The following is a 115,343-nucleotide window of genomic DNA, read 5'->3' on the forward strand; positions in this document are numbered from 1 at the left end:
ACCAGGATACCATTGCGCCCGCATGTGGTATTCCATTCAAATGTATGAAAAAATCCATTTCATTGTACGATGGGCCATGCGCCTGTCGAACTGGGCTAAATATGGGCTTTACAGCAAAGGTAGCCATACTTTTGTTTGCCATTTTTGCCTTTCAGTTAGGTAGCAGTAAAGCACAAACTGTTACCCTGTCAAAAAGTAATGCCAAAATTGTCGATGTTTTTAAAGAGATCAGAAAACAGACGGGATACGATTTCGTATATACTTCCAGTCATATCAGCGAAACGACACCGGTAACCATAAATGTAAAAAATGCTTCTCTCGAAAGTGCATTGGCAGCGTGTTTTAAAGATCAGCCGCTAAGTTATTCCATTAAGAATAAAACGATTATTATCAAATCGAAAACCGTCACTCAAGAAATGGGACCTCCCGCATCCAGGCCAGCGGGTAAATACCGTATGGTTACGGGTAGGGTAGCAGATACCGAAAATCGCTCCCTTCCGGGTGTAACTGTATTTTCAAAAGAATTAAATGTAAAAACAGCTACAGATAAAGAGGGAAGGTACAAGATTGATGTGTCTGCGCAGGAACCCGCTACTTTAATCTTCTCATTTGTAGGTATGGAAAGCAAACAGGTTTCTGTTAGCAATCAATCTGTAATAGATGTAACGCTTTCCATGGCTGCTAAAGAAATGGAAGAAATGGTGGTTACCGGTTACCAAATACTTAAAAAAGCTGATGTAGTTGGTTCTGTAGCTACCATTCAAGCTAAGGATTTAAACCTAAACGGGATCAATACGTTAGAACAGGCTTTGCAAGGTAAACTGGCAGGGGTAGTAGTAACCAATACCAGTGGTATGGTGGGTACTAAACAAAACGTGAGAGTAAGGGGTACGTCTACTTTGGTAGGTTCGCAGGAACCTATTTGGGTAGTAGATGGTATCATTCAGGAAGATCCGCTTCCCTTTAAAGCACAAGAGTTAAATACCGCAGGAAATATCAATTCTGATAATTTCGACTATTTGAGAACCTTTGTTGGTAACTCTATCCGATGGTTGAATCCAAACGATATTCAAGACATTACCGTATTAAAGGATGCCTCAGCCACAGCAATTTATGGTGTTAGGGCCGCGAATGGTGTTATTGTAATCACTACAAAAAAAGGACAGGTTGGTCCTCCATCTATTAACTACTCTACCAATTTCAGTATTACTGATAAGGTAACCTATCAGAAACTTAACCTGATGAACTCTAAAGAGCGTGTTGCCGTTTCAAGGGAAATTTTCGAAAGAGGTTTAACCTCACCGTTTGTGAATAACAACATTGGTTACGCAGGTGCTTTAAATGAATATCTTTACCTAAAAACCATTACGGAAGATGAGTTTAATACAAGGGTGGCAGCCATGGAAACGGCGAATACCAATTGGTTTGACATTTTGTTCCGGGCCCCGGTTAGTACCAATCATAACTTAGGTATTTCTGGCGGTAATTCTAATACCAGATATTACTCTTCATTTGGCTATAACACAAATAATGGTACAGCTATAGGTAACGACACTAAGGGCATTACTGGTAGCTTGGCCATGAGTTCCCAGGTCTTCAAAAATCTGTCGCTAAGTATTCGTTTGGCAGCGTCAAAAAATACCACCAATGGCTTTTACCAGGTAAGTCCTTATGATTATGCTACTAAAGTGAACAGAGCAATCGCAGCTTATAACCCTGATGGCGAATTGAGTTTTTACCGCAACTCATCCGGTTATATGTTCAATATCATCAATGAGATAAATGAAACCGGAAACGTTAACAATGTTTTAACTACCAACGGAAGTATGGATGTGAACTATCAAATTTCCAATAATTTTCGTTTCCAAACACTTTTTAGCTACAATTCATCTGCCACCAATGGTTCAACATATGCCACTGAAAAAACAGAATACGTATCCAGGACATTAAGGTTTGCAGAATATGGTATTTCACCTTCAGATCCGGCCTACATTAATTCCAAATTGCCTGTAGGTGGAGAGTTTAACGAGGTAACCAGTACCAATAGAACTTTTGGCTGGCGTAACAACTTGTCATTTAACAAAACTTTCGGTCGAAAACATACGGTGGGAGCAATGTTTGGTATAGAAACCAACAGTACAAATTACGAAGGCTATCAAGCTACCGCTTATGGTTATCTACGTGATAGAGGAAAATCATTCGCGACGCTGCCGTTAACAGTAACTTCTGCAAAAACAGTAAATTCTTTGTTAGTTTCTATTCCTCGTATCACTGATAGGAGGGTAAATACCATGGGCCTTTACCTAACTTCTTCATATTCTTATGCCAGCAGATATGTATTTAACTTTAGTGTAAGAAACGATAGATCTAACCGCTTCGGTCAATTCACCAATGAGAAATTTAATCCCGTTTGGGCTGGTGGTTTCCGTTGGAATATTGCTAACGAAAAATGGTTTGAAAGTAGTAACTGGTTAAGTGGTTTAGCTTTACGCAGTTCTTTTGGTTACCAACGTAACATCGCAGCCAATATAAGTCCTGATTTAATTATCAAACTTCCTACAGGCCAAGCAGCTAATTCAACTGATGCGTTAACTGGAGAGTCACTACTTACCATAGGCAACTTACCTTACGGCGATTTAAGATGGGAACAAACAACCAGTTTAAACTTAGGATTAGATTGGAATCTATTTCAAAATAAAGTAAACGGATCAATAGAATATTATACGAAGAGAGGTAGAGATTTGATCACTACGTTACCGGTGCCTTTGGAATACGGCGTACCTAACATGTACGTAAATGGCGGTTCAATGAAAAATGAGGGCTATGAAGTGAGTGCTAATTTTGTACCGGTACGCACTAGAAACTTTACCTGGTCGGTAAGTTTAAATACATCTAAAAATCGCAACCTCGTTACCAAAACCGGTGCACAAGTGGTAAGCTGGCGTACAGCTGCTTCTGGTCAGCTCAACGTAGAAGGACAGCCGGTTTCAGCATTTTATGCCTTTAAATACACGGGTATTAATCCGGCTAATGGCGAGCCAACTTTTGATTTAAGTGTTGCACCAGGTGCTGATCCTAAAAGCCCTACTTCATTTATGCAATACATGGGTAAGCTTGATCCTGATTTTACCTCTGGTTTAGGAATGAATTTTAGGTACAAAATGTTAAGCTTCAGTAGTTCCTTTTATTTACAAGTGGGCGGAAAGAGATTTTTAGCGCCTTTGTACAATTACGCGTCTAACAATAGCGGATTGCCTACTGAATATGAAAATCTATCGAGACTAATATTAGATAGGTGGACGCCATCTAATACTGGTGCGTCAATTCCAGCTTTGCCTAATGGTAGCCTGCCTAGTGTTGCCTTACCAAATAACGATCAGACTTATAAAAACCTCTACATGTTCTACAACTATAGTACTGATAGGGTAGTTAGTGCGACCAGTTTTCGCTGTAATAACATCAACGTAAGTTATACTTTACCAGAATCGGTAGTTAAAAAAATAAAGTGTAAAAATGTGTCGTTGGGTGGGGGCGTATCTAATCCTTTTGTAATCAATAGTCATGATTTTAACGGAGTTGATCCCGAAGTGGCCTACGGCGGGCAGCCGCGTACGAGAACCTATACTTTAAACCTAAACCTAAGCTTTTAACTGATGAAAAAAATATTTTTGTGCAGCCTGGTGCTGATCATGACACTCTCCATTTCCTGCAAAAAGTTTTTAGAGGAATATAGCCAAGAGGAGATGCGCCCAGGATCAACGGGTGATTTAACTTCACTGATGAACGGTGATGCTTATCCCAATGGCGTATCTATAGAGACTTTTGATGTACTAACGGATGACATCCAAAATAATCCCTTAATACAGGTAAACGGCGCACCTATACCTACCTATCTGGCGAGCTTACAGGCAGGTACGCCTATGTTTACTTTTAATCCAACTATGTTTGATCAAAATAACACCATCAGTACATCTGCTAATGTATACACCAGACTTTACACTAAAATTAAAGGATGTAATGTAATTATTGATTATCTGGATAATGTATCGGGTACGGCAAAGGATAAAAATGCCATTTTAGGCCAGTGCCTATTTTTAAGGGCTTACTACTATTTAAGATTGGTTACACTTTATGGTCAAATGTACAATGGTGCAGGTGTAAACCCTGAAACCGCATTAGGTGTACCATTGGTACTTAGTAGTCAGGTTAAAGATGGTGGTTTGCCTCGTAATTCACTCAAAGAAGTTTACGATCAGGTTGAAAAAGATTTACTACGGGCCGAGCCGCTACTGAGAGCTAACTTTACACCGACTAACGTTTTTAGAGTAAGTGCCGATTTATGTAATGCCCTGCTATCTCGTTTTTATCTATATAAAGGTAGGAACGAAGATATGGACAGAACCATCCAGTATGCTACCGCAACTTTGCAAAACAAATTTATCCTTACTTCTTTAGCTGGCTTTGTAGGAAGCAATAACGCAATTTCTCCAAATGGCATTTATAATGCAGCTAGTCCCGAAGTGCTTTGGATTTATTCGGGCTCTTATTCTGATATCAATACCGTTAACTTCGATAATAGGTCATTGCCTCCGTTTACCGTATCGGCTGATTTAAGTAACCAGTACGATAAAGGTACCGGAACTTCTAATTACGGCGATTTGCGTTATCAGTATTATTTCCAGTCGTTCACCACAGCTAGTGGCACTAAGTTTCCATATCGCACTGCAAAAAATACGGTAAACGCAACTTATGGCACTAAAGGATTTAGGGTGGCTGAATTATATCTTAACCGTGCCGAAGCCTATGCCCGTAGATTTCTTGTTAGCGGAAACACCACTGATAGAACAGCTGCTCTGGCTGATTTGAACACCTTAAGACAAAGTAGGTACGATACTAGAAATACAGTTTATACGCCTGTAAATATTACCGATGCACAAGCACTTTATACGTTTTGTAAAGAGGAACGCAGAAGAGAGTTGGCTTTGGAAGACTGCCACCGTTTTATTGATTTAAAAAGATGGGGTATGGGCGTTACCCACATTTATACCGGACCAGATAATGTAACCAGCACGTTTACGTTGCCACCAAATAGTCCGCTATTTGCTTTGCCTATCCCTTATGATGTGATGTTGGCCAACACCGGACTTATTCAAAATCCTAGATAAATTGTTCTTATTAAACCTTTAAAATCATGAAAATTTATTCTAAACTCATCATACTATTAGCAGCTATAGCTATCATTAGTTCATGTGCTAAAAAGGAAGAAACACTTACCCCTTCCAATATCAATTTAACTTACAAGCTGCCACAGGGAAATAATGCCTTTGACCAAACTATTGTAAATTATTACAAAACCTACGGTAGCTATATGTTGTATCAATTTACAGAACGTGATGCTTACTGGACTCCAACAGGTTGGAAACGACCAGTTTTGAATGATGCTGCAGGAAGTTGGTCTGGAATTGATGTGGCACCTGCTGAAACCAGTGCTGTTGAAGCTCAGGTTGATCTCATTAATAAAAGCCTGTTTACGCTTTATCCGGCGGCTTTCTTAAAAAAGTATTTGCCTGCGAAATTGTTGCTGTGCAATAAGGTAGATTCTATCTACACGACATTCGTTTTTACACCAACGTATGTTACCAATAAAAACATCAAAAAGATTCCTGCATTTTATAGTTACGATAACATCTATATCAATTACGGAAATAGTACAGTTGCACAATTAACTGCGGCTGAGAAATTGGCTTTTTTAGCCCGATTAAATCAGGTGTTTTTCCAGAGCATTAATGAGAGAGGGATGATATTGCCTTCTGTGGAATTTATGAACTCCGCTGATTATGCTTCAACCAACTCAACACAGGCGGTAGCGTACAGCAAAGGTTTAATTGCCAATTCTAACAATACCATCACACCAACTGCAGATTGGAATGCTTATGTGATGGCGATGGTTTCACTTTCTGAAGCAGATCTTAATCGTTCTGTAGTTAATACTGACAAAAGTGCCGCAGGTATTTTAAACGCAACTAAAGACAGCAATGGTATCATTAAAAAACGCTATGCTATAGTTCGTAACTACTTTATTAACAATTTTCAGGTTGATCTTCAGGCTATCGGAAATAAAGCCAGGGGCCTGTAGAAATTGGTCGATTTATCTTTTCACTTAAGTATTGCCTGTAACACACAGCAGGCAATACTTTTTAACACTAATGAATGAAACTACTAAAAAAGTTGTTGTTGCTGGGCGGCCTTTGCTTAAGTACCAGTTTAATGGCACAAAAGGCGTCCCAATCGCAACCTGCTATCAGCACATTTATCAAGCAGAATGCAATATCCTACAAAGGTGTGTTCAACATTTATCAGCAGGATGATAAGTATTACCTGGAGTTACAGGATTCACTGTTAAACCGTGATATCCTCGCCATGATTGTCATCAACAAAGGTTCTGCTCAGGTAGCCAGAGATGCAAGAAAGCGTTACGGCTTTGCCGGAGATGTGGTACATGAAGCGGTTTTTAAATTCAACAGAAACAAAAAAGGTGCAATTAACATGGAACAGTCGCAGTTCTATAATGCGCCGAAGGCCAATAGCATTTTCTATAATGCCCTTACTCAAAGGCCATCGCAGATTATCATGTCTTTTACTCCGGTTGCCAACGACGCAGGTGCGGTACTCATCGATATTACGCAGGCAATCAATGCAGATATGCCCATATTATCCCTAAGTGGCGCAAAAGAAGAATTAGGCCTGGGCGCTTATCAGGCTAATCTATCAAGGCTAACCGCAATTTCGGCCTACAAAAACAACATGGTGTTCCGTTCATTGCGCAATTATTCGCCCGGGGCGCTAGCCCAAAAGCCCAATTCAGGCGAAGGACCTGTTGAACCTCAGCAGCCACAGGAAAACCAGAACGCTCTTCAAAACGGGCCAACGGCGTGGGAAGTTGGTGCAAGCTGGTATTTGTTGCCGGCCATACCCATGCGACAGCGCTTTGCCGATAAAAGGGTCGGTTATTTTGCACGTGGATTGAATGATTATTCCAGCAATCCCCTTAAACTGGAAGAACGTGGCCTGGCCACCCGTTGGGAAATAGAGCCTAAACCACAGGATGTAGAAAAATACAAACGTGGCGAACTGGTTGAACCTGCACAACCCATTGTTTTTTATGTTGACAGGAATACGCCGGAGTATTTGCAACCGTATTTTATTGCCGGCGTGGATGCCTGGCAAAAGGTCTTTGAGAAAATAGGGTTTAAAAATGCCATTGTGGCCAAAATGGCACCTACGGCAGCAGAAGATCCCGATTTTTCTATGGATAATATCAATTATTCTGTGATTTCTTATAAACCTTCCACCACTGCAAATGCTTATGGTCCCATGGTGATTGATCCGCGTTCTGGTCAGATTCTGAGTTCGCACGTGGCCGTTTTTCACAACATTACCGATTTAATGCAGCGCTGGTACTTCGTCATGTGTTCAGCAATGGATCAGAGAGGCCGTAAGCTGCCGCTGGCGAAAGATATTATGGGCCGGATGTTACAAACTGTAATTACGCACGAAGTGGGGCATACCTTGGGCCTGCGTCACGATTTTGCAGGCAGCCACAGTTATAGCGTAGATAGTGTTCGTAAACGAGATTATGTAGCTAAAAATGGTTTTGGTGCTTCTATTATGGATTACCTCAGGTTTAACTATGTGGTGCAGCCTGAAGATGGATTTACCCCGGAAGAACTTCATCCGAAAATCGGTGTATATGATGAGTTTGCGATTGAATGGGGATACAAATATTTTCCTGAACTGAACAATGCCTACAAAGAGGGTGAATTTTTGAAAAACTGGGTGACGGAGAAACGTAAAGATGTGCGGTTGTTTTATTTTCCCGAAGGCGATTTTTCCGACCCCCGCGTACAATCAGAAGATATGGGCAGCAATGCCATGCAAGCCGGTGCTTTAGGTATTAAAAACCTTAAATACATCATGAATAACATGGAAAACTGGCTGGAGAAAGATGACGATGAAAATTACAGCATGATGAGAAGGATGCATGCTTCCGTTGCAAGCCGTTACAATGAATATCTGGCACATGTAGTTAAAAATATAGGCGGTAGATATGGTGATCAGGCGCTTAAGGCAGAAGATAAGCCCAATTTTGTTCCGGTAGGCCGTGCCACACAAAAAGAGGCCATGGCCTTCATTAATACCTATTATTTTCAGGAACCGGTTTGGCTGTTTCCTAAAAATATAACCGATAAAACCAGGTTTGTATTTGCCGGTGAAGTACAGGCCGATTATGAAGCTTTTTTAGGAAAAGTTTTTTATAAATTTTCTGCCATTTCGAAGAACGAGCGCATTACAGGGCAAACCCCTTACACGCTTAACGAATTTTTTGATGACCTGTACCAGGGAATTTTTGGTGATGTAAATTCGGTAGCGCCTATTTCTGATTACCGCAGAATGCTGCAGCGGAATTACATTAACAAGCTGTTGGCTTCAATATATAATCCGGCAAGTTTTGGGAATAATGAAGCCATTTTAATGAAACTGCAACTGGAGAAGATTAAAAAAGCCTGTGATGACGCTCAACAGCTCAAAACCGATTACCTGTCGAAAGATCATTTGAGAGCCATTTCAGAATTGATAAAGCAATGGCAGGAGAGCAAGCCTGCAAGCTAGTACAGCGCGAACATAAATAAACAGATGGAGCCGACAATGATTTTAAAAAAAAAATATTGATCATGATGGCTTAATGATCATTAAAAGCAGAACGATACGGATGAAAAAAATATTAACAATGGTGTTGCTGGCTTTAGCCATTACTTCTACAGTGGTAGCCCAGCAGCCAAAACAAAGTGCTTCTTTAAATTTCGAAAAGTTTATTAAAGATAAAAAACAGCTGGTAGCAGGTACATTTCCCGTTTACCAGGCTGATGAAAAATATTACCTGCAGATCGGGCCAAACCAATTGAATAAAGATATTCTGGTGGCCGGAGATATCCGTTTTGGTGCTTCTGCAATCTCTAAATCGTCAGGTGTACTTAGGTTTGTGAAAGGACCGGGCGAAAACCTGTATGTCACCAGAAATAATTATAGCGAACAGGCCGTTAACAACGTACCTATGTCACAATTATTGAGTGGCTCAACCCTTGAACCCATTAGCTTTACATTTAAAATAGAGGCTTCAGGTAAAGATACTGGTAGTGTGATTATCGATATCACCAGGCAACTAATCGAGGGCGGTGAACTTTTTTCTTTTAAGAACTACAACCTTATGGCCAACCCAGATCCAAGCAGATCGGGGGTAGAACAGGTTGAAGCAGTTAAAAACGGTGTTTTTTTTAACGTGGTCAGAACCCAGAATAATCCCGGACGTGATTATAATGGCAAAAGTATAGAGCAAGCTAATACCATGCAGTTCGGTTTGTTATTACAGCAGCTTTCTGAAGCGCAGATGCCCATCAAACTCGCTGATAAACGCATTGGTTTTGATACCCGCCAGTTTACTGATTTTGGGTTGGCCGGTTATGCAGCAAAAAAAATTACGGTAATTAAAAAGTGGAACTTACTGGTAAAACCACAGGATGTTGCCAGCTACAAGGCGGGTAATCTGGTAGAGCCTCAGCAGCCTATTCTGGTTTATATCCATGCTTCAGTACCCCAGTTTTTTATCAACGCCGTTAAAGATGGTGTTTTAGCTTGGAACAAGTGTTTTGAAAGTGCCGGATTTAAAAACGCAATCAAAGTTGTTTTACCTGAAAACGGTAAACCGGTAGCCATGGAGGAAGGTAGCGTATTGATGGCCTGGGCAGGGGTTTCGACGAAAGCAGTGGTAGATCTGATAGAAGACCCCCGAACTGCCGAAATTAAAACTGCAAAGGTAACATTCAGCGATTTAATGATTGACGACCTGTTGCAAAAGTATTTTGTACAATGTGGGGCTTACGATCCGCGGATTCAAAAAGATGCAGCCTCGCCCGCAGTACGCCAGGATATCCTGAAGTTTAAAGTTAGCCAGGCCATGGCTGAAGTGCTGGGCATGCTTCCAAACTATGCGGCAAGTGCCGCTTATACCGTACAGCAACTCAGCGACCCCAAATTTGTAAACCAACACGGATTTACCTCTTCAATTACCGATCAGTTAGAGTTTAACTATTTAATGTTACCTGCTTCAAAGACATTTGACAGCAAACTGTTTTTACCGCATATAGGCGCCTATGATCACCTGGCCATTAACTGGGCGTACCGTCAGTTTCAGGATGGCAACAATGGCGCCTCATTTTTAAAGGAAGGCAAAATAAACCCTGCGCTTTATTACTCGGCCGAAGACAAGAACAACCCTTATGCACAGGCTAAAGATTTATCTTCGCAAAATATAGAAGCCGCGCAGATTGGAATCAATCGACTGAAAGCTTTCTACCCGAAACTGGAAGGTATTGGATCTAAAATGAATGATGATACCTGGGATACCTACATGTTGCTCGCCGCCAATTTTATCATGTCGTACGACCAGTATGCCACCAGTGTGTTACCTAATATAGGTGGCAAACAGCGTTTTGCGGTGATGAAAGGTTATAACAGTATACCATCTGTTTATGTGCCAAAGGCAAGGCAACTGGCCACCTTCGAATTTTTATACCAAAATGTATTAAAAGAAGTACCGGCATGGACCAGAAATGATAGGGCACAATCCATGGATGGCTCCAATACCGAAACACTGGTTTCAAAAACTTCAAACAAGATCGTTAATTACCTCACCACTGCCGATCTGCTCAAAAATCTTTTGGAAGCCGAAAATTCAGGAGAAAAAAATGTTTTTGGCACAAAAGATCTGTTTAATCAGGTAGATCATTATATCTTTTTAGATTTTAACCCAGATACAGCGTTAAGCACTTATCAGCGCAATATTCAGTATAACTATCTTAAAAACCTGCTGACTTTAATTTCAAAAAACAAAATCGATGCTGGTTTAAGTGATATCAGTATTGTTTTAAGTGCTTACCGCACTTCATTAAGTAAACACATTAACCAGGTAGCCAATACCCACAAAGACCCTTTAACAAAAGAGCATTTTCAACTAATGAAAATGTTAATGAATAACGAACCTAATACCAGATAATATGAGAAGAATCATTTTTGCAGTAACCATGCTTTTTTTAAGCCTGGCTGTAAGCGCCCAGAAAAAAGAAATCCATTTCGAAAAGCTAAGCCTGAAAGAAGCTTTGGCTAAGGCCAAAAGTGAAAATAAATCTGTTTTTGTAGATTGTTTTACCACCTGGTGCATTCCCTGCAAGCAAATGGAGGCCAATGTATTTACACAGGATAGTGTTGCCGATTTCTACAATAAAAACTTTATCAACATCAAAGTGGATATGGAAAAAGGCGAAGGGCCATCGGTTAAAAAAATGTATACCATTGAAGCTTATCCCTCTTACCTGGTATTAGATGCCGACGGGAAAATCAGGAATAAGTTTGTAGGCGGTATGTCGGCGAAAGATTTCATCGCCAATGCCAGCAAAGGATTAACGGCAAATAATGATGAAGCGAACCTCAATGCCCGTTATGAGCATGGCGATCGTACGCCCGAGTTAATGAGGGCTTACATCAGGCAAAAGATTAAGGTGATGGAAAAATCAAGGGCTAAGGAACTGAATAACGAGTTAATGGCCAGTTTAACACCAGAGCAGAAAGCCAGCCCAGAAAATTGGTTTTTATTTGGCGAAAACCGCTATACCATGTACCTGTCTGATTTCTCAAGCCCTAACTTCGAATACCTGGCCGAACATTGGAGAGATTTTGTGGCAAAAAATACAAAGGATACAGTTGATAAAAAGCTCTCATCTGTATACAGACAAATTGCATCGTGGACCTTAAATGGTTTTTATGCTAAAGTAAAGCCTTTTAACAAGAAGGATTACGAACGTTACAAAACGCAAATCCGCAATACCGAAATGCCTGATAAAAAACAGTTGTTGGTGATGATGGATATTGCCATTGCAGCCGGAGAGAAAAACATTGATGAAGTTACCGACTTGTTTTTGAAAAATTTAGGTTCTTTCTCTGAAGCCAACCGCCATATCTTATTTGACTATGTTACGTTTGCCAGAACTATCAAAGGTTATACATTTCCAAAGATAGCCGGGCTTTCAGATGAAATCACCAGAACTTCGGGTAATCCTTACCTGGTAAGTTTATTTAAGTCTATGAAAGAGAGATATGTGCAAAAAGCCAATTAGTTTAATTTTATTATGGTTGGTTTGCAGTGTAGCGGCTGTTGCACAGCAAGCCAATTATAAAGCTGCTCAAAAATTTGATGCGCCAAATTTAAATAAGCTGATTGGTACCACAAAGGTGATTCCGTTTTTTCTTAAAAACGGCAGGTATTTTTGGTTTATCGCTGATGAACCTATTTCAAATGGTAAACAACCGGATTGGTCAGGCGATTCTCTTGTTGCGCCCGCTAAAACGAATACGCATTACATTGTAAATTTAGCTACAGGAAAAAAGCAGAGCTTATTTGATAAACCCGAAATACTGAGGCAATTAAAAGCGCTCACCGGGCAAATGGTTGAAGAAAAGGACGTGATGTATTGGGCAAATTTTTCAGACGATGAGAAAAGTGTTATTATAAAATATGGCGCAAAAACTTACGACTATAACTACGAAACAAAAAAAATAACCTTACAGGTTAACAAAGCACCAATAACAAAAACAGTCAGTTTTGGTGTCTCTGCAGATGGTAAGTGGACGCTTTACAGCAAAGCACATAATTTGTACATTGCTGCAACTGCCGACAAGAAAAATGAACGTCAGTTGAGTTTTGATGCTGAACCTTATTTCTCGTTTTGTGTTGATCAAAAAGGTACGTACACTACTGATAAAACTTATCCTTCTAATGCAAAATGGTTAGGTGCCAAATATTTTTATGCCTTGAGGGTAGATACGAGGAAAGTAGCTACGCTGGCTGTAATCAGCTCGGCGATCATACCAAGACCAAGGGTATCAACCTATAAATATGAATTACCGGGCGATAAGGACGTAGCGCAGTATGAGCTTTATATCGGCAATGCCGAAAGCGGGTCTTTCAAAAAAGTAGACCTGAAACGCTGGCCAGATCAGCAATTGGAAGTAGTCGAAGCTCAGGGAAATACAAAGGAAGTTTTCGTCATCAGACGTAAACGCAGCAGGGATGAAATGGAACTTTGTGCGGTAGACCTGGCTTCGGGGAATGTTCGTTCCATTATACAGGAAACCAGCAAACCCTTTATTAACGAAGATTTTTTCGATGTTTCATTTATAAAAGGAGGAAAGGAAATTATCTGGTGGAGCGACAGAACAGGTTGGGGCCAATACTACCGCTACAACAGTGATGGTCATTTACTCAACCGCATTACCAAAGGCAATTTTACGGCCGGAAAAATCATGTCTGTCGATACCGTTAAAGGCGATATTTATCTGTATGGTTATGGTAAGGAGCGTAACATCAACCCCTACTATGCCATGTTATACAAGGTGGCTTTAAACGGTAAAAACGAGCAGTTGCTTACCCCTGAAAACGCCACCCATCAGGTTTATATCTCACCAGACCGAAAATATTTTGTAGATAACTATTCCCGTATAGATCTGGCGCCGGTAACGGTGCTGCGTAAAATTGACGGCAAAACCATTTCTGAGGTATTAAGGCCAAATGTAAGTAATCTATATGCTTATGGTTGGAAAAATGCCGAACCCTTTACCGTAAAAGCCAAAGATGGCGTAACCGATTTGTATGGGCTGATCTGGAAACCATTCGATTTTGATCCGGCTAAAAAATATCCGGTAATATCTCAGGTTTATCCTGGTCCTCAGATCGAAACCGTTTGGAACGATTTTACTGTGCTTGATAAATATAACAATGCCGCTCTGGCGCAAATAGGATTTATTGTGGTCGCAGTCGGGCATAGGGGAGGCTCGCCCATACGTAATGCCGAATATTACAAATATGGCTACGGAAACCTTCGCGATTACGCTATCGACGATGATAAATGTGCCCTTGAGCAATTGGCCAAACAACATCCCTTTATGGATCTGGACAGAGTAGGAATCTTCGGCCATTCCGGAGGAGGTATGATGACTGTTGCTGCCATGGGCAAATATCCTGATTTTTATCAGGTAGGCGTAGCTTCATCGGGTAACCACGACAATAGAATTTATAACCGAACCTGGGGTGAAACTTATCAGGGACTGGAAAATAAAATGCCTTTAAATGAGGATTTTGCCAAAAAAATAAAGGGTCATTTAATGCTGGTAACCGGCGAGGTTGACGAGAATGTAAATCCGGCAAATACCTACAGAATGGTAGATGCCCTAATCAAAGCAGATAAAGATTTTGATTTAATGGTGCTGCCCGGACAGGATCACCACTATGAAGGCGCGGCAAAGTTTTATTTCGAGAAACGAATGCGGGCTTATTTCGCAAAATATTTTATTGAACAAAACATTTCTACAGATAGAAAATAGATATAGCAATTAGGTTGCTAATTTTTAGTTAATGATGAGCGGAGCTGGTTGGATAACCGCTCCGTTTTTTAGCTTAACATATAATTACTTGAGTTTGATAATTAATTCTTAGGTAATCGTCATGCTGAATTTATTTCAGCATCTTTTGAAAAAGATACGATCTGGTATCAGATAAAAAAATGAAAATATTTCTTTTCTTTTTAAAATGAATCCGATAGCTCTACTTTAAAAATAAATTTCTGCCGTCGAAACTATATACACTTTTGGTTGTTGAACTTCAAAATAAAATCAAAATATGAGGCAGCATTTACGAACAGCTTTATTGTTCTTAATCACATTCAGCATAGCATTGCCGGCGTGCAAGAAGAAAACCATAGATGAACCTACTCCACCTGATCCATTTGATATTTATGCCGCAGGTAGGGAAGGTTATGTAGCCAAATACTGGAAAAACGGGAAAGCAGTTAATCTTGGTCGTGCTGGCGTATCTTCTGATGCAAATGCTATGGTAATCGCCGGAAATGATGTTCACATTGCGGGTTACGAAGTTAATGCCTCCGGAAAATATGTGGCCAAATATTGGAAAAATGGCGTATCAACCTCACTAACCGATGGGAGCCGGGATGCTTTTGCAAATGACATATTTATCCAGGGAAATGATGTGTACATTGCCGGACAGGAAATGGCACCTGGTAAATCGACCTACCAGGCGAAATACTGGAAAAACGGAACTCCTGTAGTATTAACAGATGATACACAGTCTTCTATTGCCACCGGGATCGCCCTGGTTGGAAATGATGTTTATGTAATTGGTGAGCGAAGGAATTTGGATTGGCTTAGTCCGATTACGGTCTATTGGAAGAATGGACAGCTTTTTGATCTGTCAGACCAGACTAGAACTGCTGACAATCAGGCGATAGCCGTATCAGATAACAATTTATATTTACTCTGGTCTGAAACCTATAATAGTGCCGGGCAGTCACAAACCAGGTATAGTAAAAACCTCGGCAGTCCGGTACTTATTAGCGATGGTACTGCAGATGTGAGGGGCTATTCAATTTTTGTAAACGGGAGCGATGTATATGTTGCAGGATCGGGTACTGTTAATGGAAATCATGCAGTTGTGGCAAAATATTGGAAAAACGGATCACCGGTCATTTTATCCAATGGTCCGGAAAGTGCCTACGCTTTATCTATAGCTGTTTCAGGTGCAGATGTTTTTGCAGGTGGCTACCGTGACGGGAGTAATGGAAAATCTGGAGTAGTCCAGTATTGGAAAAATGGTAGTGTAGTGCAACTTACCGATGGATCAGCATCGGCACTGCTCCATAAAATTATCGTCATTAAAAAGTAGGTACATTTTTGCATTAGATATGTATGAGGCAACATGCTGAAAGAACACCTACCTTTGCTGAAGTTTATTGAGTTAAAGAATTTACTGTTGGACGATCAAAAACATCGTTTGTGTGCTGCGGCCTTAATCTGATTGTAAAATAAACAGGGCATTATTACTGTTGAGCGCCGATCTGTATCGTTTTTAAAAAAATAACTTAATTTTATCTCAATAAATGATATCCAGGTTTTCAGTTTTAAATATTTTCAAGAAAATGCATTTCCATCATCCAATCCAATCATCACAATCACAATACGCTCATGAACTATAAAAAACTACAGGAAGATGTAGAAAAGCATGTGGTTAATTACTTCCATACCCATAGCGATCCGCGTTTGGTTTATCACAACCTGGAACATACGCAAGAAGTGGTAAATGCCGCACAGCAGATAGCCAATCACTACCAGTTAAACGAACAGGATTTTTTTACGGTAATGGCGGCTGCCTATTTTCATGATACCGGATATTTTGAAGACGCGTTAAACCACGAAGCAAAAGGAGCAATATTGGCAGATGATTTTCTCGCCAGCCATCAGGTGAACCAGGAAATCCGCGATCAGGTTAAAAGTGCAATACTAGCTACTAAAATCCCTCAAAACCCTAAAAATGAGATTGATAAAATCCTTTGTGATGCAGATTTATTTCATTTGGGTCAGGCTGATTTTCGTGCAAAAGGGAAGTTGATGCATAAAGAAAATGAACGGATCTACAAAAAAGACATCAGTAAATCAGATTGGCGCAAAAAAGACATCCAGTTTCTGGAAGCGCACCATTACCATACCGATTATGCCAATCTGTTATTAAGCGATCAGAAACAAAAAAACATCGAAAAACTGAAAAGCAAACTAACGGCACAGGAAGTAATCAATACCGAGCTTCAGGAACCAAAAAACTTTGCACCGGTTATTGTTACTGACAAAAAGAAAAAAGATAAAGATAACAGACCAGATAAGGGAATTGAAACGATGTTCAGGATTACATCGGCCAATAACCAGAGGTTGAGCGATATGGCCGATAACAAGGCACACATCCTCATTACCGTAAATTCAATTATGCTTTCCTTAATCGTGAGTTTATTGTTAAGGCGACTGGAAGATCATGGCAACCTGATTATCCCGACATTTATTTTATTGTTGGTGAGTTTAACCTGTGTGGTTGTTTCTATTTTATCAACCCGTCCATCCATACCAAAAGGAGAATTTACGCAGGAAGATATGGATAAGAAAAAGGTAAACCTCCTGTTTTTTGGCAATTTCTACAAAATGAGTTTGCCCAGTTATACCGATGGTATGATTAAGGTGATGAACGATAAAGATTTTTTATACGGTACCTTAATTACGGATGTATACTCGCAAGGGGTGGTATTAGGCCGGAAATATAAACTTATCCGCCTGGCTTATAATATTTTCATGTTTGGTTTAATTGCAGCGGTATTGGCATTTGTAATTGCTTACGCAGCTTACGGTAAACTTTAATGGAACGGTTGATAGAAACCTCTTTTTTTAATCGGGATTTAAGCTGGTTAAAGTTTAACGAGCGCATTCTGATGGAAGCAGAGCGAAGCACCGTTCCGCTACTGGAACGGATTAAATTTTTAGCTATCTTCTCTTCCAATCTTGATGAATTTTATCGGGTAAGGATGCCGGTACTACTCGCTTTGGAAAAATTGAGCAATAAAGAAGATAACGATATCAGGATCGATGATCATTTATTGACTGCGGCCAATCAGCTTATTTCTGATCAGCAACAGCGCTATGGTAAGGTACTTCAGTCAGATCTGATCCCATTGCTCAAAGAAAATCAAATAAACTTAATCTACGGGGAGCCGTTTCCGGCAGACATTCAGAAAAGTACTACAAGGTATTTTTTAAGTCAGGTAATGGCCTTTTTGCAGCCGGTGTATGTAAATGCCAGCTCCGATTTTTTTCCTTCTAATAATGAGCTTTACTTTCTTATTTCATTAAAAACGAAAGAAGATGCCGAAGTAGTGATTTTAAATATCCCTTCCAACCAGTTGCCGCGTTTTTATAAGGTAGAATCAGGGGATCAAACCTTTGTGGTGTTTCTGGATGATATTGTACGTTTTCATTTAGACCGCGTTTTTCCGCAGGCTGAAGTAACCGGATGTTATAGCTTTAAAATTACCAGAGATGCAGAATTAGATCTTAACGATGAATACCCTGGTAATTTATCAGAACAGCTCGAAAAACAATTGATGAAACGCGATTTGGGTTTGGCCACACGTTTTCTTCACCAACCGGGTATTCCGGCCAATGTATTTGAACTGCTTAAAAAACTATTTAACCTAAAAAAGGCAAATAGGATAGAAGGAGGACGGTATCATAACCTGAAAGATTTTATGGCCTTTCCGGTGAGTTTACCAAAACTGTCCAACCAAAACTGGCCAAAGATCTGTAATACCGACTGGATCGACGGATCTTTAACCGAAGCCATTTATAAAAACGACATCATTATACACACACCTTACCAGAGTTATGATAGTGTTTTGCGGTTTTTTAACGAAGCTGCCATTGATGCCGAAGTGAGGGAGATTTATGTTACGCTTTATCGTGTGGCCAGCGATTCTAAAATTGTAAATGCGTTAATCAGCGCAGCAAAGAACGGTAAAAAAGTTACCGTTCTGGTTGAGCTTAAAGCCCGTTTTGATGAGGCCAATAACATCAAATGGGCAAAAAAAATGAAAGATGCCGGCGTTGATATTATTTATAGTGTCACCGCGCTTAAAGTGCATGCAAAAGTAGCCCTGGTAAAACGCCAGATAGGGAATAGAATGCGTTACGCTGGTTTGTTTGCTACCGGAAACTTTAACGAAAGCACCGCTGCTTTTTATACCGATCACATCTTAATGACGGCCAATAAAGAAATGCTACGGGAAGTAGAACTGCTTTTCATTTTTCTGGCTAAACGGGTTAAGCCTTCATCTCCTGATCAGATTAAATTCAATCATTTACTGGTGGCTCAGTTTAATTTACAGCAGGTTTTTCTCAACCTTATTGATCGGGAAATTGAACACGCCAGGCAAGGCAAACCATCAGGCATTACCATTAAAATGAATAATCTGGAAGAGAAAGTATTGATCAACAAACTTTACGAAGCCTCTTCAACTGGAGTAAAAATCGACATGATCGTAAGGAGCATCTGCCGCCTAATTCCGGGGGTAGCAGGAATGAGCGAAAATATTAAAGTTACCCGCATTGTAGATCGTTATCTGGAACACGGACGTGTTTTTATTTTTAATAACCTGGGTAAGAATGATGTTTATTTGGGCTCTGCCGATTGGATGAACCGGAATATTTACCGAAGAATTGAAGTTTGTTTTCCGGTTTATAATGAGCAGATTAAGAAAGAAATAATGGATATTATCGAAATTCAAAAACAAGATAACGTGCAGGCGGTTTGTATAGCTGAAAACATGGATAATATACCGGTTCAAGCAGATCAAAAGCTGGTTTCATCTCAATATGCCATTTACGAATTTTTGAAAAATAAACCATAATTAAACGCCGTGATATACAGTGGCCTGTGTACCCCGCTATAAGGTCATACGCCATGGTCTTTGTCCTCACAGACCACTTTATATGGTTAGCATGATTTTAGCTAGTATGATTTTATCCTTGGTCTATGAGGACACAGACTAGGACAAGTAAAAATTAAATTTACCCTTATGAAATACAATAAAACTCTTTTAGCTTCAGGTCTTTTAATCGCTTCAGCTTTTCTTAGCGTATCCTGTGTGAATAGTAACCGCGAGGATAAACAAAAGGATTCAGACAGTACAACTGCATCAGTAAGCGGGGCAGAAAAATCGAATTTACCTTACGATTTAACAAAACCTGTAAAATATAATATGCCGCAAAATCTCTTTGAGATTTCGGGTATTGTATTTCATAATGGCGATCCCAGAGAAGTTTTTGCCATTCAGGATGAAGATGGCGATCTTTTTCATCTGGGTTTGGGCGATAAAGAATCGAAATTTACCAAATTTGGTGGTAAAGGCGATTATGAAGATGTAACCATCATTAAAAATTATTTCGTTGTGTTAAAAAGTAATGGCGAGCTACATACTTTCCCAATTGCTGAATTAGGCAAGCCAAAAGCCGGCAATGTAACCAAAACCAAAGATCTGGTACCAAAAGCCGAATATGAAGGCTTGGCCGCAGATGAAAAAAACAATATGATTTATGTGCTGACTAAGGATAGTAAAGCTGATTCTAAAGCAAAAGCATCCAGTATTTATGGGTTTAAAGTTGCTGATGATGCTTCGTTAACGGCAGCCGGAGAATTTAGCCTCTCACATAAAGCGATCGAAAAAGCATCCGGAAGTTCAAAATCACGGTTCCGTCCATCTGCCTTGGCTAAAAATCCCCAAACTAACGAGTGGTACATCCTTTCATCCGTAAATAAACTATTGGTCGTTACAGATGCTGATTTCAAGGTTAAAACCACATATCCCCTGGATCCGCAGTTATTTAACCAGCCAGAAGGCATCGCTTTTGATCGCGATAATAATCTATATATCTCCAACGAGGGCGGAACGCTATCTGCAGGAAATATTTTAATGTTTAAGTTGAAAAAATAAATTTGTTAGTGGTATCCTAAGGCGATCATACTATAAGTTGCGAGGAATCGTCATTCCCAACTTGATTGGGAATCCTAATGCAGGCGCTTTAAGATTAGCTTTGCTGAGCACTCCGTGGTTCCCGCCTGTGCGAGAATGACTGCCGTACTGATAGATTCTGTCTATGGTGGAGATATTTATTTATAAAATCAATATGAATGGACAGTAGAATTTGATGGCGGAGTTGTTACCTTTAAATAAATCTCCCGAGGGATCGTCATTGCGAGAAGGCTTTTTCAGCCGACGAAGCAATCTTTATAGCAAGGATTCTAGCATGATATATTGCTTCGTCGTTCCTCCTTGCAATGACGATCTTTTTTGGAACGATGCTCATGAGAAATAAATTAAATTTTAAAATAACTACCTTTATACAAATGCCGAGTCTATGATTAAAAGATTTACCCTTTTTACCATCTTATTTTTAATCAACTTCATTGCCTTTGCGCAGGATGATGTAAAATACCGTGTAATTCTTTTTGGCGATGCAGGAGAGATGAACGCTGCCCAAATGCAGGATTTAAAAAATGCAGCTAAGCAGATTCTTCCCCAAAAAACCACCGTTTTATATCTGGGCGATAATATTTATCCAACCGGGATGGGGTTGCCCGGAAGTGTAGAAGAAGAAGAAACCAAAAAGATTCTGCGCTCGCAGTTCGAACCGATGCGTAAAATGGGCGCTGCGGTTTATTTTATTCCCGGCAACCACGATTGGGATAAATCGGGGCCAAAAGGGCTGGCCAAAATAAAAGCGCAGGGCGATTACCTGAGGGAACAGAATGACCCTCTGCTTAAACTTATCCCTGATAATGGTTGCCCAGATCCAATAGCCATTAAATTAACAGATAAACTCACCATCATTGCCTATGATAGCGAATGGTGGCTATTTCCATATAACAAAACCAACCCAAATGACGATTGTGATTGCCACACGAAAGATGAGGTGCTGGTAAAAATGGACGAGTTATTGGCCGAAAATAAAGATAAGGTAATTCTGCTGGCATCACACCATCCTTTTCAGAGTTATGGCCCGCATGGTGGTTACTTTAATTTGAGGAACCACCTTTTTCCGTTAACTTCCTTAAATAAAAATCTTTACATCCCTTTGCCTGGTTTGGGTTCTGTTTACCCTTTGTTACGTTCTACTTTATTAAGCCCCGAAGATTTAAACCATCCGGCTTATAAGGATATGATTAAATCGGTTACCGGAGTATTTGGCGATTATCCAAACGTAACTTATGTTGCAGGTCATGAACATGGCCTTCAGTTGATTAAAGGGAAACAACTGCAGGTAATCAGTGGTTCAGGGTCAAAAGTATCACCAAATAAAGAAGGCAAAACGTCGTTGTTTCACGAAATGCAGCAGGGTTATGTGGTGGCCGATCAATTGAATAACAACGATATGCGCTACGAATATTATATTTATTCAGATACAAGTGTTAAAAAAGTTTACAGTTACATCAAAAAGTTCGAAACCATACCTAAAACGATACGGAATAGGGATAAACCGATTACGGCTGACAGTATTTTTGTGCGTGTAAAGCCGGAATACGATAGCGTTGGTCGTTTTCACCGCGTTATTTTTGGCGAAAATTACCGAAAGGAATATGCTGCAAAAACCAAAGTACCTGTGCTGCGCATTTCCCAGATGATGGGGGGCTTAAAAGCAACAAAACGAGGTGGAGGTAACCAATCGCGATCTTTGCGTTTAGAAGATAAAAATGGTAAAGAGTATGTGTTGCGCAGCGTAGAAAAATTTCCGGAGGTATTGTTGCCTGCAGCATTGCGCGAAACTTTTGCTAAAGATATTTTAAAAGATAATATGTCTGCGCAGCATCCTTTTTCAGCGCTGGTAGTTCCGGAGCTAGCTGAAGCGGGTGGCATTGCACATAGCAACCCTATTATCGGCTGGGTTTCTCCGGATGATAACCTGGGCGAATTTGAACCTGCGTTTGCCAACACGTTGTGTTTGTTTGAAGAAAGGGAACCTACAGGAGAATCAGACAATTCTCCTAAAATGGATAAAAAATTGACAGAAGATAACGATAATAGATTAGATGGGCCAGCCTGGGTGAGGGCTAGGGCGTTTGATGTGTTATTGGGCGATTGGGACAGACATGAAGACCAGTGGCGGTGGAAGGAAACCAAGACTGAAGATGGTTCGCTTTATTCTCCGGTACCACGAGATCGTGACCAGGTATTTTTCAGATCCGACGGGCTTTTACAACGGTACACGCAATCTTCTTCGTTATTGCCTATGATGCAGGGCTATGAGCGTGGCATAAAAGATATCAATTGGTTTTTGTGGGAAGGAAGAGAAATCAGCAGCCGCTGGACTGCCAATATAAGCGAGGAGGAATTCGATAAAATTGTAAAAGATTTCTGCGCCAACTATAACGATGAAGTTTTTGAAAAGGCATTGAAAAAACTGCCTGAATCTAGTTATTCATTACATCATGATGCCTTTATGGCCCAGCTGCGTAACCGGATTGCTACGCTGCCAAAATTAATGAACCAATATTACCATTTCTTCAACCGAATTGTAGATATAGAGGTGACTAACAAAAATGAATTGATTAAGATCACTGATGCTGCTAATAACGGATTGCGGGTAAAGATCAATAAAATATCTAAGGAAGGTAATATCAAGGATGAGCTTTTTGATCGGAAATTTGATCCTAAGGTAACCAAAGAGATCAGGATATATATGCACAACGGTAATGATAGCCTGATACTGGATAATAAAAACTCGGACATTAAATTGCGGATTATTGGTGGCAAGGGTAATAAAGTTTACGATTTTGCAAACAGCAATGGTACAGTAAAGCTTTACGGGCGGACCACCAAAGCAACTTACATGGGTAACGACCAGGATAAGATCCGAAAAATTATTTCAAACGATACGTCAAATTTCAGCTACATCCCTAAAGATATGTACCGCCGGAATTCGTGGTTATTAAATGCCGGTTATAATCAGGATGATGGGATATTATTGGGTTTGATTTATAGACAGACCAACCCTGGTTTCAGAAAGCAACCTTATGGCAATTCGCAAACCATTTCTTTTCTGCACTCATTCTCTACAAAAGCCTTTAGGTTCAATTATAAAGGGGAATGGTTAAAAGCTTTGGGTAAAGGTGATTTTGTGTTGAAGGCAGATGCTTTCGCCCCGAATAACACGCAAAATTTCTTTGGTTTAGGTAATGAAACCCCATTTGATGAAGGCCGCGATGACGATGAGAATATCAGGTATTACCGTGCACGCTTTAATCTGTATCAGGTAGATGCCGCCATCCGCTGGCGCCGCCCTAAATCGACTTTTAGCGTTGGTCCTTCATATCAGTATTATAAATATAATCAGGAAGATAACAATGGCCGTTTTATCGAAAACCCATCATTATTGCATTCTTCTGATTCACTTACTGTTAGAAATGAAAAGATGTTTGCCGGTGCATTTGTGAACTTTACCAATAATACCCGCGATAATGATCTCTTACCAACCTTGGGCAGCTTTGTAGATTTTAAACTTTTGGGCTACAAAGGCGTAAATAAGTATTCTAACTCTTATGGACAGTTCACAGCAAGTATAGCATTATATAAAAATCTGGACGGCAGAAAGAATTTTATTCTTGCCGATCGTTTTGGCGGAGGTGTAACCATAGGTAAACCTGCATTTTACCAGGCTTTGTTTTTAGGCGGACAAGGCAATCTTTTAGGCTACAGGCAATTTAGGTTTGCTGGTGAACATATGTTTTACAATAATTTAGAACTCAGAGCGAAGCTCGGCGATTTAGTAAGTTATGTTTTACCCGGACAAGTTGGCTTGCTCGGTTTTTATGATGTGGGCAGGGTATGGAAACGTGATGAGAAATCAACTTTATGGCACCATGGCGTAGGAGCCGGGGTTTATTTTGCCCCTGCATCACTCACAGTTGTACGATTTGTGATGGGACATTCAACAGATGGCTGGTATCCATACGTTTCAATCAATTTTAGGTACTAAATTTGTAATGACAGTATGATGGATGTTTGCCTGAAGTATTTACGTTCAGCAGACTAACAACACATGTGGCAGTAGCTATCTTTGCAGTTGATTAGTAACATATTAGAAAATTATAATTTTTATCCTATAGCAGAACTTATACAATGAATACCAATGTCATACAAATACATAAAAACGAATGTATACATTGCCAGGTAGAGTCTTCTCTGTCTTTCCGCCCCCTTGTGGAGTATTTAAAAAGCAGGCTGAAAACAGAAAAATCGGTTAAATCTGAATTTTACAGGTTTTTACTTCAAAAAATTGAAAAAGACGATGTGCTGCTGGGCAACATCAGCCCTGAGGATTTGTCTCAATATAAAGATACCTTAGAATTAATTTTTACGATCCTCACACCCTTAATGGATAATGAAAATGATTTGTTTTGGGCATTAAGTACACCGATTCCAGATCAGATTTTCTTTAGTACCAATGCATTCTATAATTTTTTTAAGGATCACGATCCTAAAAATAAGGTGACTAAGGATAATGAGCCTGTTGAGAAAAAACAGCTTAAGTTTATTTACAACATCATTCTTGGTCGTTTTTACAATTTTACATCAGTACTGAAAAATGAGATCATTTATGCGCACATTAATCAGGAAACTAAATTAACGCAGTATTACAATATCCAAACAGATACCAAATTTGTCGAAATTATGCACAAAGGCGATTTGCCTGAACTTAATTTTGAAGCTTTGAGCAAACATTTCCAAGAAGAAACGGAACTGGAATATTTATTGGAAAACCTTCCGTTAAGTGATTTTCATTTCGAAGGTTTCAGCATTATTTCCATTACCGATGTAACACTACAACATGCTATTGACGGTATTCGTGATGCACTTGTTGATCATAACTATCAAACAGAAGCTTACAGCCATGTTATACATGCATTGAAGACATTAAGTGGTAACAGTAAGCTGGAATTTGGCTTAATGCCTTTTTTAACAGTTAATAATAAGCTGGTATTTGATAACCAGGAGTTTTCTCAGAGCATGCTCATCAATTCAGCAAAAGCTTCTAATTTAGAAGAAGAAGTTTTTTATGCCCTGGTTGATAAATACAAGGAAAACCCGCGTTCCATTTTTGTAAGTGCCATAAAAGAAGAACAGATAGAAAAAGATCCTTTTTTAAAGGTTTTAAAAGCTGCGGGCGTTAGTTCTTATTCCATACTGCCTGTCTATTACAATAAAGAGTTGGCGGGCGTGCTGGAAGTATATTCTAAAGAGGAAGTAGCCGTTGATGATAAGTTGTTATCAAGGTTGCGTCCGGCTATGCCTTTGATTGGTCAGCTTTTCCAGTACAGCATTGAAGAATTTAATGCCAAGATGGATGAAATCCTGATGGATAAATTTACTGCGCTGCAGCCGTCGGTTCAATGGAAATTTAACGAGGCCGTTTGGCATTTCCTACAACAGAATAATGGTTATCATAAGTTAAAGGAAATCGAAACCATTACATTTAGGCATCTTTACCCGCTTTTTGGAGCTATTGATATCCGCAATTCGACTACCGAGCGTAACAAGGCGCTAAAAAATGATTTGGAAGTACAGTTAAATACCCTGATTGATACTTTAAAGTTTATTAGTAAAAATGTTTCTTTAGCGCTTATTGATAAGCTGATTTTCAACTGTCAGGACTGGATTAAAAGAATAGGCGATTTTGCATCTTCCAATGAAGAAAGCCAGTTGAATGAATTTTTGGAAGTGGAGGTTTATCCTTTCCTGTCTATCATTAAAGCCAACCATCCTGATACTACAGCGATCATAGATCAGTATTTCGAAGTGGTGGTGCCAGAAACCGGTGCCGCATTCGAAAACCGGAGGCAGCTTGAAGTTTCTATGCAGCTGATCAATACCGAAGTTAGCCAATACCTGGAAAAATCGCAGTCAAAACTCCAGGCTTCTTATCCTTGCTATTTTGCCAAGTTCAGGACAGATGGCGTAGAATACGATATTTACATTGGTCAGGATATTGCACCCGAAAAACCGTTCGATTTGCTTTACCTGAAAAATATCCGTTTGTGGCAGCTTACCTCAATGGTTGATATTGCCCGTTTGTCGAAAAGTTTAATTGCCGAGATGCCATGCACGCTCGAAACCACGCAATTGATTTTTATCCATTCAAATGCTATTGATATTAGTTTCAGAAACGATGAGCGCCGCTTCGATGTAGAAGGAGCTTATAACATCCGTTATGAAGTGGTTAAAAAGCGTATTGATAAGGTGCTGATAAAAGGTACAACAGAGCGTTTAACCCAGCCGCATAAAATTTCGATGGTTTACTTTAATCCTGAAGAAGCAAAGGAGTATATTGAATATATTAAATACATGCAGGTTCAGGGTTATTTGAACGATGATTTGGAACAGCTCGAATTAGATGAACTTCAAGGCGTTTCAGGTTTAAAAGCTTTAAGGGTAGGGGTAAAGTACCTGGAAGATAAAGCGGCAACTAAAACAGATGCGGCTAAAAAACTTAAGCCTAAAGAGATCAAGTCAATCGAAAAGGAAATTGCTAATGTATTACAGCATTAAACAGATTGTTTAGAAAGTGCTGTATTATCTGATGGGGCATCTTAAGGATTGGTAGGGACTTACTTATTTGCCGTTCTATCGGATTAGGATTTCCGTTTTCACCGGAATGACGACCTTTTAAAATTATGCTGCCGAAAATCTCCTGGAAATAAAAAGAGGCTGTCTCAAAAAGGCAGCCTCTTTTGTTTGGATAAAAAGTACACTTTTTGTCGGTTAATCTTGCTTTATTGAATTGAATTTCAGATATTTATATATAAATAATTGAGATTTATGGCTGTCCAAAAACCTGTTTTCAAGCCTTATTACCAGGGCCAGATCATGGCTATTCCGCCCACGCTTGATGAGCTCGTGGCGAAAGGCCATCCTGTCCGGATTGTAGACGACGTCATCAACCGGATCAATATCCAGGGGCTTTTAAATGCTTACAAGATTAAGGGTGCTTCAAGCTATCATCCACAAATGCTGTTGAAGGTTCTGGTATATGGCTATCTAAGCAATGTATACAGCAGCAGAAAGCTGGAGGTGGCCTGCAGGGAGAACATCAACTTTATGTGGCTGAGCGGGATGAGCTATCCCGACCACAATACCATCAACCGTTTCCGTGGCGCCCGCCTTAAGGAAAGCCTTCGCAGCGTATTCGAGGAGGTGGTAAAACTGTTGGCTGCCGAAGGCCTGTTGAGCATTGAAGAAGTTTATACCGACGGCACCAAGATAGAGGCCAATGCCAATAAATACACTTTTGTATGGAAAAAGGCCATCCAGACCAATAAGGAAAAGATGAAGAAAGCCCTGGGTGAAATCTGGCAATATGCCCAGAGCGTTGCCAAGATGGAAGACGGCTTGCCCGAACCACCGGATTTTACCGATATTGATACCCAAAAGGTACAGCAGACGGTGGATACGCTCAATGCGGTATTGTCAGAAAAACCCGGTCTGGACAAAAAGGTCAAAGCGAAGCTGAAATATGTAACCAGGGAATATCCGGAAAAGATGGCAGAATATGAACGTAAAGAAGAAATACTGGGGAACCGGAACAGCTTTAGCAAAACCGATGAGGATGCGACCTTCATGCGCATGAAGGAAGACCACATGCGCAACGGACAGCTCAAACCAGGTTACAACGTACAGATATCAACCTCCAACCAGTTCATCGTAAACTATACCATTCACCCCAATCCCACTGATACCACCACTTTAAAGGAACATCTTGAACAGCATGAGGCCAGTTTTGGCAGAACCCTGAAAACCCTTACCGCAGATGCAGGCTACGGAAGCGAGGAGAATTATGAGCTGTTGGAAGCGAACGGGATTGAAGCCTATGTAAAATATGGCATGTTCGATAAAGAGCAGAGTGAAGCCCACAACAAAAAAAAACCATTTGCCCGGGACAGGTTATTCTACAATCAGGAGCAGGACTGTTATATATGTCCGATGGGCCAAAAAATGCATTATATCGGAGACAGCACGAGAAAAACAAGTACCGGTTTTGAGCAGACCAGCAAAAGGTACCAGGCAAAGAACTGCGTTGCCTGCCCACTCAACGGTGCCTGCCACAAATCCCAGGGAGATAGGATCATAGAGGTCAACGAGAACCTAAAGCGGCATAAAGCAAAAGCATACCGGCTACTCAACAGTGACAAGGGAATCGGGAAACGAAAGCAGAGGTGTCATGATGTAGAACCAGTCTTCGGGAATATTAAGCAGAACCACGGGTTCCGCCGCTTCATGCTCCGGGGCAAGGAAAAAGTGGCAATAGAATGGGGATTACTGGCAATCGCACAGAATATCAGAAAAAAAGCAGCATAAAAGGCTCGCTTTTGATGTTTTTTAACAAATTGATAGCTCAATAAACATTTCTAGCCAGCAATGAACAAATAACACACAGAATTATTTAAACACAAAAAAAAGCTGTCTCGTGTATTTTGAGACAGCCTCTTAATTTCATTTGCGTTTTTGTGTATTTTATTTAATTGCAGCCAACTCCTGTTCCAGAGCAACGGTTTCCGTCGAACTGATGTTGGTTTTTAAGGCAGCAAATTTATCTATGGTTAACTTTTGAGATTTACCCATTACCAAGGTATGGCAATCTGTAGAACCGCTTAATTTTAGATCAGCATGATCTGAAATCACCGTATACAAACCTTCTGAACTGGTATTGATCTCTGCCTGGGCATTCCCTCTTAAAAAGATTTGCAGATATTTGGTATTCAGTTTTCCCTCTGTTTTAACAATGGCATTTTCTGAAGCTTCAATTCTGTAGAAATCATTTACATATACCGTTAACTTTGCTTTTTCAGTACCGGTTGAAGTTATTTTCAAATCGTAGCCATTTTGTAAAACTTTTGCTGCTCCCATGTCATCATCAGGATAAGAAATACCATAACCTCCTCCCTGGATAATGGTTATTTCAATATTGCCTTTTACATAAATTCTTTTAAAAGCCGATGTTTTGATTTTGGTATCTGTTCCTTTTTTTATGGCATAAACGTTGGAAGTAAATATCACTGAAGACAAAATGATCGCTGTAAGTGAAACTTGGAGCAGGGTTTTGATAGAGATTTTCATAATATTTTATGTAATGCTTAAATGTCAATTATTTGGTTTTAAAATATTTAGGTTTTATTTGTTGTTCTGCTGATAAGACGCTGTGAAATAAAAATACGTTGCAGGCCAAAATGCGTTTTTATACAAGCCACCAATAATATTCGACGAACAGACATTTATTCAAGACCAATGCATGAAATATTTACCAACGGTTTGTAAAATATTTTAAGATGTATTTTTGGATTGCGCTTTTTTTTTATCTTTAATGAGAATTTTGGTTGTTTATTTATGAAGAAAAAGGTTGTGCTTGTTCAGGATAATAAAGATATCCTTGATATAATGGATGAGGTATTAGCAGAGGAGGGGTTTGACGTTACCCCATCTTTAACAACCGAGCCTATAGAAAAAATAGATGAAATTGAACCCGATGTGGTGATCGTGGATGATCACATTAAAGGTAAAAAGAAGGGGTCGCAGGTAATTAAAGAACTTAAATCTGATCCCAAAACAGAAGATGTATCTGCCGTTCTCACGTCAACATCAAATAACTTGCCCCAGCAGGCAGAAGATTGCAAAGCTGATGATTATATCGAAAAACCATTTGATATCGATCACATGGTAGATATAGTAAAGAAAAATGCTTAGCCTTCACACCTATAAAATAGTCGCTTCTACGAAAAGCTTAACCGGGTTAATATTCTTATGATGCCTTAAAGTTGATTCTTTTACCGTTTGGTGAAGTTATATTCCGTGTAAACGCGCGAAGCAAAACCGGGTCCGGGATGATCATATCGCTGGTCGATTACCCAGGTCATACTCGTTTCATTGATCTTGGTAATGTCAAAGGTCTTGGCAATATCAAAATCTGTAGCGGCAATGTCCATTCTTTGGACCATATCATCTGAAATAGAAATTTTGTATGCAAGTGCCTGCCTTCCGTGTCGGTCTGAAAGATAAAGTGTCTCCGGGTTTTTAAAGTCGTACCATGGTGCCGGAGTTTCAAAAGGCAGCTTCTCCGTGTACGAAATCTTTCCCGTCTCATCATACATGATATACACTCCACCGGTAAGTTCCCACTCTCCGGAAACCTGCTGTTTGAGCAAAGTGAGCTTATCCGGTTGGGAAACTTCTTTCGCCTTTTTGCAACTAAAAAGCATCAGTGTAAAACCGAGAAAAATAAAGATTTTTGAAAAGAAAGTTGTGATTCTAAAAGTCATGTCTTATGAGGAGATATTGCAAGCTGATTTGTACGAATCAACATCAAAGTATAAAGATTGTTTTACTTAACATAAAAAACAACACTTTCTAATGAAAGTTTAACTGGTTGATAAGTAAGGCTTCATGTTTTTGTGGGATTTTCGGAAGCGAAATTTATTTTACGGTAAACCTAATGGCTACTGGATTGTTTGTTACCAAAAGATTCGTTAATTTAAATACCTATATGACCTTACACAAAACTCTCGTTTTAATTGCATTGTCTTTTAATGTAACAACCGGGGCATTTGCACAAATAAGGAAACCTGCATCGTCGCAGCAAAATTTAACATCGGACAAACAAATGGCTGACCAAGCCATTCTATCGATTCGGGAAGCTGTGCAAAATACCAATTCAAAGAAACTAAAAAAGGAACACCATACGTATGAAGCTGATGGTTGCGTGGAGGAGGGGGTAGTGGATTACTATTTCGACGGAAAAGCCATTGTTAAAATTGTAGAGTCGGGTTCAATAGGCGATGGCAGTTGGGTAAATGAATATTATTATCAATCTGGCAAGGTCATCTTTTGTTTTGAAACAATTACCGGAGGACCTGCGATCGGCGAGGTGACTAAAAAAGAATACCGGTTTTATATCAAAGATGGCCGCATTTTAAAAGCAATGGAAGGAAAAAGGATTATAAAAACTGATTCTAAAGCGAGTGAATCAATAGCAACTGCAAAAAATATATTCAACGCTTATGCATCGAAAGATTTTGCCGGTGCTTTGTGTAATTAATTCTGTATCTAATTTAAACTCTATTATGCCGTAAAGGTGTAAAGCAGACTCCGCATGATCAACTGTCTGCGGAGCATCGCCTATACCGGTAATCCAGCACAAACCCGAGATAAATTATTTCAGGATCTGTCTGCTTAAACTAAGCAACATAACTCACCTTAAATATTGTTTTTGCCTGAAAATAAGTCGCTACGTTATAGCGATTAGGCTAACTACATTAATTGTCCATATCGTTACCTCTGTAATGTTGGTTGATAGGTGTCCGTATGTACGATAGCCTTTAGCTCGTGCAAAATCTGATATAACCCAAAATTAGTCCGGTTAACATAGATAAAATGTTTTACCCCGCGGGCTTGTTTAAATTCCGGCATTTTAGAAATCTTTTCGCCATATGCATAAAGCTGTTCAAAAAAATCAGGTTTACTAAAATCAAATGATTTACTGGTATAAGGCTTGGCAAAGAGACTGATCATCTCCCTGTAGGATTTATAATAAAATTCAACCTGATCGGCAGAATCGTCTGCATGGATCATGTCGAGCTTCCTAAAAGCTTCGATTGTTTTCCGCTTATCATTGATCACATCGGTAGAAATCAGTGAAAAGAAAGGGTAATAAAAATCATCCTGCATCTCCTTAATACAGCCAAAATCAATTACGCCAAGATTCTCATCAGGTGTAATCATAAAATTTCCAGGGTGCGGATCTGCGTGCACCGCCCTGAGTTGGTGTTGTTGAAAGTTATAAAAATCCCACAATGCCTGGCCGATTTTATTCCGAAGTTCCTGAGTTGGATTGGTTTGCAAAAATTCTTTCAAGTGCAGGCCATCAATCCAATCCATCGTGATGATGCGCTTTCCTGATAGTTCTGGGTAATACTTTGGGAAAACCACATGATTAAGGTTTTTACAGGCTTCAGAAAACTGGATGGAACGCTTAACTTCCAGTTCATAATCTGTTTCTTCCAGTAAACGCTCCTCAACTTCTTTAATATAAATATTCAATTCCCTTTCAGACATGCCCAATAAACGGAATGCAAAAGGTTTTACCAGTTTTAAATCAGATGAAATGCTATCGCCAACACCCGGATATTGTATTTTTACAGCTAATTTTTTGCCGTTAAGCGTAGCCTGATGCACCTGCCCTATAGAGGCCGCATTGCTGGAATTTAAATTAAAACTATCAAAAATGTTTTCAGGAGTTTTACCGAAGTTTTTGGTAAAAGTACGCACAATTAACGGACCTGAAAGAGGAGGCGCATTGTATTGCGATTGGCTAAATTTATCTACGTAGGATTTTGGCAGGATATTTTTATCCATGCTCAGCATTTGTGCAATTTTTAAGGCACTTCCTTTGAGCTCGCTCAGCGATTTATAAATATCGGTCGCATTATCCTCATTAAGCTGTTCACGATCGAGATCAGGATTGAAGAGCTTTTTTGAATAATGTTTAATGTAATTACCGCCGATCTGGATGCCGGTTTTAACGAATTTTGCCGAACGCTCAACTTTGGTGGTCGGAATAGTTTTTTGTGTCTTCATTTGGTGTTTAAAACCTCATCTTTTCTGCAAATTTCCCGTTCCTTGATAAAAACTTGCCATACTCCAATAAGTTATCTATTGGCGAATGCTGGAAAAGGTCGAAAGTAACATTAATACCTTTTTCAATGGCTTCGTCGCTTTTTTCGAAACCTTCGCTATCATCATTGATCCAGAAGTTTAGAATAAATGCGAACTGCACCCATAAGGCATCTTTATATCTTTTACTCAGAAAACGACGTTCCGCAAGTTCGCCGCTATCTAAACCTTCTTCAATAATCTCCTGTGCGAAGTTTTCAAAAATAGGTTTTACTCCGGTCAAAACGTCAGGTGTAGAAAATTTACCACGGTGATGTTTTAGGCTATAAATTACAAAACTGCGCTCATTCTTCAGATTTTCCAGATAACTATAAAAGAAAGAAAGCATTTTTTCTCTCGCCGTATATTGGAGCCAAACTTCCTGAGCTTTGATTTTAGTAATGGTTTCGAATGTGAGTTCAAACCAGATCGTTTTTTCGATGCTTTCGAAAGAAGAAAAAAACTGATAAAAATCGGCCTCAGTAATTTTGAGTTTTTTTACAAAAATGTAAACCGACTTTGGCTTTTCATCATTCGTTAAAACATAATCTAAATACCCTTTTCTAATTTGTTGAGCAGTTGCCATATTAGCTGTTTTTTACAAGTATAACGTTTAATTAAATGCCATGTTCTGCCGACCTGTTTTTTCTTAATCATGAAATTGTAATAATAGCTTTCAAAATAATTGAAAGTTATTATTTAACTAATTATTTTAGCTTAACGACCTTGGCGAAGTGAAAATTTATAGTGATAAAACTAATTTTTTTGGTATTTTTGTTTTTTATAATCCTTTCAGTTAAAACACGCCAATATGATCCAGGTAAACGATTTTTTATACGGTAAAATGGAACTGCCTACGTTATTTTCAGATCTGCTGAATACCGATGCTTTAAAAAGGTTGGGTGGGATCCATCAAAGCGGTGCGATATTCCTGGTCAATCCAGATATCTGTCATTCGAGGCTGGAGCATGCCATCGGGGTGACCATGCTCATCAGGATGCTAGGCGGTTCAGAACTGGAACAGATTGCAGGCCTGTTGCACGATATTTCGCATACGGCTTTTTCGCATGTGGGCGATTATGTTTTCGGTAATACGGAAGAGGACTATCATGAAAAAGTTTTTGCCGAGGTTTTGTGTAAGTCGGAGGTACCCGGTGTATTGCTGAAATATGGATATAATGTTGGCCAGATTCTGCATGGCACCTTTGATATTTTAGAACAGCCCTTGCCAGCACTCTGTGCCGATCGTTTAGATTATACTTTACGTGATGGTGTTCATGCTGGGGTAATTTCCCGTCAGCGCGCCCGCGAATTTTTAACTGCTGTTGTTCTGAAAGATGGTAAAGTAGCGGTGAATGCAGAAAGTGAAGTAGCTTGGATTAATGAAACTTTCGAGAAGCTGAACAATGATGTGTTTAATTTACCCCTTCATTTATATGCCAATGGAAAAATTGCCGAACTGATTAAGCGATTTCTGGATAAGGGCATATTGGTTGAAAGCGATCTGTTTAAAACGGATGCCATGCTGTTGAACAAAATCAGAACATCATATGAGGGCTATGAATGCATTAAGGCTATTAAACAGTTAAAAGGTTTTGCCGAATTTATTAGGCACGGCGCTGTACCAAAAATTAAAAAACGAACTTTAAATGCCTTATTGGTTTAGTTAGCTTGGTATTGATGTCTCAAATAGACTAGTTCCGTCATCCTGAACATGTTTCAGGATTTTTCTATATTTTCTTCTTTCGTCATCCTGAACTTGTTTCAGGATCTTTCTAGTTAAGTAATGCTAAAAGCCAGGATACAGATGACTAGTTAAACAATGAATCCAATTCAAAAGAATTGACGTATATTGTGGGAAATATAACGATATGTCTGCAATAGAAATTATTTTAATCGGAGTGGTTATCCTCCTTATTTTTGGTGGTAAAAAACTGCCTGAATTAATGAAGGGGGTAGGGAAGAGCGTAAAAGAATTTAAGGATGCCAAAAATGAGCCTCCGGTAAAATAATTTTTGCCGATAAAACATTCCTAAACTGTCACTATTTATTTAATAAATACCTCACAATGGAAAATCAAAAAGAAGACCAGGCAAAATCTAATTTCACCGAAGAAAATGCCAAACATCCTGATCAAGGACTTGACAATTGGAACGACCGTTTAGAGGATAATCTGGAGCCTGAAGCCCATAACGATGTTCAGGCAGATGAAAGGGCTAAAGATTTTTCTGAAAAATATGGAAGCGGAGACCAGTCCGATCAAAGTAACGACTGACTATTTATTATGTAATTGCATACATAAATGATTTGAATCCTGAAATTTTTTACACTAAGCCTTCGTTTTATTACACAAAACAGGGTTTTTCTGTTTAAAAATGCTTAAAATTCAATAATTTTTTTTCATGTAGTTTGATTAGTAGTATATTGCATATCTAATCAAACAAACATGTGTGACGTTTTTAAATTAGGCTGATAAGTGATGAATAAGCATTGGTTATTGGTCTTGTTTTTCTTGCTATCTGCCAGCCTCTTTTCTTTAGCGCAAAATACATCGAACAAAGGAAAAGATTTTTATGTTCCTTATGCTGGCCATATTGATGGCAATAACTCCAGATTAACGTTGTTTTTATCAGCAGATCAGGCAACTGATTATAAAGTTTATATTGGAGGAGTCCTGGTATCTCCGGTTGGCGCAACGATACCAGCCAATACCTGCCTGCCGTTTGTAATTGATCCAACTGCGTACAACGTATTAATGAGCAGCTCGAATGTAGTTGAGCGCAGTAAAGCCATCAACGTAGTTACCTCTAAAGCAATCTCGCTTTATAGTATTATTTCAAATAATGCCCGTACGGGTGGTACCCTGGTATTGCCAACAAATACACTTGGACAGGAATATTATGCCTTCAGTTATGAAAATCATGGAAATCAATCGGGGTTTTCACAATTTACCATTGTAGCCACTGCTGATAATACAGATATAGAAATTACGCCCAAACAAAATGAAAGAAATGGAGGAAGAACTGCCAATACGACCTTCACTATTAAATTAAATAAAGGTGATATTTATCAATATCAATCAGTAGGCGACTTAACAGGAAGCCACATTAAAGCGCTGAATTGTAATCCGATAGCTGTATTTTCCGGAAATACCTGGGCAGCATTTTGTAATGAGGGCAACAACCGTACACCAAGTGGAGGAGATAACCTCTATCAACAAGTTTTTCCGGTTGCTGCATGGGGAAGAAATTTTGTAACCGCGCCATTTTACAATACCCTACATGGTAATACCGATATTATGAGGATAATTGTTGCCGAAGATAATACAACATTAACCGTTAATGGAAGTGCAACTGATGCCAATGGCACTCCACTTTCTAACCCTTATAGTAAAGGTGCGGTGGTTACTTTTTTCTCTACTACGGCCAATGTCATTTCTGGTTCCAGGCCTATTTCTGTTGCACAATACCAGACTTCACAAACCTGCAACCCAAACAATGCACAAGATACAAGGCAGGGAGGCCCATTTTTAGGCGATCCTGAAATAACTGTGCTTAATCCTGTGGAGCAAACGTTAAATAACATTACCGTTTTTTCAGATCTGAAATCGGTTAAAGTACCTACTCAGATTTCTGACTACTATTTAAATGTCATTATCAAAACAAAAGATATCGCATCCTTTAGGCTTGATGGTAATCCGGTAAGCAATTTTACTGCTATTGATAATGAATTTAGCTATGCGGTAATTAATGTGAGCAATACGCAGCCTCAACACAGGTTATCGGCTGCCGGCGGTTTCTCTGCCATTTCATACGGATATGGTTCGGTAGAATCGTATGCTTACCTTGCAGGCGCCAACATTCAGAATTTCACCTTTCAGCCTTCGAGTACAGCTACCGGACAACTTATAACCAGTGGATGTTTGGGTGAGCCCATCAGCTTAACCATAAATCTACCCTATAAGGCCACTAAGTTGGATTGGGAAATCCAGGGTGCCCCGGGTTTTATTGATGTAAATCCCGTACCTGTTAATACTTTTACCAGACCAAATGATAATAATACCTATTACACTTACAAATATCCTAACCAGCTTAACTATCCAAATCCGGGTGATTATCAGTTTAAAGTAATCGCTACCAAACCCAGTGCCGATAATTGTGGTAATATCGAAGAATTGATTATTGATTTTTCAGTTGATAATCAGCCAACTGCTGCATTTGAATATCCAGCCACCGGCTGTCAATTAAGCGGCATTCAATTTACTGATCAGAGCAAATCCAATTCAAACTCTCGGAGCATTACACAGTGGCTATGGGATTTTGGCGATGGGAGTACTCCTTCAACAGAACAGAACCCTGTTCATATTTATGAACGCCCAGGTACTTACAACGTGGTTTTAACGGCCACAACAGATTCAAAATGTTCAGAAACGTCTGCTGCATTCCCGATTTTAATTAATCCTAAGCCTTTATCTGATTTTGACGTAACAAGTTTATGTGTGGGCAAACCGATTATTTTAACCGAAAACTCGAAGATTGATAATCCGGGGCGCATTGTGAAGTGGACCTGGAACTTTGGCGACGGAAGCGCACCTTCCACTGAACAGCATCCCATTCATCAATACACTGCAACAGGCTCTTACACCATTACCCTGACTACCGAAAGTGATAAAGGGTGTGTGAGTGAGACGAAAGGCAAAAGTGTAACGATTATTAATCCACAATCTGCTGATTTTGAAATGCCTGATTTTTGTTTGGCCGATGGTGTAGCGAGATTTAAAAATACATCCAAAAATGCTGATGGAAGTACAACAGGCTTAACCGCACAATGGACCTATACCTATAACGGAGTTATAGTAGCAACCTCAACAGATTTTGACGGTTCCTTTTCACCTACCTTAACTGGTGATTATATCGTGGCTTTGATTGTGAAAAATAGAGATGACTGTGAAATGTCAAAAACACGTACATTTACGGTTAACGATGCAGTTAGAGCTGCCGATTTTGATATCGTAAAAAACAATGTCTGCGTGAGTGATAAGGTCATCATCAAAAATACATCTACCGTTTTTGCCGGCAGGATTACGAAAATTGAGATTTACAGGGATTATCCAAATGAAACCAGTATTTATAAAACCATTCCTTATCCGGATGATAGTGATATAGAAATTCAGTACAATTCCTTTGGAGGTACCTCAAATCGCAGCTTTAATGTTAGACTAGTGGCTTATTCCGGAGAACAATGCGCTAAAGAAGTAGAGAAACGAGTTACCTTAAAACCGGTTCCACAATTGGTTTTTGATGATATGCCAGCTGTTTGCGAAGCAGATGGAACGGTACTCATTACACAAGCGAAACAGAAAGATGAGGAAGAAGTGGTCGGTGGTAGCGGCGAATATACAGGAGATGGAATAAAGGCAGACGGCACCTTCAATCCGAAAATTGCAGGTGTTGGATCACATATTATTACTTATACTTTTAAAGGCGCTAACGAATGTTCTTCTTCAGTAAGTAAAACGATCGAGGTGTATGCATCTCCTGTGGCTAATGCAGGTACATTGATTTACATACTGGCTGGTGGACAGATTGAAATTCCGGCAACTGCTGAAGGAATAAATCTGAAATATAGCTGGTCGCCGGCAACTGGTTTGGATAAAACAGATGTGTTAAATCCGATTGCATCACCAGATAAAGACACAGAGTATACCTTAACTGCAACCACGCAACCCAACGGTTGTTCAGCTACCTCGAAAGTATTGGTAAAAGTTCTGGAGGCCTTAAATCCACCTAACACCTTTACCCCAAACGGCGATAATGTCAATGATACCTGGATGATTAAATATTTAGAATCTTACCCAAATGCTACTGTAGATATCTTCAACAGAAATGGCCTAAAAATATTTTCGAGTAAAGGTTATAAAGTTCCGTTTGACGGTACGTACCAGAATGAACCGTTACCAGTTGGCGTTTATTATTACATTATCAATCCACAGAATGGACGTAAAACCATAACAGGACCGCTCACTATAATCAGATAAATTGAAGAAGCTCATCACCACATTTGCACTTTTTGCATCACTTAACGTTTTTGCACAGCAAAAGCCACAGTATACGCAATACATTTTTAATCAGTACCTGCTAAATCCAGCGCTCTCCGGAATTGAAAATTACCTCGATTTTAAAGCTGGTTACCGTAAACAGTGGTCGGGCATTACCGATGCACCACAAACTTCTTTTGTATCAGCACACTGGGCACTGGGTGATAACCAGTTATGGAGTAATGCATTAACCTCTTTTCCAGAACAAACCGGGAATCCCATGGATAGAAATTATACGCAAAATTATATGTCGTCTCCGCCTCACCATGGAATGGGAGTTACCGCCGTTTTAGATAAAGCCGGTCCGATAAAGAGGCTGGATGCCAATGTTACTTATGCTTATCATTTACAACTGAGTAATAATTTTAACCTTTCGGCCGGGGTGGCAGCCGGTATTTCGAGTATTGCATTAGATGCAAATGCACTTACTTTCGATACACCGATAGATCCGGTTATGAACAGGGCATTGATTAATCAGGTTAAACCTGATCTGAGTGTAGGATTATGGTTATATGGCGCCAGGATGTTTGTAGGTGTTTCTGTGCAGCAAATTTTGCCTCAAAAGTTAAGTTTTACAGGCGATAACAATTATAATTTAGGTAAAGAGGTGCCGCATTATTTCGCTACCGCAGGATATAAATTTTTTGTTGATGACGAAATTTCAGCCATTCCGTCGGTTATGGTAAAATATGTATCGCCTGCCCCCGTTTCTGTAGATGTTAACCTGAAACTGGCTTTTAAAGATAAAATATGGTTAGGCGGAAGCTACCGTAAAGACGATTCTTTTGCTGCAATGGCAGGTTTCAATATTGGAAAGATGGTTAACCTGACTTATTCTTACGATTTTACCACCTCGCAGCTGAACCAGGTAAGCAACGGAAGCCATGAAATCGTATTGGGTTTATTGTTGAACAATGTCTATAAAGTTCCATCGTATATCAAAATGTGGTAGTCATACATCGTCCCGATTTGCAATCGGGATGTACGGGAATGGCGATTTCATCGCCAAAAGACTCATCATATAGCATTTCAAATGCTAAATTATTAAGTGCCTGTCTCAAATGGGAGATTAAATAATAGCAATAGAATTAAATTTGGTGATGTCGTCATGCCCAGCTTGATCCTATAGCCATCGGATGGGCATCTTAATGCTTTGTATGGACTTATTTAGTTGCCGTTCTATCTCGTTAAGATTAGCTTCGCTGAGCACTCCGTGGTTCCCGTTTTCACGGGAATGACGCCCTTTCAAAATATTATTTTGCCAAAAATCTCCAAATCATTTCTGAGACAGCCTCCTATATTAAAGCTCTTTCCTTAGCCTGGCTACAGGGATATTCATTTGCTCGCGATATTTGGCAACTGTTCTTCTGGCAATGTTATAACCTCTTTCTTTTAAAATTTCGGTTAGTTTTTCATCTGCCAGAGGTTTGCGTTTATCTTCGTTACCAATACAGTCTTCTAATATTTTTTTAACTTCTTTATTCGAAACTTCTTCACCATTTTCGGTTTGTATCGCTTCGGAGAAGAAAGATTTTAATAAAAATGTACCAAATTCGGTTTGTACGTATTTAGAGTTTGCCACCCTCGATACGGTTGAGATATCCATATCGATTTTATCTGCAATATCTTTCAAGATCATGGGACGCATCTTACGCTCATCAGCTGTTAAAAAATATTCATACTGGTAGTGCATGATGGCGTTCATTGTTTTTAACAAAGTTTGTTGTCTTTGTTTAATCGCATCAATAAACCACCTTGCAGAATCTAATTTTTGTTTAACAAACTGAACGGCCTCTTTCAACTTTTTATCTTTAGATGAAGCTTTGTCATAATGCTCAAACATTTCCTGGTAAGATCTACTCACTTTCAGCTCAGGGGCATTTTTTGAATTCAAAGTCAGAATCAAAACACCATCATTATTGCTGATGTGGAAATCAGGAATAATCTGCATCTGCTTTGTGGTTACCTGGTTGGCATCACCCGGTTTAGGGTTTAAACGTAAAATTTCATTTACTACCTCTTTAAGCTCTTCACTATCCAAGCCTAAACTTTTTTCTAATTTATCGTAATGTTTGCGCGTAAACTCGTCCAGATAGTTTTCTACAACATTCATTGCTTTAACTATAATCGGATTGTTGGTGTCCTTTCTTTTTAATTGGATCAATAAACATTCTTTCAGGTCTCTTGCGCCAATACCCGGAGGATCGAAGCCCTGGATCAGTTTTAACATTTCCAATACATCCTCTTCCTCAACCATCACGTTCTGAGAAAAAGCAAGGTCATCGATCATGGAACCCAACGGACGGCGTAAATAGCCGTCATCATCCAAACTGCCAATGATCTGTTTACCGATAATAAAATCCTGATCGGACAAGGGTATAAGGTCTAATTGCTCCTGTAAACTTTCAAAAAAGGTGCTTTCAATGGCAATTGGCGTTTCTTTTTTCTCCTCGTCGTCGTCGCCATTATTATAGTTGGTGCTATAATCGTTCGCCGAATCGTCCTGCAAATAATCATCTACATTAAATTCGTCCATGCTGGTGTCTTCCGATGATTGTTCGTAATCATCAGGACTATCATTTAAGTCATCATATTCGCTTTTTGGCTCATCCTGAGTCATTAAACTTGGATCTTCCAGCGCCGGGTTGTCTTCAAGTTCTTCTTTTACACGGGTATCTAAAGCAACGGTTGGCACCTGCAACAATTTAATAAACTGTATTTGTTGCGGTGATAACTTTTGTAATAATTTTTGTTGTAGATGTTGTTTTAGCATAGTAAATAAAAAAAGAATAGCGCAAAAATAAACAATAGATTTCAGATATTATGCTGATTTGACCCAAATGCCTATTGATATGTTCGGTTTTTAAAATTATTTGCTAAACGTTTGCATTGAGTTTAATGTTTGCTATTTTAGTAAATAAATAAAACTAAGCTAATACAATATGGGGTTTGTAAAAGAATTTAAAGAGTTTGCCATTAAGGGCAATGCTTTCGATTTAGCAGTCGGAGTTATTATTGGCGGGGCTTTTGGTAAAATTGTAACCAGTATAATTGAAGATTTGATTATGCCTGTGGTGTCTGCTATGGTTGGCAAACCCGATTTTAGCAGCATTTATTTTGCCATGGGTAAAGGATCAGAGCTAATCCCGAAGGGTGCATCGTTAGCTGAGGCGAAAAAAGCTGCACCCGACGCCGCTATATTTGCATATGGAAATTTTATTACGGTTGCGATAAATTTCTTTTTACTGGCCCTGATTGTTTTTATTATGGTGAAAACCATTAACAGAATGAAAAAGAAAGAGGAAGCGGTAGCTGTTGCCACACCACCTGCGCCTACCAAAGAAGAAGTGCTTTTAACAGAAATCAGAGATTTGCTAAAAGCAAAAGCATAAAACACAAAGCTCCGCTCACCAATCTCAGATGCGGAGCTTTTTCGTTTTAATAACTTCTTTTGACCTTCGGGTCGGTGATGATGATGTAATCACCAAGAGAACGAAATTTTTCCCATTCGGGATTGGCAAAACTTTCATCGGAAAACGACGAGATATTTAAAATTGCCAATTTAGGATTGAGTTTTTTGAGTTTGGCCACTGTACCAAGCTTTTCATCGCTGTGGAAACGACCGTTCAGCTGTAAAACCTTAATGCCTTTTTTTGCTTTAATAAACCTATTGACAGACCAGGCCATGGTCGCATCCCATAAATTTTGGGTCTGGTAAATTTTCATCGTACCCATGTTATGCCCGCCCAGGGTTTCTGTGAATTTTTCATAATACCTACCCTGCGCGGTATCAACAGGCAATGGAGGTAAAAAGCCGAACGATGCTTTAGGGAACTTTTCTAACACCTTTAAACCATTAAGTGTAACAGCATTGCTGTAACGTGTTGCCGCATTTGCTGCGATAACTTTCAAACTGTTTTGTTTGGCATATTCAATTAAAGGTCTGTAATCTTTATAATTTCCCCAGGCCCTGCTTTCCTTAACAAAGTTCTTTTCTGAGATCAATCCTGCCAGGTATTCATCTACCTCAAGCTGTACATCGGTTTGGAACATCTCTAAGGATAATGCCACTTTCCGCGGATATTTTGAATCGAGTTTTTTGAAAAGTTCCGCTTCGAGGTGGTGTCCTACAGAATCATTATGGTCTTCGCCAAAAAATAAAACATCAGTATGTTCCATATCATCAATAATATCGTCTATTGAGATCGATTTTTGTTTTTTCACATCATAGATCTTGTAATGGCTGCTTATTTCCTGTGCATACAGGCCGGTAGAAATAGCAAAAACAAACACAAATAGTATAAATTTCATGCTTTCAAAATAACAAAATAATTTTCACCGACAAAATAAGGTCGCTTACCGCCGTTTGCCGGTTTCTTACATGTGGCTTATGTGTCGATCGGGAGCTGATCAATATTTTTGGATCATTAAACACGAGCACAAATGGAAAATTTAAATCATAATAATCACCAGCTTAACAACTCAGGACGGGTTTGGAGCGGTTTCATCATCATCATTATTGGGCTTGCATTTTTATTAAACAATATTGGATTAGATATTCCGGGATGGATATTCAGCTGGTCTAATTTTTTAATTTTATTAGGTGTATTTATCGGCGTTCGCCGTAACTTTAAGGGGATAGGATGGCTGGTCTTAATTTTAATCGGTGCCTATAATACCTTAATTCGTATACCTGGGCTGGACATCGATTTGTCAAAATATGCGTTAGGCCTTGGTTTGGTGATTATAGGTAGCTTTTTAATTATCAAACCAAAGCATTGTTCGTCTCTAAAGAAAAAAGGTAAGAAAAAGGCTGATTTTGATTTTGAAAGTGTTGGAGACCAGGATAACATAAATAATAATGATGTGATTGATGTAATGGCTGTTTTTGGAGGTAGTCATCAAACGGTATACACCAAAAACTTTCAGGGTGGAAATGTTACAGCCGTTTTTGGAGGTGCAGATATTGTAATGACCCAGGCTGATTTTCCTGAAGCTGTATCGCTTGATGTAACAGCCGTTTTTGGCGGAATTAAATTGATTGTACCACAAAACTGGGCAATAAAATCAAATGTAACTGCATTATTTGGCAGTGTTGAAGATAAAAGATCGCATGTGATGCCGGTTGCGGAGCTGAAAAAGACATTGATTTTAGATGGCACGGCTTTATTTGGTGGGATTGAAATTAAAAGTTTCTAAATATTCATGATAAATAACGCCTTATGAAATGGTTTGCAGTAAATTGTATCTATCAGGTAATTTGCGGTGAAGGCAAACATACGCCACAGTTTAACGAGCAGATACGTTTAATCCAGGCGGATGGTATAAGGCAGGCCTTAAGCAAGGCTAATTTGAATGCCATGCATTTTAATCCTTCTCTTAACAATTGCCAGGGAGATAAAATAGTATGGAAGTTTTTAGGTGTAGGTGGGATATCTGAAGTTGCAGCACTTAAAGATGGTGCAGAAGTAAGTTCCAGAATTGTTGAGCCTACTTCGGTTGCACGATATTTGGAAGAGCTGGCGTATCGCAATAATTCATTAACTAATCAAACTCATTTTGACAACTAGACCTTTATCCGTTCCGCAAATACAGAAAGTATCATTGGCCATAGCAGTCCTATGGACGATAATTTGTGCCGCTGGATTACATTATGTAGTTAATTTTTCCTGGTGGATAGCCATAACTGATAGCTTAACCAGTAACTTTTTGCTGGCATTGGCCTGTATAGGAGTAAGCAATATGCTGGGTTATTACCAGCCAAAAAATGAACGTATTCTTTATGTACTGATTATTACACTGGCGCTCACATTAGTGATTATCTATACTGCCAAATATGGCTTGCTTTATATTTTTACAGATTATAAAGAATATAAAGATTTTTATAATTTTTCTTTTGCCTTTAGGGGGCTGATTTCTTTTATGTGCTTAGGTTGGTGTGCGTTAGCCAATATACTATGGTATAGGTTGGAAGAACAGTCAGAAACGCACGAACGACTATCTGCAGCGAAAAGTTTGGCTAAAGAGGCTGAGTTAAATAAGCTCCGGCACCAGTTGCAACCGCATTTTCTTTTTAACAGTTTAAATTCGGTATTTGCACTCACCATGGTTAATCCAAAAGAAGCTGGCGTGATGATTACGAAATTAGCTTCTTTTCTGCGCGGCACCCTAAAACGCGACGATGAATTATGGGTTTCGGTAGAGGAAGAAATGGAATATATTCAATTATACCTTGATATAGAGAAAGTGAGGTTCAGCCATAGATTAAATATAGAAGTAAATGTTGCAGAAGATACCTTAAAGCTTTGTTTGCCAGGTACATTGTTGCAGCCTATTGTGGAAAATGCTATTAAATTTGGCCTTTATAATACTTCAGCCGGCATCACGATCAAAATAGACGTTACTGTTGAATATAATATTTTACAATTGCGCGTTCAAAATCCTTTCGATCCGGAAATGAAAGCTGCAGGCGGAACAGGATTCGGTTTAAGTGCCATTAAACGCAGGTTATATCTGTTATTTGCAAATACCCATTTATTACAAACCGATATTGAGGCAAATAATTTATATATTACCACCCTAAAAATTCCACAAAAAAATGATCCGGACAATACTAATTGATGATGAGCCTTTAGCGAGAGATATTGTAAAATATTACCTTTCAGATCATGCAGAAATAGAAATTGTAGCCGAATGTGGTGACGGATTTGAAGGTTTGAAAGCCATTACCTTGCATAAGCCCGATTTAATTTTTCTAGACATACAAATGCCTAAAATTAGTGGCTTTGAAATGCTCGAACTGGTGGAAGATAAGCCTGCCGTAATTTTTACCACTGCTTTTGATGAGTATGCCATTAAAGCATTTGAGGTTAATGCAGTAGATTATTTGCTTAAACCGATTGATAAATCGCGCTTCGATGCCGCCATCAAAAAAATACCCGGCAAATTAAACCAGGCTGAAAATACAGAAGCTGTTCTGGATGCGGCAGCTTTAAGCCCGGCCCAAAACAATAGGGTAGTGGTTAAAAAAGATGGTGTAATTAAAATCATTCCGGTTGCCGATATTAACTATTTAGAGGCTGATGATGATTACGTGAAATTAAGTACTGTTGACGGTGCTTTCTATAAAAACAAAACCATGGCTTATTTTGAGCAAACCCTTGATAGTAGCCAGTTTATCCGGATACACCGATCGTACATCATTAACCTGGCACAGGTAACTAAAATAGAACTAAAAGAAAAAGATAGCTATGTGGTGTTGTTAAAGTCTGATATCTGGCTTCCTGTAAGCAAAACAGGGTATGTGAAATTGAAGGCCGCGCTGGGGCTTTGAGCTGGTTATCCGGCAAGCATCAACAGCTAAATTTATGGTTGGTTGTGCTTTCGTCTCGCAATGGCATAGGACCAGCCATTTTCCTGAAGCTCACAAAAAGTATTTTCACCGCACTTGTTTTCAAAAGATTCTTTAGCTTTGCAATTAAATATAAAATAATAATTAGTCACTCTTGCATTTGTAGAGAAATCGCTTTATATTTGCACCTCTTAATTTTACAATAGATAATATACAGTCATGAAAAGAACATACCAACCTTCGCAAAGAAAGAGAAGAAATAAACACGGCTTCCGCGAAAGAATGGCAACAGCTAACGGCAGACGAGTATTAGCATCACGTCGTGCTAAAGGAAGAAAAAGATTAACAGTTTCTGACGAACGCAAGCATAAAGCATAATTTTTGATTGCTTTTCCGTTAATTCGGGATTGGCAGATCAATATCTGCAGTTATCAATCAAAAATATATGTACACATTCAGGAAAGAAGAACGGTTATGCAGCAGGAAATATTTAGACCTGTTGTTTAAAAACGGTTCTTCTTTTTTATTATATCCTTTTCGGATTTCTTATCTTTTTGTTGACGTTGTTACTGATGTGCAAGCGCAGGTGGTAATTAATGTACCTAAAAGAAGATATAAGCGGGCCGTTGATCGTAACCTGCTCAAGCGTCGCATCCGCGAAGCTTATCGGCTAAATAAACAGGATCAGTTGTACATTTCTTTACCTGCAGACCGGGGATTGCTGTTGTTTTCCATCCAGTTTGTGGGAAAGGACAAGTATGAATTTGCTTTTATCGAGAAGAAACTGATCGCTACCTTTAAGCGTTTCCAAAATTTAATTAAGCCCAATGAAATTCATCAATAAAATTTTTGGATGGTTATTTTTAGGTTTGATCAAAATTTATCAATACGGCATTTCGCCTATGTTGGGTGCAAATTGCCGTTTTACACCAACCTGCTCTCAATATGGCATTGAAGCCATTAAAAAGCACGGTCCATTTAAAGGTGGCTGGCTGGCATTAAAACGTATTGGCCGTTGTCATCCATGGGGTAAACACGGGCACGACCCGGTTCCATAGCGTGGTTTATTTGTTATGGGTTGATTAGTTATTTTCGGTTCCTGGCGCCAATCCTAATCGCGGTCATCCTTTCGGCTGAAGTGCAGTCCCGAACGTTCAGGAGAGAAATCTATTTAGCCAAGTTTCGATTTTATAAAGATCCTTTAATCGCGTTCAGGATGACAACATAATGGCATCAATTTCGACTCCGCTCAGGAAGGTACGTTTCGAACTAATAATTGACCCATTAATCAAAAACTGCGGACTATTCAGGACCCATTTTCCGTAGTTCCTCTTACATCTTCCATTTTTATTTATCTTTGTTCCATGGCTAAAATACTTCAAATAGAAACCGCTACGGCAATATGCTCTGTGGCGTTATCTGTTAATGGTGAAACAATTTCATTTAAAGAGGAGCAAGGGCAGAACCTGCATGCAGCAAATTTGACGCTGTTTATTGATGAGGTAGTGAAAACTGCAGGCTTAAGCTATCCAGAATTAGATGCCATTGCGGTAAGTAAAGGCCCTGGATCTTATACAGGCCTGCGTATTGGTGTTTCAACCGCGAAAGGACTTTGTTATGCCCTGGATAAACCTTTGATTGCAATTGAAACATTGGAAATGATGGCCGCTGGTTTTTTGTCGCAAAATCCGGCTTATTCAGGATTAATCTGTCCTATGATTGATGCCAGAAGGATGGAAGTATATACAACAGTTTTTGATCCGTTTTTAAATGTATCCATACCCACTGAAGCTAAAATTATTGATGACACGAGTTTTAATAATTTTCTTTCCAATCACGTCATTACCTTCTTAGGCGATGGTGCAGCGAAATGCGCAGCCGTTTTAACACATCAAAATGCAAAATTTGATGCGGGAAATTTCAATTCTGCTACGTATATGTCGCGTTTGGCTAACGAGGCGTTTGATAACCGCGATTTTGAAGATGTAGCCTACTTTGAGCCTTTTTACCTTAAAGATTTTGTAATTACACAATCTAAAAAGCAGCAGGCATAAATCTACTTTCTTTTAAAAATCGAAAAAAGGCTTTTGAAGAAACCGTCACCATCACTTTTATCATTAATACCCGGTATTATGTCAGCAAACTGGGGATGATTCACTACATTTCCGAATTTGATGCCTACACCCATATAAAAAGAGGCTCCGTTAGGCCCCCTGCCCGTATAGGCATTTTTTTTAATTAGGCCATAAGTTTGGTAACCTGTAGAAACCAGATTATCCGTACCCATAAACAACTCAAAGTTAGGCGTCTGGTATTTTCCTTGCAGCCCAACCATAAAAACACCATTAAAATTGTATAAAGGTGTTACGCTCCCTGAAAAATCGTTAACGATAAAAGTATTTACGAATGCAACATCACCACCTTTATAAAACAGGTTTTTTGAAACGGCCAAAGCAGGTTTGTAAAAACCATAACGTTTAGACATAAAAAAATCAAATTTAGCATTTGTTGGAGCCAGGAATTTTTTAGGTTCCTCTGCCTGCAAGAAAATATCTTGTATTTGCTGATTGGTATTCGATTGGTTGTTTTCGATATTCTCAATAGTTTTTGATTGAACGATGGTTGTACGTTGGGTATTGCTGCGCCACCAGATAAATCCTAAGTCTTTGATATTGGCCATTAAAAATAAACCTTTTTTAGTGGTATAGTTGGTTCCAAAACCAAATGATAAGCCTGGGTTTTTAAAGTTTGGAAAGAAGGTTTTCTTATTTATTTCATTAAAATCGGAGAAGTTGGCCGAGTAGGTCCCGTTCAAACCAATTAACAAAGCGTCCGTCTCAGGATCAATGTATAATTTAGAATCATAAATATTTAACTTGTTATAAAGTATGCCACTTAATACACTGGCTTTTAAACCAAATGCAAGCCTTTTGTTCCAGTTTTCGCGGTAGGTAAAGCTAAGCTGATGGTAACTTTGCTGATAACCTTTGGTATCAAAAATTCCTGTATATAGCTTGTTGCTATCAAACCGTTCGAAGGAATCAAAAATGGCCAAAGTTTCGTTGGTATAATCAATATGGGCATCAGACCTGATCTGCCATGAAAAGCCCATTTCTTCCTGATACTTATAAGATTTGAAAAGCCTGAATGTTGCTACATAGATATTACTGTTTTCAAAGAAATGATTAACCTCGCCGGTGCCAATGGGTAAACTTCTGGTATCAAAAACGCCTTCCTGAGCTAATTTTCTAACGGCAAATTCAGAACTTCCCTTGTTAACTGCATTCGTTCCGAAATAAGGTAAGAAGAAATTGGAAGAAAATTTTCTGGATGAATCCAGGGTGAAAGATTTCTGAGATGGGTTTTCAAATGCATCGAACATGGTTTTGGTGCCAAAAAGTGCATATTGTTGTGCATTTGCAATCCCGAAGCTGGCTATTGCCAGTAACGCAAGTAAAAGTTTCTTCATGTAAAGGGTTTATTGGGATGGTTTCCTTATTAACGGTTACTTAATGAATCTGGTATTTTTGGTTGTATATATTTGTTTATAAGCAAGTTAGTAATGAATTTGTTTTTATCTGCAGTCATCTGGTAACAAAACGTATCGAAATTTTTTAAACCACTGTCGGCCCGTAAGTGTCTGTAGAAACTCAGTTGAATATTATGCCTGAAAATATCTGCCGAATTTTGGGTATTGATGTAATAACTTACATTAGAAGTGGTAGAAATCTCGTTCGCGGCAGCTAAATATTGAGGTGTTTGTATTAAAAGCCGGTTCTTTTTATAGCTATTTAAAAATGACTGTATGGTACTTGCATTATTGGCCACAACCAAATTATTATCGATAATAACATAATAAGGCCGCTCGAATTTTTTAAAGGGCTCACCAAAATAACTGTATAAAATATCGGTTGATTTAAAAAGTTTGATTTCTTCGTTATAATCCGTGCTGACGTCAAACAATAACTGTTTTGTCTTTTCGCCATCCGATAATGAGACCGCGCCTAGTTTTTCGCCCGTACTTAATTGAAAAAGAATAAACTGATTCTTGGTATACGTAGTAAATATGGAGTTTAAATCTGTTCTGTAATTCTCCTTTACTGCTTTGATTACCGCATTTGTTTTTGAAAGTATTTTCGTCTGTTCCTGCCAGGCATTTAATTTCCTGAACCATTTTCCATAATCATCATAAGCATATAATGCATAGTTTGCGGTATTATCGGGCAGGATATTTTGAATAGATGTATTTTGTGCAGCGGTGTTTTCAAATAGCTTAAGGTAATTGTGCTGATCTTTTATTTCGGTACTCCCGTTAAAAAGAATTTTTTCCTTACTAAAATTATAATTGAGTACAGCATAACTGTTCTGTTGATTAAATAAGGCAATTTCTCCATTAATGTTACCCGCGATAATATTTTTTAGCAGTAAGGGAGCCTGGTTAAAATTAATATAAATGTTAGCCAGTACGTTTTTAATCTGGCGGTTATTCTCTTTAATGTATTCTGTGAAAGGATTTTCAGTTAAACGGATATTGGCATCATTAATTAGTTTTAAAGAAGTTGAAACGGTTAATACCTGATTGTGTACGCCCAAATAAACCTGTAAGCTATCATTTATCTTAACGGTGTAAAGTTCCTTTGAATTTTCGGTAATTAATCGTTTTAATTTTAATTGCTCATGAAATTTTTTGATGTCGTTTTCTGGCTGAATCTGTAAGGTAATTAGGAAGTTAAGTGTTTTATTGGAATCAGGTAGCAAGCTAATATAAACCTGCTGATCTTTCAGATACCTGTTAAGTAGGTTGTCATCAATCATGTTTGCTTTTAGCTGTTTCAGGAGACTCATTTTATCTTTGCCTAAAACCTGCTGGATCAGTTGTTGTCCTTCCAGAATATCGTAGAAACCCTTGTCGTTTCGAAAAGAAAATACCAGTGCTGCATTATTGGTTGCTGACTGGAGTGCCAGGTCTTTTGCATCATTATCAATCCCTAATTTCGAAAAATAGAGGTATGCCATAAAGGCTACACCTAAAAATAATGCACTTGTTAGAATTACGATTTTTTTCATCTGCTAAGCAACAAATTTAATTTATTACATTGATTAGTGAGAAGTTCTTTGCCAATTTATTAATTTAGCGACTGCTACTTGCAAATAACTATGAATAAACGAATAATCCTTACTGCTTCTTTTTTTGGTGCTGTTGCCGTTTTGTTGGGGGCATTTGGTGCCCATGGACTAAAAGCTTTAATTGATGGACCATCATTAGAAATCTGGCAAAAAGGTGTCGACTACCAGTTTTATCATACATTTGCTTTATTATACCTTTCTACTTTTGCCCGTTATCGGAACAAGCTTATTAATATTGCTTATTTCTGCTTTACATTTGGGATTATTCTTTTTTCAGGGTCGTTATATTTATTGGCTACCCGAAGCATAACGCATTTAGGATTTACAGAATTTATTGGTCCGGTAACGCCAATTGGTGGGCTTTTGTTTGTATTGGGATGGATAATGCTCTTTTTTGCAGCATTTAAAGATAAGTAATGAACACTTTCGAAAACGATATTTTTTCAGAAAGAGAAACACTTTTTGTGGAAGTTATTTTGCCTTTATCGTTGGCGAAAAACTATACATATCGGGTACCTTTCGATTTAAATGATCAGATTGCCATTGGAAAACGTGTAGTGGTACAATTTGGAAAGCATCGAATTTATACGGCTTTAATTAGTGCAATCAGCAAAGTGCCACCTACGGTTTATGAGGCTAAATACATTATTGACGTTGTAGATGCCGAGCCTGTAATTACACCGATGCAGCTTAAATTCTGGACATGGATGACTAATTATTACATGTGCAACGAAGGGGATGTCATGTCGGCCGCCCTGCCGGCCAGTTTAAAATTGGCCAGTGAAACCATCCTGGTTCTTCGCGATGATTATAATGAAGCGTCTGTGCTTACCGATAAAGAAGAAATCATTATTAATGCACTTAAACAGCAACAGAAACTTACGGTTAATGATGTTTCTAAACTGCTGGGACAGAAAACAGTATATCCAATTATCAATCAGCTATTGGATAAGGAATTGGTGCTGGTGGCAGAAGAGGTGGTGCAGAAATATAAACCATTGCTCAAATCGTTTATTATTTTAAATGATTTTTATAATGACGAAGAAAATCTGAAGCAGCTTTTTAATGTTCTGGAAAAGGCACCTAAACAGTTAGACGCTTTATTGGCTTACCTGAAATTGCGAAAAACAAATTTGCCCATTGCTAAAGAGCAGCTTTTAGCAGAAAGCAGTTGTGGGCCGGCGGCATTAAAAGCTTTAACAGACAAAGATATTTTTGTGGTGATGAAAAGGCCGGTTAGCCGTTTGGCTTCCCATGATGAAGAGTTTAGCGTTAATTTTGAACTGAACGGGAGTCAGCAAAAAGCCTTGGAGCAGATTAACCGGCATTTTGAGGAAAAAGAAGTTGTTTTGCTGCATGGCGTAACCGCGTCAGGAAAAACGCAGGTTTATATTAAACTGATTGAAGAGATTATTCAGAATACAGATGGACAGGTACTGTTTTTGTTGCCCGAAATTGCCTTAACCACGCAGATTGTAGAACGTATTAAACGTTATTTTGGCAATGCTATCGGGGTTTACCATTCTAAGTTTAATAATAGCGAAAGGGTAGAAATCTGGAACAAGGTAAGAACAGGTGCGTATAAAGTAATTCTTGGTGCACGTTCGGCTGTTTTTCTTCCTTTTGAAGATTTAAAACTGATTGTGGTTGATGAAGAACACGAACCTTCTTACAAACAGTATGATCCGGCTCCCCGCTATCAGGCTCGTGATGCGGCCATATATCTCGGTTATCTGCATCATGCCAAGGTTATTTTAGGCTCAGCTACACCGTCTCTGGAGAGCTATTATAATGCCCTGCAGGGCAAATACGGCCTTGTAGAAATGAAAGAGCGCTTTGGCGGGGTTCAGCTTCCTAACCAACAGGTGGTGAGCATTGCAGAAGAAACGAAGAAAAAAACAATGAGCTCGTATTTTTCGAGCGTATTGATCAAAGATATTGATCTGGCACTTTCGAAAAAAGAGCAGATTGTATTGTTTCAGAACAGGAGGGGCTACGCTACAATTTTAATCTGCGCTACCTGTGGTTATACCCCAAAATGCGTGAACTGCGATGTAAGTTTAACCTATCATAAAAGCAGTGGTAAACTGCATTGCCATTACTGTGGTTACCAGCAGAGCAGTATAAACATTTGTCCGGCCTGTGGATCGGTACATGTAGAGCAAAAAGGGTTTGGAACCGAGCGGATTGAAGAAGAACTCAGGTTACTTTATCCAGATGTTACGATTGCCCGGTTAGACATGGACAGTACGAGGACCAAAAATGGTTTACAGCAGATTTTAAACGATTTCCAGGAAAAGAAAACCGATATTTTAATCGGTACGCAGATGGTGGCCAAAGGCCTGGATTTCGACAACCTGAACCTGATTGGCGTAATTAATGCCGATACACTTTTGGGTTATCCCGATTTTCGTGCCTACGAAAGGAGTTTCCAGCTGCTTGCACAGGTTGCGGGTAGGGCAGGCAGACGAGCCGATCAGGGCAATGTTTGTATCCAGACTTACGACGCTGAAAACCGGATTATCAAACAGGTAGTGAACAATGATTATGAGGGGATGTATAATGATGAGATTCTGGAGCGCGAGAAATTCCTTTATCCGCCGTTTTCACGGATGATTTTTTTATATATCAAACATAAAGATTCTCATGTTCTTGATCACGCCGCACTTACCCTGGCCAATATTTTAAAGGGAAAATTCGGTAAGCGTGTTTTAGGTCCGGAACAACCACTCGTAAGCCGTGTACGTAATCTCTATATCAAACAGATTATTATTAAGGCCGATAAGCACACCGCCATTCAAAAAGTTAAGGATGCGTTAAGGGAAACGCTTACACAGTTTAATGCCACTAAAGAATTTAAGGGGATTTTTACGCAAATCGATGTAGATCCGTACTAGAAATGATTGAATGATTGAGTTTTGAATGAGTGAATGGTTTTTCAGTCTCTCATTCTACAATTCAATCATTCCGTAATTCTGTCATTCGATGATTCCCTCATTCTATCCTTCTCTCCATCTTTCCTTCAATCCTTTTTATGTGGATAATGTATCATTCTCAAACTCAGCCAATCCATTCACAAATTCAATCATTCTCTTATTTTAACCTTGAATCACCGTTAAAAAAAGCTAATTTTGAAGCTCATGGCATATAAATTTGTTGATAATTACCGAGAACGTGGAGCTAGAAAAAAACTGGTTGAGTTGTTAAGGTCCCGTGGAATTGAAGATGAAAATGTATTAGCGGCCATTGGTAAAGTTCCACGTCATTTCTTTTTTGATGAAACGTTTTGGAACCAGGCCTACAAAGATATTGCTTTCCCCATAGGCGATGGACAAACCATATCTCAGCCTTATACGGTTGCTTACCAAAGTGAATTGCTCCACATTAAAAAAGGAGATAAAGTGCTCGAAATCGGAACAGGATCGGGCTATCAAACCTGCATTTTAATGGAGTTGGGCGCTACCGTTTTTACCATCGAAAGACAGGAGAATATTTACAACAGAACCATTCAGGTTTTACCTGGGATGGGGTACAGGCCTACATTTTATTGCGGTGATGGTTCCAAGGGAATTGCCGCCCATGCACCATATGATAAAATAATCGTTACCGCTGGTGCGCCAATGGTTCCGGAAATTTTATTAAAACAATTAAAAATTGGTGGCATTCTGGTGATCCCGGTCGGTGATGAGAAAACCCAGAAAATGGTTACGGTGATCCGTGTAAGCGAAACAGATTACGACAAAATTGTATTGGATACTTTTAGATTTGTACCATTGGTTGGAGACCAGGCATGGTAGAAGGCGAGTCTTTAGTCCAGAGTCCGCAGTCTGTAGTCATTTATACTTAAACCTTAACCCGGGACTAGATTATTGCGCTATCCAGCGTTAAGTTTGTATTCGAAAGTCCTTAGTGTAAATTCAATTAGACTAAGAACTCAAGACTTCAGACTGAAGACTAGCCTACCTTTTCATGGCTCTATCCAGCTCCCGCTTATTATCCCTTTCCTTAATGCTATCGCGTTTGTCGAACTCTTTTTTACCCTGGGCCAGTGCAATTTCCATCTTGGCAAAACCCCTTTCATTGATAAAAATGCGTAAAGGAACAATGGTATAACCTTTTTCTTCGCCTTTCAGCTTTAGTTTTCTGATTTCTTTCTTTTGAAGGAGTAATGCCCGGTCACGTTTTATATCATGGTGGTAAAAAGAACTGTGGCTATATTCAGAAATATGGAGGTTGCGCACATAGAGATTCCCACCAATGAACATGCAAAATGCATCAGTCATGTTGGCCTTACCTTGTCTGATTGCTTTTATTTCTGTTCCTAAAAGTGCAATCCCGGCTACGTATTTATCTAAAAGATTATAATCAAAATATGCTCTTTTATTCTTGATGTTGATATCGTTTTTCAAAATTTTAATAAGTGTATTATTGTAGTATATACAACGGTATGTAAAACAAAATGTTTGAATTACAAATGCGCCTCACTATGCTCAATTTGTTTCAGTATCTTTTATGAGCTCCTGAAATAAAGTTGATCACGATCTGTCCAGGAATGAAGGCCGTTAATGTAATTCGCGGTTAACAGCTGCAAATATCTTAAAAATTGGTGTGATAATTTAGTTTTAATTTATTTCGGGCTTAATGCGATCGTTAGGCTGAATTAATTTACAAATAGAGGTGATATTTTCAATTGTCTTTTAGCTACTTTGTGGGCAGCAGTTTTATGTAGATGGGCCCTGAAATAAATTACCTTCGGTGAGCTCGCGAACGCTCGGTTCAGGGTGACGACTCCAAGCAAGTAAGTTAACCTTAATCTCTGTATTAGTGGGTTTTAGTTAGGGAAATGTAAGGACAGTGCTTTTGGCAGCTTCAGTCATACTTTTTATCGCAGCAAAATCAGAAAAAGCTTTTGGTTTCGCGGCAATCATGTTTATTTAACATAGGCTTTTGCAAGGGGAACAGGCTTTTCGTCAGCTTACAAGCCCTTATCCTTAACCCGACAGGAGCGAACACGCAGTGCAATGGAGTAAAGCGGATGGCGGGGCTGAAGAACCGATGAAAAACTGACATTCATTTTCTAATGATGATACTTGCATTAAAGAGAAGTCAGGTTTTATCACATAGTGCATATTTAAACTTGACTTCTTCTGGAAAAAATATTCATCTCTTTGTAAAAGCTAGGGTATATATTGTTATGTTCGTATTTATTGGTTTAAGTTTGAACTTAAAATATCTAAAATGAAATTCAGGAACTTACTTTTAATCTTATTGTTAGCCGTAACTTTTCAGGTAAATGCACAGCAACCCGCGCTATTGCCGCAGTTTACCTTTTATAAACTGGATGGGAAACCTTTTTCAAACAGCGATATTAAACAAGGAAAAAAGAACCTCTTTATATTGTTTGATTGCACCTGTGAGCACTGTCAGCGGGAAAGTAAAAACCTGAACGCGAATTATGCCAAATTCAAGGATGTTAATATTTATATGATCACAATGGATGAAGCTTATATCATTCCACAGTTTTTTAATTCGTATGCCAAAGGCTTGAATACAAAACCAAATGTGTTGGTGTTGCAGGATAAAAAAAGGATATTTATTCCAACATTTTTACCTAAACAATACCCGGCGATGTATTTATATTCGCCTGCCGGCAAATTGCTAATGTACCAATCTGGCGATGGTGGTATCAAAAAAATGTTGACGGTAGTGGGTAAATAATCATTTCAATCACAGCTACACGCCAGTCATAGCTGTGATTTGATTATAATTCAACGCTCAACAATCTACCTGATAATCAACACCGGGATATTCACTTTGTGCCTCACCGAATCTACTGTAGTGCCAAAAACAAGGTCTTTTAAACCTTTATGTCCGTGTGCACCCATCACCAGGAGCTCCATCCCGTTTCGGTTACTGATATCGGCTATGGCTTTTCCTGTGTTTCCAAAACCAATAAATGGTGTAGCATCATAGCCAAGGTTTTCCAGGTTAGCTTTATAGCGCTCAAGGTTAACCGCATCACTCTGCGTTTCATGGTCCATCACTTCCTTACCAAGATAGCGTGCGGCAGCTGTTTCTACGATGTGTATAAGGTAATAGTGTGCATCTTTGCCGCCTTGAATTAAAGCATGCCTAATCGTGTTTCGGTCGTTTTTAGAGAAATCAACGGCAATTCCAATTTTTTTGTACGTGATCTTATCAATTTTGCCGATATCCAGCGCATCTCCATGAGGCACGATTTTTCTGGATGCATTTTTTTTCTGTTCCAATAAAGGATGGAAGAAAACATAGAGCAAAAGTAACACAATGAGGATTAATGCAGGTATTACAATGGCGTAAATCCACCAGTTATTGGCTTCTTTTGTCCAACCGCTTATCTCTTCAATAACCAGTTTCACATTAAGTGCGATGATCACGATGGCACTTGTCCAGGCTAAAACCTTTACCCACGGTTTAATGGCGAAATCTTTCATCAGTTTTTTATCTGATGTAAAATGGATCAAAGGGATGATCGCAAAGCCCAGCTGCAAACTTAACACCACCTGGCTCAGCACCAACAAACCGCCAAGTGCATCGTCGCCATAGTGCAATATGGTGAAAAACGCTGGGATGATGGCCAGTAATCGGGTAATCAGCCTTCGTAACCAGGGTTGGATCCTTAAGTTGATGTGTCCCTCCATAATAATCTGTCCGGCTAAAGTTCCGGTTACTGTAGAGCTCTGCCCGGCAGCGATAAGCGCAATAGCGAACAGGGCGGGGGCTACGCTCCCAAAAATATTTGAAAGTAATTTATGCGCATCCTGAATTTCTGCCACTTCATGTAAGCCATTTTTGTAAAAAGCAGCTGCGGCAAGGATCAAAATGGCCGCATTAACAAAAAAAGCGAGATTTAATGCAACGGTGGTATCAATAAGATTAAATTTTAAGGCTTCTTTAATTCCCTGGTTGCTCCGTTCAATTTTTCTGGTTTGTACCAGAGAGGAGTGAAGGTAAAGGTTATGTGGCATTACCGTTGCGCCGATAATCCCGATGGCAATATAAAGTGCATCGCCATTGAGAATAGAAGGTTCAAAACCTTTGGCTACCTCTTTGAGTGACGGCTCAACAATAAACATTTCAACCAGAAAAGAAATGCCGACGATAAAAACCATAGAAACAATAAATCCTTCCATAGCTCTCATGCCCTTATTGAGTAAAAAAAGCAATAAAATGGTGTCGAAAATCGTAATGCTAATGCCCCAGATTAACGGCAAGCCAAAAAGTAGCTGTAAACCAATGGCCATGCCGATAATTTCGGCAAGATCGCAGGCAATAATTGCGGTTTGTGCCAAAGCAAACAATGGAATATTGGCCCAACGCGGATAAGCTTGTTTAGAAGCCTGCGCCAAATCCAATCCCCTCACTATACCTAAACGGGCACTTAGTGATTGTAAAAGCAGCGCAATGAGGTTTGACATCAGTAATACCCAGATTAACTGATACCCGAATTTACTTCCACCTGCCAAATCTGTCGCCCAGTTCCCCGGATCCATGTAACCCACACTGATTAAATAAGCCGGACCAATAAAGGCCAGAATTCTGCGCCAGCCTTTCCTTTTATCGGTATTTACGCTTTGATGTACTTCACTTAGCGATTCAGTTTTTGCCATTACTGCTGATTAAAATATGTTTTGCAACTTCTCTACTGATATTAACTTGTTTATCGGATATCCGGATCTCAACCGAACCGTCGAAATCGGTAACATCGCTAACCTGGATTTGTTTGCCAAGGGTAAGCCCTAATTTTTCCAAATGTTTTAAAAAAGGAGAACTGTGCTGACTCACACCGGTAATGGTGCCATAATCGCCTGTTTTTAATTCAATAAGTTTGATAAACTGGGTTTTGGCAAATCGTCTGTTTTTATCGGGGATCGGATCGCCATGGGGGTCTGCTCTGGGAAAACCTAAAAACTCATCTAGTCTTTCAATCAGTTCAACTGATTTGATATGTTCCAACTCTTCAGCCACATCATGCACCTCATCCCATTTAAAATTTAGTTTATCAACCAAAAAAACTTCCCATAATCTATGTTTACGTACAATATCTATCGCTGTGTTTTTTCCTGTTTCGGTTAAGGTAACGCCCTGGTATTTAACATAATCAATCAGGCCCTTCTCTGCCAGTTTTTTGATCATGTCTGTAACCGATGCAGGTTTGGTTTGCATTTGTTCTGCTATGGCATTGGTTTGAACATTTGTGGTTTTCTCTGCCAGATGATAAATGGTCTTTAAGTAGTTCTCTTCGGTATAGCTTTGCATTTATGTTTGCCTAATTTTATTTTTAGGTAAATCTAAAAATTATTTCTTAAAATATATATGATAAATTATGTTAAAATTTAGAATTTAATTTGGTTATTTGTATTCGCAATACCTTTAACACCATATGGCATCTGAATTAGATAAAATTGATTTTAAAATTTTAAGAATACTTCAAGAGAACGGAAGAATTACCAATCTGCTTTTATCACAGGAAATTGGTCTATCACCCGCACCAACCTTAGAGCGTGTCCGCAAGCTCGAAATGGCAGGATATATTAAAAGTTACCATGCACTGGTAGATGAAGAAAAACTGGGTTTGGGCATTAAAACCTTTATCCAGATTCAACTCGATTTTCATAAAAACAATACCATCCAGATCTTTTTAGATGAAGTAAATCAAATCAAAGAGATCACAGAATGTCACCATGTTACAGGTCAGGCTGACTTTTTGTTAAAGGTTTATGTGAAAGACATTAAAGCTTACGAACGTTTAATTATGGATAAAATCAGTAAGATTTCTGTAGTGAAAACCTTCCAAACAATGATGATCATGTCTACCACGAAGAAAGAGCCTATTGTTCCGTTGGAATATTAGACTTAAATACCTGCTATGGTTCTTCTTTTATCATTTAGAATCACTGTATCTGTCGGGCGCGTCGCCCTTGTTTCAGGGGCTTAGCTGTTAAACTTTTGCTATCGTTTTTTACCCTATAAGAAACATAAGGACATGTCAGATATGGAGCTTATATTTAACGTATATTCCTTATATGTTTCCGGCTTGGCGGCTCTATTGCTTCGTCACCCGGAACTTATTTCAGGGAATTGATTTAAAATTAAATTCCCCAGATTCGGATAAGAATTTTTGTATTTTAGTATCATTAAAATCTCTTTATAAATATTCCCCAAACGGAACGCTGTTCTGAATTCCCTTATCCATCCGATAACAGGGACTAAACATTATTTTCTAAAATTTATAAAGAGAACATCATGCAAGATTTAAAAATTGCTTTAATTGGTGCTACAGGTAAAGCTGGTAGCTATATTTTAAAAGCGCTTTTGGCGCAGCAGTTCAGGGTAAAAGTGCTGGTCAGAAATCCGGAAAAACTTCAGATCAATCATTCTTCGCTTGAAATGATAACCGGTGACGTTAAAGATCAGGAAACTGTGCAAAAACTTATACAAGGTTGCGATGTAGTTATCAGTGCGCTGGGGTTGGGGCAACCAGCAAGTGAAAAAACAATATTTACCCAATCAACAGGAAACGTCCTGACAGCTATGAAAGCCCTTAAACTTAATCGTTATTTAGTGCTTACCGGCATTAATGTAGATACACGTTTTGACGATAAAGACGAAAAGACCAAATTAGCTACCCGATGGATGTACGATAATTATCCAATTTCAACGGCTGACAGGCAAAAAGAGTATGATTTACTGAAAGAAAGTGATTTGGATTGGACCTTAATTCGCTTGCCGCTGATTATTCAGACCGATGAAAAAACGGCGATAGGAAAAAGCCTGGTGAATTGCGTTGGCGATCAGATTAATGCAGCTAATGTGGCGGGATTTATTATTGGTCAGTTAGCAGAAGTAACATTTATAAATCAGGCCCCTTTTATTTGGAATAGTTAGGTTTATAACTTTTATCGTCATTGCGAGGAGGCACGACGAAGCAATCTTTCATGGTAGCGATCCTGCTGGAGAGATTGTTTCGTCGGCTGAAAAAGCCTTCTCGCAAAGACGATTACTTTTGCAGCCCGTCACCCTGAACTTGTTTCAGGGTCTTTTACGTAATAGATCTCTCTCCCGAACGTTCGGGACTGCGCTTCAGTCGAGGACGACTTTTTCATTGAAGTCTGTCAAGGAGAACCCTTAGTTTCTTATTGGTCAATATTTAGGCAATGTTTTCTCCAATCCGCATCACTCATTTCAAATTTTACTTCCCCTTTATTTACCATCCCCACTTTTTTCCAGCCCTGCCTGGTGTAAAATTCTTCTGCACGGGTATTGGGCGCTGTACCTAGCCATACCAATTCTTGTGTTTGATTAAAATACCAATCCATCATCAAGCGGTGCAATCTTTTGCCAATTCCCCTGCCTTCGAACTCCGGACGCAGAAATAAGGCCCAGATATTATGTTCTTTTAAATCTACAATAGAGAAACCCACTACTTCTCCATCCACTTCGCAAACCCAACCTTTACCACGTTGCGTAATAAATTCTTCGCAATCTTTGTCAGTAACCAAAGCAGGATCAGACAAAGTATTCTCTTTTACGGTATGCCTGACGATTTGCATCGCAGCTATGTCAGTAGTTTTTGCCTCGCGAAAAATCGTTTTTGATCAGTTATTGAGAAGGTTAATGATTTGAAAAAGCCTTTTAAATGCGCTAAGCGTTGATTATTAATCGTAAAGCTAATTAATAAAATGTTTATGACAAATGAATGATTGTGAATTCTAGAATTGGTTCTACATTTGCTTAACGGTGTTAGATTATTTACACCTAATATTCCAGTCATGGGAAGTAAAGAAAGAATTCTACGTTTAAAAGATGAAACCAGAACAAAAATTCTGGATGCTGCCTTGAACATTGTTCAAACAGAGGGCTGGCAGGCATTGAGTATGCGTAAAATTGCCGACCAGATTGAATATACTGCACCCATCATTTACGAGTACTTTTCTAATAAAGATGGAATCTTACTGGAACTCACCAGAAGAGGGTATTTGATTTTGGCTAAGGATATCCGTGAAGCCAGGGATAAACACGAGTCTCCCGAAGCAAAAATGGAAGCCATGTGGATTGCCTACTGGAACTTCGCCTTTGCCCATAAAGAATTTTACCAACTGATGTACGGGGTGGATATGGTTTGTTGTACCGTTAAAAATTCATTGCCCGAAGCTGAAAATGTAGGTGGTATGTTAGGTGAGGTAATTGAATCTTTATTCAAGAAGAGACCAGTTTCTGATGATGATATCTGCATGAAGTATTACACGTATTGGTCAATCATTCATGGTTTGATTTCCATTAACCTGGTGCGCCCGAATGGAAGAACAACCGACGAACTAAACCAGCAAATTTTGAAAGATGCCATCAAAGGCATTACCTTATCTATTAACAGTTAGCATTTTTTTTAAACAGTAACTTAACACTGTTAAATTATTTATACACTATAATTCAATTAAATTTAATCCATATGAAATCTCAACATCGCTTGCGCCTTACACTTAACACTGTTAAACAGTTTACTAGTGTTAAGTCATTGTTAACAGTTTCGCTGCTCTCAATAATTTTATCCAGCTGTAAATCAGCTCCGGATCAGTCAGCAGCGGCACCGCCACCGCCAGCTTTGCCGGTAAGCGCCATTAATGCCAGCACCGAAACTACTTATATTGAATACCCGGCGTCTATCCAGGGTGCGGTTGATATTGATGTGCGGCCACAGGTGAGCGGTTATTTACAAAGCGTTCTGGTTAATGAGGGTGCTTATGTAACCGCGGGACAAACGCTATTCAAGATTAATGAAAACCCTTATCGCGAGGCACTAAACAACGCTAAAGCCAGTTTACATGCAGCGGAGGCGGCTATGTTAAATGCACAGTTGGAAGTGGATAAGCTAACGCCTTTAGTACAGAACAAGGTTGTGTCAGATATCCAGTTAAAAACGGCTAAAACAGCTTATAAAATTGCGCAGGCCAATGCTGAGCAGGCTAAAGCCAGTGTTGCAGCTGCAAAAATCAACTTAGGTTACACCAATGTTAAAGCTACTGTAAGCGGTTACATCGGCCGTATTCCGAAGAAACAGGGAAGTTTGGTTTCGCCAACTGATCAGGTTGCTTTAACACAATTATCTGATATCCACGAAGTACATGTTTACTTCTCACTGGGTGAAAACGACTTCAACAATTTCAACGCAAATTATCCTGGCAAAACCCCTGCCGACAGAATTAAACATTTACCGGCCGTAGAACTTTTATTGGCTGATAATTCCGCTTACCCGATTAAAGGTAAGATTGATATGATTGACGGACAGTTCGATAAAAACACGGGCGCTATTACCCTAAGGGCCAGTTTTCCCAATGCCAGCGGAACGCTTCGTTCGGGTAACACCGGCAAGATCCGTCTAGGTCTGCAGCATGATGATGCCATTTTAGTGCCGCAGGCATCGACGGTAGAAATGCAGGATAAAGTATTTGTATTTACCGTTGGCGATAGCAGCAAAGTGAAGAAACAGGCGATTACCATTGTGGGTAAAGCCGGTGAAAATTACCTGGTTAAAGACGGTGTAAAAGTTGGCGACCAGATTGTGTTGAGCGGTGTTGATAAATTACAGGAAGGTATGGTAATCCAGCCTCAAAAAGCAGCCGATAAAGTAGCTGTGGCCAGAACAAAAAAATAATAAAATACTAAAGTTTAAGCAATCATGTTTCAAAAATTTATAGACAGGCCGGTACTGTCGACCGTCATTTCCATCTTATTGGTAATAGTGGGAATACTGGGTTTAACCAAGCTGCCTTTAGAGCGCTTTCCAAATATCGCACCTCCGTCGGTATTGGTAACTGCAGTTTACCCTGGAGCCAATGCCGAAACGATTTTACGTTCGGTAACCCCATCATTGGAGGAAGCCATTAACGGTGTGGAGAATATGACCTACATGACCTCCAGTGCCAGTAATGATGGTACTTTGGCCATTACCGTTTACTTCCAGCAGGGTACCAACCCGGATCAGGCAGCAGTTAACGTACAAAACCGGGTGTCGCAGGCTACCAGTCAATTACCGGCAGAGGTGGTGCAGTATGGTATCACCACGACCAAACAGCAAAACAGCTTTATCGGTGCCATTGGTGTGTATTCTGAAGATCCAAAAAAATACGATGCTGTTTTTGTCAACAACTATGCACAGATCAATATCATTCCCGAGCTTAAACGTATCCCGGGCGTAGGTTCAGCCAGTGTATTTGGGGGGATTAAAGACTATTCGATGCGGATCTGGTTAAACCCAAGTCAATTAGCTACCTACAAAATTACGCCTAATGAGGTGATTGCCGCCATTCAGGATAAAAACCTGGAAGCGGCCCCAGGTAGGTTTGGAGAAAGAAGCAGTGAGGCCTTTGAATATATTGTTAAATATAAAGGTAAGCTGACCAAACCGGAGGAATATCAGAATATAGCGATCCGTTCAAACTCGGATGGTTCCATCTTACGTTTAAAAGATGTTGCGCGTGTAGAATTGGGTGCCTACAGTTATGGCAGTGTTAACCGTTTAAACGGACATGATGGAATTACCATCGGTGTAATTCAATTATCAGGCTCTAATGCCAACGAAATTCAGATTGCCATTGATAAACTATTGGCGAAACTATCCAAAGATTTCCCGGCAGGTATTAAATACAACCAGTTTTACCGTACCAAAACCGATCTTGATGAATCCATCAACCAGGTGGAGCATACGCTGATCGAAGCCTTTTTATTGGTATTCATCGTGGTATTTATCTTCCTTCAGGATTTCAGGTCTACCCTAATTCCGGCTATTGCTGTGCCGGTGGCTATTATCGGTACCTTCTTTTTTATGCAGCTGTTCGGTTTCTCCATTAACCTTTTAACGCTGTTTGCACTGGTACTGGCCATTGGTATCGTGGTTGATGATGCGATTGTAGTGGTGGAGGCCGTGCATGCCAAAATGGAAGAAAACCCTTCGCTTAGCCCAAAAGCAGCAACTACGCAAGCCATGAACGAAATTACCGGGGCCATTATTTCCATTACGCTGGTGATGGCGGCAGTATTTTTACCGGTAGGTTTTATGACTGGCTCCACAGGTATTTTCTACAAACAGTTCGCTTTAACCATGGCGATCGCGATCATTATTTCAGCGGTTAATGCTTTAACTTTGAGTCCGGCGTTGGCAGCTTTATTTTTAAAGAACAAACATGCCGAAGGTGGTCATGCTGCACCTAAAAAAGGATTTGTAGAAAAGTTTTACGCAGGCTTTAATGGCGGGTTCAATTACATGACCAACCGTTATGTTGGTGGCTTAAAAGTGTTGATCCGTAATAAGTGGATCAGCATGGCCGGTCTGGCCTTAATTGTCGCAGTTACCGTACTGTTGGTAAGCAGAACCAAAACTGGTTTTATCCCAACAGAAGATCAGGGTTTCGTGGCCATTGCGGTTTCGAGTCCGTCGGGAACCTCATTAGCCAATACCAATAAAATATTAAAGCAGGCTGAAGCCGAGTTGAGGGCAATGCCATCGGCAAGATTTGTGATGTCGCTGGCCGGTTATAACTTTTTAACTGCATCTAACAGTCCATCAGCCGGACAGATTTTCTTATTGTTAAAACCAAACGAGGAAAGAGGAGCAGTAAAAAACATCGATGAGATACAAAACATTGTAAGGGCTAAAATGGCCGCCATATCTGCAGGAACCTTCTTTGTATTCAGTTTTCCAACGGTACCAGGCTTTAGCAATGTAGAGGCCATGAATGTTATGTTACAGGATAAAACCAATGGCAGGCTGGATAAATTTAGTGGCGTGGCAAATAACTTTATAGCGAAGTTAATGGCTAAACCGGCAATTGCTTATGCCTTTACTTCTTACAAGGCTGATTATCCGCAGTTGCAATTGGATGTTAATGATGAAAAGGCCGATCAGCTGGGTGTAAGCAAAAAAGATATCTTACAAACCATGCAAACTTATTTTGGTACTGCACAGGCTTCAGATTTTAACCGTTTTGGTAAATACTATCGGGTAGTGGTGCAGGCCGATGTGGCTGACCGGACCGATCCGGCAAGTATTGACCGTGTGTTTGTGAAAAATAAAAACGGAGAAAGTGTACCTATCAATACCCTGGTAAAGCTTACCCGTGTATATGGTTCAGAAACGGCTGCACGTTATAACCTGTTTAACTCAATTGAAGTAAATGCCATCCCTAAACCAGGTTTCAGTTCCGGTGATGCGATTAAAGCGATAGAAGAAACTGCCAGAGAACAATTGCCAACCGGTTATGCTTATGAATTCTCCGGGCAAACCCGTGAGGAGATTTCTTCAGGCGGACAATCGACTGTGATCTTCCTGCTTTGTTTAGTATTTGTGTACTTCCTGTTATCGGCACAGTACGAAAGTTATATTTTACCACTGGCCGTAATCCTTTCTATTCCTACAGGTGTATTTGGCGTGTTTGTGGTTTTGGGCTTAACCGGTATCGAAAACAACATCTATGTTCAGGTAGCACTGATTATGTTGATCGGTTTGCTGGCTAAAAATGCCATCCTGATTGTAGAATTTGCTGTGCAGCGGCGAAAGGCTGGGTTGAGTTTGGTTGATGCCGCTATTGAAGCAGCAAGATTAAGGATCAGGCCAATTATTATGACCTCACTTGCCTTTGTGTTCGGTTTATTTCCAATGAGTATTGCAACGGGGCCATCGGCACAGGGTAATCATTCTATCAGTATCGGCGCGGCAGGAGGGATGGTATCGGGCGTAATTTTAGGCTTGTTCATCATTCCGGTACTTTTTGTCATCTTCCAGGCTTTACAGGAAAAATTATCAAAAAAATCTTCAAATGAGGTTGTTCGCCACCATGAAGAACCTATAAATCATACAGTTTATGAAACGGTTTAATATCATTACCATTTTGCTCCTGGCTTTAATCTGGAGTGGATGTTCAGTTTCGAAAAATACAGCACTGCCCAATATTGCACCCGGATTTTTCAGAAATAATTCATCAACAGACTCTTCAAGCATTGGCACAATGCCACTGAAAAGTTTTATCAGCGACCTTACCGTCCAAAATTTAATTGATACGGCTTTGGTTAAAAATTATGATATGCAAATGGCATTGAAAAATATCGATGCTGCTGAAATATTGTTCAAACAATCGAAACTGGGTTATTTACCTGAACTGAAACTACAGGTATCGGCGAATTCGAGCCGTCCGAGTGATAATAGTTTAAACGGATTAAGCCTGAACCAGTTTACAGGTTCCACACACATTGAAGATTATAATGCGAACCTGGGTGTGGTTTGGGAGGCCGATATCTGGGGTAAAATCCGCAATCAAAAAGCTGGTGCTTTAGCCAGTTTTTTGCAGACCGAGGAGGCACGTAAAGCCGTTCAAACCCGTTTGGTGGCTAATGTTGCACAGGGCTATTACAATTTGTTGATGCTTGATGCGCAGTTGGAAATTGCCAGAAAGAATTTGAAATTGAACGATAGTACCTTACGAATCATTAATTTACAGTTCGACGCCGGTCAGGTTACCTCATTGGCGATACAACAGGCGCAGGCACAACAGCTGGTTGCTGCACAGTTGGTTCCCCGCTTAGAGCAAAATGTAACCTTACAGGAAAATGCTTTAAGTATACTGATTGGTACGTTGCCTAAAGCGATTAACCGCGAGAGTCGTTTGGATCAGATGAATATCCCACAAAATCTGAATGCTGGTTTTCCATCAGCTATGTTGAGCCGCCGGCCCGATATCAAAAGTGCAGAGCTGGCGTTGACCGTTGCCAATGCGAGGGTGGGCGTAGCCAAAGCAAGCTTGTATCCATCATTGGTAATTACCGCGAGCGGAGGGATTAACTCCTTTAAAGCAAGCAACTGGTTTAATGTACCGGCATCTTTATTCGGCCTGGTAGGGGCAGGCATTACCCAGCCCATTTTTCAACGCGGACAGTTAAAAAGCAATTTGGAACTGGCTAAAATAGACCGGGAGAAAACAGTGATCCAGTTTCGCCAGTCGGTCTTAAACGCTGTTGGCGAAGTATCTGATGAATTAACGAAAGTAGAGAAGTTAAAAACACAATACAGTATTGCTGAAAAACGCACACAAACTTTGCAACAAGCGTCACGCAATGCCAATCTCTTGTTTAAAAGCGGTATGGCTAATTACCTGGAGGTCATTACCGCACAAGGCAATTTATTGCAGAGCGAACTGGAATTAACCACCATTAAAACAGAACAGCTTAATGCAGTGGTAGGCTTGTACCGGTCTTTAGGCGGCGGTTGGAATTAATTGAAATATCTAAACTTATAAGGTCTTGAAGACCTTATAAGTTTGTGTATAAATTTAAGCACCAGGAACGCGATGTTCCTGGTGCTTTTTTTTCAATCTAGTCGTCGTAATACAAATTTTGTTTGGTATACCGCCAAAATTTTACAACAAAGCCCTGTCTAAATGCACATAACCACCATCTACATGGATCAGTTGGCCTGTGGTATGACTGGATTTATCTGATAATAAAAATATGGCAGTATTTGCAATTTCCTCCACAGTGGTCATCCGGTTTTCGAAGGGGATTTTATCGGTGATGTTTTTAAGTTTTGCATCCCGGTCTTCAAAAGAATTAATCCATTTTTCGTATAGTGGCGTCCAGGCTTCGGCAACAATAATAGCATTTACACGGATACTAAAGGGTAGTAATTCCACGGCCCATTCGCGTGTTAAAGCATTTCTGGCACCATTGGATGCTGCATAACCAGAAGTTCCACCTTGCCCCGTTTCTGCTGTTTTACTCCCGATATTTAAAATTGAACCTTTACTTTGCTTCAGTGCTGGCAGGGCATATTTTGCCAAAAGATAATAATGTACCACGTTTTTATGAAGCGATTCGATAAAGCCTTCGTATGTACCACTCTCCAGGCCTACACCATCATTCACACCTGCGTTGTTTACTAAGCCATCAATTCTGCCATACCTGGTTAATACAGCGTCAATAATGTTTTTACAATGTTCTGGTAGTGTGAGTTCAGCCGTGAAATAATCAGCTTTTAAGCCTAGATCTGTAATTTCCTTAAGCAGTTTTACATTATCGCTTTCATTGCGGCCAATAATGATCGGCAAAGCATGTTCAATAGCCAGAGCTTTAACAATTGCGCCACCAATGCCTTTGGCTCCACCACTTACCAGAATTATTTTGTCGTTTAAATTTAAATTCATATTCGGTTATCTTTTCTTTTATTATTTGATCATTGAGCATAGCGTTTTTGTAGAGGGGATCGTGGTGGACTTGGTTGTTTTAGATTTCCCCCGTACGTTTTACGCTATTGATAGCTTAGGGAGGTAAGGATGTTTCTATTATTAAACATTCCATCTCACATCTTCCATCTGACATTTCACCTCTCATTATAAGCTAACTCCTCTTTTCCATGGAATAAAGTCATCCTGGTTGAGCTGTACGGCTTTGGGTATTTCCTCTCCACTGGCAACTTTAATACAGTATTCCAATATATCTTCGCCCATTTCGCTAATGGTTTTTTCCCCGTTAATTACAGGTCCGGTATCGATATCAATGAGATCACTCATACGTTTGGCCAGAACGGAATTGGTAGCGACTTTAATGGTCGGGCAAACGGGGTTTCCTGTTGGTGTGCCTAAGCCTGTGGTAAATAAGATTAACGTTGCTCCTGCAGCGGCTTTACCCGTAGTGGCTTCAACATCATTTCCCGGCGTACATACTAAACTTAAGCCAGGTTTAGTTGCGGGTTCGGTATAATCTAAAACATCAACAATCGGTGCGGAACCAGCTTTACGGGCAGCACCTGCTGATTTGATGGCATCGGTAATCAAACCATCTTTAATATTGCCCGGAGAAGGATTCATGTAAAAACCAGATCCAACTTTATGCGCCAGATCGTCATACTCCGTCATTAAACGGATAAATTTTTCGGCAATTGACTGTTCAACACACCTATCGATCATTTCCTGTTCTACACCACAAAGTTCGGGGAACTCTGCCAATAAAACCCTGGCCCCCAATGCTACCAATAAATCAGCGCAATAACCAACTGCCGGATTTGCAGAAATACCGCTAAACCCATCACTGCCACCACATTTCACTCCCACACACAGCTTGCTGAGTGGTGCTGCTTCGCGCTTTTGTTTGTTAATCAACATTAAACCTTCAAACGTACTGCGAATGGCATTTTGGATCAACTGTTCTTCGCTTTGTGCTTTTTGCTGCTCGAAAATTAAAAGGGGTTTATCGAAATCCGGGTCCAATGCAAAAAGATCGCGTTTAAAATCTGCTACCTGCAAATGCTGGCAGCCTAAACTTAAAACGGTTATTCCAGCTACATTCGGGTGATGAGCATAGGCGGCCAATAATTTGCTTAGCGTATCCGCATCCTGTCGTGTTCCGCCACAGCCACCATTATGCGTGAGGAATTTAATGCCATCCACATTTTTAAAAGTCCGGTTGGTTTGATTTACCTTAGGCTCAAAACTAATGGTATTAATGTCTTCTCCCATTTCAAAAGCCTGAACCAGTTTATGGGTATAAGATTTATATTTATCATCTACAGCATAGCCCAATTCACTGTAAAGCGATTCCTTAATGATATCCAGGTTTCTGTTTTCACAAAAAACAGTAGGGATAAACAACCAATAGTTTGCAGTGCCCACCTCACCATTTTTACGGTGATAACCGTTAAAGCTGCGGTTGGCATATTTAAGCACATCAGGGGCTTCCCATTTGTAATGAGTATGGCGATACGCAAATGGCTCTGCAGCGTGTTTGGTGTTATCAACATTCATCCGCATGCCCGCTTTTACATCAAACTGTACTTTTCCAACCAAAACGCCATACATCATTACTTCATCACCGGTTTTCATATCCTGCATAAAAAATTTATGTTTGGCCGGGATTTCATCAACAGTAACATAAGTATTTCCATCATGCAATATTGCAGTGCCTGCCGGCAAATCCTGTAACGCAACTAAAACGTTGTCCGCATTGTTAATCTTGATGACTAATTTTTTCATTGTCAATTTATACTTCTAAACTTATTTCTTGTTCGATATGATCAGGTTTCCATCCTTTCCAGCCAAAGTAAAGGACTACAAGGAAGCATACAAAAGGTACCAGGTAGCCATACTGGATGTTGTGGGTAGCATCTGATATAAGCCCTAAAACCGGAGGCAGAAATGCACCGCCTACAATAGACATTACAATTAAAGAGGAACCCAGTTTGGTGTCTTTACCTAGCCCGGCTATGCCTAATGAGAATATAGTCGGGAACATGATCGACATAAAAAAGGCAACACCGATTAAAGCGTAAACGGTAATCATTCCGCTTCCCAGAATAGATACAAGGGTAAGTACTGCACTGATTAACGCATACAGCATTAATAATTTATTTGGTGCTACAAACTTCATAAAAATGGTGCCTACAAATCTGCCGATCATAAAAGCTAAACCCGCTGCACCAGCGTACCATTTTGCTTCATCCTGACTTATACTTGCTGATGAGGTTACGAAGCTGATGAATAAACTTAATATGCAAACCTGGGCGCCTACATAGAAAAACTGACCAATAATTGCCCATCGTAAATGGCTATGGCCTAATACATGGCGGAAAGTGCTTTTTTCCTCGATGTTTTCTTCTTCCTTGATATCGGGCAGTTTGGTAAAAATGAATAGGATTGCTACGACAATGATCAGGATGCCTAAAATTAAATACGGGGCTTTTACGGTCGATGCTTCTTCGAGCATATAAGCCTGTTTTTCCAAAGGAAGCATTTTTGCCAGTTGGGCATCAGTATATTTTACTTCCGTGAAAATAAATTTACCGCCAAGTACCGGGGCTAAAAAGGCAGCAAACCCGTTAAAGGATTGAGAGAAATTTAAGCGTTGTGTAGCGGTTTCAGGCGGTCCGAGCACAGTAACATAAGGATTTGCCGCCGTTTCCAGAAATGTTAAGCCGCAGGAGATAATAAAAAGTGCGCCTAAGAAAAAGATATATTGTGCGGTATTGGCGGCAGGTATAAAGAGTAGACAGCCAATGGCAAATAAAACGAGTCCTAAAATAATACCGCTTTTATAGCCGTATTTGCGCATAACATAGCCTGCTGGCAGTGCCAGTAAAAAGTAAGCAATAAAAACAGATGAATCGACCAGGGTGGATTCGAAAACATTCAGATGAAACGCTTTGCGTAGATGTGGAATCAATATCGGATCAAGATTGTGGACAAAGCCCCAGAAGAAAAACAAGCTGGTAACTAAAATTAACGGAAATAGGTATCCCTTTCCGTTTTTTGGTTGGTTGGATACTTTAAAGTTTGTGGATGGATTTTGGCTCATGTTTATTTGGTTATAAAGGATTAAACAGGTTGACGCTAAAATTAGAATAATAATAGTTTAAACCGCTGAAAATTTTGATTATGAAGTTCCAATCTTAGGCAGATACGGTGAAACCAAGACCTGCTTTTCCAACCACTTTGATGTGGCAGCGGCAACTTTGGGAAGCAATTGGTCTCTATAACAGGAAATAAATAATCCAATTTTCATAAGATGTTTAGGGTGAGTTGCAGTTATACAAATTAAGCCCTTCAGCGTTAATAAAAATTTAACTTTATCATCTAATTATTAAATGATATTAGCTTGATTTTTTACATTGCGAATTTATTTTGCATATTAGATTGATTTTTTAAGATTTTATGAAACCGCATTTACTTAATGTATCTACCAATTCTGTGGATTCTTTTAGCGCCCGAAGAGATGTTATGCCTGATGTAAACAATCGCTGGCATTACCATTCAGCGCTGGAATTGATTTACATTAAAAAAGGAAGAGGTACGCAGTTTATTGGCGATAGCATCAAAAATTTTAAGGAGGGGGATGTGGTTTTACTCGGGAGCAACCTGCCGCATTACTGGCGTTTTGACCCGGAGTTTTTTGATGAAAATGTTTGTGAACCGGTTGACGTTTATGTAATCCATTTTAAAGAAGATTTTTTAGGAAGAGATTTTTTGGATCTTCCCGAAAACCAGGAAATTAAAAAGATTTTGATGCAATCAACCCAGGGCATTCAGCTGGAAGGAGTTTCTAAAGAAAAAATCGCTCATTTAATGCCACAGATTATCGAAGCAAAAGGCACCATGCGGATTATCAGAATACTCGAAGTATTAACAGAAATAGCCCATTGTGGAGAAAGAAACACGTTGGTCTCGCTGGGCTTTAAGCCCAACTTTCTGGAGAACGAAAAAGACCGAATCCAATCTATTTACAATTATACCATCAGCAATTACAAGAATAAGATCGAACTAAAGGAAATTGCTGCAGTAGCTAAAATTAGCCCCAATTCGTTCTGTAAATTCTTTAAAACCAAAAGCAGAAAAACCTACACGCAGTTTTTGAATGAGATCAGGGTGGGGCAGGCCTGTAAATTATTGATTGAAAACAACTTAACCGTGAAAGAAATCTGTTACGATTGTGGGTTTTACAATTTCACCAGTTTTCACAAATATTTCAGGGAAATAACGGGCAAAACCCCATTAAAATACCAGCAGGCTTTTTCTAAGCAATAACACCTTTTCATAAAGTTCTGTTTTTGATTTTAAATCCTATTCGGAACTATTAAAACATGAACAATATCAGGAAATCATATCACTCAATACTGAAATAACACTTTTGCCTTTGATTGACATCCGGGCAATTGCAGATTGCAGTTCATTGCTTAAACGGAGTGGTATTTTATAGCTTAAAATATGGAGACGTTAATTTTGATGACGGGAAAAGACTAGTTAAAATTTTTCATCATCGCTAGGGATTTGCTCAGCGGAGAAATAGCAGTACAACATCAATCCAAAAGAAAGAATATAAAATGCTGCCGTAATTAAAAGGAATGTGGTCATAACATGTATTATTTGGTTAGTGTAATTCTAACGTTAAGTTATCCTTAATATGATAGGATGCCGAATTTATTTTGTATTAATTATCAACATAATAGACTTTTTATGTTGAAAACTATTTTATTAGTTTATTTGTGTTTTGATTATTGTCGGTTATCGCGCTTATTTAGGTTGAAATTTATCGCGATATTGTGTTGGTGTCATTCCTACCGATTTTCTGAATACTTTTCTGAATGCTTTAGGATCATTGTATCCTGAATTGTAAATAACTTCTGTCATCTGCTGTGCAGTTTGCTCCAATAATTTTTTTGCGGCTTCGATCCGCGTTTGCTGAAGATACTCAATAGGAGTCATCCCGGTTACCTGCTTAAACCGGCGTACAATATTTCTTCTGCTCGAAGGAATATCTTTGATCATCTCTTCAATCGTAGCTAAATCCTGATAATTATTTTCGATTTTCTCCTGAGCAGAAGCAACTATATCATCATTATGGTGGCGGATAGGCTGAAAGGTACTAAAATAAGACTGGTTTACGCGATCCATGTCAATGGCGAAAATTTTAGCCACCTTAATAGCCATATCTTTTCCGCAGTGGAGCTGTAAAAGATGTAACAACAAATGGAAGGTTGAGGTAGCGCCGCCGCTTGTAAATAACCTGCCATCTTGGGTTACCGTTTTATCAGCCTTCAAGTGCACCAGCGGGAATGCCGTAGAAAAAGCAGAACATGCATCAACATGTGTGGTTGCGGCTTTACCATCTAATAGTCCTGATGCAGCGACTAAAAATGCACCAGTACAAAAGGTAGCAATTTCAGCTCCTGCCGCATGTTGTTTATTTAGCCATGGGATATAGCCGCTATTTGCGCCAATGCAGTCTTTTATATCAAGGCTTGCAAATGATGGAACCAAAATCAGTTCAAATTGCCCGGCATTTTGTAAGGATATGCAGGGATGTGCGCTAAAATTATAATTTTTATCATCAATGGTAATTAAACTCATGCTAAATGGAACTTCAAGTCCATCTTTTGTGTAAAAACCATTTACCGTATCAAATACATCCAGAATTGCCGCGAGGCTTAATAATCTGAAATTTTGCGGCATCAAAACACCTACATTTATCATTTGGTTAAAAATTTTGGGTATCGTAAATATATGAAAATTGTCTGAAATGCCCCTCAAGATTGACTTTTACGGCACGGGTAGGCATCAATATTTAGCCATAACTTTATTCTTATACTAACCACCTGATAAAATGATATGAAACTTAAACCAACCAGTGGCAGGATGTACGGCTTAGTCGTACTGTACGAAATGCAGACAGATTTTTTATTGAAGGCTTTAGATGGGATAGACCAAAAAGATGCGCAAAAAAGATTGGATACCAAAGCTAACCACATTGCCTGGATTACCGGCAGTATAGTGCAAGGAAGGTATTTCCTGGCTAAGTTGTTTGGTATTGATCTGCCATCTGTCACAGATGAACTTTTTGCTCATAATAAGGGGATTATTGATGATGCGGTTTATCCGCCACTTGCCGCTTTTATAAAAGACTGGGAAGAAATTTCTCCAAAGCTGCAGGAAGCCTTAATCCGGGCTACGGATGAAAAGCTTGAAGAGAAACTCAGCATGCCAGGGATGGAAATTACCCTTTTCGAAATGATCAGTTTCAACACCTACCGGGATGCGAACTGTATTGGTCAAATTGCCTTGTGGCGTAGATTATTGGGCTATCCGGGAATGAATTATAGATAAATTATGGAAAAAGTAATCAATGAAGCCAATGAAACCTTATTGGCGTTGGAAAATGAGCTCTCAAAATTTGATGCCTCGTTATTGAATAAAGTGCCTTTTGACGGCAGCTGGACCGCAGGACAACTGGCTGAGCACCTGGTGTTATCGAATGCGGGCTTTCTAGAGGTGATTAATGGTCCTTTTCTGGAGACAGATAAGCCAGCTGATTTATTGGTGGAAACCATTAAAAAAGATTTTTTGAATTTTAACATAAAATACAATTCACCTAAGGAAATTTACCCTGAACACAAAGCCTACAATCCTTCTGAATTATCGGGGAATTTAAAGCTGATCAGGGTGGGGATCTCAGAGGCGGCAGGCAACCTGGATTTAACTAAAACCTGTAGCGCTTATAAACTGCCTGGTTATGGTTTTCTTACCCGTTTGGAGGCTGTTTATTTTGTTATTTATCATACGCAGCGGCATATTTACCAATTAAAGAATATCTATAACAGCTTAGACAGCAATTGACTTTAACTAAATTTATGAGGAACAAAAGTCTTGATTTACTCAATCCATACATCGGTAAATGGAAAACAGAAGGTTTAACGATGTTGGGTGATATAATTACCGGAACAGATACTTACGAGTGGGTTGATGGTGGGTTTTTCTTAAAACATCAGGTTGATCTTATGCGCGGTGATAAAACGATCCGATCGCTTGAAATTACACATTACGATGATATGGAAGAGGTGTTCCGCTCACAATCTTTCGATAATGAGGGATGTATTTCGATATCTACCCTTAAAATTTACGATGATATCATTTTAATATTTGCTGATAACGAAAGATTTAAAGGAAATTTTAAAACCAACACTATTGAAGGTACGTGGGAGCAATTTGATGGTAAAAACTGGGTACAGTGGATGGATATAAAATTGACGAGGATTTACTTGTAACGTCTTGCTGAACTTATTTCAGTATATTAACTAAATAGATCCTGAAACAAGTTCAGGATAACGACCGTTCGTCACAAGAACATAATAGCAAACAAATTATAACAAACCCTAAAAGGATTAAAACAACAAAAAAGATGGCAACACTCAACATGTACTTAAATTTTAACGGGAACACCGAAGAAGCATTTAATTTTTACAAATCAGTATTTGGCGGAGAATTTTTGGCAGTGCAACGTTATAAAGATTCGCCAGGCTGCGAAGGCATGTCTGTGAGCGATCAGGAAAAACTGATGCACATTGCTTTGCCCGTTGGCGGCAACATTTTAATGGGTACTGATATAACCAGTCCGATGCCGCCCGCAACGTTTGGTACGGGTATCTCACTTTCAGTTGACGCCACCAGCGAAGACGAAGCCAAACGCTTATTTGACAGCCTCTCAGCAGGGGGGACAGTAACCATGGCATTAGAAAAAACTTTTTGGAATGCACTTTTCGGTATGACTACCGATAAATTCGGCATTCAGTGGATGGTGAACTATGATTATAAGTAGGAGGGGAAGTCTGGAGTCCGTAGTCGTGAGTCCTTAGTCCAGGATTTGCAATATAAATAGGCAGTTTAAAATTCTGCATCTATTATCAGTTAGTTCAATGTTTAATCACCAATAAACTAATGACTAATGGACTAATAACCAATGAACTAATAACCAGTAAACTAATGACCAATTGAACAATAAATTTTATTATTTTTAAATATAAAACCAAAAATTAAACCATATGAAAATTGCAGTAATTGTTGTACGCGTGCTTCTGGCCGCTATGTATCTTTTTGCCTCTGTAAGCTTTTTTCTGCACTTAATGCCGAAAGCACCGGAAATGACAGCGGCTCAAACCACATTTATGTCAGGAGTAATGGCATCTGTTTATTTAATGCCCTTAATTAAAGCAACAGAGTTAATAGGTGGAATATTATTGCTGATTAACCGCACCGCGCCATTGGCAGCAGTGATCATTTTTCCGGTTACACTGAACATTTTCATGTATCATGCTTTTTTGGGTCCGAAAGATTTACCTATGGTCAGCGTAATGCTTTTATTTAATTTATTCCTGTTTTATGCTTATCGCGCCAGGTATCTGCCCATCGTTTCAAAGTAATTTTTAAGGTTTTTGAAAATTCTTATACTTTTTCTCTTTATTTAGTGTTTCGATATAAGGTGTAATGATTATATTTAAAAACTAACTAGAAATAAAAAATATGAGAAAGTTCCCATTTTTGATGCTACTCTTTGTAGCCATATCATTTTCTGCTATTGCGCAGAACAAAGATGCAATTGTTGGCAAGTGGCTTAATCCATCAGGCGAAGGACAAATAGAAATCTATAAAAAAGGCGATAAATACTATGGGAAACTGGCCTGGATGAAAGAGCCAAACCTAAATGGTAAGCCTAAACTGGATGCCAAAAACCCTAGTGAGAACCTGCAGAAACGCGCTTTGCTCAACCTGGAAATATTAAAGGATTTTGTGTATGATGATGGCAAGTGGACTGGTGGAACCATTTATGATCCGAAGAGCGGTAAAACCTATAGCTGTAATATGAGTCTGAAAAGTGCTGATGTGCTAAACATCCGCGGATATGTCGGTATTTCACTTTTAGGACGATCGGAAACTTTTAGACGGGTAAAATAAGTTATCAATGAAGAAGATTTTATGGTGCCTTTTATTGGCACCTTTTTTTTGCGCTGCGCAATCGTATTCTTTAAAGCCTTTAAATGAACATGCCAAAACCAGTTTACGCGGATTAAGTGTCGTATCAGACCGGGTTGCATGGGTAAGCGGAAGTAACGGCGCGGTTGGTAAAACTACTGATGGCGGGATCACCTGGAAATGGGTAAAACCGAAAGGTTACGAGAAAATCGATTTCAGGGATATTGAAGCTTTCGATGATCAACAGGCCGTTATTATGGGTATTGCCTCTCCGGCTTATATCCTGAAAACTGTTGACGGAGGCGAAACTTGGACGGAAAACTATAAAAATGTAGATTCTGCTATATTTCTGGATGGCTTAAGTTTTTGGGATAAAAGTAAAGGAATCATTTTCGGCGACCCTATAAACAATAAACTTCAATTGCTTAAAACCGTTGATGCTGGTAAAAGCTGGCAGAATATTTCAACAAACGTACAAGCTAGCCTGGCTAAAGGAGAAGCCAGTTTTGCCGCCAGTGGTACCACTATTAAAACGTTGCCGGGTGGTAAAACATGGATTGCAACAGGTGGCAAAGTGTCTAACATTTACTTTTCTACTGATTATGGAGAAAGCTGGCAAGTATTTAAATGTCCGATTTTACAGGGAGCGGAAAGTACAGGCCCTTTTTCAATTGATTTTTTTAACACTAAAACAGGTATAGCCGTTGGCGGTGACTATTTAAAGGACAAAGAAAATTCGAATAATGTGCTTTTAACTAAAGATGGGGGCAAAACCTGGCAAAAGCCCGCCGCACCGGTTTTAGGTTTCCGATCAGGTGTTACCTATATCAACGCGAAGACTTTAATTGCCACAGGTACTTCGGGAACCGATATTTCTACCGATGGTGGTCAGCACTGGAAACACATCTCGGATAAAAGTTTTAATGCTGTTCAAAAGGCAAAAATAGGTAAAGCAGTTTTGTTAGCTGGTAATAATGGCGTTATCTATCAATTAGATACTGTCAATTGATATTTGGCGTCCAGATATGTAACAATTCTAATAACTGTCATTCTAACAATAAAAACAATGGGGTAAGTAGCGGAAATGATAAAATTTTGTTTCTTTGCTGTTAACTAAAACTTTAATTTAAAACATACACACAATCGCTCAATGGATTTTCTGCACACAATTTTAGGTGATGACATTCAAGCTGGATTATTAATTATTCTGAATTTAATTGTAATCGAAAGTTTATTATCAGTTGATAATGCCGCTGTTTTGGCAACCATGGTAATGGATCTGCCTAAATCGCAAAGAGAAAAAGCACTCAAATATGGCATTATCGGTGCTTATGTTTTCAGGGGTATCTGTTTATTCCTGGCAGCGTGGTTAGTTAAAATCTGGTGGTTAAAACCACTTGGCGGTTTATACCTCTTATATCTGGCTTTCGATTATTTTAGAAAAAAGAACAGTAAAAATAGTGAGGAAGAAGAGGAAGTAGATAAAAGCAAAAGCTGGATTTATAAATCTACCGTTGGCTTAGTTGGTACTTTTTGGGCTACCGTTGCTTTGGTAGAGGTAATGGATTTGGCTTTCTCCATCGATAATGTTTTTGCCGCAGTGGCTTTTACTGATCATATCTGGTTAATTTATATAGGCGTTTTCATCGGGATTTTGGCCATGCGTTTTGTGGCACAGGCTTTTGTGAAACTGATGGAGAAATTTACCTTTTTAGAAACGGTCGCCTTTATTGTAATTGGTGTTCTGGGCATTAAGCTTACCTCATCATTATTTACCCATTTTTATCCTCAATCGCCTATTTCTCATGCTATTGAAGGAGAAAAAACTGATCTCTTTGTGTCTGTTTTCACTGTTGCCATTTTCATCATACCGGTATTAACTTCTCTTTTGTTCAATTATCCAAAGAAACATAAAAGCGATATCGTTATTTCGGAAGATGCTGAAAAAGTATTGGATAAGTCGTAATTATATGGCTTATCTGTCATAAATCTTACAATCAGCCGCTTCTGATTATACAATCAAATTTGTAATATTAGAATTTATTAAACAGATTAGGAAATAGGGTGCAATGGCTTTTTACAAACACTACTCATTCGATCTTTGGTTAACGTTGATTAAGTCGAATCCAACTTATAAACAGAAACGGGTACAGTATTTTTTCAGGAATTTTAACAGCAAGCATAAAAGCATTGATGAAATTTCCATCACTTTCCGTCAGGTAGATTTGATGGTAAATGCCATTAATGAGAAAGCCGGTAAAAATGTGGATGCTGATGAAATGTATTTAATGATCATCAGTATGATTAATGATTTCGATTTCAACTTTAACGATGTAGACCTTAAGGTGCTTGATGAGGATATGGAGCAGATCGTATTTAACCACATGCCCCAACTTTACTGTGATGACTGTTTGAGGGTATTGGCCAAAATTAAAGATTCAGGAAACAGCTCCACCAATATATTAAGTAATACCGGTTTTATTAAAGGTAAAACCTTAAAAAAGGTCATTAATCATCTGGGCATAGGTCAGTATATCGATTTTCAGCTTTATTCTGATGAAGTGCGAATGTCTAAACCCAATGCAGGCTTTTTTCAGCTGATGTTAGATCGTATCGACAGAACAAAACACCCTGAATTACTGTTAACAGATGTTATCCACGTGGGGGATAATCCCCATGCCGATATCCGTGGTGCAGAAGCCATAGGGATTAACAGTATGCTCATCAATTCTAACAAATTATCTATCTTAAACCTACTCTATGATACCGTATAATTTCTCTCTTCATAAAATAGACAATACTGTCGATTTCGGTTTTAGTGCCGATGATTACAGCCGATTTAAATTTGGCGATGATCTGGTAGCCAGATCTTTTGGAAAAGACCTGGCCGATGGTTTTATCAGGTATTACCTGGCTGACAATTTGATTACCGACCAGATTGTGGTTATTTCCAGTCCTTACAGCTTTATCCCAACGGCAACTTTTGCCATGAAAAACCATTTCGTTTGTCAGCTTAACCGTTGGCTGGTCGAAAATGGCGGTTTAGCGGTACAGGAAACTAAAGTGCATAGAACCATTACCTACAAAGAAGATTATGGCGAATTGAGTGCTGAAGAAAGGCTGTCGCTAATCGGTAACGATTCATTTCATATTGATAAAGATTTTCTTACCGGTAAAACACTTTTATTTCTGGATGATATCAGGATTACCGGAAGCCATGAACGGATGATTTTAAAAATGGCAAAAGAGTATGGCTTAAAAAATGAAATGCACATGCTTTATTTTGCCGAACTGGTGAATAAAAACATCCATCCCAATGTAGAAAACTTCCTCAATTACCATCAGGTCAAATCTATTTTCGATCTGGAAGATATTATTGATGGTGGCAATTTCAGGTTCAATACCCGCATTGTAAAATACATTTTAAACACGACTTCAAGCAGCTTTACCATCTTTTTAGAACGCAGGAGTATTGATTTTATCAACCAGCTTTACGATCTCTCGTTGGGAAATAACTACCATACAATAGAAGCTTATTCAAAGAATTTACATCTTATAAAAGACTATATCAAAAACAACAACTATAAATTAATTTAAAATATGGCTATTAATTTGCAAAAGGGGCAGCGTGAAAATATCGATGCACCTAAATTTACAATAGGTTTAGGTTGGGATACCAACAGCTCTTCAACAGGTTCTGCATTCGATTTGGATGCTTCAATTTTTATATTAAACGATCAAAAAAAATTAATTTCTGATGAAAATTTTGTGTTTTACAACAATTTGGTTTCACCAGACGGAGCAGTAGAACATACCGGTGATAATTTAACCGGTGATGGTGATGGTGATGACGAGCAGATCAAAATCGACCTAACCAAAATTGATTCAAAAGTAAATGAGATCTGCATTGTGGTAACCATCCATGAGGCAGATAGCAGAAGACAGAATTTTGGTCAGGTTAGAAATTCTTTCATCCGCATTTTTGATGCCGTAACCAATGAAGTGATTTTGAAATATGAATTGGAGGAAGATTTCTCCATTGAAACTGCGGTAGAATTCGGAAGGATTTACAAACGTGAGGGCAAATGGAAGTTCGAAGCTGTCGGCGTAGGCATGAAAGGTGGTTTACAGGATTATCTAAACAAATATCAATAATATTATGGCAATCAATCTTCAAAAAGGACAACGCATCAGTCTGGAAAAAAGCAATGGCAGCACACTTCAACAAGCTTGTGTTGGAATAAACTGGGGTGCAATTGAAAAGAAAGGCTTATTTGGCTTTGGATCGTCAAAAGAGGCGGTAGATTTAGACGCAAGCTGTGCTTTATATAACGAAAACAAACAGCTTTTAGAGGTGGTTTACTTTGGCAACCTCAAATCTAAAAACGGCTCGGTAAAGCATAGCGGCGATGATTTAACCGGTGATATGGGGGGCGATGACGGTTTGGATAACGAAATTATCACCATTGATTTTTCACAATTGGATGCCAATGTAAATTATGTTGCTTTTGTATTGAACAGCTTTAGAGGTCATGATTTTGGCACGATCCCTTTTGCTTCCATCCGCATTTATGAAGGCACTACCAAACGTGTTAACGAGGTTTTTGCCAAGTTCGACATTGCTAACGGCGCCAATTTTGCAGGTCACGTATCAATGGTAATGGGTGTTTTTTACAAGAAGAACGGCGAGTGGAAATTTAATGCCATTGGCGAACCAACTAAAGATAGAAAACTGGAAGATACCGTTAGAACCGTAACTCAAAACTATTTATAAGCTGTAAAGCTGGTTATAAATCAAACTATGGAAACCAACCCAAACGTTACTCAAGACCTTACGCCGGTTAAACTGGATAAGGACGGAAATGTTAACCTCGAAAAAATAACAGCTGAAGAAACAGCTAAATATAAGGAAATTGGCAAATCGTTAGAACCATCGGATGTAAATTCGATTCTGAATTATGGAAGCGATGCTCAAAACTCCATGGAGAAATACAGTAACGATTTTTTATCGTCTGTACGTACCTATAACAGTGGTGAAGTTGGCGGTTTAATTAACGAGCTGCTAACCGAACTGAATTACATTGATGTATCTGAATTGGAACAGAGCGGCTTTAAGAGTTTCATCTCTAAAATTCCATTCATAAAAAATTTAGTGGTTGATGTGAAAAAGCTTTTCCAGAAATATGATGTGGTGGTGAATAATATCGATAAAATTACCAACAAAATCAAAGCTGGAAGGTTAAATTCAATTAAAGATAACAGTTCGCTGCAAACCATGTTCGATAGCAATGTTGGTTACATCCACCAGATGGAAGAACTGATTATTGCCGGACAATTAAAGTACAACGAGCTGAGTATTAAATTGGCAGAAATGGAAGGCCGCCCGGCTGATTACCAGGATTATGAAATTGCCGATTTAAGGGATTTTATCAGTCGTTTGGATAAAAGACTGGCCGATATGAAGATTGTGCGTTTCATCATGTTGCAATCTTTAGCGCAGATCCGCGTGGTGCAGAACAATAACACCTCAATTGCAGAAAAGGCACAGTCAATTGTTTCTACCACCATTCCGGTATGGAAAAATCAATTGACCATTGCGGTTGCTTTGCAAAGGCAAAAAGCCAATGTAGAGATGCAGAAGAAAATTTCGGATACCACCAATACCATTTTACAGAAAAATGCAGAGATGCTGAAACAGAACAGCATTGATGTAGCCAAGGAGAATGAAAAAACAGTAGTATCTTTGGAAACTTTAAAACGAACCACTTCATCGCTGATTGAAACGCTTAATGAAGTGAAACAGATTCATGAAGCAGGTGCACAGAGCAGAAGAGTACTGGATGGCGAACTTAAAACTTTGGAAGCAGAGTTGAAAAAGAACGTAACGAGGGTGAATTAATTAAAATATGGATGAATACCGTTTAAATATTCTCAAAAAATCAAGCGCAGAGATCAACCGTTTACAGTTGCTCTCTGTGTTTTTTGATGATGAGGTGATTTATAAAATTTACCTGCGGAGCCAGGTTATTCATCAGCTTTTTGCCAATAACGAAGAACTGGAGATCGAAAAATTAGATCTTTTCCATCTTCAATTTACCGATAGTGTAATCGAACTGCTCAGGAAGATTAAAAAGAGCAATGAGAAAAATGTATCGCTCATCTATGATGAAATTCACCTGAATGAAGAACTGATTGATCGAATGTCGGGAACGCTTGTTGATCAGAAAAGTTTCCAGCAGGATAAGCAGAAGCAGTCGCTTAAAATTAATTTATCGCTTCGTAAGCTATTCAGCGTACTATCTGAGTTGAGTTCAGATTTCCCCTTTTCAAAAAACATCAACGTTTTTAGTTCCAAATACGCCAACGATTTTTATTTTGATCTCACTACAGATCAATTTTCAAAACTGATTGATTTTCAGAACAAGCAGGTATACACCAATGTGTATGCCACCATCGAGAAAAAATTGATGGGCAAGCTGTGCAAGAATGATTTCAGGACTGAATTTTATATTGGTTTAAAATCCGGTGAGCTGGTGATCGAAGTTTATAAATTTTTGGATGAAGATTATTATTATCTGTTTTTTCCCAGTAGAAACCTGTTCCTGTTTTGCGATTTAACGATTTTGAAAGACCTGGACATGACCAACAATCTTTCAGAGCGTGAGCGGATTGTACAGGAACTACAGTATAAAAATGATAAGTTGAAAAGCAATGCTGCGGTTTTAAAAACTGCCATTCCGAATGAAGTCGTTCAATTATTGGAAGATAGTTATGGTAAAATATCGGATATCAATTTTCTCAACCATCTTAATAACTTTGATGTTCAATCGAATATTTTGAAAACGATGTTAAAGACGGATTTATTTTAAGGTCTAGAGCAATCGTAATTTAGACTGAAGCTTACCAATTTAAGCATTGGTTTTTTATTCGCTAATGGTATGCTTGCTTGTTCCACAGGTTTCGTTGGTAGCGAAATGGAGAAATCTTCCTGATTTACAAGTAACTTTAAAAGATTCCTCGATTTCGCTGCGCTCCGCTCGAAACGATTGAACTAATGTTGATTAACTTATTATCGTGTCAATACCGCCAATTTATGTTTGAACAAGTCAATGGTTCTGCTCCAGGCCAGTTTTGCTGCGGCTTCGTTATATCGGGTAGGTGAAGTGTTGTTATTGAAAGCATGATTTACGCCATCATAGATATAAATTTTATAATTGATTTTATTGTCTTTTAAAGCCTGTTCATAAGCTGGTATTCCGGCATTTATTCTCTCATCCAAACCAGCGTAATGCAGCATTAAACTTGCTTTAATTTTAGGAACATCAGCCGCATTGGCCTGCGCGCCATAATAAGCGACGGCGGCTTGCAGTTTAGGATCATTAATTGCTAATTTATTGGCCATTCCGCCGCCCCAGCAAAAGCCCACACAGCCTACTTTACCATTGCCGTCTTTTCTATTGCGTAAATAGTCAAGCCCACTTAGATAGTTCTGCAGGTTTTTTTCAGGATCCAGTTTACCAATCAGCTCGCGTCCTTTATCTTCATCTGCCGGTGTTCCGCCAAATGGTGAAAGGGCATCAACGCCCAAAGCCAGAAAACCTTCAGCGGCAATACGTTTGGTTACATCAATAATATGTGGATTTAAGCCTCTGTTTTCATGAATAACCAATACACAGCCCAAATTCCTTTTACCCTTCGGTTTAGCCAAAACTGCTTTCATTTCACTTTCTATCCCCGTGTAAGTAATATTCTCTACTTCAATGTCATCACTGTTAAATTCTACTGCAGCGGCATAATTATTCTCCAGCATAGGCAGGATAGTCATGGCTAAAGCTGTACTACCTGCCAGGATGGACAGCTTTCTTATAAAATCCTTTCTGCTTAGCTGACTGTGTGTATACTCATCGTAAAGGTTAATTATTTTCTGGTCCATCTTACTGATTTTTATGACTATACAAGATAAGGAAGCATGCCGACATTTTAGGTGTCATTGCCTAAAAGTTACAATACATATCTTCCCATTTTTTGATCAGCGCTACGCGGTGTTTCGTATATCTGGGGGTTAAAAAAATATTAGACCAATCATCGTAATGATCATAAAAGAATTTTAAAAAGAAAATATGAAAGGCAATGCCCAAATATGGAATAGCTCTTAGTTCGTCATCAGTTAAGGGCCTCAATTCCTGATAAGCCGCTAAAAATGTAGCAAAATCCTTGTCAGCCTGTTCTCTTGAGATTAAGCTGCTCTGTTGGTGAAAGAAATAATGGTTAAGGAATGACATCAAATCGTTAACCAGGTAACCCTGTCCCGCAAAATCAAAGTCGAAAAAGGTAATTTTTCCCTGCGCGTTGAAATGGAAATTTTTAGGAAAGAAATCATAATGGCAGTAGCCATAACTGAATGCAGCGGTGTCGAATTCTTCAAACTTTAGAATTACCTTTTCTGCAATGCTCCGTAAGTATGCATATTCGTCTTTCATTTCCGAAAAATGTGGTTTGAGACTTTTTAAGGGTTCGAATAAGGTAGTTTCGAAGTTGAATATCGGTCGGGGATGGTTTAGTTTTATTGATGAGGTGGTACGATGCAGTTTAGCCATATCATGCCCTAACTGAATAAGGTGCTGATCCTCCAGGTCTAAAATTACGCTACCCTCGGCAAACGTAAACAATACGCCATTTCTAAATCCCTCAATCGCATTAAACTGTTGAATCTGTTTGCCTTCCAGGTCCTTGATTGGATAAGAAACCGAATTTCCATTTGCGTGCAAAATGTTAAGCAGTTCAACCTCAGCTTCAATTTCATGACGTTTACGGTGTGCATCGCGGTAAATTTTGAAGATGTATTTATGGTTCAGATTTTCCAGAACATAGGTGTCACTTACATTTCTGATCAGTAAACGGCAGGTTGTAGACTGGTCTAACTGATAATTTTCGATTAAATAATCTCTTAAAGCAGCGGCTGATAAAGTGGAGTATTGCGCGGGAAAGAAATGTGGCATTTAAATATGGTTTGGCCTTAAATATAAATTTTTAAATCTGGTTTAATTCTCTATATCAAGTAATCGTTTAATTATACCCCTATAATTTTTACCTACAGGAATATTTTGCCCATTTCTGAGCACAATGGTATTGCCTTCCAGATAGTCGACATATTTTTTATTGAGGATAAAAGACTTATGGATGCGAATAAAATCTGTTGACAATTGATCCTCAAAACTGGCCAGCGTTCTTGGGGTAAGAAAAAAAACGCGATCGTTCCACACCTTAACGTAATTACCCAGGCTTTCCAGATATTGTATTTCGTCTGTTTTGATGAGGATGTGCTTTTTGTCAACCTTAATAGAAATTTGTCCATTGTTTTTTGGCGCTTTGTTTTCAATTTCATTAGGTGTAGCTATTTGCTTTTTAAGATCATGCAATTCAAGCGCTCGGTTAACGGCTTTTAAAAAACGGTCGAGACGGAAAGGCTTTAAAAGATAATCGCAAACAGCCAGATTAAAACCCGCCAGCGCATATTCCTCGTGTGCAGAGGTTATAATTACCAGCGGCTTATTTGTTAAGGTTCTTAAAAATTCCAAACCATTTAGTTTTGGCATCCGGATATCTAAGAAAATGAGATCTACCTGTTGTTCCCTTAAAAAATCCAGTGCTGCTGTAGCACGGTAACAATCGCCAATAATGTTAATAAAAGGAATGTCTTTTGCATACTCCTTAATTACACCATGTGCAAGCGGTTCATCATCTATTATTAAACAACGCAAGCTCATGTTAACCGGAGTTTAAGTTCTGCCTTAAAGATATTATGAATGGAGGTGATATGCAATTTGTAGCGATCAGGATAAAGTAATTCGAGTCTCTTTCTTAAATTATCAATCCCGATTCCCTTATAATTGTTGGTTTCTTCTGGATCAAAGGAATTTTCGCAGGAGAAAATGAGAACCGTATGGTTAGCAGTTAGTGATAGTTTTAAAGAAGCTTCGCCTTCAGCAGGTTCAATACCATGTTTAAATGCATTCTCTACAAATACAATTAGCAGGAGAGGAGCTATCCCGATCCCATCATCTGTAACCTGTTTATCAAATTCAAAATGTAAGTTCCTTTGCAGACGGATTTGTTGTAATCGAATGTAATCATTTATATAATCAACTTCCTGGGAAAGCTTGACCGATTTTTTCTGCCCTTTATAAATGGTATAGCGCATCAGTTCTGATAATTGTAAAATACTTTCAGATGTTTTATCCGATTTTTCCAAACTCAAAGCATAAAGGTTGTTCAACGTATTAAAGAAAAAATGAGGATTTAGTTGTTGTTTTAGTAAATCAAGTTCATGTTGTGATTTTTCCTTCTCTAAATAAAGGATTTTATTGTTTTGCTTGCCCCATTGCAAAGCCAAAACTATAGGCAAACTGATGAGCATAATGGCAAATGCACCAAATGCATTTTCAGGTTCGAATGGATTGGTGACGAATATGCTCCGACCGAAAACCGTGTTAATGGGGAGTAAAATTAATATTTGGGCCAATAGGGGATATAATACCGCTATGGTGGCAGAGAGTGTTAACAGATAAATCAACAGTCCTTTTTCTTTGAGGATTTTAGATACCAGTAACCGGCTATTGATCAGAAAAAGCAGGTATCCGCATAAGTACATGACCAGAAATTGCGAAAAGAAGCCTAAAAATGTTCCAAAATTAAACCAGAGTGCTTTAATGTTGAATTCGAAACCTACCAAACGGAAACCATTTCGTTGGTAAATCGGGTTGTTTAAACTTGATACCGCCATTATGGAGATGGTTAAAGCAAGTAAAACAATGGTGACAAATAATGCATTCTCCAGGCCAATTTTTTTGACCCATTTAATGTGCAGCACTTTTTTCTGGTAATACTGATTGACGATCAATATCATTTCGAGGGAAGTTGCTAACAATGCTGTTGAAATGAAAACAGTATGGTCAAGCTTAGCAATTTGCAGGTAAATTGAAATATCTGTAAAAAGTGGAAGGAGAATAAGAAAGCAGGTGCTCCAGTAAGCAATGTATCTGTTTCGACTCAGGCGGTTTCTTAGCGTTGCTTTAAGAAAAGAAAAAACAAGTACAGGGAGCAAACAAAATCCTAGAGCAAAAATGCAGCTGGCATAGTTTATCCAAATTTTGCTTGTTAGGTTGTACGTATTAAATATGGCTATCCACAACAAGAGGCCAATATTGAGGAAAAAATCCTGGTATTTATAATTTAAATTCTTGGTTTTAAACATTTTGGTAACCTATAATACGAGTAAAACTGTCATCCTGAGGAATAATTATGATATAAAAATCAATATGATTGACAGATAAAATTTACTTAGGTAATATCCATCAAGAAATCGTCATTCCCAACTTGATTGGGAACCACGAAGTGCTCATGAATGCCGCTATATAAAAGCAAACACTGATGAATAATCTTAAAACGTGCATCAAGATTAGCTTCGCTGAGCACTTCGTGGTTCCAGCATGCGCGAAAATGACGACCGACCTATTGGATTCTGTCAATGGTAGCTTGTCGAAGGATCTTTGTTGAAAGCGTTAAAATGTGTTTTGATACCTTAACAAACTAATTTCTAAAGTTATTAAAGTTTTAAGCCATGCTGAAATTTAGATGATGAAAGGCCTGTTTTTCATGATGAAAGGAATTTTAACCAAGCTCTGCACTTTCATCATCATTTTGAGTGCGTTAATCACTTAAATTATTTTCTGGTGGTTTGCCAGCTTAATTTGCCGCCGTTTAATTATTCAATATGGTACGGCTTAACATACAGCAACTTACAAAATCTTATCAAAACGGGGTAAAAGCCCTTGATGACGTTACACTAAATATCGCAAACGGCATGTTTGGTTTATTGGGCCCTAATGGAGCCGGAAAATCTTCACTGATGCGTACGCTTGCCACCTTGCAGCTGCCAGACGCCGGGCAGATCTATTTTGATGGTAACGATGTATTGCGGAATCCCCAGGAGATGCGAGACAAATTGGGGTATCTGCCGCAGGATTTTGGTGTCTATCCAAATATTTCAGCTATAGATTTACTGAATCATCTTGCGATCTTAAAAGGGGTGCCAACTAAGAGTGAACGAGTGGAGCAGGTGACTTCACTGCTGCAGCAGACCAATTTATTTGAATCCAGGAAGAGATCCGTCAGTACGTTTTCTGGTGGTATGCGACAGCGTTTCGGAATTGCACAGGCTTTGTTGGGTAACCCGCAATTAATTATTGTAGATGAGCCTACTGCCGGACTTGATCCTCAGGAGAGAAACAGGTTTCATGACCTCTTAAGTGAAATCGGCACCAACCGTATAGTAATCCTATCCACCCATATTGTAGAGGATGTGAATGACCTTTGTGCTGAGATGGCCGTTATGGCAAGTGGCAGGTTGATTTTAAAAGGTAAACCCTCGCAGCTAACCGAAAAATTAAATGGAAAAATCTGGCGAAAGGCAATTGATAAGATCAATCTGCCCCACTATTCATCCATTTTTAACGTAATTTCTACCAAGGTCATTTTGGGTAAGTTTCATGTGTTTGTACTGGCAGATCAATTGCCAGCAGCAGGTTTCGAATCTGTTTATCCGGGTTTGGAAGAGGTATATTTTTCTTCGTTATCTGGCGCAGTCAATTTAAACAAGGAGGTAAAGGGATGATTGCAGATTTATTGAAATTTGAGCTGAAATATCATTTCGGGCAGATATCTTTTAAGGTTGCAGCACTTCTGTTTTTGATGCTGGGCTATTTTTGCGCAGTAAAGGGTGGATTTGGCTCAGACGAAGTGCATAAAAATTCACCTTATGTCATCACTAATATAATGGCCCTGCTCTCCTTATGCTCCATTTTTTCGGCCACACTATTTAGTGCCAACGTTGTGCTACGAGATAGCATGCATAAAATGGAAGCCGTTGTTTTTACCACATCAATTAAAAAGCTACCTTATTTTGGCATCAGGTTATCAGGCTTAATCATTGCCGTTTTTAGCTTATTGTTACTGGCAGCCCTGGGCATTTATACAGGTTCTTTTTTTATTGATAAAAATCGGCTGGGTACATTTCACCTGTATTATTATCTGCAGCCTATTCTGATTTTTGCTTTGCCAAATGTGCTGTTTTCGGCAGGAATTTTATTTTGTACGGCCATACAAACCAAGAGTGTAAGGGCCATTTATGTGGTTGGCGTGTTGCTTTACATTTTTTACATGCTCGCTTCTATCTTGGGCGATTCACCATTTTTGGCTACATCGGCAAACAAGGCAGGCAGTACGGATATTTTGCCTGTACTTTTAGACCCTTTTGCTTTGGCTTCGTTTTTTGGCGAAACCAAAACATGGACTATTCTACAACGCAATTGCCAGTTATTTCCTTTTGAAGGTACATTTTTACTCAACAGGATCTTGTGGACCAGTTTTACGAGCCTGATCATAGTGATAAGCTATCGTTTGTTTGATTTTAGGCTAGCACAACAGCAACAGTCAAAAGTTAAAGCGGATAAAATAGCATATCCAACTTTAATTTCCTACCGTACTTTAAAAGTTGTACCGGGTGGAATTGCTTATCATTTCAGAGCCTTTATCGCCCGGCTTAAATTGGAACTGATCTTTCTGTTTAAAAATATTCCCGTTATGGTGATGCTCTTGCTGTGGGTATTTTTGTTCGGAACAGCGTTAAAAGATCGGCTGTTTAGCGGCGCTTATGGCATTCATAGCTATCCGGCAACCGGCATTATTATAGAAGAAATATTCTCCATGAAATTCGGACTGATTTTAATTATTTTTTATGCCGCTGAAAGCATTTGCAGGGAAAAATCAGTTAATATCCATTCCATCGTTTATAGCAGCCCTGCTCCAGATTCAGTATTCTGGATGGCAAAAATCCTGAGCCTTTTCGGACTTGTTTTTGTCCTCGTAACCTTAAACATTGGAATCGGCATTATTTTGCAACTCACCCACGGTTATTTCCGGATCGAATTGCCATCCTATTTATCTCTATACTATTACAGCGCGTTTCCTTTGTTGCTTTTTGTAGTGCTCATGGTTTTTATTCAGAATTTAAGTGCAAACAAATATCTCGGCATGTTAATGAATCTGATAATTGTTTTCATGATCACTTATGCAGAACGCTTTGGGCTTGAACATTATCTCTTTCGTTTTGCTACCGTTCCGGATCTCCAACACTCTTATTTTAATGGTTTTGGCTATTATACCCATGCGTTTAACTGGTACATGTTATACTGGTTGGCCTTTACAACGGTTGTAGTGGTGTTAACCATCGGCTTATGGCAACGTTTAGTTGAGGTAAAGATTAGAGCAAGATTCAGATCGATGGGTCTGGCTTTGAAGCAACATATCTGGGTTATCAGCCCGGCATTATTGATCTGGATTTTCTGTGCTGCATTTATTTATCACCAAACCAATTTTATTGGCAAATACAAGAATAAACAGGCCCTATTGAACTGGCGCCTGGCTTATGAACAGAAATATAAATCATTGGCTAATCTTGCCCAACCCGTGATCAAAGCAATTAAAACCAGTGTAGATTTATATCCAGCCGAGGGGAAATATACAGTTAATGGAACGTATATGCTTAAAAATGAGTCAAATGAACCCATTTATAAGATCTGGGTCTCTGTTGATCCGGCTGTCCGCTCATTCTCGGTAAATATAGGTGGAATCAAGAAAACTGCAAGGGATGAGGTTTTTAATCAACAATTTTTGGAGTTAAAAACGCCTCTACAGCCCGGTGGAGAAATGTTGATGAAGTTTTCTATTGAAGTCATCAGAAATGGATTTATAACTTTCGATACGGAAAATTCGGTTGTTAATAATGGTACTTATATCGAATTAGAGAAATTTGTACCACAACTGGGTTACTGTTATCACATTGAAATTAAAGATAGGCAGGAACGTAAAAAGGCAGGTCTGCCCGAAATTGCCAGTAAGCCGCCATTTAAGCGGGCATATCAGCTAATCGACTTTGAAACGACTATTTCTACCGATATCGATCAGCAGGTAGTAACTGTTGGCGAGTTGCAACACAGCTGGAATATCAATAATCGTAAATACTTTAAATACAAAACTGCCGCTCCCATTAATTTCATGTTCGCACTGAGCAGTGCAAAATATGCTTTAAGAAAAGAAAAACACAAAGGGGTTGATTTAAGTATTTATTATCAGCCGGGGCAGGAATATAACTTAAAAAGTATGTTTCAGGCCCTCAAAGATGCATTAGATTATGGCAATGCTCATTTTGCAAAATATCCGGCTAAACAACTAACCATTGCCGAAATTCCGCAATATAAAGGTGCAGCTACAGCTTATCCGGGACTGATTTTCAGCGCAGAGAACATTAATTTTCTGGGTAACTACAGTGAGATGGGCACGATTAACCAAAGTTATGCCATTACTGCACATGAAACTGCTCATCAATGGTGGGCAAATATACTGACTCCTGCTGATGGTGCAGGTTATGCCATGCTCACTGAATCACTTGCTAAATACACTGAAGATGTATTGATTGAAAAGAATTTTGGTAAAATGTACTTGAGAAAGTACATGTCATACGATAATGAACTCTATTTTTTGAACCGGAATTACAATAAGCAAGAATTGCCGCTGGCCAAAACTTTAGATCAACCCTACGTATATTACCAAAAGGGTGGATTGACAATGTATGCCATAAAAGAGAGGATGGGGGAACAGCAATTTAACGGCGCGCTGCATCAGCTAATTGAGGAACACCGATACCCTAAGCCAAAGGCAATAGCTGCTGATCTGGTAAGCATATTGTTAAAGCACGCTCAACCTAAAGATAGAAATTTTATCAACGATTGTTTTAATGATGTAGTGACTTACAAAAATGGTGTAAAAATACTTAATTGTAATCTTTTGAAAAGTGGGAAATATCAGGTTGATGTGCTGGTAGACGCAGAAAGGCTAAGTGAAAGCAGCAGGCAATTGCCGGATCTGGAAATAGACCTGGCCTGCTTTAGTTCATTGGAAATGGATTGGAAATCAGATACGAAACCGATTTATTTTCAAAAAGTTCATATCAGGAAGCATAAAACAAGGCTCATAATTATCGTTGATCAAAAACCAAAAACAATAGCAATTGATCCGTATCGATACCTATTAGATACCGATAGAAGTGATAACGTTTTTATTGTTAAATAATAAGATAAAATGAAGATGTATTGAAGCAGCATACCTTCTAAACGTATGTGCATAATTTCATTCCTTAGGCCGTAGCGGAGAGAGTCTTCTAGTATAAGTCCGAAGATCTCTTCGCCTTCTTTAGGTCAAGATGAGGATTTTATATCGTAATTTTTGAATGATAGCCAGTTTGTGGATTGTCAGCCCGGGAGCTATAACAACCATTTATTCACAATTTTTCCGTATAACTTTTAAAATTATCCAGAATGGCCTGCCAGCCATCGCGCTGCATTTCTGCAGGATGAATAGATTCGGCCTCGAATGTTTCGGTTATCCTGGTTTTTTTGCCTGATGCATTAAAAACAATAATCACAGTTCTGCCATCTTCAATGGTGTATTCGATTTTTTTATGCACATCAACAGTGGTATAGGTACCAACAAAATCGAAGCTCGCGCTGCCATCTTTTGCAGCCATGGTACTCTTAAACTTTCCACCAACTTTTAAATCGTTTTCGGCATAAGGGGTATGCCAATCGGGAGAAGCAAAACTCCATTTGGTAATGTGATCGGGATTGTTCCAAAATTCCCAAACTTTTTCAACTGGTGCATGAACTGTAGTTTCTACAGTAATTGATAAGCTGTTTTCCATTTTTTAACGGTTTAAATCTATTAAATAAAGTTAAAATAAGTTTTGCTTATCAAAAAGCGTAGATTAGGAAATGGATGTCTCTTACTGTAAATTGGGATTGCCAGGTGTTTGTGTTTACGATCTGTAAGTACATTTAAATTGATATGCCTCACATATCTTTGGGAATGCTGTTTTTAAATCTTCCATACAAGCACAAATAATTTGTTAAATGGAGCATTTGGAACCAGGGAAAATTCAATTAACGTATCTCATTGTAAGTGAAGGTAACTGTATCTTTAGAAACTAAACCGCTCACGTTTCCACCTGTATAAACAGCTTTATAGCTCGCTCCCTTTTTTAGGTCGTACGCTTTAAGTAAATCGGCATTTGCCACCAGGCTGTCTCCGGGATTTACTTGTGTATAACTAGAGGCGGGTGGGGGCATAACCCTTTTGGCCATTGCACCTTTGTATGTTGCTTCTTCTCCTTTTTCGTTGGTAATACTTAAATAACTACTCATTAACGGTTCAAACGGGGTATGCCAGATGCAAAATTTTTTAGCGCTATCTGTGTTGTTAAGTACCACAAATTGCAACAACAAAGGTTCGCCGTTAACTACGTTGCCATTTATTTTTAATTTAACTTCGAGTGAATCGGTTTTTCGGTCAACAATTTGACCGGCATTTTCATTTTTGTTAGTTGCGGTGTTTCTGGTGGCTTCTCCACAGGCAGAAAACAAGAGCAGGAGTGCCGGGATAATTACTCTGATATTTTTCATGGGTTGTTTTGTTGGTATAAGCAAATAAGATTTGATATTGTTTGCTGAAATTGATTTAACTAAAACGATTAATTGTGGCATAGTAATAATTTTATTCAATAGATTACCATTAATTTGGCAGTTCTGAATGGTAATTAAGGTCAGCTGTTTTGATATCACTTTTAATTCAACTTTGAAATAGCAGGCTTAAACGTTTATTTTATAAATTTAGCATCCTATATTAATGATTAAAAATTAGCCATGAAAAATAGTTTTTTAATGATTGCCTGTCTGTTTTTGTTTAATCAGGTCATCAGTGCTGCAGAGGTAGATACCGCTTTAACCTATAGCAAATCGATGAAAAAAAATATCAAGGCCGTGGTGATTAAACCTGATAGTTATAAAACAGGAAAGGCTTTTCCGGTGGTTTATCTGCTTCATGGAGCAGGTGGAAGTTATGCAGAGTGGGCTAAAAAAGTGCCGGGCATAAAAAATCTGGCTGACCAATATCAATTTATTATAGTATGCCCTGATGGTAATGTAACCAGTTGGTATTTTGATAGTCCGGTAGACCCTGTATGGAAATACGAAACTTATGTAGCTACCGAACTGGTAAGCTATATTGATGGACATTATAAAACTATTGCCACGAAAAAGGGACGCGCGATTACCGGGTTAAGTATGGGCGGACATGGCGCACTTTACCTGGCCATTAAACACCAGGATGTATATGGTGCTGTTGGCAGCATGAGCGGCGGTGTGGATATTAAACCTTTTCCGAACGGTTGGGATATCTCAAAAAGACTGGGCAAGCAGGATGAATTTCCTGAACGTTGGAAACAAAATAGTGTAATCGACATGATTTACCAAATTAAGCCTGGGGCACTGGCCATTGCCTTTGAATGTGGTGTTGACGATTTTTTCTATAAAATGAACGTTCGCCTGCACGATGAGCTTTTATATAACAACATTCAGCACGATTTTACCACCAGGCCTGGTGTACACAATTGGGATTACTGGGCAAATGCAATCAAATTTCAAAGTGTTTTTTTAAGTAATTATTTTAATCAGAAGCCCTGAGCCATCCATCGGCCGGCGGTTAAGCCGTTTTTTATTTTATCAATCAGGAATATTTACAACAATATTCTATATGAAAGTTTATTGTAAATTCTGATCGTACCTCCCGGATTTAACCGGTACATGCGCAGCTCTAAAAATTAACTTTTAGATTACATACAAACTAAAGAGTTACTCTATTTTTGGTCTTTCTTGAAATCTTATTTATAACAGGAAACGAAGATTTAAAACCAAAATGAAATACTTAGTCAAAGAAATCACTGAAGGAAATTGCGATATTACCTTATTGCCTGAGAACCTGAATGATAGAAATCTTTTAGCAGAAACTACAAAGGGTTTGCAGAATGATTACAAGCAAGAAATCCAGGCACATTATGAACACGCGTTGAAAAATGAAGTTCATGGCAATGCCGCGTTTGTTTCGCTAAATAGCGAAGAAAGCAATTATCCGAAAAGAGTAAATGTGAATTACCAGATTATTTTAAGCTAAAAACTTTGTTATTGTAAAAAGAGGCTGCAAGTTACGGTTTCACTATTAATTTGTCACGTTGAGCCTGTCGAAACACCTTTAATATTTAAAGAGCTCTTTCGGCAAGTTCAGGATGACAAATTTTTTATTTATAATACAGCCTCTTTTTAATTTACATAAGCACGTCACGCTTGACGGTGTCCCTTTTCATCGTATCGGGTTCTTTTTTTTGATCCTGTACTTGTTTAGTTTTTTGGTTTTTATTCCAGCGGTGTCTTGTAAATGCTATGCAAAAGTGCCAGAACTGAAACCTGATGGCAACAATAATAACACGCTGTTTTTTATGATGATAGATTTTAATTAACGAACATAGCCGGTTTCGGTAAGGTTTAGATGAATTAAAGACAGGTTCAATTGATCTTGCTAAAACGGGTGTTTAACGTTCAGATGATTGGTGATACGGATTCTATGTCGCTATGGCCAGGAAACGGACCATTCGTCGAAGCCCATCGAGCCTTTTTTATCATCTTCTTCCTGTTTACTATCCTTCACTTTTTTGCTGGATTTTTTATAATCTGCTAAAGGGTCAATCTGCCAGCGTTCATTGTCGTCAGTCCGATTGACTTTTGAACTTTTTACATCGGATGTACCTTCTTTTCTTTCCATGATATATTAATTCCTGAGTTTGGGCCTGAATACTGCCAGTTCAAAGATTATGCGCCTTCACAGCAAGCTGTCAACCAAGATTTTTTAGCTGTATTTTTCTGTTCTACAGTATAATACCTCAGCGGTAAATGCGCAGGTATTTTTTTAAACTTTGGCGCGACTGATAAATATATGTTTTTACTGTTCCCAAGGGGATATTAAGTTCGAGCGCAATCTCGTCATAGCTATAGCCTTCAAAATATCGCTGAAATGCAGCCCGATAATCTGCCCTTAACGTACTCATTGCTTTTTGTATGTCTTCCAGAACCATTTTGGTTTCTGAAAGATTTTTAACCGGACTGTTCGTCATTTTCTGATCGTAAAGGCAATCATCACTTTCCCAAATGGCGGTGCGTCTTTTTTGTTTAGAACAATTGTTGTAAAAGGTATTTTTCATGATTACATACAACCAGCCCCTGATGTTGGTTCCCTCTGCGAAGCTACTGCAAGATCCGACTGCTTTGATCAGTGTATCCTGCACGAGATCTTTTGCATCGTCCTCATCAGCGGTGAGTTTAAGTGCCTGAGCCAGTAACGACTGTTTATGATGTTCTGCCGCCAAACAGAAATTCTCTTGTTCCATGATCTGTTTTTTTAACCTGTTTAAAAAATATTCTGTCAGTAAACGTTTATTACCTAACAGAACTCCTTTATTTTTTTTTGGTTTTGGACATTGCATAGATGTTGAAATAACGGGTATAAACAACAACTTCAGGGAGTATAAGCCGCATGGTTAGGCCGTATAAATGATATAGAAATATATAGAGATCAGTCACGAGCGTCGATGTAAGAATGTGAGGGTGACGATACCTTACCCAGATTGGATTTTACAAAAGAAATTGACCTGCCATTGGCAGAATCCACTGGTACGGTCGTTATTACGATCTCTCAAGGGGTATCAGCTGATAGAATTTATCTGTCGATCCTATCGGTTTTTGCGCGATACCTTATTTCTTAGGATGTCAATTCAGTATATGATAACTCGACGCCCGTGTGATTGGCTTTAAAATGTCTTATTTTATATAGAGTCCAGATTTCTAATAAACTGCGATTAACCACTAATTCAAGTAGCCATTTACGACTGCGAAACGGATCAGTGACGCCGTATTTTTTGAACCCGTTTTATCAATCAGCGTCTGGCGGTGTCCTTCAATTGTGCGTTTACTTAAGAATAACTTGTCTGCCATCTCCTGGTTGGTATATCCTTCTGCAACCAGATGCAACACTTCAATCTCCCTCATGGAAAGATCTACCTGTATTTCTTCCTGTTCCGGTTGGGAGGAAGTTTCGTTGATAAAGCGGTTAAGCAATGTTTCCGTTAATTCTACACAGAGGTATTTTGCTCCGCCAGCCACGGTTTTGAGAGCAAAAAGCATTTCGCTTTCATTCACATTTTTCAAAATATAGCCATAGCTTCCTTCCATAAATGCCTGCATCACATATTTTTCATGGTCCAGCATAGAAAGGATCACTACTTTAATATCTGGATGGGTTAATTTCATGGCTTTTATCAAGCTGATGCCATCCATTTCAGGCATATTGATGTCTGCAAGAACAATGTCTGGAATCACGCCCGATTCGATGTGTTTTAACACCTGCTTACCATCGTCGGCTTCGGCAATCACTTCAATATCAGCCTGCGATTCAAGTAACATTTTAATCCCATTCCTTACCAGGTTATGATCCTCTGCAAGGATTATTTTTAATTTGTTCATATTAATTACAGTTGATATAACTTAAAGTGCTTATGATCGTATGTGAAAATATTTAATTGATATGCTTAATTATTTTTACTCCGTTATGTTTCAGACAATCATTGATCAGGTCTTCTCATGATCAACTTCATTTCCTTCACCATAATTTGATATATATAGAACTGCTCTATTCGCTCAAAAGTTTTGGCTTATGGCCGGAGCGAATAAACTTGCTGGTTTTGGATGTCGTATCAGGTTTCTGCAAATGATTTTTACCGTTAACTGAAAACATCACAGACTATTTACCTGTTATGTGATAAATAATTATACTCATTATGGAAGAAGAACACAAAAATAAAAATCTTGCGGATCCGAAAGCAGATCAGACCGCCGAAAATTCAAATATGCCCGATAACCAGGTTCCCCGCCACCGTAGCAATGATAGCAGTGAATTAGAGAAAGTAAAAGATGGTGCAGGTATGCTTGGCCGCGAAATGGGAGAAGGCGATTACGGTGCTGAAGAGGCGAGAGCGGATCCGGATAAAGGTAATCCTGGTGAGGCTGGAAATATGCCAAATTCTACCTCAAATAATGATCCTAAAGAAACAGCGTAATCTAAATCGAAGATATTGGTTTGATTATAAATGAATTATATTGCCGGATTCAGGCTTTTAAAGAGAAACTTTAGTGATAGCTAAATTTCTGATAAATCCCGGTTAGCTTACCTGTGGCAGCAATACTGATTGAATTTGAATTTCCTACAACTGTAGCTTGTAAGGCAGGAAATTCCATCATTATTTTTGTTAATTTGTAAGCTAACCCTATCCTTATGTCTAAAGGAATCTATTATTTGGTCTATACCAGCATAGCCTCACGACTCATGAGCGATGAGGACCTTTTATTGCTATTGCAGCAGTCACGCCGTAATAACACTGCGCTTGGAATGACAGGACTGCTACTCTATATGGAAGGGAGATTTATTACCAAAACCGAAGGGCGGTTTATCCAGTTTCTGGAAGGTGAAAAAGCGCAGGTTTTAGCCATGTACAGCAGTATATGTTCCGATGAACGCCACAGAAGTATTCTCCTGCTCGGCTCAGGTTTCTGGCACAAACGGAGTTTTCCAGCATGGTCGATGGGCTTTAGTCCGTTAAATGCCAACCAACACAGTGATGTTGCTAATTTTTTCCATCTTGATGATACATCCGTGACACATTATTTATCTGATGCGAATAAAACAGCCGATTTTCTGCGCTCTTTCTACCTTATAAATTCTGAATCAGCGAATGATAAAGATCACAGCAGTGGTTAAATGCACTTCAATTTAGTATGGCTGAAGATAAACCCACCATCAATGCTATTAAAACAACAGCTGGCCGTCTAGATCTTTTTTCGCCTAATTTGTTGATGCTCTGCGCAATACATTTTTAACTTTATTAACTAGGGCGGCATAGTCAAAAGGCTTGAACATAATGTCGTCTGCGTCGCAGGCGATATTGCTTACCTGTGATTCCAGCATAGCCGTAATCAACATTACAGGAATGTGACTGGTACTGCGATCTGCTTTAAGATCATTACAGATATCCCGTCCATCATTTGCATCCAAAAGGATATCCATTAAAACCAGATCGGGGCAGAAGCTGGTCATTGATGGCTCAAGTTGTATCGACTGGCAAATGCGCTTCACCTGAAAACCTTCACTTTCCAGTACCATCTGCATCACTTCCGCATTGCCTGGATCATCATCTACTACAAGAATTTTAGGCATACGTTTTAGGCTTAACTTTTTGTCTAAGTTACCATTATTTATGTAGTATTGCCAGTACAAAACCGTTTCAGGTATTTACCGCAATGCCATAATTCGATCATCCGAACGAGTTTTGTTTTCCACAGCGAAATTATCGAGCTGTGAACCTTTCAATCTGTTATAGAGCGGGATATTTTCCTGATGAGGTTGCTAATCCAGGCTCGTCTTAGCTTGCAGGTATAAATACGGATTATCGCATTTAAATACCTGTATTTTATTGAGGTTAAACAAATTAAAAGCGGGCGTTGTATTGTAGCAGATTAGTTTAATAACATAATAATGGGAAAATTCGAATTATCTGACAAGCTGGCTCCGGCCGGCAAACTGGTTGTTATTGGAGGACATGAGAATAAAATGGGCAGACCCGAAACAGAAATGCAAAAGGAAGGAGATGATCCCCTGGAAGTGTTGGAAGCCGTTATATCACTGACAGAGAAATCTTCGCCCGTGATTGAAGTAATTACTACCGCTAGTGGAGAACATGAAGAAAGCTTTGAGGATTACTTGCGGATTTTTAAACGCTTGGGTGCAGTAGAAGTGGGCCACATCTTCCACCATAACCGGGGTGAGGTTTTACTCGACGATTTAAGGGCACGCATTGAACGTGCAGATGTGCTTTTTTTTACAGGTGGCGATCAACTTAAACTCACCTCAATTTATGGTGGTACAGCGTTACTCTCTCAGATCAAAGATCGCTACATCAGCGAGCCTATTGTTATTGCTGGTACCAGTGCCGGCGCCATGGCTTTTTCTACTCCAATGATTATATCAGGAAATAAAGACAACCAGCAATTGGTCGGGGCGGTGAGAATCACAACCGGATTTAGTTTGTTGAAAAACATCTGCGTTGATACCCATTTTGTAGACAGATCGCGTTTTGTACGGATGAGCCAGGTGATTGCTACAAATCCGGGCTGTATTGGTATTGGTATCGAAGAGGATACGGCTTTCATTGTTGAGCACGGAAAAACTATAAGGGTAATCGGCAGTGGTGTGGTCATCATCATCGACGGTTTTGGCACTAAAGATTCAAACGTGACGGAATATGATAGTGGAAAATGCATCAGCATTTCAGATCTGAAGGTGAGCATATTAAATGATGGTGCAGTTTGGGAAATTCCGGCGCTTGAACCTCTGTTTATTTAAGTTTCCTGTAATGTTCGAAGGTACCCGTTGAAAAATCGATATTAACCATTACGTGAGCCATATTGCATGTTCCACGGGCTATGTAGAGGCAGCACATCAATTCAATCCTTGCAAAACTAAACTCATTTTAATGATGTTCTCTAATTAAAAAGTTATGATGAACACAAACGTAGATCCAAACGAGGATGAGAACCAAAAAAATGAACACCAGTCAGATGTTAGTCCGAATGAAGAGGAAAAAGCAGATGATAATGATGTACAACGTGGCCTGACAGGCGAAATTGATGACGAAGAAGATGTAAGCGGCGATCTGGCCGGTAACGCAGGTGGCAATACCTAAACCTATCAATGGAGATATCCGTTATTGCTCCCCTCATCATCACGGATAGGGCAGCCAGTTTTTTAAGGTAGGCTGAAACAAAACTATTGTCTCCCGAAGCATAATCCTTGGGAGAGGTCGTCATTCCCAACTTGTTTGGGAATCGTATAACATACATTAAGACTGCTTCAGGCGCGGGAATGACGATCGTGCTATTGTAGCCAATGGTAACCTGTTTAAGCATAAATTTTTTCTTTGTTTAGGGTATAAATACGTCTGGCATGGAGCAAACTACCCATTTCCAATAAAAGCGGAACTTTTGACGCTTAAAACAGCTTAATACTGGGTAATCCTTTAATTTAATATAAAATGAAAAAGTACTTATTTATCGCTGTAATGGCTACAGCAGTTTTAATGTCATGTAATTCAGGCGCCAAATCAGAAGGTGCAGATTCGACCGGTAATGATACCTCAATGACTAACGGTGGTTCCCAACAGGAAACTGTTGGACAGGAGGATAGTACAATGAGGGATTCGACAACAAGAGATAGTACATCATCTGGAGCTGCAATGCCCCAATAGTGGATTGTACATTTCTATAAAGGCGCACCGGGATGGATATAGATTTCATCTCCGTGCGTCTTTTATTATAAAATCTATTTGGCGACTTATTGGCATATCAACGTTATGAAATTTTATTACTATTGCCCTTCCATCATTTTTTTTATGGTGATGTTTACCAGCTGTGAAAAGCAAGGCAGAGATTATAAGTTGGAAAGGAATGATTTTTTATATCCATTGGCCGGTATAATCGAATATCAACAAGTTCTGGATACGGAAATATCAAAGATTCAGGATCAGCCGGCATTTGCATCCTTTCTTGCACAGAGAAGAGAAGATATGGCCAGTTATATTACGGAAATGGAATCTATATGTTCACTTCCCAAAGCCGTACTTACGGCAGAGGCTCAAACAAAACTGTTAAATCTGCAGAACAGCCAAGGTGCTGGTTTTAATAAATTGCTTTTGCGGTTGGTTATGGAGGCTGATGAAGATTTGATTGGCCTGCATGTTAAGGCTTCGGGATCAGCCGGATTAAAGGATACTGAGTTACGCCAGTGGACAGCAGAAAAGATACCTATGCTTACAAAGCGACTTGACGCCAGTCAAACTTTGTGGCATACCAAATAATTATTGATTTTAACCAGTTGTATAATCCCACCTGTTCCTTATTAACTGCCTCATTCCTCACTCGGAACCAGGGATTGTTACAGAAGCTGATCGGCTTTGTTAAGCCAGATGTGGATGCTGTATCACACACCTGGCCTACAGAAATTTTATCTTTTTTTCCGTGTCAGATAACTTAATAACACGAGACTGACTACACCTGTCACCAGAATCTTTTTAATCAATTCTGCACGGTTGTATTTCATTTCCGATTTCCATCCGCGTTCGGCAGGTATATTAGGGATAATGCCGCTTCTGAAGTCTTCTATAATTCCTTCCCAGGCGTTTATACGGTCGGCAAGAATCAATGGTATCCAGTGTCGGTAGCGATCTTCGCTATGTTTGAAAGCATAACGGCGTATCATACCACTTAGGCCTGACGGAGGCGATGCATTGCCAAATACCGCACTTACTTCAGGTCGTTCTGTAGATTTCAGGATCTCTACATCAACTGGCTGCTTCGGCGCTTTTTCATAGTCTGAACGTTTGTGATCATCACCGGTGTAATTTTTCATCGGATAGGTAGGTTCATTCCGCTCATCGATATCCAGGCCCCAGCCGGGAATATTTTTATAATCAAAATTTTTGGTTTCCATGTTTTAAGATTTAGTGGATGGGATAAGTACCACCTTGATACATTCATCAAGCTTAGCTGAGAATATGTGGTAGGCATCTGATATTTCTTCCAATGGGACTTTATGTGTAATAAGTCCTTTAGGATCAAGCCTTCCGGCCTGTACATGTTCAATTAGTTTTGGTAGCAATCGTTTTACCGATGCCTGGTTGGCCCGCAGGGTAATCCCCTTGTTAAGGACATTGCCAATGGGCACATAATTGAACGGCGGGCCATAAACACCCACTACCGAAACAATTCCGCCTTTTTTTACTGAGTTGATGGCCCACTGAAGAGCAGTTGCCGCGCCGGCCTGCATCAGTGTTATTTTACCGGTAAAAGTTTGGAGGGCATTTCCTTCCGCTTCACAGCCTACGCAGTCTATGCAAACATCAGCACCATACCAGTCGGTGATTTTTTTCAGAAATACCACCGGATCTTCCATTGATTTAAAGTTGTAGGCTTCACATTTTGCATAATTTCTGGCAAATTCCAATCGATAGTCGATGTGATCGATTACAATTACCCGGGCTGCACCAAAAAACCAGGCACATCTCGCTGCCATAATGCCGATTGGTCCGGCGCCAAAAACAACTACAGTATCTCCTTCTTTAATTCCGCCCATCTCTGCAGCCTGGTATCCAGTAGGTACAACATCGGTTAGCAAAACGGCATCGTCAGGGTCCATATCGGGTGGAATTACGGTAGGACCTACATTGGCATATGGAACACGCACATACTCTGCCTGTCCGCCGTTAAAGCCACCGGCCGTGTGTGAGTATCCGAAAATACCTCCAACTGCAGTAGCCATAGCGTTAGATTCATGACAGTTTCCATAAAGACCCTGTTTGCAGAAATTACACCTGCCGCAGGCGATATTAAATGGCACTAATACCTGATCGCCAACTTTTACATTAGTTACCAATGGTCCAATCTCTTCTATTACTCCAATAAATTCATGTCCAAAGGTTGAGCCAACCCTGGTATCGGGTACCATCCCGTGATACAGGTGTAGGTCGGATCCGCAGATACAGGTACGGGTTACCCTTACAATCGCATCTTCCGGATGCAAGATTTCGGGCATTGGGCGCTGTTCAGTTCTGACCCTGTATGGGCCCCGGTAGTTCATTGCTAACATATTTTCAGGTTTTGTTTAATGAAATGGTAAGTTTATCTAAGCTTCCAGGCGTAGGTATAAGCCGGAATTTATTTTTTAGTCCCGCCATTTTCTGGCTCACGGCCAATACCAGGTGACGTGCCGATTTTCTTGTTTTTATAGGTTTTCGGGCTGCATTTTCTATACGCCTGTCCAGCTGATCCTGGTTGCCTGCACCGGCAACAATATCTTCTGCAGGTTTTCTTACAGGCGTTTTACCGGCATTTATGATTTCCGGGCCGCTATCATTATGTTTTGTTTTCATGTATTTATGTTGACTGTTTTAAGACGGGATTTACGCTAAATTTTTAGCTGCGTTATGTTATGACAGTTCTTAATGTTGAGATGATTTCCCGTTCCCATCATACTTGTTTTGCTTTCTATTGTTTATAAAACCTAAGCGCTTTTATAAAAGTTTAGGTGTTAATTACGTGTTTTCCCTGTGGTAAATACCTGAACGGATAATGTGATGTCTGGGTAAACAGTAGTTTATCAAAGGTATATTGCATCAACCCTGATCGTGAGTACGCCTTCTTTGAGATTTAGAAACTTTAGCCCGGTTAACCTGGCTTATTTACTAAACATTAATCGGTATGAAAAATTTCAAAAAAAACTTATGTATAAATCCGGCTATATGGCTGTTACTGGTATGTCTGCTGGCCTGTAACAGGGCTGATAAAAAATCCAGCCTCGAAAAAGATAGCGTGGCAGGCGATATGGCTGTACCTAACCGGATTGGCGGTGCTGAAACGTATGAAACCAAGCTTGATGAAGCGGCAGCTGATCACCTAAAGCATATCACACAATTGCTGCTTATGGAATACCATCTTCTGGCACCGCACAAAGATAAAAGCAGAGCCGAAACGTCACCTGCGCTGCAACAGCTCTTGAAAATTAATCGCATCAGTTTTAAGCGAATCGAAGCTTATGCTGCGGCGAAGCGGATAATACTTCCATCAGTACTGCTTGATGAGCAGCAGATCAGTTTAGACTCTTTGAAATCTTTATCAACCGCTAATGGCTTGAAGAGGCGTTTAAATCTTTTGAAAATTAATGGTACAACGCTTTTAAAAAGACTGCAATTGGCTGCAGATAACCGGGAGCAGGATTTTAAAATCCTGATGAACGAAGAGTTCAGTGATCAGCAGGAGAAAAACCGTATGATAAACTCACTTTAAATATGAGCCTGGGTTTTTTTTTCATGTCGCTTATGTTATTTCCACTGATAAAAATACCCGATTAACATCTGTTGATACCTAAATACCGGTAATGGCAAAACCGTTGATCCTTTTTGCTTGTTGCCACCCAAAATAGGATTGTTATGCAAGAAAAATATGCTCCCGTTCCCGGACGTTCTTTCCCGCTTGGTGCGGAATGGGATGGAAAGGGGACCAATTTTGCGCTTTTCGCAGAAAATGCCGAAAGAGTAGAACTTTGTTTATATGCTAATGCTGTAGAGGAGGAGGCCCGTATCGAACTTGTTGAACGTGACCACCATATTTTTCATTGTTATATCAAGGGAATACACCCAGGACAGCTGTACGGCTACCGGGTATATGGCCCTTATGAACCCGAGAATGGTAAGCGTTTTAATCCGAACAAATTACTGCTAGACCCTTATGCAAAAGCAATATCGGGAGAAATGGTTTGGGATGATGCGGTATTTGGATACCAGATAGGTGGAGCTGATGGTGATCTAAGTTTTTCCATGGCAGACAGTGGCCCCTTTGTGCCAAAATCGCTTGTAGCAGATTTAAATTACGATTGGGAAGGCGACACCTCACCGAAAATTCCCTATGGTCAATCGGTGATTTACGAATTGCACGTCAGGGGATTTAGCAATCTCAATCCTCACATACCCGAAAACCTGAGGGGAACCTATGCAGGTCTGTCACATCCTGCAAGTATTGAGTACCTTAAGTCTCTCGGAATTACCGCTATAGAGCTAATGCCCGTAGATCATTTTATTTCAGATGGTTACCTGCAGGAAAAAGGCCTGAGTAATTATTGGGGGTATAATACCATTGCTTTTTTGCGCCTGAAGGAAAATATTCATCCTCTGGCACAAATGGTGAACAGATTGTCGAATTCAGGGATATGGTTAAAAACATGCACCGCAATGGAATAGAGGTCATTCTGGATGTGGTGTACAATCACACGGCAGAGGGTAACGAACAAGGTCCAACAGTCTGCTTCAGGGGAATAGATAATGAAACCTATTACCGCTTGGAAGAAACTCAAAAACGTTACTATACTGATTATACTGGAACCGGAAATACATTAGATACACGCCTGCCTGCCGTGCTCAGGCTGATTATGGACAGTTTACGTTTCTGGGTGGAAGAAATGCATGTAGACGGCTTCCGTTTTGATCTGGCTTCGGCACTGGCAAGGGGATCGGATGAGGTACAAACATTAGGAACTTTCTTAAATATTATTCATCAGGACCCGGTAATATCGCAGGTAAAACTCATCGCCGAGCCCTGGGATATTAACGAAGATGGTTACCAGGTTGGTCAATTTCCGGCGGGCTGGGCAGAGTGGAATGGCAAATACAGGGATAGCGTGCGCAGATTCTGGAAAGGAGATAAGCGAATGTTGGGCTGTTTTGCGCAGCGTTTTCTAGGTAGTCCTGACCTTTATATGCAGAGTTTCCGGCGCCCTTCGGCCAGCATCAATTTTATTACGGCCCACGATGGTTTTACGCTTCAAGATCTGGTCAGTTATAACGAGAAGCATAACGAAGCCAATGGGGAGGATAACAATGATGGCGAATCTAATAACGATTCCTGGAACTGTGGGGAAGAGGGGGAAACCAATAATGTAACCATTAACTTGCTGCGCAAAAAACAGAAAATGAATTTTATGGCTACACTGCTATTGTCTCAGGGTGTACCAATGATTGCCGCGGGCGACGAAATTTCGAAAACCCAAAAGGGTAACAACAATGCTTATTGCCAGGATAACGAAATTTCCTGGCTCAACTGGACCGAGGCTGATACCGTAATGCTGGAATTTACAAAAAAGCTGATCTTGCTCCGCCAGAACCATCCCAGCCTTTCGAGAAGGGAGTGGATTATGGATAAGCAGTTTGGGGCAGATGGCCTTCCACATATTGCATGGCTTTCGGCTACTGGCGAGTTAATGGACGATCAGAAATGGGAGTTAGATGACGAAAATACCTTAAGGGTTTTTCTACATGGTGAAGGCATTAGCGGAAAGGATAAAAATGGTACGGATATCATTGACAGCCATTTTCTATTAATTTTTAATGGGGGTGAATGCGAGACCTGCTTTAAACTTCCGGGCATCAGGTTTTCTCAAAAATGGAAAGTTGAGGTTTCTACGGCAGCAAAAGGAGTTGGAAAAGAAAAATTCTTAGCTGGTGAAGCGCTATGCGTAGAAGAAAAAAGCATTATCGTATTGAGGGCAATATTTTAACCACTGTTTAAAATGCAGTGCCTGCGGACTAGTTGTAACGCCATGTTCAATCACCAACGTTTGCAGATTGGAACTGTGTCTCATCAGGCTGTTAAACTGTGTAACATGTACCAGGATAACTGATGTATCTGTAACCATTATCAGAAAATAAAAGGAGTTTATTGGAACGGTAAGGGCATAATAACTGATTGAACAGTATAGCTTATAACACATTTGCCTGAGCATCTGTACCTTATGTCATCCCTGTTTGCGACAAAACAATCTCAACTCAATTTTGTTTTAATTGAATAACGTTAATATAATTTGTGCAGATCTATATCAATATTTTGAATAAAATATTGTTGAATTTATGGCCGATAAAAAAGAATACAAAGAAGCCGGGCAAAGCGCTTGGAAAGAGCGCCAGGCATTTTTGCTGCGGTTTAGTGATACCTTAAGGTCCTATAATAATCAGCACGATATTGGCAAGGCCGCGGTTGAAATGCTGGCTAAAGAACTAGCGCTTGACCGATGTTATTGCGCAATGATTTCGCTTAGCAAAGACCAGGCAGCTATTTTATATCAAAGCGGCAATTCGTTAATTCCGCCTATTCCCTGTACACTTTCGCGGGCGAACTTTCCGGAACCGCTAATGCAATCGATTGATGGTCCGTTCCTCGTTAATGATACGGTTGCAGACGAGCGGTTAACTGCTGTTGATCGGGAATCTTTCGCCGCAATTTCATTTCGCGCGGTAGCGGCCTGTACAATACGCCGTGGTAAAAAAGATCCCGTATGGTCGCTGGTTGCCACCCAGTCGGTACCCAGAAACTGGACGGCAGTTGACATCATGTTGCTTGAAGAAGCGGCCGAACGACTGTATGGTGCCATTGAAAATGCCCGGGCTTTAACGGCTTTAGCTGAAAGTGAAAAAAAGTACCGTACGCTCTTTAATTCTATTGATGAATGTTTTTGTATCATTCAAATAATATTCGACGAAAACGGGAAGCCTGTCGACTATCTCGTTCTGGAAGCCAATCGCGCATTGTATGAGTTGACCGGACTTACAGATGTAATCGGAAAACGGATGCGCGAACTGGCACCTGCGCACGAACAGTTTTGGTACGATAAATATGGTGAAATTGCCTTAACAGGCGAGCCGGCACGTTTCCAGCATGAAGCCGATGCCTTGAACAGGTGGTACGATGTTTATGCGTTTCCTATGGGTAAACCACAAGAGCTGAAGCTTGCCGTCTTATTTAAAGACATCACCGAGCGTAAACATGCAGAAAAGCGGCAGGTTTTTCTCTTGCGTCTTAGTGATGCTTTGCGGCCGTTAGCTGACCCGTTCAGCGTGCAAAACACCGCTATGGAATTGCTGGCTAAATGGTTAGGGGTAATGCATGCCAGCTATTTTGAGATGGAGGGCGATGGGGATTCCTTCCATGTGGCCGGACATTTTAAAGATCAGGCCAAAGACTTACCTGAGCGTATGCGTTTATCAGATTTCTCCGATTCGCTGGTAGCAGCTTATCAATCCGGACGTACCGTTGCCGTTAACGATACGGGTATAACAGGCGAATGGGTAAAATCACCTGAAACCTATGCCAGGATAGGAGTAGCTGCCTGGGCAGCTGTTCCGCTTTTGAAGCATGGAAAGCTGGTGGCCTGGATTGGCGTAAATTCAAATAAACCCAGAGTGTGGAGCGAGGTCGATCTTCAAACCCTGAATGATGTTGCCAAACGCACATGGGATGCGTTGGAGCGGACAAGGGCAGAACAGGCCCTGCGCGATGCGGAATTAAAATATCGGATTCAGCTGGAAAACGACGTAAAAAAGCGTACCAGAGAGTTACAGGAAAGTAGGGATAGCCTGCAGACGATTTTCGATGAAAGGCTCAAAGCTGAAGAAGAACGCAATAAAACCTATCTGTTGCTAAAGAAATCGGAAGAAACCGCCTCATTGGGTAGTTGGGAATTCAATCGCCTTACAGGTCAGTTAACCTGGTCTGACGGGATGTACCGGCTGTTTGATCTTAACAATACCACGCCCGTCACACCAATTATTTATTTGAAGTACACCGTGGAAAAAAGCCTGGCCAAAGCCGAAAAAGTAATTCAATATATTCAAAACAGTGACGCGGATTTTGAAGAAACGTTGGAAATTAACATTTCGGGTAAGATCAAAGTGCTGCGCATTAAAGGAACTGTAGTGAGGAACGGCCAGGGCTATATTGAGCGTGTGTTAGGGGTGGATCAGGATATTTCGGAGATGCGCGGAGCGGAAGAAAAAATAAAAAAAATGGAGCAAGAGCAGCAATTGCAGATATTTCGGACATCACTGAGTACTTTGGAAGAAGAACGGCATAGAATATCCGAAAGTTTAAATAACGGAATCGGCCAGCTGCTTTATGGTATAAAGATCAATATGTCCAGCTTTCGCCATGGCATTTCCGAGGAAGAATTTAATCAAAACAAGGCCTATATCAATGATCTGCTAACCCAGGCCATCATAGAAACGAGACGGGTTTCTCATGAACTGATGCCGACCACACTTGAACAATTCGGACTGAAAAGCGCTATTGATGATATTTGCAGACAACTATCGGGCGAAATTGAATTCAATTGCCATATTTCTGTACAGCATAACAGATTGGAAAAATACATGGAACTGGCTGTTTACCGCACCACGCAGGAATTAATGACTAACGTAGTTAAACATGCAAAGGCAACTGCGTGCGAGGTAATGATCATCATCGGTACCGATCAGGTAAAAATAGTTGTGAGCGATAACGGCAGGGGAATGCCACAAGAATCAGAAAAAGCTGACGGGATAGGCCTGGCATCCATTCGCAGTAAGATTGAATTACTGGATGGCCGCCTCACCATTGCCTCCGAACCTGGTAAGGGAACACACATAGAAGTAATTATTCCTCATCAGGGGTTAACCCAAAAACCAAGCAGGTGATGATTAAACTAATGATTGTAGAAGACAATGAGGTTGTTCGCCAAGGGCTTTCACACCTGCTTGCTGCAGAGGCTGGCATTGCCATTGTTGCTGATGCCCAAAGCGGGGCGATTGCGCTGGAGAAGTTGGCTAGCGGTATAGGGGTTGATGTAATGCTCATAGACTGGAATATGCCCGGCCTATCAGGTGTTGAATTAACCAGCCGTGTAAAACTGCTGATGCCTCACATTAAAGTTATTATTTTAACCATGCATAGCAAAGATGAATATAGGATGCAGGCTATTAGTGCCGGAGCCTCTGCCTATGTACTAAAAGATCTTGCAATTGAAGATCTGGCCAAAATTATTCGCGAGGTTTAGGCGAAATACAGCTGATATATATTTACCGCAGTTTTTGAGATTACAGTTTACCTTTACCTCGTCCTAATCTTGTATAGTCCACACCAGGTCATTTGTCTGGTAGCCAAGATCCTTTGCTTTTTTTAAATAATTTGCTTTTACCCCGTCAGGAATTTGTTTTGTTCGGGATAGTATCCAAAGATAGTCCAGGTTATTTCCGGCGATAAGGGCATACTGGTAGTCCTTATCAATTTCAATTACATTATAACCAGCATAGAAAGGGCCAAAAAATGAAACTTTTAACCGGGCTTCGTCGTTACCTTTCACAAATTTGGCTTTTCCGATGCTCTGCTTCCATTTCTTTTTAACCATATCATACCCTTTATTGTCTACCTTGATAGAGCCATCGTCATTTTTTGAATAGGTTGCGGTTACACTCTTCAGGTTTTTTTCAAATTTAAAATCCATTCTGGCAATTTCGTACCAGGTACCCAGGTATTTATCCTGATCAAATGGTTTAACCGCTGTTGCTCCATTTGGAATTGAAACCTTACAACTGGTATAGGCTGCTGCCAGGATGGCCAATGTGGCGAACAAAAGTGTATTTCTATATGTTTTTTTCATGATGGTCATTTTAAATAAGCCCAACAAATACGAAGCGCAAATGTTTTGACATGCGCAAAGCGGAAATGGATTTACTCCGGTTTTACTGCATTTTTTGAGCGCCTGCATTTTTGACTGCAATAGATTACCTCATCCCAGTTTTTTGCCCATTTGGCGCGCCACATGAACGGGCGGTTGCAAACCGGACAGTTTTTTTCGGGAAGATGCTGTTTTTTTACACCTTTCATACAGGTTTAAGAGACAATTTTTTTGATCATGCCATTAAAAATAAAATAATGGAAGGGTAGCACGGCAAACCAATACAATCGACCGGCTAACCCAAGTGGCCTGAAAGTAGCTGTTTGATAAACATAATCATCCACTATTTTAAATTCCAGCCAGGCTTCACCCGGTAATTTCATTTCAGCATATAACAATAAGCGGCTTTCCTCGGTATTGGAATAAATTACCCTCCAGAAATCCAGCCGTTCACCTGTACTGATGGCTGTTGGATTTTTTCTTCCACGGTTGAGTCCCACGCCACCAAATAATTTATCCAGGAAACCCCGGAAGTTCCAGAGCCAATTTGCATAGTACCATCCCGATCGTCCGCCAATAGCAAATATTCTTGCTGTAGCTAATTTCCGGTCTTTGGTATGAGCTGATTTTCGATCTACAAACACGCCATTTTTTGGCACTGCGAGCAGCTTTTTGATCATCTCTTTCGAATAAGTTTTTCCCATCGCATCGTACCAGCTTGAGAGCACCATATTTTGCTCGATCTTCTGGAAGGCTAGTTCAATAGCTTGCTTGTATGGGATCAATTTGATGTCAAGTTCATCTGCTAAATGATTGGGATCGGCCACTACATCTATATGCATGCTGTCTACAAGGTTCCGGGCAAGACTATAAGAGGTTGATGTGACGAAATACAACCAGTAAGACGAGAGTCTGGGTGTCATAACCGGTACGATGAAGATGCGTCTTTGCAGTTTCCTAACGGCTGCAAACTGTAACAGCATCTCTTTGTAGCTTAATATATCGGGGCCATAAATATCATAATGTTTACCAAAGGTGAATTCTTTTAGCAGCACTTTGAAAAGGAATTCTATTACATTGCG

102 protein-coding genes (1 of these 102 running past the window's edge) are annotated in these 115,343 nt (G+C 39.4%); 70 read left to right on the forward strand and 32 right to left on the reverse strand.

Annotation, left to right across the window (positions count from 1 at the left end; translation table 11 throughout):
• The first annotated feature begins 44 nt into the window (after positions 1-44).
• The 14 genes from DV942_RS21760 (at position 45) to DV942_RS21825 (ending at position 28,898) form a co-directional block, all read left to right on the forward strand.
• Positions 45-3,650 (forward strand): SusC/RagA family TonB-linked outer membrane protein, encoded by a 3,606-nt coding sequence (locus tag DV942_RS21760; RefSeq protein WP_145861034.1) that lies wholly within the window; start codon positions 45-47, stop codon positions 3,648-3,650.
• 3 nt (positions 3,651-3,653) lie between these two features.
• Positions 3,654-5,165: a RagB/SusD family nutrient uptake outer membrane protein gene (locus DV942_RS21765; protein WP_145861036.1), complete on the forward strand. Its 1,512-nt coding sequence runs from the start codon at positions 3,654-3,656 to the stop codon at positions 5,163-5,165.
• A 26-nt stretch (positions 5,166-5,191) separates the two neighbouring features.
• On the forward strand, positions 5,192-6,136 hold the full coding sequence (locus tag DV942_RS21770; protein WP_145861038.1) for a putative zinc-binding metallopeptidase: 945 nt from the start codon (positions 5,192-5,194) through the stop codon (positions 6,134-6,136).
• Positions 6,137-6,210: 74 nt separating this feature from the next.
• Positions 6,211-8,670: a zinc-dependent metalloprotease gene (locus DV942_RS21775; RefSeq protein WP_145861040.1), complete on the forward strand. Its 2,460-nt coding sequence runs from the start codon at positions 6,211-6,213 to the stop codon at positions 8,668-8,670.
• 100 nt (positions 8,671-8,770) lie between these two features.
• The gene (locus DV942_RS21780) at positions 8,771-11,110 is read left to right on the forward strand and encodes a DUF5117 and DUF5118 domain-containing protein (protein ID WP_186462374.1); all 2,340 of its coding nucleotides are present in this window, start codon (positions 8,771-8,773) and stop codon (positions 11,108-11,110) included.
• A 1-nt stretch (position 11,111) separates the two neighbouring features.
• Positions 11,112-12,227, forward strand: a complete 1,116-nt coding sequence (locus DV942_RS21785) for a thioredoxin family protein (protein ID WP_145861045.1) — start codon at positions 11,112-11,114, stop codon at positions 12,225-12,227.
• A complete protein-coding gene (locus DV942_RS21790) occupies positions 12,208-14,490 on the forward strand; it encodes a S9 family peptidase (RefSeq protein WP_145861048.1) in 2,283 nt (760 codons plus the stop codon). The genes DV942_RS21785 and DV942_RS21790 overlap by 20 nt, the downstream gene beginning before the upstream one ends.
• Positions 14,491-14,785: 295 nt before the next feature.
• Positions 14,786-15,844, forward strand: a complete 1,059-nt coding sequence (locus DV942_RS21795; RefSeq protein ID WP_145861050.1) for a hypothetical protein — start codon at positions 14,786-14,788, stop codon at positions 15,842-15,844.
• 299 nt (positions 15,845-16,143) lie between these two features.
• Positions 16,144-17,358, forward strand: coding sequence for a Pycsar system effector family protein (locus DV942_RS21800; RefSeq protein ID WP_090980269.1), 1,215 nt, complete (start codon positions 16,144-16,146; stop codon positions 17,356-17,358).
• On the forward strand, positions 17,358-19,400 hold the full coding sequence (gene ppk1, locus DV942_RS21805; RefSeq protein ID WP_186462375.1) for a polyphosphate kinase 1: 2,043 nt from the start codon (positions 17,358-17,360) through the stop codon (positions 19,398-19,400). The genes DV942_RS21800 and ppk1 overlap by 1 nt, the downstream gene beginning before the upstream one ends.
• Before the next feature lie 168 nt (positions 19,401-19,568).
• On the forward strand, positions 19,569-20,483 hold the full coding sequence (locus tag DV942_RS21810) for an SdiA-regulated domain-containing protein (RefSeq protein ID WP_145861052.1): 915 nt from the start codon (positions 19,569-19,571) through the stop codon (positions 20,481-20,483).
• A 424-nt stretch (positions 20,484-20,907) separates the two neighbouring features.
• Positions 20,908-24,522 carry a BamA/TamA family outer membrane protein gene (locus tag DV942_RS21815; protein ID WP_145861055.1) on the forward strand — a complete coding sequence of 1,205 codons (3,615 nt, stop codon included), beginning with the start codon at positions 20,908-20,910 and terminating at the stop codon, positions 24,520-24,522.
• A gap of 143 nt (positions 24,523-24,665) precedes the next feature.
• Positions 24,666-27,092 (forward strand): GAF domain-containing protein, encoded by a 2,427-nt coding sequence (locus DV942_RS21820; protein WP_145861057.1) that lies wholly within the window; start codon positions 24,666-24,668, stop codon positions 27,090-27,092.
• 270 nt (positions 27,093-27,362) lie between these two features.
• A complete protein-coding gene (locus tag DV942_RS21825) occupies positions 27,363-28,898 on the forward strand; it encodes an IS1182 family transposase (RefSeq protein ID WP_145855352.1) in 1,536 nt (511 codons plus the stop codon).
• 156 nt (positions 28,899-29,054) lie between these two features.
• Here the strand turns inward: DV942_RS21825 and DV942_RS21830 are convergent, their stop codons facing one another.
• The gene (locus DV942_RS21830; RefSeq protein ID WP_145861059.1) at positions 29,055-29,657 is read right to left on the reverse strand and encodes a GIN domain-containing protein; all 603 of its coding nucleotides are present in this window, start codon (positions 29,655-29,657) and stop codon (positions 29,055-29,057) included.
• Positions 29,658-29,924: 267 nt separating this feature from the next.
• Here DV942_RS21830 and DV942_RS21835 point away from each other — a divergent pair, with 267 nt between their 5' ends.
• Positions 29,925-30,281 (forward strand): response regulator, encoded by a 357-nt coding sequence (locus tag DV942_RS21835; protein ID WP_090980259.1) that lies wholly within the window; start codon positions 29,925-29,927, stop codon positions 30,279-30,281.
• An 80-nt stretch (positions 30,282-30,361) separates the two neighbouring features.
• Here the strand turns inward: DV942_RS21835 and DV942_RS21840 are convergent, their stop codons facing one another.
• Positions 30,362-30,853 (reverse strand): hypothetical protein, encoded by a 492-nt coding sequence (locus DV942_RS21840; protein WP_145861061.1) that lies wholly within the window; start codon positions 30,851-30,853, stop codon positions 30,362-30,364.
• Between the two features lie 341 nt (positions 30,854-31,194).
• Here DV942_RS21840 and DV942_RS21845 point away from each other — a divergent pair, with 341 nt between their 5' ends.
• Positions 31,195-31,629 carry a hypothetical protein gene (locus DV942_RS21845; protein WP_145861063.1) on the forward strand — a complete coding sequence of 145 codons (435 nt, stop codon included), beginning with the start codon at positions 31,195-31,197 and terminating at the stop codon, positions 31,627-31,629.
• 233 nt (positions 31,630-31,862) lie between these two features.
• Here DV942_RS21845 and DV942_RS21850 read toward each other — a convergent pair whose 3' ends face one another.
• Together DV942_RS21850 and DV942_RS21855 are read right to left on the reverse strand one after the other, a co-directional pair.
• On the reverse strand, positions 31,863-33,167 hold the full coding sequence (locus DV942_RS21850; RefSeq protein ID WP_145861066.1) for an ABC1 kinase family protein: 1,305 nt from the start codon (positions 33,165-33,167) through the stop codon (positions 31,863-31,865).
• A 7-nt stretch (positions 33,168-33,174) separates the two neighbouring features.
• Positions 33,175-33,828 carry a TetR family transcriptional regulator C-terminal domain-containing protein gene (locus DV942_RS21855; RefSeq protein WP_090980251.1) on the reverse strand — a complete coding sequence of 218 codons (654 nt, stop codon included), beginning with the start codon at positions 33,826-33,828 and terminating at the stop codon, positions 33,175-33,177.
• Between the two features lie 225 nt (positions 33,829-34,053).
• On the opposite strand from DV942_RS21855, the gene DV942_RS21860 reads away from it, so the two are divergent.
• The 5 genes from DV942_RS21860 (at position 34,054) to DV942_RS21880 (ending at position 40,291) form a co-directional block, all read left to right on the forward strand.
• The gene (locus tag DV942_RS21860) at positions 34,054-34,908 is read left to right on the forward strand and encodes an HD domain-containing protein (RefSeq protein ID WP_145861068.1); all 855 of its coding nucleotides are present in this window, start codon (positions 34,054-34,056) and stop codon (positions 34,906-34,908) included.
• A gap of 205 nt (positions 34,909-35,113) precedes the next feature.
• Positions 35,114-35,254: a Sec-independent protein translocase subunit TatA/TatB gene (locus DV942_RS21865; protein WP_145861070.1), complete on the forward strand. Its 141-nt coding sequence runs from the start codon at positions 35,114-35,116 to the stop codon at positions 35,252-35,254.
• A gap of 56 nt (positions 35,255-35,310) precedes the next feature.
• Positions 35,311-35,517, forward strand: coding sequence for a hypothetical protein (locus DV942_RS21870; protein WP_145861073.1), 207 nt, complete (start codon positions 35,311-35,313; stop codon positions 35,515-35,517).
• A 204-nt stretch (positions 35,518-35,721) separates the two neighbouring features.
• Positions 35,722-39,279, forward strand: a complete 3,558-nt coding sequence (locus tag DV942_RS24060; protein ID WP_145861075.1) for a PKD domain-containing protein — start codon at positions 35,722-35,724, stop codon at positions 39,277-39,279.
• A gap of 1 nt (position 39,280) precedes the next feature.
• Positions 39,281-40,291 (forward strand): PorP/SprF family type IX secretion system membrane protein, encoded by a 1,011-nt coding sequence (locus DV942_RS21880; protein ID WP_145861077.1) that lies wholly within the window; start codon positions 39,281-39,283, stop codon positions 40,289-40,291.
• 348 nt (positions 40,292-40,639) lie between these two features.
• On the opposite strand, the gene rpoN is transcribed toward DV942_RS21880, so the two are convergent.
• Complete coding sequence (gene rpoN, locus DV942_RS21885; protein ID WP_090980240.1) at positions 40,640-42,112, reverse strand: RNA polymerase factor sigma-54; 1,473 nt, start codon at positions 42,110-42,112, stop codon at positions 40,640-40,642.
• A 169-nt stretch (positions 42,113-42,281) separates the two neighbouring features.
• On the opposite strand from rpoN, the gene mscL reads away from it, so the two are divergent.
• Positions 42,282-42,731, forward strand: a complete 450-nt coding sequence (gene mscL / locus DV942_RS21890) for a large conductance mechanosensitive channel protein MscL (protein WP_145861079.1) — start codon at positions 42,282-42,284, stop codon at positions 42,729-42,731.
• 46 nt (positions 42,732-42,777) lie between these two features.
• Here mscL and DV942_RS21895 read toward each other — a convergent pair whose 3' ends face one another.
• Positions 42,778-43,650 carry a ChaN family lipoprotein gene (locus DV942_RS21895; protein WP_145861081.1) on the reverse strand — a complete coding sequence of 291 codons (873 nt, stop codon included), beginning with the start codon at positions 43,648-43,650 and terminating at the stop codon, positions 42,778-42,780.
• Between the two features lie 132 nt (positions 43,651-43,782).
• Between DV942_RS21895 and DV942_RS21900 the strand changes: the two genes are divergently transcribed.
• The 8 genes from DV942_RS21900 to tsaB all read left to right on the forward strand — a co-directional run bounded on the left by DV942_RS21900 (position 43,783) and on the right by tsaB (position 48,744).
• The gene (locus DV942_RS21900; RefSeq protein WP_145861084.1) at positions 43,783-44,538 is read left to right on the forward strand and encodes a LiaF transmembrane domain-containing protein; all 756 of its coding nucleotides are present in this window, start codon (positions 43,783-43,785) and stop codon (positions 44,536-44,538) included.
• Between the two features lie 23 nt (positions 44,539-44,561).
• Complete coding sequence (locus tag DV942_RS21905; protein ID WP_145861086.1) at positions 44,562-44,909, forward strand: DUF4288 domain-containing protein; 348 nt, start codon at positions 44,562-44,564, stop codon at positions 44,907-44,909.
• Positions 44,899-45,960 (forward strand): sensor histidine kinase, encoded by a 1,062-nt coding sequence (locus tag DV942_RS21910; protein ID WP_244950774.1) that lies wholly within the window; start codon positions 44,899-44,901, stop codon positions 45,958-45,960. The genes DV942_RS21905 and DV942_RS21910 overlap by 11 nt, the downstream gene beginning before the upstream one ends.
• Positions 45,938-46,672, forward strand: coding sequence for a LytR/AlgR family response regulator transcription factor (locus tag DV942_RS21915; protein WP_090980230.1), 735 nt, complete (start codon positions 45,938-45,940; stop codon positions 46,670-46,672). The genes DV942_RS21910 and DV942_RS21915 overlap by 23 nt, the downstream gene beginning before the upstream one ends.
• A 237-nt stretch (positions 46,673-46,909) precedes the next feature.
• A complete protein-coding gene (gene rpmH / locus DV942_RS21920; protein ID WP_010601723.1) occupies positions 46,910-47,068 on the forward strand; it encodes a 50S ribosomal protein L34 in 159 nt (52 codons plus the stop codon).
• Positions 47,069-47,135: 67 nt separating this feature from the next.
• Positions 47,136-47,534, forward strand: a complete 399-nt coding sequence (locus DV942_RS21925) for a ribonuclease P protein component (protein ID WP_145861087.1) — start codon at positions 47,136-47,138, stop codon at positions 47,532-47,534.
• Entirely contained in the window at positions 47,518-47,748 is a 231-nt protein-coding gene (gene yidD, locus DV942_RS21930; RefSeq protein ID WP_145861089.1) for a membrane protein insertion efficiency factor YidD, read from the forward strand. The genes DV942_RS21925 and yidD overlap by 17 nt, the downstream gene beginning before the upstream one ends.
• 306 nt (positions 47,749-48,054) lie before the next feature.
• On the forward strand, positions 48,055-48,744 hold the full coding sequence (gene tsaB / locus DV942_RS21935; RefSeq protein WP_145861091.1) for a tRNA (adenosine(37)-N6)-threonylcarbamoyltransferase complex dimerization subunit type 1 TsaB: 690 nt from the start codon (positions 48,055-48,057) through the stop codon (positions 48,742-48,744).
• 2 nt (positions 48,745-48,746) lie between these two features.
• On the opposite strand, the gene DV942_RS21940 is transcribed toward tsaB, so the two are convergent.
• Positions 48,747-50,159: a DUF5723 family protein gene (locus DV942_RS21940; RefSeq protein WP_145861093.1), complete on the reverse strand. Its 1,413-nt coding sequence runs from the start codon at positions 50,157-50,159 to the stop codon at positions 48,747-48,749.
• A gap of 29 nt (positions 50,160-50,188) precedes the next feature.
• On the reverse strand, positions 50,189-51,757 hold the full coding sequence (locus DV942_RS21945; RefSeq protein WP_145861095.1) for a hypothetical protein: 1,569 nt from the start codon (positions 51,755-51,757) through the stop codon (positions 50,189-50,191).
• Between the two features lie 90 nt (positions 51,758-51,847).
• On the opposite strand from DV942_RS21945, the gene DV942_RS21950 reads away from it, so the two are divergent.
• The 3 genes from DV942_RS21950 to DV942_RS21960 all read left to right on the forward strand — a co-directional run bounded on the left by DV942_RS21950 (position 51,848) and on the right by DV942_RS21960 (position 55,614).
• Positions 51,848-52,234 carry a DUF423 domain-containing protein gene (locus DV942_RS21950; RefSeq protein ID WP_090980217.1) on the forward strand — a complete coding sequence of 129 codons (387 nt, stop codon included), beginning with the start codon at positions 51,848-51,850 and terminating at the stop codon, positions 52,232-52,234.
• Positions 52,234-54,714, forward strand: a complete 2,481-nt coding sequence (gene priA / locus DV942_RS21955) for a replication restart helicase PriA (RefSeq protein WP_090980215.1) — start codon at positions 52,234-52,236, stop codon at positions 54,712-54,714. Before DV942_RS21950 ends, priA begins: the two co-directional genes overlap by 1 nt.
• A gap of 243 nt (positions 54,715-54,957) precedes the next feature.
• Positions 54,958-55,614 carry a protein-L-isoaspartate(D-aspartate) O-methyltransferase gene (locus DV942_RS21960; RefSeq protein ID WP_090980213.1) on the forward strand — a complete coding sequence of 219 codons (657 nt, stop codon included), beginning with the start codon at positions 54,958-54,960 and terminating at the stop codon, positions 55,612-55,614.
• A 162-nt stretch (positions 55,615-55,776) separates the two neighbouring features.
• Here the strand turns inward: DV942_RS21960 and smpB are convergent, their stop codons facing one another.
• Complete coding sequence (gene smpB, locus DV942_RS21965) at positions 55,777-56,226, reverse strand: SsrA-binding protein (RefSeq protein ID WP_090980211.1); 450 nt, start codon at positions 56,224-56,226, stop codon at positions 55,777-55,779.
• 829 nt (positions 56,227-57,055) lie between these two features.
• Here smpB and DV942_RS21970 point away from each other — a divergent pair.
• Positions 57,056-57,535 carry a TlpA family protein disulfide reductase gene (locus DV942_RS21970; protein ID WP_090980209.1) on the forward strand — a complete coding sequence of 160 codons (480 nt, stop codon included), beginning with the start codon at positions 57,056-57,058 and terminating at the stop codon, positions 57,533-57,535.
• A gap of 65 nt (positions 57,536-57,600) precedes the next feature.
• On the opposite strand, the gene DV942_RS21975 is transcribed toward DV942_RS21970, so the two are convergent.
• Together DV942_RS21975 and DV942_RS21980 are read right to left on the reverse strand one after the other, a co-directional pair.
• Positions 57,601-59,466, reverse strand: coding sequence for an Nramp family divalent metal transporter (locus tag DV942_RS21975; protein WP_145861098.1), 1,866 nt, complete (start codon positions 59,464-59,466; stop codon positions 57,601-57,603).
• A complete protein-coding gene (locus DV942_RS21980; protein ID WP_145861102.1) occupies positions 59,453-60,115 on the reverse strand; it encodes a metal-dependent transcriptional regulator in 663 nt (220 codons plus the stop codon). Before DV942_RS21980 ends, DV942_RS21975 begins: the two co-directional genes overlap by 14 nt.
• A gap of 124 nt (positions 60,116-60,239) precedes the next feature.
• Between DV942_RS21980 and DV942_RS21985 the strand changes: the two genes are divergently transcribed.
• Both DV942_RS21985 and DV942_RS21990 read left to right on the forward strand, forming a co-directional pair.
• Positions 60,240-60,710, forward strand: coding sequence for an Lrp/AsnC family transcriptional regulator (locus DV942_RS21985; protein WP_025142637.1), 471 nt, complete (start codon positions 60,240-60,242; stop codon positions 60,708-60,710).
• A gap of 392 nt (positions 60,711-61,102) precedes the next feature.
• A complete protein-coding gene (locus DV942_RS21990; RefSeq protein WP_145861104.1) occupies positions 61,103-61,744 on the forward strand; it encodes an NAD(P)-dependent oxidoreductase in 642 nt (213 codons plus the stop codon).
• 248 nt (positions 61,745-61,992) lie between these two features.
• Here the strand turns inward: DV942_RS21990 and DV942_RS21995 are convergent, their stop codons facing one another.
• On the reverse strand, positions 61,993-62,409 hold the full coding sequence (locus DV942_RS21995) for a GNAT family N-acetyltransferase (protein WP_145861106.1): 417 nt from the start codon (positions 62,407-62,409) through the stop codon (positions 61,993-61,995).
• Between the two features lie 219 nt (positions 62,410-62,628).
• Between DV942_RS21995 and DV942_RS22000 the strand changes: the two genes are divergently transcribed.
• The 4 genes from DV942_RS22000 to DV942_RS22015 all read left to right on the forward strand — a co-directional run bounded on the left by DV942_RS22000 (position 62,629) and on the right by DV942_RS22015 (position 69,120).
• Positions 62,629-63,234 (forward strand): TetR/AcrR family transcriptional regulator, encoded by a 606-nt coding sequence (locus DV942_RS22000; RefSeq protein ID WP_145861108.1) that lies wholly within the window; start codon positions 62,629-62,631, stop codon positions 63,232-63,234.
• A gap of 71 nt (positions 63,235-63,305) precedes the next feature.
• Positions 63,306-64,508, forward strand: coding sequence for an efflux RND transporter periplasmic adaptor subunit (locus tag DV942_RS22005; RefSeq protein ID WP_145861110.1), 1,203 nt, complete (start codon positions 63,306-63,308; stop codon positions 64,506-64,508).
• 24 nt (positions 64,509-64,532) lie between these two features.
• Positions 64,533-67,727 carry an efflux RND transporter permease subunit gene (locus DV942_RS22010; RefSeq protein WP_145861112.1) on the forward strand — a complete coding sequence of 1,065 codons (3,195 nt, stop codon included), beginning with the start codon at positions 64,533-64,535 and terminating at the stop codon, positions 67,725-67,727.
• Positions 67,714-69,120 carry a TolC family protein gene (locus tag DV942_RS22015; protein ID WP_090980191.1) on the forward strand — a complete coding sequence of 469 codons (1,407 nt, stop codon included), beginning with the start codon at positions 67,714-67,716 and terminating at the stop codon, positions 69,118-69,120. Before DV942_RS22010 ends, DV942_RS22015 begins: the two co-directional genes overlap by 14 nt.
• Before the next feature lie 141 nt (positions 69,121-69,261).
• Here the strand turns inward: DV942_RS22015 and DV942_RS22020 are convergent, their stop codons facing one another.
• The 3 genes from DV942_RS22020 to fucP all read right to left on the reverse strand — a co-directional run bounded on the left by DV942_RS22020 (position 69,262) and on the right by fucP (position 73,186).
• A complete protein-coding gene (locus DV942_RS22020) occupies positions 69,262-70,044 on the reverse strand; it encodes an L-fucose dehydrogenase (protein WP_145861114.1) in 783 nt (260 codons plus the stop codon).
• A 186-nt stretch (positions 70,045-70,230) separates the two neighbouring features.
• A complete protein-coding gene (locus DV942_RS22025; RefSeq protein WP_134203434.1) occupies positions 70,231-71,868 on the reverse strand; it encodes a UxaA family hydrolase in 1,638 nt (545 codons plus the stop codon).
• Positions 71,869-71,875: 7 nt separating this feature from the next.
• On the reverse strand, positions 71,876-73,186 hold the full coding sequence (gene fucP / locus DV942_RS22030; protein WP_145861116.1) for an L-fucose:H+ symporter permease: 1,311 nt from the start codon (positions 73,184-73,186) through the stop codon (positions 71,876-71,878).
• 356 nt (positions 73,187-73,542) lie between these two features.
• Between fucP and DV942_RS22035 the strand changes: the two genes are divergently transcribed.
• Complete coding sequence (locus DV942_RS22035) at positions 73,543-74,412, forward strand: AraC family transcriptional regulator (protein ID WP_145861118.1); 870 nt, start codon at positions 73,543-73,545, stop codon at positions 74,410-74,412.
• A 486-nt stretch (positions 74,413-74,898) separates the two neighbouring features.
• Here the strand turns inward: DV942_RS22035 and DV942_RS22040 are convergent, their stop codons facing one another.
• Positions 74,899-75,858, reverse strand: coding sequence for a GlxA family transcriptional regulator (locus DV942_RS22040; protein WP_145861120.1), 960 nt, complete (start codon positions 75,856-75,858; stop codon positions 74,899-74,901).
• Positions 75,859-75,993: 135 nt separating this feature from the next.
• Here DV942_RS22040 and DV942_RS22045 point away from each other — a divergent pair, with 135 nt between their 5' ends.
• From DV942_RS22045 to DV942_RS22110, 14 genes are all read left to right on the forward strand, one after another.
• Entirely contained in the window at positions 75,994-76,488 is a 495-nt protein-coding gene (locus DV942_RS22045; protein WP_145861122.1) for a DinB family protein, read from the forward strand.
• 3 nt (positions 76,489-76,491) lie between these two features.
• Positions 76,492-76,998, forward strand: coding sequence for a DinB family protein (locus DV942_RS22050; RefSeq protein WP_145861125.1), 507 nt, complete (start codon positions 76,492-76,494; stop codon positions 76,996-76,998).
• A 14-nt stretch (positions 76,999-77,012) separates the two neighbouring features.
• Complete coding sequence (locus tag DV942_RS22055) at positions 77,013-77,426, forward strand: hypothetical protein (protein ID WP_090980181.1); 414 nt, start codon at positions 77,013-77,015, stop codon at positions 77,424-77,426.
• A gap of 134 nt (positions 77,427-77,560) precedes the next feature.
• Entirely contained in the window at positions 77,561-77,977 is a 417-nt protein-coding gene (locus tag DV942_RS22060) for a VOC family protein (RefSeq protein ID WP_145861127.1), read from the forward strand.
• A 223-nt stretch (positions 77,978-78,200) separates the two neighbouring features.
• A complete protein-coding gene (locus tag DV942_RS22065; RefSeq protein ID WP_145861129.1) occupies positions 78,201-78,578 on the forward strand; it encodes a DoxX family membrane protein in 378 nt (125 codons plus the stop codon).
• 100 nt (positions 78,579-78,678) lie between these two features.
• Entirely contained in the window at positions 78,679-79,110 is a 432-nt protein-coding gene (locus tag DV942_RS22070) for a DUF2147 domain-containing protein (protein WP_090980175.1), read from the forward strand.
• A gap of 7 nt (positions 79,111-79,117) precedes the next feature.
• On the forward strand, positions 79,118-80,137 hold the full coding sequence (locus tag DV942_RS22075; RefSeq protein ID WP_145861131.1) for a WD40/YVTN/BNR-like repeat-containing protein: 1,020 nt from the start codon (positions 79,118-79,120) through the stop codon (positions 80,135-80,137).
• 141 nt (positions 80,138-80,278) lie between these two features.
• Complete coding sequence (locus tag DV942_RS22080; protein ID WP_145861134.1) at positions 80,279-81,094, forward strand: TerC family protein; 816 nt, start codon at positions 80,279-80,281, stop codon at positions 81,092-81,094.
• Positions 81,095-81,197: 103 nt separating this feature from the next.
• Positions 81,198-81,902 (forward strand): HAD family hydrolase, encoded by a 705-nt coding sequence (locus tag DV942_RS22085; protein WP_134203445.1) that lies wholly within the window; start codon positions 81,198-81,200, stop codon positions 81,900-81,902.
• Positions 81,889-82,725: a phosphoribosyltransferase family protein gene (locus tag DV942_RS22090; RefSeq protein WP_134203446.1), complete on the forward strand. Its 837-nt coding sequence runs from the start codon at positions 81,889-81,891 to the stop codon at positions 82,723-82,725. The genes DV942_RS22085 and DV942_RS22090 overlap by 14 nt, the downstream gene beginning before the upstream one ends.
• Before the next feature lie 3 nt (positions 82,726-82,728).
• The gene (locus tag DV942_RS22095) at positions 82,729-83,283 is read left to right on the forward strand and encodes a TerD family protein (RefSeq protein ID WP_090980163.1); all 555 of its coding nucleotides are present in this window, start codon (positions 82,729-82,731) and stop codon (positions 83,281-83,283) included.
• Between the two features lie 4 nt (positions 83,284-83,287).
• Positions 83,288-83,902, forward strand: coding sequence for a TerD family protein (locus DV942_RS22100; protein ID WP_090980161.1), 615 nt, complete (start codon positions 83,288-83,290; stop codon positions 83,900-83,902).
• Positions 83,903-83,929: 27 nt separating this feature from the next.
• On the forward strand, positions 83,930-85,027 hold the full coding sequence (locus tag DV942_RS22105) for a toxic anion resistance protein (RefSeq protein WP_134203447.1): 1,098 nt from the start codon (positions 83,930-83,932) through the stop codon (positions 85,025-85,027).
• A 7-nt stretch (positions 85,028-85,034) separates the two neighbouring features.
• Positions 85,035-85,997 carry a hypothetical protein gene (locus DV942_RS22110; protein WP_145861137.1) on the forward strand — a complete coding sequence of 321 codons (963 nt, stop codon included), beginning with the start codon at positions 85,035-85,037 and terminating at the stop codon, positions 85,995-85,997.
• A gap of 200 nt (positions 85,998-86,197) precedes the next feature.
• Here DV942_RS22110 and DV942_RS22115 read toward each other — a convergent pair whose 3' ends face one another.
• From DV942_RS22115 to DV942_RS22130, 4 genes are all read right to left on the reverse strand, one after another.
• Entirely contained in the window at positions 86,198-87,061 is an 864-nt protein-coding gene (locus DV942_RS22115; RefSeq protein ID WP_145861139.1) for a dienelactone hydrolase family protein, read from the reverse strand.
• 61 nt (positions 87,062-87,122) lie between these two features.
• Positions 87,123-88,127, reverse strand: coding sequence for a phosphotransferase enzyme family protein (locus DV942_RS22120; RefSeq protein WP_145861141.1), 1,005 nt, complete (start codon positions 88,125-88,127; stop codon positions 87,123-87,125).
• A gap of 42 nt (positions 88,128-88,169) precedes the next feature.
• Positions 88,170-88,895 (reverse strand): LytR/AlgR family response regulator transcription factor, encoded by a 726-nt coding sequence (locus DV942_RS22125; protein WP_145861144.1) that lies wholly within the window; start codon positions 88,893-88,895, stop codon positions 88,170-88,172.
• Entirely contained in the window at positions 88,892-90,034 is a 1,143-nt protein-coding gene (locus tag DV942_RS22130; RefSeq protein WP_186462376.1) for a sensor histidine kinase, read from the reverse strand. Before DV942_RS22130 ends, DV942_RS22125 begins: the two co-directional genes overlap by 4 nt.
• Before the next feature lie 867 nt (positions 90,035-90,901).
• Here DV942_RS22130 and DV942_RS22135 point away from each other — a divergent pair.
• Together DV942_RS22135 and DV942_RS22140 are read left to right on the forward strand one after the other, a co-directional pair.
• A complete protein-coding gene (locus DV942_RS22135) occupies positions 90,902-91,801 on the forward strand; it encodes an ABC transporter ATP-binding protein (RefSeq protein WP_145861148.1) in 900 nt (299 codons plus the stop codon).
• Positions 91,798-95,316, forward strand: coding sequence for a M1 family aminopeptidase (locus DV942_RS22140; RefSeq protein ID WP_145861150.1), 3,519 nt, complete (start codon positions 91,798-91,800; stop codon positions 95,314-95,316). Before DV942_RS22135 ends, DV942_RS22140 begins: the two co-directional genes overlap by 4 nt.
• Positions 95,317-95,524: 208 nt before the next feature.
• On the opposite strand, the gene DV942_RS22145 is transcribed toward DV942_RS22140, so the two are convergent.
• Complete coding sequence (locus tag DV942_RS22145) at positions 95,525-95,944, reverse strand: SRPBCC family protein (RefSeq protein WP_145861152.1); 420 nt, start codon at positions 95,942-95,944, stop codon at positions 95,525-95,527.
• Positions 95,945-96,182: 238 nt separating this feature from the next.
• A complete protein-coding gene (locus DV942_RS22150) occupies positions 96,183-96,701 on the reverse strand; it encodes a protease (protein WP_145861154.1) in 519 nt (172 codons plus the stop codon).
• Positions 96,702-96,941: 240 nt separating this feature from the next.
• Between DV942_RS22150 and DV942_RS22155 the strand changes: the two genes are divergently transcribed.
• Positions 96,942-97,760 (forward strand): alpha/beta hydrolase, encoded by an 819-nt coding sequence (locus DV942_RS22155; RefSeq protein WP_145861156.1) that lies wholly within the window; start codon positions 96,942-96,944, stop codon positions 97,758-97,760.
• Positions 97,761-97,992: 232 nt separating this feature from the next.
• Complete coding sequence (locus DV942_RS22160; RefSeq protein ID WP_090980137.1) at positions 97,993-98,247, forward strand: hypothetical protein; 255 nt, start codon at positions 97,993-97,995, stop codon at positions 98,245-98,247.
• A gap of 453 nt (positions 98,248-98,700) precedes the next feature.
• Here the strand turns inward: DV942_RS22160 and DV942_RS22165 are convergent, their stop codons facing one another.
• The 3 genes from DV942_RS22165 to DV942_RS22175 form a co-directional block, all read right to left on the reverse strand.
• Positions 98,701-98,892: a hypothetical protein gene (locus DV942_RS22165; protein WP_134203457.1), complete on the reverse strand. Its 192-nt coding sequence runs from the start codon at positions 98,890-98,892 to the stop codon at positions 98,701-98,703.
• A 118-nt stretch (positions 98,893-99,010) separates the two neighbouring features.
• On the reverse strand, positions 99,011-99,514 hold the full coding sequence (locus DV942_RS22170; protein ID WP_145861158.1) for an RNA polymerase sigma factor: 504 nt from the start codon (positions 99,512-99,514) through the stop codon (positions 99,011-99,013).
• Between the two features lie 475 nt (positions 99,515-99,989).
• Positions 99,990-100,646, reverse strand: coding sequence for a response regulator (locus DV942_RS22175; RefSeq protein ID WP_145861160.1), 657 nt, complete (start codon positions 100,644-100,646; stop codon positions 99,990-99,992).
• A 314-nt stretch (positions 100,647-100,960) separates the two neighbouring features.
• Here DV942_RS22175 and DV942_RS22180 point away from each other — a divergent pair, with 314 nt between their 5' ends.
• Positions 100,961-101,239, forward strand: a complete 279-nt coding sequence (locus DV942_RS22180; protein WP_145861162.1) for a hypothetical protein — start codon at positions 100,961-100,963, stop codon at positions 101,237-101,239.
• 215 nt (positions 101,240-101,454) lie between these two features.
• Positions 101,455-101,937: a BLUF domain-containing protein gene (locus DV942_RS22185; RefSeq protein ID WP_145861163.1), complete on the forward strand. Its 483-nt coding sequence runs from the start codon at positions 101,455-101,457 to the stop codon at positions 101,935-101,937.
• An 84-nt stretch (positions 101,938-102,021) separates the two neighbouring features.
• Here the strand turns inward: DV942_RS22185 and DV942_RS22190 are convergent, their stop codons facing one another.
• Positions 102,022-102,393: a response regulator transcription factor gene (locus DV942_RS22190; protein WP_145861166.1), complete on the reverse strand. Its 372-nt coding sequence runs from the start codon at positions 102,391-102,393 to the stop codon at positions 102,022-102,024.
• Positions 102,394-102,711: 318 nt separating this feature from the next.
• Between DV942_RS22190 and DV942_RS22195 the strand changes: the two genes are divergently transcribed.
• The 4 genes from DV942_RS22195 to DV942_RS22210 all read left to right on the forward strand — a co-directional run bounded on the left by DV942_RS22195 (position 102,712) and on the right by DV942_RS22210 (position 105,088).
• On the forward strand, positions 102,712-103,578 hold the full coding sequence (locus DV942_RS22195) for a cyanophycinase (RefSeq protein WP_145861168.1): 867 nt from the start codon (positions 102,712-102,714) through the stop codon (positions 103,576-103,578).
• Between the two features lie 154 nt (positions 103,579-103,732).
• On the forward strand, positions 103,733-103,918 hold the full coding sequence (locus DV942_RS22200; RefSeq protein ID WP_090980125.1) for a hypothetical protein: 186 nt from the start codon (positions 103,733-103,735) through the stop codon (positions 103,916-103,918).
• 348 nt (positions 103,919-104,266) lie between these two features.
• Positions 104,267-104,479: a hypothetical protein gene (locus DV942_RS22205; RefSeq protein ID WP_145861170.1), complete on the forward strand. Its 213-nt coding sequence runs from the start codon at positions 104,267-104,269 to the stop codon at positions 104,477-104,479.
• Between the two features lie 105 nt (positions 104,480-104,584).
• Positions 104,585-105,088, forward strand: a complete 504-nt coding sequence (locus DV942_RS22210; RefSeq protein WP_145861171.1) for a DUF4142 domain-containing protein — start codon at positions 104,585-104,587, stop codon at positions 105,086-105,088.
• 146 nt (positions 105,089-105,234) lie between these two features.
• Here the strand turns inward: DV942_RS22210 and DV942_RS22215 are convergent, their stop codons facing one another.
• Genes DV942_RS22215 through DV942_RS22225 form a run of 3 tightly spaced genes read right to left on the reverse strand, consistent with a single transcriptional unit; the run spans position 105,235 to position 107,158 of the window.
• Positions 105,235-105,720 (reverse strand): hypothetical protein, encoded by a 486-nt coding sequence (locus DV942_RS22215; RefSeq protein ID WP_145861174.1) that lies wholly within the window; start codon positions 105,718-105,720, stop codon positions 105,235-105,237.
• Between the two features lie 3 nt (positions 105,721-105,723).
• Positions 105,724-106,821, reverse strand: a complete 1,098-nt coding sequence (locus DV942_RS22220) for a zinc-dependent alcohol dehydrogenase (protein WP_222431223.1) — start codon at positions 106,819-106,821, stop codon at positions 105,724-105,726.
• 58 nt (positions 106,822-106,879) lie between these two features.
• On the reverse strand, positions 106,880-107,158 hold the full coding sequence (locus DV942_RS22225) for a hypothetical protein (RefSeq protein WP_145861178.1): 279 nt from the start codon (positions 107,156-107,158) through the stop codon (positions 106,880-106,882).
• 328 nt (positions 107,159-107,486) lie between these two features.
• Here DV942_RS22225 and DV942_RS22230 point away from each other — a divergent pair, with 328 nt between their 5' ends.
• From DV942_RS22230 to DV942_RS22245, 5 genes are all read left to right on the forward strand, one after another.
• A complete protein-coding gene (locus DV942_RS22230; protein ID WP_134203461.1) occupies positions 107,487-108,071 on the forward strand; it encodes a hypothetical protein in 585 nt (194 codons plus the stop codon).
• A 143-nt stretch (positions 108,072-108,214) separates the two neighbouring features.
• Positions 108,215-109,021 (forward strand): GlgX family protein, encoded by an 807-nt coding sequence (locus tag DV942_RS23935; protein WP_244950775.1) that lies wholly within the window; start codon positions 108,215-108,217, stop codon positions 109,019-109,021.
• On the forward strand, positions 108,973-110,334 hold the full coding sequence (locus DV942_RS23940) for a glycogen debranching protein (protein WP_244950902.1): 1,362 nt from the start codon (positions 108,973-108,975) through the stop codon (positions 110,332-110,334). Before DV942_RS23935 ends, DV942_RS23940 begins: the two co-directional genes overlap by 49 nt.
• 349 nt (positions 110,335-110,683) lie before the next feature.
• On the forward strand, positions 110,684-113,281 hold the full coding sequence (locus tag DV942_RS22240; RefSeq protein WP_145861180.1) for a GAF domain-containing sensor histidine kinase: 2,598 nt from the start codon (positions 110,684-110,686) through the stop codon (positions 113,279-113,281).
• The gene (locus tag DV942_RS22245) at positions 113,281-113,640 is read left to right on the forward strand and encodes a response regulator (RefSeq protein WP_090980106.1); all 360 of its coding nucleotides are present in this window, start codon (positions 113,281-113,283) and stop codon (positions 113,638-113,640) included. The genes DV942_RS22240 and DV942_RS22245 overlap by 1 nt, the downstream gene beginning before the upstream one ends.
• 63 nt (positions 113,641-113,703) lie before the next feature.
• Here the strand turns inward: DV942_RS22245 and DV942_RS22250 are convergent, their stop codons facing one another.
• The 3 genes from DV942_RS22250 to DV942_RS22260 all read right to left on the reverse strand — a co-directional run.
• Positions 113,704-114,243, reverse strand: a complete 540-nt coding sequence (locus DV942_RS22250; RefSeq protein ID WP_090980692.1) for a lipocalin family protein — start codon at positions 114,241-114,243, stop codon at positions 113,704-113,706.
• Positions 114,244-114,314: 71 nt separating this feature from the next.
• Entirely contained in the window at positions 114,315-114,470 is a 156-nt protein-coding gene (locus DV942_RS24100; RefSeq protein ID WP_090980104.1) for a DUF2256 domain-containing protein, read from the reverse strand.
• Positions 114,471-114,476: 6 nt separating this feature from the next.
• On the reverse strand, positions 114,477-115,343 hold the 3' portion of the coding sequence (locus tag DV942_RS22260; RefSeq protein WP_090980101.1) for an SDR family oxidoreductase. 552 nt of this gene lie beyond the right edge of the window; only the last 867 of its 1,419 coding nucleotides appear in the window; the start codon falls outside the window, past its right edge; its stop codon occupies positions 114,477-114,479.

Source organism: Pedobacter suwonensis, assembly GCF_007833675.1.
GTDB classification, from domain to species: Bacteria; Bacteroidota; Bacteroidia; order Sphingobacteriales; family Sphingobacteriaceae; genus Pedobacter; species Pedobacter suwonensis.

Bases quoted from the DNA above. Each gene is read 5' to 3' on its own strand.
- DV942_RS21760 (WP_145861034.1), top strand. From the start codon at position 45: ATGAAAAAATCCATTTCATTGTACGATGGGCCATGCGCCTGTCGAACT.
- DV942_RS21765 (WP_145861036.1), top strand. From the start codon at position 3,654: ATGAAAAAAATATTTTTGTGCAGCCTGGTGCTGATCATGACACTCTCC.
- DV942_RS21770 (WP_145861038.1), top strand. From the start codon at position 5,192: ATGAAAATTTATTCTAAACTCATCATACTATTAGCAGCTATAGCTATC.
- DV942_RS21775 (WP_145861040.1), top strand. From the start codon at position 6,211: ATGAAACTACTAAAAAAGTTGTTGTTGCTGGGCGGCCTTTGCTTAAGT.
- DV942_RS21780 (WP_186462374.1), top strand. From the start codon at position 8,771: ATGAAAAAAATATTAACAATGGTGTTGCTGGCTTTAGCCATTACTTCT.
- DV942_RS21785 (WP_145861045.1), top strand. From the start codon at position 11,112: ATGAGAAGAATCATTTTTGCAGTAACCATGCTTTTTTTAAGCCTGGCT.
- DV942_RS21790 (WP_145861048.1), top strand. From the start codon at position 12,208: ATGTGCAAAAAGCCAATTAGTTTAATTTTATTATGGTTGGTTTGCAGT.
- DV942_RS21795 (WP_145861050.1), top strand. From the start codon at position 14,786: ATGAGGCAGCATTTACGAACAGCTTTATTGTTCTTAATCACATTCAGC.
- DV942_RS21800 (WP_090980269.1), top strand. From the start codon at position 16,144: ATGAACTATAAAAAACTACAGGAAGATGTAGAAAAGCATGTGGTTAAT.
- ppk1 (WP_186462375.1), top strand. From the start codon at position 17,358: ATGGAACGGTTGATAGAAACCTCTTTTTTTAATCGGGATTTAAGCTGG.
- DV942_RS21810 (WP_145861052.1), top strand. From the start codon at position 19,569: ATGAAATACAATAAAACTCTTTTAGCTTCAGGTCTTTTAATCGCTTCA.
- DV942_RS21815 (WP_145861055.1), top strand. From the start codon at position 20,908: ATGATTAAAAGATTTACCCTTTTTACCATCTTATTTTTAATCAACTTC.
- DV942_RS21820 (WP_145861057.1), top strand. From the start codon at position 24,666: ATGAATACCAATGTCATACAAATACATAAAAACGAATGTATACATTGC.
- DV942_RS21825 (WP_145855352.1), top strand. From the start codon at position 27,363: ATGGCTGTCCAAAAACCTGTTTTCAAGCCTTATTACCAGGGCCAGATC.
- DV942_RS21830 (WP_145861059.1), bottom strand. From the start codon at position 29,657: ATGAAAATCTCTATCAAAACCCTGCTCCAAGTTTCACTTACAGCGATC.
- DV942_RS21835 (WP_090980259.1), top strand. From the start codon at position 29,925: ATGAAGAAAAAGGTTGTGCTTGTTCAGGATAATAAAGATATCCTTGAT.
- DV942_RS21840 (WP_145861061.1), bottom strand. From the start codon at position 30,853: ATGACTTTTAGAATCACAACTTTCTTTTCAAAAATCTTTATTTTTCTC.
- DV942_RS21845 (WP_145861063.1), top strand. From the start codon at position 31,195: ATGGCTGACCAAGCCATTCTATCGATTCGGGAAGCTGTGCAAAATACC.
- DV942_RS21850 (WP_145861066.1), bottom strand. From the start codon at position 33,167: ATGAAGACACAAAAAACTATTCCGACCACCAAAGTTGAGCGTTCGGCA.
- DV942_RS21855 (WP_090980251.1), bottom strand. From the start codon at position 33,828: ATGGCAACTGCTCAACAAATTAGAAAAGGGTATTTAGATTATGTTTTA.
- DV942_RS21860 (WP_145861068.1), top strand. From the start codon at position 34,054: ATGATCCAGGTAAACGATTTTTTATACGGTAAAATGGAACTGCCTACG.
- DV942_RS21865 (WP_145861070.1), top strand. From the start codon at position 35,114: ATGTCTGCAATAGAAATTATTTTAATCGGAGTGGTTATCCTCCTTATT.
- DV942_RS21870 (WP_145861073.1), top strand. From the start codon at position 35,311: ATGGAAAATCAAAAAGAAGACCAGGCAAAATCTAATTTCACCGAAGAA.
- DV942_RS24060 (WP_145861075.1), top strand. From the start codon at position 35,722: ATGAATAAGCATTGGTTATTGGTCTTGTTTTTCTTGCTATCTGCCAGC.
- rpoN (WP_090980240.1), bottom strand. From the start codon at position 42,112: ATGCTAAAACAACATCTACAACAAAAATTATTACAAAAGTTATCACCG.
- mscL (WP_145861079.1), top strand. From the start codon at position 42,282: ATGGGGTTTGTAAAAGAATTTAAAGAGTTTGCCATTAAGGGCAATGCT.
- DV942_RS21895 (WP_145861081.1), bottom strand. From the start codon at position 43,650: ATGAAATTTATACTATTTGTGTTTGTTTTTGCTATTTCTACCGGCCTG.
- DV942_RS21900 (WP_145861084.1), top strand. From the start codon at position 43,783: ATGGAAAATTTAAATCATAATAATCACCAGCTTAACAACTCAGGACGG.
- DV942_RS21905 (WP_145861086.1), top strand. From the start codon at position 44,562: ATGAAATGGTTTGCAGTAAATTGTATCTATCAGGTAATTTGCGGTGAA.
- DV942_RS21915 (WP_090980230.1), top strand. From the start codon at position 45,938: ATGATCCGGACAATACTAATTGATGATGAGCCTTTAGCGAGAGATATT.
- rpmH (WP_010601723.1), top strand. From the start codon at position 46,910: ATGAAAAGAACATACCAACCTTCGCAAAGAAAGAGAAGAAATAAACAC.
- DV942_RS21925 (WP_145861087.1), top strand. From the start codon at position 47,136: ATGTACACATTCAGGAAAGAAGAACGGTTATGCAGCAGGAAATATTTA.
- yidD (WP_145861089.1), top strand. From the start codon at position 47,518: ATGAAATTCATCAATAAAATTTTTGGATGGTTATTTTTAGGTTTGATC.
- tsaB (WP_145861091.1), top strand. From the start codon at position 48,055: ATGGCTAAAATACTTCAAATAGAAACCGCTACGGCAATATGCTCTGTG.
- DV942_RS21940 (WP_145861093.1), bottom strand. From the start codon at position 50,159: ATGAAGAAACTTTTACTTGCGTTACTGGCAATAGCCAGCTTCGGGATT.
- DV942_RS21945 (WP_145861095.1), bottom strand. From the start codon at position 51,757: ATGAAAAAAATCGTAATTCTAACAAGTGCATTATTTTTAGGTGTAGCC.
- DV942_RS21950 (WP_090980217.1), top strand. From the start codon at position 51,848: ATGAATAAACGAATAATCCTTACTGCTTCTTTTTTTGGTGCTGTTGCC.
- priA (WP_090980215.1), top strand. From the start codon at position 52,234: ATGAACACTTTCGAAAACGATATTTTTTCAGAAAGAGAAACACTTTTT.
- DV942_RS21960 (WP_090980213.1), top strand. From the start codon at position 54,958: ATGGCATATAAATTTGTTGATAATTACCGAGAACGTGGAGCTAGAAAA.
- DV942_RS21970 (WP_090980209.1), top strand. From the start codon at position 57,056: ATGAAATTCAGGAACTTACTTTTAATCTTATTGTTAGCCGTAACTTTT.
- DV942_RS21975 (WP_145861098.1), bottom strand. From the start codon at position 59,466: ATGGCAAAAACTGAATCGCTAAGTGAAGTACATCAAAGCGTAAATACC.
- DV942_RS21980 (WP_145861102.1), bottom strand. From the start codon at position 60,115: ATGCAAAGCTATACCGAAGAGAACTACTTAAAGACCATTTATCATCTG.
- DV942_RS21985 (WP_025142637.1), top strand. From the start codon at position 60,240: ATGGCATCTGAATTAGATAAAATTGATTTTAAAATTTTAAGAATACTT.
- DV942_RS21990 (WP_145861104.1), top strand. From the start codon at position 61,103: ATGCAAGATTTAAAAATTGCTTTAATTGGTGCTACAGGTAAAGCTGGT.
- DV942_RS21995 (WP_145861106.1), bottom strand. From the start codon at position 62,409: ATGCAAATCGTCAGGCATACCGTAAAAGAGAATACTTTGTCTGATCCT.
- DV942_RS22000 (WP_145861108.1), top strand. From the start codon at position 62,629: ATGGGAAGTAAAGAAAGAATTCTACGTTTAAAAGATGAAACCAGAACA.
- DV942_RS22005 (WP_145861110.1), top strand. From the start codon at position 63,306: ATGAAATCTCAACATCGCTTGCGCCTTACACTTAACACTGTTAAACAG.
- DV942_RS22010 (WP_145861112.1), top strand. From the start codon at position 64,533: ATGTTTCAAAAATTTATAGACAGGCCGGTACTGTCGACCGTCATTTCC.
- DV942_RS22015 (WP_090980191.1), top strand. From the start codon at position 67,714: ATGAAACGGTTTAATATCATTACCATTTTGCTCCTGGCTTTAATCTGG.
- DV942_RS22020 (WP_145861114.1), bottom strand. From the start codon at position 70,044: ATGAATTTAAATTTAAACGACAAAATAATTCTGGTAAGTGGTGGAGCC.
- DV942_RS22025 (WP_134203434.1), bottom strand. From the start codon at position 71,868: ATGAAAAAATTAGTCATCAAGATTAACAATGCGGACAACGTTTTAGTT.
- fucP (WP_145861116.1), bottom strand. From the start codon at position 73,186: ATGAGCCAAAATCCATCCACAAACTTTAAAGTATCCAACCAACCAAAA.
- DV942_RS22035 (WP_145861118.1), top strand. From the start codon at position 73,543: ATGAAACCGCATTTACTTAATGTATCTACCAATTCTGTGGATTCTTTT.
- DV942_RS22040 (WP_145861120.1), bottom strand. From the start codon at position 75,858: ATGATAAATGTAGGTGTTTTGATGCCGCAAAATTTCAGATTATTAAGC.
- DV942_RS22045 (WP_145861122.1), top strand. From the start codon at position 75,994: ATGAAACTTAAACCAACCAGTGGCAGGATGTACGGCTTAGTCGTACTG.
- DV942_RS22050 (WP_145861125.1), top strand. From the start codon at position 76,492: ATGGAAAAAGTAATCAATGAAGCCAATGAAACCTTATTGGCGTTGGAA.
- DV942_RS22055 (WP_090980181.1), top strand. From the start codon at position 77,013: ATGAGGAACAAAAGTCTTGATTTACTCAATCCATACATCGGTAAATGG.
- DV942_RS22060 (WP_145861127.1), top strand. From the start codon at position 77,561: ATGGCAACACTCAACATGTACTTAAATTTTAACGGGAACACCGAAGAA.
- DV942_RS22065 (WP_145861129.1), top strand. From the start codon at position 78,201: ATGAAAATTGCAGTAATTGTTGTACGCGTGCTTCTGGCCGCTATGTAT.
- DV942_RS22070 (WP_090980175.1), top strand. From the start codon at position 78,679: ATGAGAAAGTTCCCATTTTTGATGCTACTCTTTGTAGCCATATCATTT.
- DV942_RS22075 (WP_145861131.1), top strand. From the start codon at position 79,118: ATGAAGAAGATTTTATGGTGCCTTTTATTGGCACCTTTTTTTTGCGCT.
- DV942_RS22080 (WP_145861134.1), top strand. From the start codon at position 80,279: ATGGATTTTCTGCACACAATTTTAGGTGATGACATTCAAGCTGGATTA.
- DV942_RS22085 (WP_134203445.1), top strand. From the start codon at position 81,198: ATGGCTTTTTACAAACACTACTCATTCGATCTTTGGTTAACGTTGATT.
- DV942_RS22090 (WP_134203446.1), top strand. From the start codon at position 81,889: ATGATACCGTATAATTTCTCTCTTCATAAAATAGACAATACTGTCGAT.
- DV942_RS22095 (WP_090980163.1), top strand. From the start codon at position 82,729: ATGGCTATTAATTTGCAAAAGGGGCAGCGTGAAAATATCGATGCACCT.
- DV942_RS22100 (WP_090980161.1), top strand. From the start codon at position 83,288: ATGGCAATCAATCTTCAAAAAGGACAACGCATCAGTCTGGAAAAAAGC.
- DV942_RS22105 (WP_134203447.1), top strand. From the start codon at position 83,930: ATGGAAACCAACCCAAACGTTACTCAAGACCTTACGCCGGTTAAACTG.
- DV942_RS22110 (WP_145861137.1), top strand. From the start codon at position 85,035: ATGGATGAATACCGTTTAAATATTCTCAAAAAATCAAGCGCAGAGATC.
- DV942_RS22115 (WP_145861139.1), bottom strand. From the start codon at position 87,061: ATGGACCAGAAAATAATTAACCTTTACGATGAGTATACACACAGTCAG.
- DV942_RS22120 (WP_145861141.1), bottom strand. From the start codon at position 88,127: ATGCCACATTTCTTTCCCGCGCAATACTCCACTTTATCAGCCGCTGCT.
- DV942_RS22125 (WP_145861144.1), bottom strand. From the start codon at position 88,895: ATGAGCTTGCGTTGTTTAATAATAGATGATGAACCGCTTGCACATGGT.
- DV942_RS22130 (WP_186462376.1), bottom strand. From the start codon at position 90,034: ATGATATTGATCGTCAATCAGTATTACCAGAAAAAAGTGCTGCACATT.
- DV942_RS22135 (WP_145861148.1), top strand. From the start codon at position 90,902: ATGGTACGGCTTAACATACAGCAACTTACAAAATCTTATCAAAACGGG.
- DV942_RS22140 (WP_145861150.1), top strand. From the start codon at position 91,798: ATGATTGCAGATTTATTGAAATTTGAGCTGAAATATCATTTCGGGCAG.
- DV942_RS22145 (WP_145861152.1), bottom strand. From the start codon at position 95,944: ATGGAAAACAGCTTATCAATTACTGTAGAAACTACAGTTCATGCACCA.
- DV942_RS22150 (WP_145861154.1), bottom strand. From the start codon at position 96,701: ATGAAAAATATCAGAGTAATTATCCCGGCACTCCTGCTCTTGTTTTCT.
- DV942_RS22155 (WP_145861156.1), top strand. From the start codon at position 96,942: ATGAAAAATAGTTTTTTAATGATTGCCTGTCTGTTTTTGTTTAATCAG.
- DV942_RS22160 (WP_090980137.1), top strand. From the start codon at position 97,993: ATGAAATACTTAGTCAAAGAAATCACTGAAGGAAATTGCGATATTACC.
- DV942_RS22165 (WP_134203457.1), bottom strand. From the start codon at position 98,892: ATGGAAAGAAAAGAAGGTACATCCGATGTAAAAAGTTCAAAAGTCAAT.
- DV942_RS22170 (WP_145861158.1), bottom strand. From the start codon at position 99,514: ATGGAACAAGAGAATTTCTGTTTGGCGGCAGAACATCATAAACAGTCG.
- DV942_RS22175 (WP_145861160.1), bottom strand. From the start codon at position 100,646: ATGAACAAATTAAAAATAATCCTTGCAGAGGATCATAACCTGGTAAGG.
- DV942_RS22180 (WP_145861162.1), top strand. From the start codon at position 100,961: ATGGAAGAAGAACACAAAAATAAAAATCTTGCGGATCCGAAAGCAGAT.
- DV942_RS22185 (WP_145861163.1), top strand. From the start codon at position 101,455: ATGTCTAAAGGAATCTATTATTTGGTCTATACCAGCATAGCCTCACGA.
- DV942_RS22190 (WP_145861166.1), bottom strand. From the start codon at position 102,393: ATGCCTAAAATTCTTGTAGTAGATGATGATCCAGGCAATGCGGAAGTG.
- DV942_RS22195 (WP_145861168.1), top strand. From the start codon at position 102,712: ATGGGAAAATTCGAATTATCTGACAAGCTGGCTCCGGCCGGCAAACTG.
- DV942_RS22200 (WP_090980125.1), top strand. From the start codon at position 103,733: ATGATGAACACAAACGTAGATCCAAACGAGGATGAGAACCAAAAAAAT.
- DV942_RS22205 (WP_145861170.1), top strand. From the start codon at position 104,267: ATGAAAAAGTACTTATTTATCGCTGTAATGGCTACAGCAGTTTTAATG.
- DV942_RS22210 (WP_145861171.1), top strand. From the start codon at position 104,585: ATGAAATTTTATTACTATTGCCCTTCCATCATTTTTTTTATGGTGATG.
- DV942_RS22215 (WP_145861174.1), bottom strand. From the start codon at position 105,720: ATGGAAACCAAAAATTTTGATTATAAAAATATTCCCGGCTGGGGCCTG.
- DV942_RS22220 (WP_222431223.1), bottom strand. From the start codon at position 106,821: ATGCCCGAAATCTTGCATCCGGAAGATGCGATTGTAAGGGTAACCCGT.
- DV942_RS22225 (WP_145861178.1), bottom strand. From the start codon at position 107,158: ATGAAAACAAAACATAATGATAGCGGCCCGGAAATCATAAATGCCGGT.
- DV942_RS22230 (WP_134203461.1), top strand. From the start codon at position 107,487: ATGAAAAATTTCAAAAAAAACTTATGTATAAATCCGGCTATATGGCTG.
- DV942_RS23935 (WP_244950775.1), top strand. From the start codon at position 108,215: ATGCAAGAAAAATATGCTCCCGTTCCCGGACGTTCTTTCCCGCTTGGT.
- DV942_RS22240 (WP_145861180.1), top strand. From the start codon at position 110,684: ATGGCCGATAAAAAAGAATACAAAGAAGCCGGGCAAAGCGCTTGGAAA.
- DV942_RS22245 (WP_090980106.1), top strand. From the start codon at position 113,281: ATGATTAAACTAATGATTGTAGAAGACAATGAGGTTGTTCGCCAAGGG.
- DV942_RS22250 (WP_090980692.1), bottom strand. From the start codon at position 114,243: ATGAAAAAAACATATAGAAATACACTTTTGTTCGCCACATTGGCCATC.
- DV942_RS24100 (WP_090980104.1), bottom strand. From the start codon at position 114,470: ATGAAAGGTGTAAAAAAACAGCATCTTCCCGAAAAAAACTGTCCGGTT.